Here is a 115,343-nt window from a genome sequence, read left to right as displayed (position 1 = left end):
TATCCTTTTCGACCAAAAGCACCAGCTTGCGACGGAACCGCGTGAGGCCGGTATAAATCAGTTCTCGCGACAAAGTCGAGGCTTTCTGCGGGATGATCAGGAAAACCACCTCGAAGTCGCTCCCCTGCGCCTTATGGACGGTCAACGCGTAGGCAAGTTCGAGGTATTCGTCAACCTGACCGCGGTAGTACCGATAGGAGGCGTCTATTTGCGTAGAAAAAACAGCGGCAAGGACATCGCTGCCTTCCTTCCTCTTGAAGGCCTCAGTAACAATTCCGATCTCGCCATTGGCGACGTAGTCCAGCCCACTTCCCTTGGGGTAGGCCCATCCATCCTTGCTTCGATTTCGAACCTGAATAACCTTGTCGGTCCAGACGATCTCATACTCACCGAAAGGTCGTGGCATCTTGCTCCACTGGCTCTGCGACTTCTGAAGGAGACCTGCCTTGTATTCTCTCTGAATCAGGCGGTTGAGATCGTCAGTGCCGAAATGTTGCGTACGAGTGGGTGAGAGGATTTGCCACGCCTCACTGCGGACCCAGTCCTTCTGATCGATCCCAAGCGACCGATTGAAGCTCTTGTAGTCATTATCACGGATACCAAGTATATTAGCCATCCGCCCCTTAAGCTTGGCAAGCAGATCGTCGTGGTCGTCCCAAAACACAATATCCAGGTCGCCCATCGACTGGCCCCGAGCGACTGAGGCCAGAATCTCGTCATCACCCGGATTGACGACTGATGTTCGGTATCCGTCCGCAAGCGCGAGGGCCACACTCTCCTCGGCTGGACCTCCCTCCTCCTCATCAACTCGCATGCAGACTGTAAGTGGAGCAATGCATTCAGGGTGGTCTCTCTGAAGCCACTCGATAATGTCAGCGAAAGGCCTCCCAGGTCCAATTGGTGGTAGCTGGTTGGGATCACCGACAAGAATCAGACGACTCAATGGGCCGGAGTCAAGAGCACGCAGCAATGTGCCAAAGAGGTCCGTTGGGATCATTGAACACTCGTCAATAATAACGGTGGTCGCTTGAAAGGGGCTCTGATCGCTTTGTTTTTTGAGTACGAAAATATCGGGCACGAACCAGCCCTGCTTAAGCAGAAACTGGTGAGTGGTCATTGCATTTCGACCGGTTTTAGTGGAAAGCCGAACGCGGGCCTTTCCGGTGGGAGCCAGCAAGAGCGTGGGATGTCGACCCTCGACACGCACCAATTCCTGGAGAAATACCTTCAGTACCGAAGTCTTGCCAGTACCGGCCCCACCTGTCAGTACGCTCAGTCGTCGTGAGAAGAGCGTTGAGAGAGCAGCTCGCTTTTCCTCCAGCGCTGCCCTTTCCCGCTCGGATTTCGGTTCGCCAAAGAGCTTCTTCAGGGCGCCGAACCAATCAATCGGAGGCTTGACCGCCGGATTCGTCTTCTTGGCCCGTCGCTTAATCAGCGAAGCAGCGAACTCCTCTAGGGCCCGAAGGTGCTTGAGCGCGACAAGCTCGGGATCGGAGTCGAAGGCCGTCCACAGGACTTCTCGATAGAATTCGGCTTCGGCCAATACGACTTCCCGATCTGGCCGACATGCCCTTTTCTCGGGAAAGCGTCCGATGATCTTGCTCAGGAAGTCGGCGAATGTGAGGACAGTATCACCGTTATTTGCGGCCTCCTGGAGAATCGCAACACCAACCGCCCGAACCCTACGCCGGTCGTCGTGAGAGATTTCGTCTGCATCGGGAAACACCGCGGCATCCCCTTCGGGCCTCAAGCCATGATCGACTGTCTCCAGCGCCACGGGATCGGAGTCCGCCGACCCAAGGTCGCACTCGGATAGGATGTAAGGGTTGGCGACCAAATCCTTCTCGGTCGCGTCGATTCCGCTTGCTGCCCGCTGGTCCGGATTGGCGATCCGCTGCACCTGGCCCGGGGTGAGCTCAAGCCGGGCGAGCTTGGACAGCAATGCATGGCGAGTTTTTAGGACACGCCAGCGCTCTCTCGCTTTGAGGAGCCCAGTCCTGTATGTTCCTTTGTCCGGTTCGACCCTTCCTTCAAGGATTGACAGGACATAGTCCCAGGAATTTTCACCCCGTTTTGCCATTGGTGCCAGCACAGTTCGCTGAAACGAGGTCCCCTTTGAAAACCCGAGGTACTGGAGCACGCTTCCAGCGCCAGGGAACGGGCCTCGACCGCTCCATGCCTCGGCCAGGACGTCGTTTAGCCAATCGAGGCGTCCGTCCCAATCAAAAGCGACGCGCCCCTCAGCCTTGACGCGCTCCACACACTGTATAACGCGCTCAATGATGGCAACCGCGACGTCGTCGGAAACATGTTCCCCTCCGTATGAGAATGGAAGCAGCGCGCTCCGTGGAACTCGGCAGATGATATCGTCAGTGCTGTGACCATCCCGCAGGTATTCTTGGTAAGGGATACGAACCCCCTGCTTAGGGTACGCCTGGGTAATCCGTCGGGACCATACTGGATACTGATCCTGGTACTTTGGGGTTGTGCCAAAATAGAGCTGAGGACCAACCTCAGCGATTCTTCCAATACCGACAATAATTCGCGGCGAGTTCTCATCCAGGGGATTCCCATGGTTGCAGTAATAGAACACAAGTGATTTCTTTGGCTCAAGTTTTCCCCAGAATCCCTTGAGAAGTTCACGCTGACGGTCAGGCTCAAAAACCCAACCATTACTTCGCGGATTGTCTGGCCCCCGAAGCGATATATCTTCAGCTTCGCAGACCTCTTGGACAAATTCCTCGCGCATCCAACGGTAAGGTGCTGGACATGATGAATATGGAGGTATGTCTTCTGAGACTGCTGGTAGCCCCCGAAACTCAAGCGGGTCTTGATGTGTAATCGAAAATCCTCTTTCGGCGTACGCCGCTGGATCACGAGAGCATGGTGGCAACCATCCGTCCAACTCGACGAGAGGTTTGCCGGCTGCTGCGCGCTCCTTTTCATCATTCCGCGAATCACGTATGTGTTGGTGGACAATGCAGTGAGCGTTGAGGTGCGGCAGGTCACAAACGTGACCATCCCAAGCCCGATCATGCCATGCCAACCTTACTGACAGATGCGTGGTCATGCTTTCTCACCCCTGTTACCTTCCAATGCTAATCCCCCGATCCTTCCCATTTCTTCCAGAATGGTCTTTACATCGCAGAGATGAGTCTCGACGAACTGAATGGTGGTTTCAAGTTCGCCGAGTCGCAATGGAGCATCCAGTGAGTCCATGTTCAGAAGGGCTTTTCTCAGATCGGCCATAGCTGCTTCGTCCTTCTTGACAAGCTCTTTGTACATTGCAGCGCAAAGTGGGCATAGGGCCAAAAACTGCGCCTCATGCTCCTTGGGTAAGATGTCCTTGGTAAACGTCTCAACTGCTTCAAAGTAATACTCGCCATCAAGCTTCTTAAAAGGCATTTCCTTCTTGCAGATCTGACATACCATTTGGCCGTCATAGTTGGTGTACTGTTCCCTGAGCCATAGAGAAGGATCGATAGTGCCTCTGGTTGTCCGAACGCTTCTTTCGCGCTCTTCATATTCCTTGTTAGAGGATTCGGAGAGCAGATCTGTTACCCGTTCTTGTCGACGCTCTGGATTAGTCACCGTTCTTGTTGGGAATATCGGCCTGGTATTTCTTGATGCGATTTCAGCCTTTAGCTGAGCAAACTCGTCCGGATGCATCTTCAGAAATTCGATGTCCTCAAGAGAGACTCCGAGCATATTGGCATGTTCACGTTTCTTATCGTCTTCGGAAGAGGCCCTATGACCAACACCTTGATTAATACCGAGAGCATCGTTCAATTCCTCTGCCCCTTGAAAGTCGTCAAGAAGCTGATCTGTGTTAATGTCCCCCGGTTTTTCTATGCTCCCGTCCCGCGTAGGAATCCACTTCGTGTTCCTAAGGCGGGTCAGCATTTGAGAGTCGAAGGACTTGCTATGGCCGCTATAGTAAAACCAATGATAGCGACCCCTGAAAAACGAGGAGTCCAATTCCAAATGCTCTTTAAGATAGCCCCACAGGACGAGAGCTACTTTCGCCTTATCTTCAAAACTCTGAAGTGACTCGAAGGATTCAAGGAAATCATCCAACCCATGAAGGTAATAGTTTTCGATTGTCTCGGCACGCGTAGAGTATTCACGTACGCCAGAAGGCAAGTCATCAGAAAACAGGATACGCCGTGGCAGAGTCGCAATGCCAAGGTCGATCAAAATATCTGAGGATGCTGAAGCCAGCGGCTGTTCGGATAAAAACCACGCGTCTGTCGTTCCAGAAAAATATTGCCGCAAAGTCGGATTATCCTGGTAGATATCGAGCGGTTTTTTATATGTCAGGTTTCCAACAGGGTCGACAGCCTTGAGAAAAGGTGTTTGCATTGCCTTCTGGATCACTCTTTTCTTACCGGCCTCCGAATCAGAGGTCAACGCGCGTAGAAGTTTAAGAATATCCGCCGCATGCTCGGTCTCGGAAATCGTGGACAAATCACTTTTGGAGTACTTGGGTAAAACCCTTTCGACAATGTCATCAAACACATTCGGTTCCGATAAGCCCAAACGCTTCAGGAAATTTCCCGCTTGCTCATCGCTTGCAATCGACCGCTTCACAATTGGGAAGTCGGTGTCTTCCGGAGGAGGTAAAAAGGCATTAGGAGTTGTGCCGTCAGCCCGAAAAGGTATCACATGACTATCATCTTCAAGACGGAGAATAGGCCTGGAACGGAGAACCCCTCCCGAATCACCAGACCACCGTGGAGCACGCCAAAGCGCCTCTTGGCCAGACAGGTACCCATAAAACTCCGCCAGCCATTCATCGACTTGAATTGACAAGAAAGACTGAGTGATCCTTCGGGCAAAGCTGTCGGGTGTGATCTCCTCGACCTCCAGTTCATTAAGCAAGTATGTGCGTAGCTCCGGGGTTCGATCCTGAGTAATGTTGCCAGCCAGCCACTCGACAGTTGCGTCTGATTGAAAAAGTTTGCGAAGCTGCTCATGATCCAGCAGTTTTCTGAGGTCTGCGCCACGAGCAAGTTTTGCATTTCGCGCTGAGACGAAGCTGCCGTCATCTGCGGGCAGCAGGTCTTGGGTTAAAAGAGCATTTCGGACAGCATCAAAGATCGGATAGAACATGCCATCTTCTGGAAAATCATCCGCTCTTATGGGTAGGGCCTCAAGTAGCGAGACGCTCAATAGACCGAGGTCCTTGAGCTGCGGCAACACGTCAGCCATAAGGCACGATGTCTCATTTACCAGTGTCGCATTCCAATCGTCTTCTTTCGGTATATTGTCCCTTGCCGGCGTAGTCCTGTATGGACCTTGAATCAAAAAGCCAAACCGGGTTTCCTTTTCAGTCGGGAAGAAGACCACAAGTGGTGAGTCTTTTGTTCTTGCCACCTCTTCCCGTTGTTCTTTCTCGTTCCATTGAAGGCGAAAAGCAATCTCGATCGGGACTTGACCTGGGCAATTCCCGTCACGATCAGGCACTGCCACGGGGCGCTCAAATATCAACCAACTTTCACTTTCATCTTCGCCGTTGTTCTGCCCAATTACCGTTACTTCGCGTACATTTCCTCGCTTAGTCTCGTCCCGCAGATAAACACCACCCATCCCATCCGGTAATCTGTATTCGATTTCCTTGATCTTACGAAGAAAAAGCAATGTTCTGGCGCTTAGCTTACACAGTCTTGTACTGATCTCCCTGCACGCAATTGCCGGTTCCACATCCTCTTTGTTAAACGGAAAGGCGAAGAGGGTGGTCCATGAATCTCCGATGTCTCGCCACTGGACGGCATATGGCCGAACGTAGTTCTCGACTCTAAAGCTTTCATCGCCTGAGTGAATTTCAGGTGTAGTCGTGTATGCGTAGACAGACTTGAAACCTATCCCGAACTTGCCGATCTGAGTGAGATCTTCAGTCTTCGTTCCTTCACCGACCCCGCAAATGCCACGCACGTCTTGTTCATTAAATAGGCGGCCGTCATGAAGAACTTCGAGCCTGTCTTCTGCAAGTTGGAAGAGTACCTTCGACGCCCCGGCATCCTCAGCGTTTTGCAGAAGTTCGAAGATAAAATGCGTCCTATCCGTATATAGTCTGCCCAAAAAGGATAGATGACGTGTTCCTTGCCCATACTCGCGGATGTTGTCGTCACGTATTTTATCGTAGTCACTCGGCATGAGGCGTATCTCCAACGATCTGAATCAATCCGTATGCGACCGGCTCAGCGATTATATCCGCCCTTTCCATGGCGATGTCCACATCCTGAATACGTCTGGCGTAATCTGCCTCAGCAGCGGAGATTTGAGACTGTCGCATTTTCTGAATCTTTTCGTTGCTGGCCTGCTTAAGTTGCTCCTCGAGAAGCGCTATCCGCGCCCGATGACTCGTTGTAAGGCTCTCGCGGCGATATTCCGCTAATTCCAGCGTTCTTTGCCGGTGCCTTTCCCGTTCCTCAGACCATAGTTTATAATGTTCGGCATCAAGCTTTTCCCAGCAATTTGGATCGATTTCCTTAGTACCTTCCTCAACAAGATCTGTAGCCTTTTCCAGTAAACGGGAAAGGAGAGAGGTGACTGTTGGGGAAGAAGCAACCGGACGCAAAGCCAAATCCTCCTTGATACCATGAAAACGCCATTGATAGATTGCGAACTCGTACAGGCCGGGAGGAACCTCGCCGGAGTATGTCTTAAGTATTGTCACTGCTCGTTTTTTTCCACTAAAGGAAACGGCAGCTTGTCGGACCAGGGGATGCAACGGCATAATAAATGCCGCCTCAGGATGCTCCCTTGCGCAGTCAGATTCAAAGGTCACCAGAAGATGGGGATTACCTCCTTTAAGCCAGTTTTCCCAATCGCGGTAGGCAGTTGTGTTATGTTTGGGAAGTTGCTGATAGTCTCGCAGAAGGATACTTCGGGCTTCCTGCGAAAGACGAAGCGTTTTTAGGGGTCTTTCACCCAGGAGAAACTCCTGATCTTTCCCGCAGCTCTCTTGTAAATAGAGACGGACAATCCTTTGCATGGAGGTCGGCGATAACCAATAACTTGAGGCATCCTCGATTTCTTTCCTCATCCGGTCTTCAGGCAAGCGGATGCCGAAAAGCTCCATTTGTCGTTGCTCGAGTTCCTCTTGCTCACGGATCAGTCGAATCTTATTGTCCGCCAATTGCTGAAGCTTTGCCCTGCGATCCTCGTCACTCAAGGTAAAGTTTTCTGCAATATCTCGAATCTCCCTGGTAATTTCACCAAGAATCTCTTCGCTTCCGCCCAAAGCTCCATTAAACACTCCTATGCGCAGAAGGCAACGTTCGTAGATATCGGCATCAACGGTGCCCGGCGTAATCAGGTTGATTATGGCAACGCTTTCGCTTTTCTGTCCGTTCCGGTCGATGCGGCCGATGCGTTGTTCCACGCGCATCGGATTCCAAGGCAAATCGTAGTTCACAATGCAATCACAGAATTGATAATCTAAACCCTCGCAGCCAATTTCCGAGAACAACAGGACATCCAAGCTGCCCCTATCGTCTCGATGCTTCTCGAAGCGACTACGGAGATCAACACGTTCTTCATCCGGTGTTCCGCCGTGTATCATCCCGACCCGAAAGCCATCCTCATTGAGATGGCGATAAAGGTAATTGAGCGTATGCCTGAAGCTGCTAAACAACATCACCTTGTTATTGGGCAGCTTCTGCTTGGTCCGGATAATGGCGCGTAGCGCCTCCAGTTTCGGATCATAGGGATCGAGTAACCGCGCACTCTCAAGAAGTGATTGGATCTGCGATTGTATTGGCTCTACCGTCTCGCCCTGCGGAACAGCGGCGGAGTTATCGGCCTCCTCCCAGGACAGCTCATCAAGATGGCGATTCAGAATATCCTCAAGAAAGGGCACAAGGCCGAAAAGGCAACTCGCAGCCTGACGTCTGATCGTGGTCATCATGAATTTGACATTGATGTCTCCGTGAAGCCGGTCGAATATCTCGGCCTGAACTCGGAGGAGTTCGTCATGTAGACGCTGCTGGGCAGGCGTGAAGGGAACGACCACTGTCTCAGGTTTCCGTATCGTGAAATCGCCTATGTCCCTACGGCGGGTTCTATTGATAATCCCTGCGAAAGTGTGCATGGCTTCCAAATCGGTGATGAGCTGCACACGTTCTTCATTTGTGACGTCGCCTTCGGACAACCTGGAACGTATTCGTATAAAATTTGGATTGTAGCGCAGGATCGCCTTACCCCAAGCGGTGGCCGCTGCTTGATCAAGGGCTTCGCTTGCCCGCGTTTGCCATTCCGGCTCTTGAGCCCGTGCAAGCGATATCGCCTGGTTAATGGAAGGGTTGGGTTCCGCCATGTGAGCGAAACTCTCCTGATCGATGATCAAATCGGGACGGAGCGTATTGAGGAGGACGAAAAGATCGTTGCTGCCGAGCTGGATCGGTGTTGCAGTTAAAAATATAACGGCCTCTGCATGGTCACAGAAAAAACGCACAGCTTTGTGGCTGAATGTATCCTGATTGCGGATATGGTGTGCCTCGTCAACGATGACGAGATCGAAGCGAGGAGGCGGATCAAGGTCGAGCAGACCCTTCTTGCGTTTTCGCCTGCCGTCAGGTCCTGAACCATAAAGCAGAACTTCATCGAACAAGGAATAGGGAACAATCACCCTCTGGTGTTGCTCGGGCCAGACCCCTTCAAGGTCCATCTCGTTTATACAGTAACGAAGGGTGCTACCATCGAGATGTGTGAAACGCTCCTCGAAGCGCTTCATCTCGTTCATCCATTTGCGCTCGGTTACCAACGGGCGAGGGCAGACAATGAGAACTGACCGGATATCACGTCTTGCTTGCAATTCGCGGAGAATAAGCCCTGCCTCGATGGTCTTGCCGACACCCACGCCGTCGGCAATTAATAACCGAGGTCGATCCGACCGGATGAACCTCAGCACGGGCCGAAATTGATACGGAATGAAATCCACACGGGCGGCGTTGAGCGAATAAAGTGTAGACAGACCGGGATATCTGATTTGCAGCGCTGTCAGATAGGCGTGGAACTGATCACAGGAAAAAAACTCGGTGTTGTCATCTGAAATATCTTCGGGCTTTAACTGAGACGCATAGTAGGTCTGGGTTTCACCACTCACAAAGATCTTAAAGCGATTTTCCGGTTTGCCCGGCAGGACGGAAATTACAGCGCCACGAATACTTGGGTCAGACCGAACACATACAATCTGCCCCGGTTCAAATTCAGCACCATTTTCTTTGGGCGTCAGAGAGGATTCAAGGGCAGCGGCATCGGTTTTCTCAGGCATTTCCGTCTCTGTAGTGACAAGGGCCGTCTTTAGGGATCGCACTTCTCGTATCAATGTTTCATTCGCCTCGATGACCACGGCAAAACGCTGGAGGGTGTCCAGGTCGCGGTATACATCATCAAGAGGAAAGCCTTCGGTGGTCGCATGTGCCCACCGGTTACGGATAGTCTGCATCTCCTTGACGAAATGACGTGACTCCGATGTCAGGCCGAGCTTGTTGGAAATCTGGTACCAGTTCTGATCGAGCACTCGAAGCAGCGCGGCGAGGTCTAGAGCACCGAGGGAGGCGATGCCCCGTTGTTCCATCCGTCGCCGCTGTTGGAACGACAAATTGTTCACGACGGCCTGATTCCACCAATCCTCGAAAAGGGATGGCAGCTCCCTCTCAAGGAACATAGCAAGATACTTCGCCACCTCGCCTAAAAGCCTCGAAAGAGTGGCTTGGGTATTTTGGTCATCAAGAAGGCCTGCCATATGCTATTCCTATCTCAATTCCATGGAGGATGGTGCTTCCGCTGTTCCCAGTTCGTGAGCCAATCCATCAAGCTCTTCCTGGGCCTTCCGCAGAATCAGGGCCGCACATTCCATGCAGTAGTTGTTCTTCGACATGTTCTCCTTGATGACCAGGCACTTGTCGCCCTGGCAGATAACGTGCTCCTGGTTCCGCGAGCAGTGTCTCCGCCGCTGGGCGGTTTCGAAGCAAGCGGATACGAGAAGGCGTTTTAGCTTGGGCATAGGTCATCTCCTTGAAAGGCGCTCCTGGATTTGGGCCTGGACGGCGTCCCCGATCTGGTCGATCTGTTCCAGAACCTCCTCCAGCCGCTCAAGCGGGATTTCGCCACGAGAACCGCCGTCGGCCTCGAGCCGCTCATTAACGGCTCCGTTCACGATCATGATGACCGCCGCGTAGTTGTTGGCGCTTCTCAGTTCGGGGTAGGCCAGGACGATGTTGCGGCCGTTTATGGACGCGCCAAGGGCGTTCAGGATTCTGCTGGCCAGGGCACGGGAGCGCTCGTTGAGCCTTCGGCGGGCCTCCTGTCGTCGTCGTTGGGGCGTGACCGGTATTTCCCGGGGCTCCATACTCTCGCGGGTCCGAGCCTGGATGAGGCGCTGGCGGAGATTTTCGCGGGATAACCCAAGAGCCTCAGGGTCAAGGCCGCGTCTGCGAAACTCCTGGACGAGGTCGTCGATCACAGCGTCATCCATCGGGTCGAGGTATTCCTGCTCAATGAAGTGGCTGATGATCTCGTTCTGCACCACCATGTCCGGTGTCAGGCGTCTGCGGCGGCCCGGCTCGTCGGCTGGAGGTCGCTCGTCGCCCGCTTCAAGCCAGCCTTGGATGAGTTCCTGGTCCTCCTGGTCGATTCGCCGGAAATCCTCCCAATGTCGGTCGATGTTCAGGCCCACATGGGAGACCGCCACGCCCCGGTTGTCCGGGTGCTGGGGGTTGTTCTGGTGGATCACCCGCATGACCCTTCCAATGAACTGGACATAGGGCGATAGCGACCGGAAGGGCTGGAAGATCGCGGCCACGCTCAGATTTGGGTGATCAAATCCCTCGCCGAGCATCCGGACCTGAACAATGCAATCGATCCGGCCGCGTCGGAGGTCCTGGAGCACATCTTCAATTTCCTCCGCCGGCATGTTGCTGTGAATTTCACGCGCCTGCAACCCGCGCTCGGCGTAAAGGGACCGCACCTGCCGGGCGTGGTCCACCGAACAGGCGACCGCGATCAGTTGATGGAATGTGCCGGTCTCCCGGAGGTGTTGAAGCCACTGAATGCTGGCGTCAACGATGGACCGGTTGCACTCCGGCGCGAGGGCCACACCCCGGCTGAACCATTCCTCGTCCCGGAGTTGAAGGACCTCTTCAAGCGTGTGTTGCCTGGCGTCCCCGCGATAGGTGAAGGAGATCTCCTGGGGCGCGACATTCACAGCGGTGATCTGCTTGATGTACCCACGCACCATGGCCGTCCGGAACGGATACGCGTACACCCGCTCGCCGGCGATCTCGCGTCCGTCGCCCCTGAAAGGCGTGGCGGTCAGGCTTACGACCTTGGCGTTGGGGAACCGTTCGAAAACCCGTTCCCAACTTCTGGCGACGTTGTGATGGCCTTCGTCCACCAGGATCAGGTCGAAGAAATCATCCCCGAAGGCCGGAAGCCAGCGGTCAGCCCGGCTGGCCAATTGCTGGATGTTGGTGACCACGATATGCGAGTTCTCGCAGTCGTGGATGTTCGCGTCCTGGCCGTCCAGGACGGCCGTGAAGGGGCCATGACTCACGTCGGTCAGAACGCGCGTCGAGGTCCAGAAACATTCACGTCCGGCGACATCGAAGGAAGTGGAAATGCCCCGCCGAATCTCAAGGTTCGGAGCAATCACCAGGACCCGACCCTGGGCGGTCTCAAAAGGCAGCAGGGCCATGAGGCCGGTTTTGCCGCAGCCCACCGGAATTTGCAGGATGGCGTGCTCGGAACTGTTTCTGAAATGCTGGCGCGTGCGAAACCATCCCTCAACCTGGGGATCGCGCAGGTTCGGGTTGCCCTGAATATGGGGCCGCGTTGTGTTAAAGAATCTGGCTATCTCTTCGTTGGTCATGCTTTTTCCGTCCAGTCCTTGCAAAGGACTTCCGCTTGTTCCAAAACAAGCTCCGTGGCGTGGGCCTGCTTGTCCGGTGGATAGCCGTATTTGCGAAGAATACGCTTTATGATCACCCGCATCTGGGCTCGGACGTTTTCCCGGACTGTCCAGTCGATGGTAATGCTGTTTCGCACCGCCTTGACGAGTTCTTGAGCGATCAGCCGCAATGTCTCATCGCCGAGCACGGCAACTGCGCTATCGTTGACCTCAAGCGCATCGTAGAAGGCAACCTCGTCATCCGTCAGCCCCAGCTTCTCACCCCGCTGGTTTGCCTCGCGCAGGTCCTTCGCCAACGCGATCAATTCTTCGATCACCTGTGCCGTCTCAATGGCCCGGTTTTGGTATTTCTTGATTGCATTCTCAAGGAGCTCTGCAAACGACCGGGCTTGGACGATGTTCTTTCTTCCGCGTGCCTTGATCTCGCCTTCCAGCAGCTTGCGCAGCATCTCCACCGCCAGGTTCCTTTGCGGCATGCCGCGCACTTCCGCCAAAAACTCGTCGGACAGGATGGAGATGTCGGGCTTCTTTAGTCCCGCGGCTGCGAAGATATCGATGACCTCATCCGAAGACACCGCCTTCGAGACGATCTGCCGGATGGCGAGCTCGATCTCCTCCGGGCTGCGGCGACCGTCCCCCGTGCTCTTGGTCAGCACGGACTTCACCGCCTGGAAGAAGGCCACGTCGTCCCGAACCTCCAGCGCCTTCTCATGTGGAACGGCCAGCGCAAACGCCTTCGACAACTCGCCAACCGCTTTCACCAGCCGGTTCTTACCGTCATCCTGGGCCAGCACGTGTTCCTGCGCTGCCGGAAGCACAGAAAGCCTTTCCTGCGGCCCACCGGTCTTCCAAGTCGACCAGTTGAAGCCGTGGAAGATGCCACAGCAGACCTCGTAACGCTCCAGCATGACAGCCACGGCCTCTTCCTGATCAATAGCCGTCTGACCCTTACCGCCGCTCTCGGTGTAGTTAGCCAAGGCATACTTAAGCTGGTCGGCCAAGCCCAGATAATCCACCACGAGGCCACCGGGCTTGTCCTTGAACACGCGGTTCACTCGTGCGATGGCCTGCATCAACCCGTGGCCGCGCATCGGCTTGTCCACGTACATCGTGTGGAGGCACGGGGCGTCGAACCCTGTCAACCACATGTCGCGGACGATAACTACCTTGAACGGTTCCTTCGGGTCCTTGAAACGCTTTGCCAGTTCCTCGCGGCGAGGCTTGTTGCGGATGTGTGACTGCCAATCGACCGGGTCCGATGCCGAACCCGTCATCACAATCTTGAGGATTCCCGCGCCATCGTCATCATGGTGCCAGTCCGGACGGATCGCCACGATGGCCCTATATAACTCGACGCAGATGCGACGGCTCATGCAGACGATCATCGCCTTGCCGTCCATCGCCTCCAGTCGTCGCTCGAAGTGCTTCACCAGATCCTCGGCGATCAGATTCAACCGCTTCTCCGTCCCGACCAGAGCCTCGAGCTGTGCCCACTTGGTCTTCAGTCGCTCCTTGTGCTCGACCTCTTCGCCCTCGGTGGCCTCCTCGAACTCCTCGTCCAGCAGGGGTCGGGCGTTTTCGTCGAGTTCAAGCCTTGCAAGTCGGCTCTCGTAGTAGATAGGTACGGTCGCTCCGTCCTTCACTGCCCGCTCGATGTCGTAGATGCTGACGTAGTTGCCGAAGACCGCGCGGGTGTTCTTGTCGGTCAATTCGATAGGGGTGCCGGTAAACCCGATGAAGGAGGCGTTCGGCAATGCCTCGCGCATATGCCGGGCAAAGCCGTCGATGAAATCGTATTGGCTGCGATGCGCTTCGTCGGCGATCACGACTATATTACGGCGGTCCGATAGAAGCGGGTGTTGATCCTCGCTGTCGGTCGGGAAGAACTTGTGAACCGTCGTGAAAACGACTCCGCCGGAGGCGGTCGTCAGTAACTCCCGCAGGTTCGCCCTGCTCTGGGCCTGCATGGGCTGCTGGCGAAGTAATTCGTGACAGCGCGCGAATGTGCCGTAAAGCTGGTCGTCCAAGTCATTTCGGTCGGTGATCACTACCAGCGTCGGGTTCTTCATCGCCGGGTGCAGCACCACCCGCCCGGCGTAGAACGCCATCGTCAGACTCTTGCCCGAGCCCTGCGTGTGCCACACCACGCCGACGCGCTTGTCGCCGCCAGTGCCCGCCGCACGCACCGTCGAATCCAGCGCCAGGTTCACCGCGTGGTACTGGTGATACCCGGCCATTTTCTTGATAAGGACGCCACCACCCAAATCTTCGAACACGATAAAATGCCGGATCAGGTCCAGGAACCGTCGTTTCCCAAACACGCCCTCGATCACGACTTGAAGCTGAGGCAGCCGGTTGTCTGCCAGTTCCTCGCCCTCAATGGTGCGCCAGGGCATGAACCACTCGCGGTCAGCCGTCAGCGTGCCGATCCGCGCCTCCACGCCGTCCGAGATGAGCAGCGCCTCGTTGAATGCAAAAAGGGAGGGGATCTGTTGCTTGTAGGTCTGAAGTTGATTGAAGGCCGACCAGATGGTGGCGTTTTCGGTGGCAGCATTCTTCAGTTCCATCACAGCTATTGGCAAGCCGTTGATGAACAGCACCACGTCAGGCCGGCGTTCGTGCTGATTCTCGACCACGGTGAACTGATTCACCGCCAGGAATTCGTTGTTCTCCGGCTCGTCATAATCGAGCACGCGGACGAGATCGCCGCCAATCGATCCGTCGGCCCGCTGGTATTCGACCGGTACTCCCTCGACCATGTACTTGTGAATCACATGGTTACTCGCCACCAACGACGGCGAGTCCGGCCGACTCAGTTTACGGAAGGCTTCCTCCAATGCGTCCGGCGGCACCTGCGGGTTGAGCCGCTCAAGCGCCTGGCGAAGCCGACGTTCGAGAACGACCTGTCCGTAGTTCTCGCGCTCGGCGGCGGGTTCACCGGGGGCGATTTCCGGCCCTGAAACGATCTGGTAGCCCATGCTTTCCAGCCATGCCAAGGCGGCTTGCTCGACGACAGATTCGGTGAAAGCGGTCATTCCTTTGCCCCCTTGAACTTCGCGGTGCGCTTTGCCCAAATCTCCTCTGGATTTTCCTTGGTCATGGCCGTCTGAATCGCGACGATGGCCTTTTGGGAGTATCGCTTGAATACCGCCTTTCCGATCTTGATCTCCTTGTAGCATTCAGGGTCATTACGAAGACCGACGTGATCCACGACAGCTACCGCCTTCGGCATTGTCAGCCCGACCTTTTCTGCGAGCTGCTTCGCACCCAAGTTGTAAAACCCAAGCTCATCGACGCGCTTCACCGCCACAACCGATGCTCCGGGCGTACCCTCAGGCACCAATTGGATCGGAATGCCTTCCTTCTTCGACAAGCGCAGGGACAAAGTTGGGCCTGCGCCATCTGCCGCAATCTCCACGGCCGCAGCGCCATAGAACGCGTTGGTCCAAGGCTTACCCTGTGACAGCTCCTTACCGATCCGCCGCAAGTCGGAGTCGCTGGGCTGTCCCTTCTCACCACGAACCGTCGCGTCGAGGATCGCTAGCGGGCGCAGACGTGCGAGGGCTTCAATCTGACGTCTCTGCCCGGGTTGCAGAATCTTCTTGATTTCCTTGACCTCCGAATCGAAAAGCGTGGCCAGATCCGTGGGAGGAGAGGTCGCGACCGGGAGCACCCGTTGAGGCAGGTGGCGTGCGAGGTCCTGATCGAAAACGCCCTTTAGCAAGTCGCGAAAAAGTGTGACGCCAGATTGTATGTGGACATAGAGTTGCCCTTCTGAGATGTCCAAGAGATGGTGCTGCGCCGCGTCCCGAAGTCCGTTGATCGTCTGCAGGACGAGTGCCTGCTCCTCTTTCAGATACTTGATTTTGCCATCACTGAGTGAGCGCCGCACACAGGCGTCGAACCCTATGGTTTCCTTTGCTCGCTTTTCACGGATACGCCCTCCCCTGTGCAAAATTGCGGCCTTCATAAACATCTCGAAGGCATGGTCAAGCTGGATAAGCGTGCTGCTGATCCGGCCACGATCGTGGGGTCGATTGAAGAGCTCGATGCTCAAGACCAGCGAATCAAAGGCCTTATCTAGAAGGAGCTTTGCCTCGCGCTTCATTTGCAACACCTCCCCACGATCCGCTCGGCGTCCGGCACCCGCAGCTCGCCGGAAATCAGCTTCGGCAGCAATGTGTCTCGGATGTTCGCCAACGATATGGTCTGCTCTTCATTCGTCTCAATCCGGTCGTCCAACAGCGACACGACGCGATCAAATGCTGCCAGCACATCTGGTGACGGCACGACAAATGGCAGCCGCTCAAAGTCCGCCTTGTTAATACTCCCAAACACTGTTCCTTCGGCCTCAAACTTGAGGAAATGTTGCGCTAGTTGATGCATGGAATAGTAGGTGAAAGAGCGACTGTTGCCACGATGACGGATCGCTGCCACTCCGCGGCCAACGGCGCACCGCTCCTTCGCCATGTTAACATCGCCAACAGGCGCTCGGACGCTGACCAGTGTGTCGCCCGGCTCGGCGAAACGTGTGGGCGATGTGCAATACACCCGTCTAGTAGGGTAACGGAACCCGAAGTCAGTCCTGCCCTGGTAGAAAGGAACGCCGTTCCCTATTTCGTTGTATGTGCTACCTGGCGGAGATTGTCCCATCGTTAGCCGAAAGTGTTGACCTACGTTGGAAGCGCTCCACCCCTTCGGAATCTCACCCAATTCGGAGTCCTCGAAGGAGTCCGGGAAAAGGGCGGCGATTTCGGGCTTGAGGTTGGGGCAGGCGGCGCGGCTGACTTGCTCGTCGGTCCACTTGGGATGCTCGCGCCGCACCGCAGCCTTGGCGCGCACCGGGTCGAAGTCCACAAACCAGCTCTTGAAGATCGCCCGCGCCATCTCCTCCAGCGTCCGATTCATTTGCCGGTTCAACTCGATCTTGTCGTCCAGCGTGCCGAGGATGCAGGCGATGGCTTCCTGTTCCTTGAGCGGAGGAATCGTCACCTCACGATGACTTAGAGCACTGGTCGGCACGCGCTGGCGACCCGAACTTCCCGTCATCTGCGAAATGCAGTATTGACGGACACCGTCCCATTTGGTCAGGTAGTAGGCGAAGCCGTTGTCCGTGACGTTGGGCCTGCCACGGATCACGATGAACTCTGTAGAGCCATGACCCACTTCTTCCGCTTTGGAAGCGGCATAGCGCGCGATCTTGCCATTCTCCAAGCAGGGTGTGATGCGAGCCATGAGCGTATCACCGTTCATGAACCGCGAGCCACCACCCTTGAACTCTCGTAATTCGCTGGGGCCAACACTGCGCGAGCCGGGATCGACTGCTTGCATATCGACAAACGGATAGACTTCGCCTCGTTCAAGGCGAACCGGAGGATTCACCAGAACGGCCTGGTCGAATGGCAAGGTTACCCAACCGTTATCCGCCATAGCCAATGTCCTCCAGGTTTGCCCAGATGATCTGGTCGAGCTTTTTCGATTTCTCGGTCTGCTCGCGCAGGGCGGCAGTCAGGCGGGCCATCTTTTCCTCAAACGGTTCCCCGTCGTCCTCGACCTCAGCCGCGCCGACGTAGCGCCCGGGTGTGAGAATGTGGCCGTGGTGCCGGATGTCGTCGAGCGTGGCGCTTTTGCAGAAGCCGGGCACGTCCTTGTACTTGACCTTGCAATCTTTGTCGCCGCGCCAGGCGTGGTAGGTTTCGGCGATCTTGCGGATGTCCTCCTCGGTCAGTTCGCGGTGGACACGGTCAATCATTGTCCCCAGCTTGCGGGCATCGATGAACAATGTTTCTCCGCGGCGGTCACGGAATCGGCCGTTCTTCTTCTGCCTGGCAATAAACCAGAGGCAGACGGGAATCTGTGTCGAGTAAAAGAGCTGACCGGGCAATGCGACCATGCAATCGACCAGGTCGGCTTCGATGATGGCCTTGCGGATTTCACCTTCCCCAGACTGGTTGGAGGACATCGAGCCGTTGGCCAGGACGAAGCCCGCCAAGCCGGTAGGGGCCAGGTGATGGATGAAGTGCTGGACCCAGGCGAAGTTCGCGTTACTGGCTGGCGGTGTGCCGAATTTCCATCGCTTGTCGTCCTTGAGCAACTCGCCGCGCCAGTCGCTGTCGTTGAACGGCGGATTGGCTATGACATAGTCGGCCTTGAGGTCCGGGTGCAGGTCCCGGTGAAAGCTGTCGGCGTGCTCCTTGCCGAGGTTGCCGTCGATGCCGCGAATGGCGAGGTTCATCTTGGCCAGCCGCCAGGTGGTGTGGTTGGATTCCTGGCCGTAGATGCTTATGTCGCCAATTTTGCCGCCGTGGGCCTCGACGAACTTCTCCGACTGGACGAACATGCCGCCGGAACCGCAGCACGGGTCATAGACTCGACCCTTGTAAGGGGCAAGCATTTCGACCAGAACACGGACAACGCAACGTGGCGTATAGAATTGGCCGCCCTTCTTGCCCTCGGCGCTGGCGAACTGAGAGAGGAAATACTCGTAGACCCGGCCGAGAATATCCTTGGAGCGGTTGGCCTTATCTCCCAGACCGATGTTGCCGACCATGTCGATGAGCTGACCAAGCCTCTGCTTGTCGAGACGCGGGTGTGCGTAGTCCTTGGGCAACACGCCTTTGAGCGATGGGTTATCGCGTTCGATGGCGAGCATGGCGTCGTCGATGACCTTGCCGATGGTCGGCTGCTTGGCTTCGGATTTGAGCTTGGACCAGCGCGCCTCTTTGGGCACCCAAAATATGTTGACGGCCCGGTACTCGTCGGGGTCTTCCGGGTCGGCTCCCTTGGCTCGGTCCGCTTCGAGCTTCGCGCGTTGCTCTTCGAAGGCATCCGAGATGTACTTTAGGAAAATCAGGCCGAGGACAACATGCTTGTACTCAGCGGCGTCCATGTTGGAGCGGAGGGCGTCGGCGGCACGCCAGAGTTCAGATTCGAAACCGAGATTCGCGCCGTTGTTCGTGTCTTTTGCCATGTCAGATCTCCTCTCCAGGGAAAAACTCTTGAAGGAGGTCCTCGCCCCGTTCGCCCAGGCCCCGGGCCAAATCCTCGATCTGTTTAAGTGCCAACGGCGACGGTTTGGCGCGACCGTTCTCCCATCGGTTGATGGTTGGATAGGTCACGCCGAGCTTGGCCGCGAATTTTTCCTGAGTGAGCCCCGTTCGTTCGCGAAGTTCACGGACTAATCGGGATATGTCAGCCTGGGCATTCAACGTTGTTCTCCTTTCAGATCCGACGGGGACCTGAACGAAACAAGGTTCATATCACGCTCCCCAACAGATGATATATCATACAATAAAACGGAGCGATGTCAATAGCGATCTCCGCCGAGGGATTCTCAGGAGTTCAGAAAGAGTTGCGGGTTCATCGCCAAATTCCGCCAGTTAGCTCTTTGAAGCTCCCAGTCCAGCGATCCCCCGCCACATAGAGCCAAGCGGGAAGACCGGCTCCGTTGACTTGTGCCGGTACCAGGACACGGCGGTAGAGGCAGGGACCGCCGGGGTGAAACCCCTCCAGCCGGTCGATGGCCAAAAGGCGGGTTTCGGGATCGTCGAAGGTGAGAATCTCCCCGTACACGGGGCCCCAGGGCGCGCCTGTGCCCTTCTTCGGGAGCCGGTCGGGGGTTGGCTCGGGATTGGACATGCGGGCCGTCACGTGCGCTTGTGTGGCCACGTCGGCGAGCGGGTTGGTGGTCCCGACGGCGAGGATATCCTCCTCCGGGACCTGCAGGACCGGGATTCCAGAGGATGTCTCGAAGAGGCGGCCGCGGACCAAGGCGTCATCCACCGCCAGGACTCCCCGGCAGAAGCGGTTGTGGTTCCAGAAACCGCGCTTCAGTGTGCCGTAGACGAAGAGTCTCAGCATTCCGTTTGTGTTCGGCTTCAAGGGTTCTGTTGGGTTCATTGCCTGGTTCATGAGGTTCATTGGAGTGTCTGTCATGGCTCCGCGCCCTTTCTCTCCTGGGCGACGAACTCGAAGGGCTCCACCGAGTACGCGGCCAGGTCCTCGCGCCGGAACACCACCAGGCTCATGGGCGGGACCGCAATCTCACGCCAGCCTTTTTCCTCCGCCAGCACGGCGTCGAGGTATGCGGGGTCCGAAGCGTAGAGAACCGCTTTGCGGCGGGGATGCCAGCGTAGTTCCAGCGGTCGGTTGCCCTTGAGCACGATGACGGTTTGCGGATCGGTCCGGCAGGCGATGACGGCGGTGATCTGACCCCGACAGCGTCGGAGCCGGGCTTTGAACCGCTCGATATCCATGGCCCCGTCCCGGGCGGCGTTCGCGGCCAGGCGGAACAGAATCTCGCTGTCCACCTCGGCGAAGCGCCGCATCTTCCAGCGCCGGAACAGGTAGTCGGCGTTGTAAATGGTGCCGTTGTGGGTGCCGATCACCTCCCCGGCGCGGATCGGGTGGTTGTTGCTGTTGACCCGCTCGTCCCCTCGGGTGCGCCACCGGGTATGGCCGAGCAGAAGCGTGGCGCGGTTGTTTATGCCGGCCAGGAGTTCGGCGAAGGCCTTGTCCGTGACGAACCGCTCGGCCGTCACCGGCCGCTTGAAGAGCCGGTGTCCGCCGTCGGTGTCGAGCCATGCCGCGCCGGTGGCGTGTGGTCCGCGCTCCTCGCTCAGCAGCAGCAGGCGGGTGAAGAGCCAGGCGAGATACTCCCGCTCCTCGGCGCGTCGCCGCTTATTTCCGAAGATGACTCCCGCGAGCCCGCACATCAGGATTTCCCTCCCTGCGGATCGACGATGAACCCGCGGAAGACGCCCTCGGCATATTCCTTCGGGTGCTCCTCGATCCAGCGCGCGGCGTCGGGCCAGCCGAGCTCCCCGGCCAGCCGGGCGACGACCGGTCGGTCGAGCATGTTGGTCTGCCCGGAGAGCCGGACCGCGTCGATGCCCTGCCAGACCAAGGCGGGAATCGGTATCCGCGCGGGTTTGTCGTCCTGCACCTCGGCAAGGCCGTGTTTGATCACGGCATCCAAAAAGGATGCGGCCTTTTCCTCAGGCGTGTCGCCCCGGACCGCAAGCTCGACACCGGCGAGCATCTTGGCGTTGCGCAGGACCATGTCGATGTAATCCTCGAGGTCCCGCTGGTCGGCAAAGAGCGTAGCTCCTTTCATAGCCAGGACCACGTCGGTCACCGTCGCCCCGGTGAAGATTTCGCCGTCGCCTTCCAGCGGCTGACCATTGAGGGCGGTGTTTCGAATCAGCACTCTCATGACGCGCCTCCTTGCGTCCCGCCGGTCTCGTCCCCCAAAAATGCCGGAGGCCGGGTTTCGGGCCCGGCCTCCGTGAGGGGTTCCGCTTTGTCGGCGGGTTGTTCATTTGGTTTCACCCTGCCGCGTTTGAAGGCCGAGTCGCCCGGCAGGGCGGCGATCAGATGTTTGCGCGCGGTCTTGAACTCGTCGCCGATGAGCCCCAGGTGGAGCAGGAAGACCCGGAAGTCGTACCGGGCGCTCTGCGGGTCGAAGGACCTCTTGCGGCTCGATGCGGCCCGGCCGTTCAGCGCCTTGGCCGCCATGGCCAGGACCAGTTGGATGTAGGCTTTCACCTTGCCCGCGTGGAGCGTCCCTTCGAACCAACGGAACTCGACCGTGCCCCGGTACCAGACGTTGTGCAGGTTCACCCCGTGGTAGCGGGTGCTGTCGTAGTGCTGGGGCTGCCGGTTGTGGTAGCCGTACCAAATGTGGTTGAGCTGGTCCCTGGTCCTGGGACGGCGGCGCTCGATCTGTGCGATGAGATCGTCGCTCACCGGTTTGCTGTAGTTGCGGCGGCGTGTCTCGTTCACGCCCAGGGCGGTGAGAATGAGCGCTTCCTGTTTGTAGACGATCTTGGCGAGGTTCGCGAGGGTCCGGCCGTCAAAGGCCGTGGCGTCGACGTGGACGTGGATGCTGCAACGGTCGTCCACCTTTGCTCCGCAGGCCCGCAGCGCCCGGACGACTTCCTGGAGGACGGGGATGTCCTCGTAAGACAGGACGGGGCTCACCACCTCGGCCCGCAGGTGGACCGGCACATTGATGAGCGAGCCGTCGGACACCACTTTCCAAACCCGTCCATGGTCGTCGGTGACCTCCCAGGGGTCGAAGCTCCCCGGGCTGCCGATGTGGCGGACCTGGCCGCCCACCACCGACTGGATCGCCTGGGCGACCCGCTCGCGCGTCCGCTTGACTGTCTCGATCTCGATTCCGAAGTTGATCCGGCGTAAGTCCATGGTCTCTCCTTGCTTTCTGTAAGCCCGTTCCCGGCAAGGGATTGGCTCTTGTGTTCACACACATACAGGCTTCTTTCCGAACAGAAAGCAAGGCGAATTCGACACATAACCCCTTTGATTCCAATGGTTTATGTACATGGAAGCGTAACCTGCGGAAACACGCGGGAATACGGGATTTCCCGGCAACCGAAGAAAAGTGAGGTGTTCCGGAAATCAGGTCTGCTTCCAGATCGTCCCGGTGTGTTTCTCCCACTTTCCGCCGCCCGCGAGGTCGGTGTTGAACCACTCGTCGCCCATGGACGGGGCGGGGATGGCTGCGTCGCGCTCGGCCTGGGTGCCGACGCCACGCCGGACAGCTTCCCGCGCAGTGAGACCCTGGCTGAGCCGGTCCGGGCCGAGCAAGTCACGCCATCCGAGGGCCGGTGCCCGCAGACGGGAAACGAAGGTCCGGTAGGCGGTCGCATCCTTGGCCGCGTGGTAAAGGAGCAGCGAGCCGTCGGCGTCCCGGACCAGGCTCGGCGTGTAGCAGCGTTCGAGGAACGGCCCGCTGCCGTTTTTGAACACGGGGTTGATCTCCGCCTTGCGCCAGTGGACACGGTCCCAGGACCATGCATAGCCGATCCCGGCGTTTCCCGCGGAGCCCCCGGAGTAGAGCATCCACCATCGCCCGTCGGGAAGCCGCTCGACGTGGGCGGCGGAGACGTAGCCGTTCACGCCTTCCCAAGGCTGCGGGTTGATCAAACCGGAGAGGATCGGACCGTTTCCGATCAGTTTCCATTCGACGGCATCGTCGGAACAAGCCAAGCCGAGGCTGTCGTTGCCGCCGGTCGAGGCGATGAAATACATGGCGTAGCGCCAGGTGAAAGGTCTTCCTTCGACCGAGGTGGGCAGCGGGTTGTACCAGAGGAACGACGGACCGTAATGGCCGCGGTTCCAGACCTGGACGCTTCCCTCGGTGACCAGGTCGCCGGCGCACGGGGTGTCCCACGTGAACGCGGCGGGGTCGACCGACGGATCGCAGACCGCCGTGCGCAGCCCGGCCATGGCATAGGGCTGGTTGGGAACGTCCGGATTCCAGTAGAGGATGCGCAGCCGGGCAGCGGTCTCCAGGGCGCAGACCACGTGATAGCCGTTGACCGCGATGCCGGTGACCTTTTTCTCTTTGTCCCAAGCGAGCCCGTTGTCGGAGAAGGCGCAGCTCATGCCCGCTCCATCGCCGTAGTAGGCGATGAAGTTCCGGGGTCGGGTCCCGTCGTGGAAAGCGCCCGGGAACCGGAGGACGCGGACATAGTAGGCACGAGCGGCCGTCAGAGGCAGAACGTGCGGGTAGCGGTGGTCGAACACCACCGGCGGCAGCCCCTCGGGCGGTTCCGCTCCCGATGGGACCAGCAGCAGGCCGAGGTCAACGGCGCGCAGCAGGTCCGGGGTCATCGCCTGAACGACGGCGGCCTTTCCGGGCCCGAGCGTACCCGTAAGCCCTGGCAGTTCCAGAATCGTATCGGTGTTGCTCTTGATGGTGATGCTCATGGTTGGTTCCTCCCGGCCTGCGCCGCAAGCGCCGCGGCGGACAGGTCTTCATGCAGGTATCCGGCGTCCATCAGTTCCCGGTTGATCCGCCCGGCCTCGATCTCCTCCCGCTTGATGCGGGCCATGAGTCCGGCGAACGCCTCGGCGGCGTCCGGCTCAATGCCCTGCCGCTCCTCGATGCGCCGCAAGCGGGCGTCCAGGTTGGCGAGCAGATCGAGGGTGTGGTCCCGGAGGATTCCGTCACGCTTCTCCTGTGGTGATGGAATGAACTCGGTCAATCCGCCTTGTCTGCGAACGATCATGACGTCCCTCCGATCAGCTCAGCGTCGCACCGAGGGTGTGAATCCTCGGGTACACCAGGTTGTTGCCGGTCATCTCCGCCTTGTAGCGGACCCTGTTTCCGTTCGGGTCGGAGAAGGTTCTGGTGAGCGTGTACTCCGTCCACTCCTGGTCGATTTTGCGCGTCGTCAGGATCGACATGGCTTCCCAGGTCGCGCCGCCGTTATTGGAGGCGAACCAGTTGATGGTCGTCCCGCTCGGGATGTTCATCTGTGTGTATATTTTGGTGGATGAAACGCCCTGGGTGAGCTCGTTTTCCCGATTAAGGTACTTTCCCGTGGTATTGTTGAGATAACCGATGAGGTTCACATCCTTGTAGATCAACGCCGGAGAGATGTTGGCGGCGTTGCTGGAAAAAAGCGCCCGGACCAGCACTTGACTTGCCAAGTTGGGGAGGCGCTCCTCCTCCGCGGGCACGATGGCGTCCCAGAGGACGCCGCCGTCGGTGGAATACTCCCAAGCGATGCCGGTGCCTTGAGGGACGGATGAGTATTCATCCAGGTTCAGATCGCTGAACTGTACGCCGGTGATGGGCTGGAAGCGCACCTCCCCGCTGGGCTGAAAGTCGTAGCCATAGATTTTCATGGTGAGATCGGAGCCGTTGAGCGGGGTCCAGGTTTCGGCGTTGGAGCTTTCGAGGAGCACGCCGGCCGCATAGGTCTGCCGGGTGATCACGCCGTTTTGACCCAGTTGCCCCAGGGTGGCGACGCGCATGCGGTAGTTGCTGCTGTTGGTAAGCAACACGACGGCATAGCTGGTTCCCGCCTGCGCGTAAAACGGGTTGGCGAAGACGACCTTGGTCTCGACGTTCAGACTTACGTCGCCAGGGGCCAGGACCTTTTCAGCGAAAATCACGCCGTTGGGCAGACCCGTGGTGACGCCGCGGATTTGAACCGTGACCGGGATGGAGGGGTCTTTGGCTGTGAAGTACAGTCCAACACCGGAGACCACCTTGTCTTCGGTGAAGCTGAAGGTCTGGGCCAGAGGATCGTTGCGCACGGTGACGATCTGTGTGCGCCAGACCACCTGAACCACGGGCACGCGGATGATGCGCTCCTCGACGATGCGTTCGATGCGGGTGATGACCATCGGATCGTTGATCTGAATGCCGGCTCGGGCGGAATAGAGCCCGTCGGTCATTTCCACGATGCGGTTGCCGTTGCGCACGTTCTCGGGGATGACGAAGGACGCGCTCACGCGGCCCGCGGTGTCCGCATGGACACCCGACGCCACCACCTGGCCGTCGCAGCGGATGGTCACGTTGTTCGCGTTGGACTGAAAGTTGGACCCGACCACGGCGATCCCTGTCTGGCCGCGCCTGCCGATGTTCGGCGTGATCTCCACTGAGGCATCGGGTTTCTCGAACACGGCGTAGGGGTTGATGTTCTTGACCTCGGACCAGTCGGTCTGCTCGACGAGCACACGTTCCGTGGCCGGGAGCAACGCGAGGCTGCCCTTGAACAAGGCGTTGCTCGCCGAGGGGTTTACCGTGAGCACGGTGGCCGAGGCTGTCCTGGCCGGTGCGGCGAAGCGCCGGACCCGGTCGATGCGGGCGCTCCACTCGCTGTGATAGATGTCGGACTGGGCGTCGTTCGAAAAGTCGTCGGAATAGACGCCCTTCTTGGTCTGGGCGTCCCGGTTCTGCAGCTCGTTGTTCATCTGGAACTGGGCGTCGTTGTATTTGAGGTCCTCGACGTCCTTGATGATCTCGTGGATCTGGTCCATGGTGACGCGGGTCAGGCCGAAGTTCTGGACCGTCAGGTCCACCGAATTCGGCGGACAATCGACGCTGCAGAGTCCGAGCGTGCCTTCCGGAACGATGGGCAGCTTCGGCCAGTCCGCCGGAGCGCCTTCCAGCCGCTTGATCTCGCGGGTGGTGGCGTAGATGATGTCCCTGCGTCCGACATAGTAGTCGTAGTCGATGCTGCAGTTGGAGCCGGCCACCGGCTCGTCGCCGATATTGGCGCGGCCGAAATTGATGATGGAAAGGTTGCCGGGCTCGACCTGCACCGGGGACATGGTCAGGCCGCTCGTGTTGGAGGCGGGCGGGTTGCCGCCCACAACCTCGTCCACGCCATCGTCGGTGTATGAGGTAACCCCGGCGGCCACGTCCTTGAGCCGCTGAAAGTCCGCGCGGGCCGCGTTTTGCGTGCCGCGATAGATGCGGTAACCGGTCGCGCCGCTGACCGGCAGCCAGGAGAGGCGGTTGATTTCACCGGCCGGGGTGTCGCGCGAGACGACCTTGGCGGGATCGTACGGGGTTTCGCCGGCGGCGCTCTGCGCGGTGACCAGATAGAAATACTCGTCAGCCGCGGGATGGCCCGAACGTCCGAACCAGCCTCCGTCCACGTAGTCCGTCCCCTCGATCATCTGTTTGGTGTAGGTCCAGCGGACGGTGTAAGTCGTGCCGATGGCGGGCTCGTTGCCCGAACCCAGCCAGTCCACGTAGTTGCCGGACTGCTGCCAGTCCGCTCCTTCCTGAAAGACCGTCGCGCCCTGGCTCACCTCGATGATATCCACTACCGGGTTGGGAACGAGCAGGTCCTCGCCGCCCCCGACGGAGCCGCGGGTGATGTTGGAGACGATCTCCACGATGGCCTCGACCTGAGTGGTTTCCTTGAGAGGCGTGTTGTTGAGGGCATAGCGCCGGGTGCCGACCACGTAGGTCTTCTGTTCACCCCGGACCGATTTGACCGCAGTGGACTTGGGCACCAAGGTGGTTGTGGGCAGGTCTTTCTGCAGGCGGAACCCTTGGATATAGGCTCGGCCCGCGTTGGTGATCACCTCGACGTTTTGGCCGTCGTTGTCGCCGATGAAGCTGTCGAGTCCCTTGACCAGATAACTGCCGGCCTGGTCGTAGGTCCGCTCCGCAAGGTTCTGGAGCAGCGAGTTCAGCCCCTCGGCGGCCGCGAAGGCAAGCTGATCCTCGGTGATCGACGCCACGGTGATGCGGCTTCCGGGCAGTGTCCCGAGCAGGTCCTGCAGGTAGAGGTTCGATTTTTCGCGGACGGTCGCCGTCACGTCGCCGGTTTCGCGGTCGAACTTGTGGACAGCGACCACCTTGCGCTGGGTCACGTTGTTGGGCAACGCCTCGCCGCTCGTGTCGTGATTCTTGAGGGATAAGACCCACTTCTCACGCTCGGCGGTGGGTTCGCCGGTGGCGGGGTTGATGAGCGCGGCGTCCTGGTTGTAGCCGTAGTTGTACTTGAGCAGCTCGACATAGACGTAATCCGCGCCGCTCGTCTTGGCCGGGTCGTAGGTGAGCACCGCGCCGGGCACGCGCTCCAGGCAGCCGTCGATGTAGACCAGCCCCTCGGCCACGGTGAGCACGTTGGCCGCGACCGTCACGCCGAAGCCGCTGACGATGGCCCCCTCCTTGAAGAGGATGTCCGCGAGCTTCCTACGCTCGTTGTTGATGATGTCCTGCTGCTCATTGAGCTCCGAGTCGAGCAGGTCCCGGTCCTGGTGGTAGCGGACCCGCTTGTAGTTTTTCGCCGGGTCGAACGTATCGCGCGAGATGGACATGGTCTTTCCTCCTAAATCTTGATGACCCCGACCAGCTCCACCCGCGTGTCCGAGGTCTTGTTGAAGTCGGGGATGTTCTTCACTTCGTACAGATAGCCGGGATCGAGCACCTCGCCGGTCGGATTGGTGTCCGGGTGGTAAACGCCGTTCGCCGCATAATCGGACTGGAGTCCGGCGATGTAGGCCACGTCTCCGCCGAAGAATCCGTATTCCCGGATGGTGATGCCGTTGGCTTCGTTTTCCTCGAAGCGGAAGAAGACGCCGATGGTCTGGGTCTCCTCGCCGGTTTCGATGTAATGGATGCCGTTGACGATGAGCGTTCCCTCCGGGTCTTCCTTGAGAAAGGTACGCTTGTATTGCTTTTTGCGGGCCCGCTCGTTCTTGAGCGCTGTTTGGTCGATGTCCGGCGCGGGCGGATTGACGGGATCGGTGAACGTGGCGTCCCCATCACCGATGGCGCAGTGGGTGATGCCCTCGATGGGGTCTCCCATGAGCAGCCGGGCGGTGAGGATGCGGCCCGTTTTGACGATGAGTCCAAGTGACATTGCTATTCCTCCTTCAGGTCTGGATCGTGTGGCCTTCGCGGATCAGCACGGCGAAGACGGTCTGGCGCACCTCCGCTTGACGGGCTGTCTCGCGCACCACAAGCTGTTCCGAATCCGCCGTCCGCTCGATCTCGGCGAACACCGCGCAGCGGGTATCGCTCCGCCGTTCGACCGGCCGGTGAATCCGGACGGCTGCGTCGGAAAGGGTTGTCGGGAAACGGACCACCCATCCCCGCAGGTCGAAGCTCCGCAGGACCGGCCGCACGATCACGGTCTGGATGTCGGCGGGGGCGTCCACCTCCGCTGTGATCCTCAAGGCCGCATCCGTGTCGCGTCGGATTGTCCGCGTTTCCGATGCCGCGCCGACGGCCTCGAAAACGACCGCCGGGAAGGCCGGCATCCGGGCGCGGTTCATCGGAACCACGGGGCCCGCGAAGGGCGCTACGGCGAGTCGATTTCCGCTACGGATTGCCACGTCTCAACCTCCCGGTGATTCTGTTCGCCTTGCCGACGTTGCGGACCACCCGGAACATCGGGGTCAGGCGTCCGGCGTTCGCCTCGATCTCCTTTTTGTTGCCTTGCCTCATCGCCATGGAATCACTCCTTCACCGCGCACCAGCCCGGACCGGACAGGTTGAAAACCTTGTAGGTGACTCCTCCGAGATCGAGGACATCTTCGGAGTCCGTGATCCCGCCGCCGTGGGCGTAGACCTCGATCAGTTCGCCCCGCAGTTCCTTGTAGGCCGCCGTCGTATGGGCCGAGAGCCACGGAAACAACGTGATGAGCCCCTGGCGCTGATCGGGATTGCTGGCGGTTTGGAAACCGCCGTGGGCCGCGCCGCAGGTGCCGGTCTGGCCGGTCGCGCTCGCCCAGCCGTCGAACTTGTTGATGGCGTAGAAGCTGCCCGGGGACTGGTAGTGGCCGACGATGACCGGTTGCGGGTCCTCGCCGATCTTCGCTCCGAGCGCATAGGCTGCGACGAGGCTCGCCAAGGTGATGGTATTGGGAAATGCGGCCGTATCCAGCGCCGTCACCTGGACGCGTTCGATTCCCGCGTTGTCCTTGATCAGGTAATTGCCCCCGACCCTGAAGATGGAGGCGTCGTTGACCTGCAGCGTGACCCCTGAACCCGGAGATGCGGCCGACTGCGTGACGGCGACGGCTCCGGACCAAAAGCGCTTCAGAAGGCCGCAATAGTGGCCGTAGTAGACGGCTGCGATCTTGGTCACGATGAAGACGTGATCCCTGTCCGCGTAAAACCAATACAGGAATGCGGAAGCATCCACGGTCTTGATGTAGGTGTAGCTTGTGTGGAACGCCTCTTTCACGCCCGTGTGTGTGGCCGCGTCCCAGTACAGGTAGGCGCGGACCGCAATTCGGTCCACCGCGCTGTCGTTTACGAACCGGAGGAAGATGTCTTCGGCTCCGCTCTCTCCCGCGGATGCCAGGACGTAACTGGGCTCCGCGTCACCGGAGCGGTCGTCCCGAAGCGTCCAGCCGACCGTTCCCACGAGGAAATCTTTCAGGCGGACGAGGAAATCCGCGGTGTTTGAAGCGGTCCCGGATGTGCTGTGATAGGCCATACGTTCCTCCTACAGGATCGGGTTTTCCGTGCCGGTGAGCCGGAGTTTGAGGTCGGTCTTGTTTTGCACCGGCGTTCCGGACGGCACCGTGCAGCGACGCCAGAACGAAAGAGTCACGTCGTGGGCCTTGTCTCCCAGGTTGAGAGGCGCTCCTCCGACGGCGGTACTGAGACCCGCCTGTGTCAGGGCCAGCGCGTACCAAGCCGACTCGTCGCCCCCGGCGATATCCACCGGTTCAATCACCAGCCCGGTATAGTCGTACCCGGAGTAGACCGCGGCACCCGAATCGTGGGCGGCAGGGGTTGTGCCGCCGTAGCCGCGTTCCACGGCGAGGACGGTCGTCCCGCCGCCGCTCAGGATGCGCATCTGTTCGTCGTCGACGATGATGATTTCGCCGTCGGTGAAGCGAGGCGTGGAGAGCTGGAGCGAGGTCGCCCCCGATGCCAGGGCCGCGGCGAGGGTCGTCTGTTCGTTGGCCACGAACAGCTCCTTGTCTTTCGCTTCCCCGTCCGTGCCGTTGTAAGTGTCGTCATCGGGATTCGTGAGGTCCCCTTCGGATATCCTCTGGGTCAATATGATGTCTTCGTACAGATGTATCGCCATCGATCTCTCCTATGCCGCCGGCCATTGCGTGACCGTGTATTGGTTCGCCGCCGCCTCGAAACCGGCGGTCGCCTGGGCGTGATCGTCCCGCTGGCGGAAACGCCAGCGAAGGCAAGGCTTCGACCTGCGGAAGCCCGATCCGTTGAGCGGCATCGAGCCGAGCCGCATGGGCCGGGTCCGGTCCACCGACAACAGCAAGCCGGTGTGGTTCAGCCTGCGGCGGTTGAGCAGGAGCGTCTCCACGCGTCTTCGGCGCGGAATGCCCGTGTCCACGTCCATCTCGAAGGATGCGCGGGCCTCGGTCACATAGGCGTCGGTCAGTTCGGCGAGGTTGAGCGCCTTGTTGTTCAGGGAGAAGCCTGGCCTGCGGGCGCGCCAGCGGTCTACGATGTCCCATGCGCCGGATACCTCCGACCACTGAGCGTCGGCGTAAGCGGCGATGAAGAGGTGACGGCCCACGGCAGCGCCGGAGACCTTGTCGTCCCTTCCGAGCCTCGAATGCCCGACGCGGAACCAATGGGAGAGCCGTGACCGCTTCCCGTACCGGTGCGTGCGGCGGTCTCCCGCGAGGTCGGGCGCATCCTGGACGGCTTCCGAGAGCAGATCTTTCTGCCGGAACTTGACCCGGCAAGGCTGCGCGGAACGGTTCAGGCGCGAACGATTCAGTTCCTGGCCCGCCAGCCGGATGAACGAGACGCCCGGTTCCACCGCGGGCTTGGTTTCGATCTCGCAGCAAAACGCCGCACGCCGTTCGCTGATCCACAGGTTCGGCAGACGTTCGGCGTTGAGGTCTCCGGTGTTCAGACGGAACCGGGGCGAGCGGCCATGCCAGCGGGAGACGCACACCGCGGCGCGCTCGATGTCCTGCATGAGCGTTGTGCCGTCGGTGATCCGCCACCAACCCCAGGTCTTGTTCTTGCGGGTGAGATGGAAATCCGTGTTCAGGGCATTGTGGTTGACCACGAACGTTTCGTGCAGATGCCCGAGACACACCCGCTCGACGACCTTCTTGATGACCGCCTCGAAATCCGACTCCATGGACAGGAGCGAGTAGAGCCACTGCAGGAAGAAGACCCGCGTCCCCGCGGGATGATGGAAGGGCAGCGCGTCCCGGACTCCCTGGACGAGGTTGTCGCTGTCGATGCGGTAGACGCCCAGGCTGTAGATCAGCCCCGGCAGTTTGGCCCGTCCGACGACCGAACGGCGGTTCAGACGCAGCGCCTTGTGGAAAGTCTCCTCGATGCGTCCCTCCCACCCGATGTCAACGAGCGATCGGCCGATGGCGGGGATGGTGCCCTTGCGCCGGTAAATCTCCACGGCCTCGCGGATAAGCCTGCGCTGAGCGGCGGCATCGACGGTGGGATCGAAGCGGTGGCCGACGATCTCTCCGAGAAACGGCAGGAACCTCTCCTCGCAACGCCCGACGTCGAAAATCTCGGGGAAACGCTCGGCCAGTACTTTGAGTTCGTCCAGGCTCGCGGCCGGGACCTTGAGAAAGGCATCCAGATCGCCGGACTCATCCCGTTCGCGGTAGAGCGGCGGAAGCAGGTCGATGAGCTTCTTTTCGAAGTAGGAGGACATCAGGACGCCCTCCGCACGTTGAGGTTGACCTGACCGAGTGACGCGATCTGACCGGCGCGGATGTCGACGTCTTGGGTCGGCGTGTACATGCGCACGTGGCTCACGCCCCGCACGCCGTCCAGAAGCGCTACCAGATCCGAGAAATGCACCGGTTCGCCGAAGCTCATGCGGTCGAAGGCGAAAAAGTCCGCCAAGGCCTGTTCGACGAGGCTCCGGACCAGGTCGAGGTCCTCGCCGGCATAGGCGAACACCTCGGCGTCAATGGAGACCGGCCGATAGACGGGATCGAAGAGGTTGATCTCGACGGTGATGACCTTGCGCGATTCCAGGTATTCGGCGAGGTCCTGCTTGAGAAGCGCCGACGGCGGACCGCCGCCGTCCGGGGCCACAGCCAGGTTGACCTGGTAGTAGCGGATGTTCTTGCAGTCGTTGACGTCGAGAACCTGGGCCTTGGCCACGCCCGGAAACCCTTCGGCCAGGGCGAGGTAATCCTCCTTGGTGACCGCCTTCCAGAGCGAGCGCACCTCGGCCGGGGCCTGTCGGCGGGCGTGTTCCAGCGTCTCGCGGTCCGCTCCGCCGGTCGCGGGGACCGGGTTGGTGACCGCGAGAGGAACCAGACCGCCGTCGAAGTAGATGGCCGTGAGAAGCTCGGTGACGAGATGGGGACCCAGGTTGCCTTCGGCCCCGAGGGTTTCGAGGTACTCGACGCGGATTTCCGCGCCGGTGTCGGGAACCGCTCCGCGCAATCCGTCTCCGAAGACGATCCGGGTGATGTCCAGCGCGTCGGTCTCGGCCATGAAGTGGCGCGAGTCGGAGCCGCTTTCCTGAAAGTGGGATACCTCGGTCCATTCCTGGGCCTGCACCCACACACGGATCGAACCGTGAGCGATTTCCTTTCCGGCCAGGATGATCGGATCGCCCGTGTCCCCGTCGGCCGTGAAGGTCTCGGTCTTGCGTTTTCCCTGGCGCGCGCCCGCATCGACGCTCGTCCGGCTCCGAGGGATCGTCGCGTCTTCGGCCGTCTCGAACACGATGTCGTTTTCTTCCAGACGGGCCCTGCACGTCGTTCCCGCCGGGATCACCAGATCCGCGTCGAGCGGCGCGGCCAGGGAGAAACGCAAGGAGGTGGTGGCGGCCACCGGCCCGTCGAGCCGGTAGCTGATGAGTTTGCAGAGGTTGATAACGTTCTGCCGCTGGCGGGCGGTGGGCAGGAAGGCCTCCGCCGCCTGGGCGTCGAGATAGTAGGCCAGCATGTCGCCGATGCCGCAGAAGAGTTCCAGCAACACCACGCCCAGGTCGGACGCGTTGAAATCCGTCCAGCGGTCGGTGAGCTGCGGCACCCGCGCCAGCAGTTCCCGGCGCAGGGAGTCGTAGTCCTTGTTCGTGTAAGCGATGCTCGCTCTGCCCATTTCCGTTCGTCCGTTGCGGTTCGGTCACAAGTGGTCCCCCCGGACGAGCCGGACGAGGACCCGCTTGTTACTTACCGGCGACGGAGCGGAACTGTCGGGGCGGAGCGGATGGGCGCGGTTCGCGGTAGAAGGGATAGACCAGGTTGCCTTCCACCTGGCTTTGGATGACGCGATAGGCGATGCGGACCGGGAGAAGATTGCGATCCTTGTTCGAGGGGGAATCGTCGAAGGAGACACCGGTGATGACGATCCGTTTCTCCCAGCGTTTCACGGCGTCGATCACGTAATGGCGGATCAGGCCCTTCAGCACCTCATCGTTCGGTTCGAACACCAGGTCCTTGAGTTTCGAGCCGAATTCCGGGCGCATGAACCGTTCGCCCGGCCGGGTGCCGAGAATCTGGATGATGCTCTCGTGGATGTGTTCGTGCTCGGTGGAGGTGGCCGAGGAGATCTGCGCGCCACCGGACCGCCGCTGAAAGCGGAAGGGGAACTTCAGCCCGCGTCCGAGAAAATCCAAGGCCATCAATCACGCTCCTCGCAGATGCAGGCGGGCGGGTCACCCGAACCTGGGTCTCCATTGGAGTCATCGTCGTCCGGGAAATGAATGACCAGGTCCAACCCGCCCGCCATGGCGACATGGATCGTGCCGTCGGCCTCGATGACGCCCTTGTGACCGCTTTCCATGGCCGTAAAGCCCTTGGCCCCGCCGGGCACCAGACGAACCTCGATATCCTCGCCCACGCCTTCGATCCGGGAAATGCCGAGCACCACCGAGGTGCCCGCGGGGTTGCCGATCATGGCCGTGCGCTCTGACTGAAATACATCCAGCCGGTAACCGCCCGGCAGCTCCACGCGGCAGCGCCCCTGCGCGGTCTGTGTCGGATCGATGTCCAAGGGCAGCCCTTCGATTCCGGCCGCTTCATGGGTCATACGCACCGCCTCGGGCTTGAGCATCAGCTCCCGGCCGTCGGGGAGCGTTACCACGCCGCCGCGCGCGGGTTCGAGAGCGGTCACAGAGCCATCCATGCCGATGGCCGTCAGTCTTCCATCCGGTCCCACCCGAACCATGACGCCGTCGGCGAGGGTGAAAAGGCGTCCTCCGTCGGGAAGGTCTCTCACAACAGTGCCCGCCGGCATGGCGACGAAGGGGTTGAAGTCCGGCGGCATCGGTTGATCCACGACCTGCATGTATTGCTGCGCGCTCTCGGCGTGCGCCTCCAGTACCGTTTGAGCTTCCGCCCGAAGGGCTTCGGAGGCGTCGTGACTCTGCTGCAGAATGCCTTTGATCTCAGCCAGGCTGTCTCGAATCTGCTGGAGATAGGGCTCATCACCCTCGCCGTCCGTCACGCCGAGACCGGCCGCGAGCAGACGCACCAGCGCCATGATCTCGTAATGGGACGGCGACGAACTGGTCTGCTCGATGATCGGCCCGCCGCCCTCTTCTCCGTATCCGTTTCCGACAACCATGTTCCGTCAACTCCCGATAGGTATGAGTTCGATGTTCTGCACGAACCAGCCGGCGAACTTCTGGTAAAGGCCGTCGCCCGTGTCCCAGAGAAACCGCAGCGTGACCGTGCCGCCCGTGAATTGAGACAGGTCGATGGTCTCGGTCCTTCGCGGAACGGGGTACGGCTGCAGCGGAGCGCCGTTCATGTCGTAAGTCGGATTGAAACTCCGCATAGACCACCAGTCGACAAAGAACTCGAGCCGGTCGAAGTAGGGTCCGTCCACGCTCTCGATCTCGCCCCAGACATCGAAGCGGAGGAGGTAGTCCCGGTCCAGGGTCACCTCCGATGCAAGCTCTCCGGTCACGCGGATATTGCTGCCGGAAGCGTCGTACCAGCCGGAGAAATAGTAAAAGTGCCAGGTTCCGTACGGTAGAAGCTCCACATAGCCGGACGGTCTCCCGTCGAGCACCGCCGCGGCTTTGGGCTTCTCCACGTCGACCTGGATGTATCTGCGGGATGACACCACCTCGTCCCGGATCGCCTCGGCCACGATGATGGTCGCGCCGGGTGTCGCGCCGAAGCGCAGCACACCGTTCTCGACCCTGGCGATTTCCGGATGGACGGACTCGAACCGCACCTCGCCGCCGGGCGATCCGATGACGGCCACCGGGACCGCTTGTTCCGTCTCCCGATATGGTTCCCGGATCAGAGAGGGAGCGACTTCCCAGAAGGACAATGGAAGGTTATGTGGGATAGTCATAACCATACCCGTCGTACCCTCCGCCTCCGCCTTGTCCGTAATCGACGACCTCCACCTGGATGTAGCGGACGCTGTCCCGATTCTCCGAGTCGTATGCCATGACGACCGTCGCACCCGCCTGCCAACCGAGGTTCAGCCTTCCGTCTTCGTCCACCCAGGCGATGTTGGAATCGGCGGATTCGAACTCAATCTGCCCGGTGGGAACGCCGCGCACGGAAAGCGGTATCGTTACCGACCAGCCGGTGAGCGACACTTTCACCGTCTTGGGGAAGACGTCCCAGTAGTGAAACTGCGGTTCCTCGAAATCCATCCTCGGTCCTCAGTCGTTGGTGTTCAGGCTGCCGGTCACGATGATCGCGCCGCAGGCCGTGATGTCGCCGATGCGTGCGTTCGGCAGTCCTTCGGTCGCGGTGTCGAGGCTGCCCGTGACGATGGGCGTCACGCCGTGGCCCGGTATCGGGCAGACGTGCAGATCGCCAAGCCGCGCCGCGGGTCTTCCGTTGACGACGGTGCGAAGCGCGCCGGTGACGATCACGCCGCCGTGACTGGAGATATCGCCGAGTCTCGCCTGGGGTCTTGCCATGGTTATTTTCCCGTCAGGACGTGGACCAGAAAGCCGACCACGCCGCCCACGGCTCCGCCGACAGTGAGCACAAGACCGACCACCTTCCACATGGTCTCGACGCCCATCTTCTCGTTCATGCCCGACTGCAGGTTCTTGATGTCGTCGGTATGGCGGCGCAGATCATCCTGGATGCTGCGCACCAGAAGGTCCACGTTCTCCTTGTCCGACTTCTTTTCGATTTCCCGTTCGATCTTTTCAAGCCGCGCCTGGATTTCCCGGCGGTGGTCTTCGAGTATGCTCCGGAATTCGGCCCGCCAGGATTCGAAGGTCCGTGCCAGCATCCGCTCGCTCCGGTTCCAGTCGCACGGGGCGCTTTCATGTCGGGTTTCATCCATTCGTTTTCCTCCTTCGCAGCGAAAAGCGGCCGCGTATCTGCAGATCGATCTCGAACCGGTCGGACAGGCCTCGCCGTTCCAGCGCATGGACCACGGCGTCGCGGGCGCAGTGGATCTGTTCGATCCGCATGCGCTGGGAGATGGAGTCCGCATGGATGCGGTAGTAATAGAGCGGTCTGCGGATGTGGCGGACCTCGGTCAGCTCCGCCATACGCAGGCAGAGGTCGTAGTCCTCCGCGCAACGGAAGCTTTCGTCGATGCCGCCCGCCGCGACGAAGGCCGAGCGCCGCATCAGGCGGAAATGGAAAGTCATGAAGTCGAGAAGCATCCGGTCCTTGGAGAAGGGAATCCGGCAGCGGTTGCCGTAGCCGCGTGCCTTGCCGTCCTCCCCGATGGTCACGTAGTCGGTGTAGACCAGACCTACAGAGGATTCCCGGTCGAGAACCGCGGCGGTCTCTTCCAACGCCGTCACGGCGAGGATGTCGTCGCCGTCGACCCAGCCGAGGTACGGCGCGGCCGTCTCCGCAATCGCGGCCTTGAGCGCCGGGGTCCGGCCCAGATGCTTCGCAGCGACGACGCGCACGCGGTCGTCCAGCTTGGCGTAGTCACGGGCGATCTCCAGTGTCCGGTCAGTGGAGCCGTCATCCCAGACGACCAGTTCAAAGTCCCGCCGGGTTTGGGCCAGAACACTTTCGACCGCCTCGGCGAGATAACGCTCGCCGTTATACACGGTCATGACCAGGGATGCCGCGGGGCTTGTCGTCTCGTTGTTTGTCATGGGTTGATCAGCACCTTGTTCGTCGAGCGGATGACGATGTTCCCCATGACGGCGTCCATGAGGATCACGCTTCCGGATTTGTCCGTGGCTTGGATGCGCTCCTGTCCGGCGGCCGCGTTCATCACGACGACCTGGCCGGCCTTGTCCGTGAGACGAATCATCTCGGTCCCGGCGGTGGAATCGATGAGGATTTCCTGCGTGCCGCAGAGACCCCAGATGTGGACCTTCTCCTTGCCCTTGGTGGTGTCGATGAGAATCTTCTGCCACCGGGCGCGGGATTTGTCGCAGGACTGGATATGGATTTTCTCCTTGTCCTTCCACGCCTCCCAGCGCACGAACTGGCGGCACAGATCGGTGATCTCGATCCGGGCCTTCTGGTCCTTGATGTCCGAGTCGATGTCGAGTTGGTCGCCCTGCTCGGCGTCCTTGGTCCCCCGGCGGCGCGCATTGCCGGCCTGAACGTCGCGCTTCACGCGGCATTCCATGTGGAGAATCTGCCCCGCCCGGTCGATGACCTTGAGGAACTCCTCCTCGTCCCGGTCGTCGAGAACGATGGTGTGACCGGTTTCGGTCTTGAGAAGAACCTTGCGGCGCGGGCAGTAGTACGGCGGGTGACCGTGGTGTTTCTTGTGCTCTAGGTCGTCTTGCCGATCGGGCTTGTGTTCGAGCTTGTCCTCACAGTCGGTGCAGGTCGGATCGGAGCACAGGCGCTTCGATTCTTCCGGTTGTTCGCCGGGGTTGGTCTTGGCCAGCCACACGCCGGACCAGATCGGGTACTGGACGTTGCCGCCCTCGAACTCGGCCCAGACGGAAGCCCCTTCCTCGGGGATGAGAAACACGCCGATGTCTTCGTTGCCTCCGTAGGCAAAGCAGGGCCACGCCCATTCCGACCAGTTCTCCTTGCCGGTGCCGAGCACGGCGGGGATTTCGAGCCGACAGCGGCCGAGCCGCTCCGGATCGTTGTTGTCCCGCAAGAACGCTCGGTACTTGCCGTACCAACGGTTTTTGTATCGCTCCTCGTGCTGACGGTCCTGGGTTTCGATCACGGTCCGTCCTCCGAATTATTTCAGCGGCAGGAAGCCCCGCAGTACCTCGCGCACGATGCGGGTGACGGTTCCGTCCGGCGTCTTCTTCGGATCGGCCTTGGCCACGGCATGACGCAGGGCGTCCTGGGCTGCGGCTTCGAGCTTGGGTTCCTGCCCGGCGACGCCGGTTTTGACCTCTTTCGCGCCGAGCCGCTCGATGACGCCGATCACCGCGTCCAGAGCCGCGGCCTTGGCCCGGCCCCAGGCGGTCAGCTTGATGACGGTGAGGAGCGTCACGAACAAGGTCGCGATGAGTTCCTTGTGGTCCAGGATGAAGGTCAGAATCTGTTCAAACTGCTGCATTGCGGTCACCTCCGTTTGTTTTCATCGCTTCTTCGAACGACACGTATTTCCCGCCGAGGTGTCCCCATCGGGTCCGCACCTCGCGGATGTCCACGTGGACAAATCCTTGCTCCGGGTAGACGCCGATTCCGCCGTTACGGAAGGCGGCCACCCGCTCGGCGAGTTCGAACATCCCGGTGACGGACAAGCCCTTGATCACGATGTCCGCGGCATGTCCGAGCAGATGCCGGCTCTGTTTTGCACCGCCCACCGCCCGGTTGTGATCGGGGCAGCGGTAGCCGCTGGTGACGCGGACGGGAGCGCCCGCGAGGTCGCGCAATTCCTGGAGCGCTTCCACGAGGCGTTGATCGATCTCGGTTTTGCCGCAACACCGGCAGGCGAACTCGCTCTTCGAGAAATTCCGGCTCAGATCTCCCATGTGCTTTTCCTCCTTACAGCCTCCGCCCGCTGTCCGCGTCGATGGTCACCATCGGCGGCGGCTCTTCCTTCGGTGTGGGCGGCGCTTCCTGGTCGTTCTGCTTGCCCTTGGCCTCGTCCGACTTGTCGCCCGCCCCTTTGCCCAGGGCGTTTTTCTTGAGTTTCAGTTCGCAGTGATATCCGCCCTCGCCGAAAGCGTGGCGGACCGAATGGCAGTAGTAGACGCCCGAGAATTTGCGGCCCACGCCTTTGACCTCCACGTTCTGCTTGGCGCGCAGCGCGGGGATGCCGATGGTCACCGCGTCGGCTTCCACCTGGCGGAGCTCGGCCTCGCGGAACTTCCCCTCGGAGAGGTCCTGTGCCGGTTCCTGTCGCGGCTCCTCGTGGAAGCCCTCGGAACGGTCAAAGGTGGGGACCACCTGCCCGGACTCCTGCTCCTTGTAAGTGCCCTCGCCGGTGTTCCCGTCCACTAGGTAGGTCCGCTTCCCCAACGAAGTCCGCTCCGGGGTGGTCTCGTTGTTGGCCTTGTGCTCGACCGGCTCCTTCTTGCGCGGGTCCACGCCCACGGCCTTGGTCTCGACGCCCGCTCCCTTGGCTCCCTGTGATTGCGTCGAGGGGCGGAAGGAACGCAGAACGCCCTTGCGGTCGGTGAAGTACTCGAGGATCGCGGCGGGCTTCTTGTCCAGATCGCGGGGATGGAAATGCAGCTCGTCGTCCTGGATGTAGAAGACGTATCCGGTGACGCCGTCGCCGTCCTTGTCGCGCGCCTTTCCGGCCAGTTCCTTGAGGAACTGCGCGTCGGAGACGTTGCTCTGGGTTACGCGCAGATGGCGGCCCTTGGTGGGCGTGACCACCGGAGTGAGGCCGTTGGCCCCCGCGATCTCCTCGGCGATCTCGGAGTAGAGGATTCCGGGAGCGGGCTTCTGCCAGACCTTCTGGTTCTCCTTTCCGGCCAGCTTGAAGCCTTTGTCGTAGGCCTTGATGCGAATGGTCGGGTCACCGTCCTCCGGAAAGTCGTAGTCGATATCCTTGATGACCGCCTTCTTGCGCGGGGAAAGGTTGCCGACATATCCGAAACGGGCGACGATCTCGTTGCCTTCCTGGAACAGAGGATCGTCGACGAACTGGAGGTTCCGGTCGGTGACCGCGAGCTCCAACACGTCGAGTTCCTCCTCGTTGTCCTCGAAGACGAACGAGGTGATCTCCTGCGTGATATCCGCCGAAAGGGTCTGCCCCTCGATCTGAATCACAAAAGTCGGTTTGAATGTGTCGATGTCCATGCGCCGGTCTCCAGTCGGCCCGCCTGAAGGACGGACTCCACCGGATACTTACCGGCGACTGGCGCGAGGTGTCGGGATGGATGCGTCCGGAGACTCAGTCCAGAAGCCGCATGCTGACGTGTTCCGCCGAGGGGATGCGCAGGATGGTCCCCGGCGTCAGTTCCATGGGAAAGAAAATGTCGTTGTAGTCGCAGATGATCCACCAGAGATCGGCGTGTCCCAGATAGCGATGGGCCAGCAAATCGACCCGGTCCCCCTCGATCACCGTGTGAAACCGGTCGTCGGGCCGGGGTTTGCTCTCGATGGCCGGACGCGTGCCCAGGAAATCCCCTTCTCCCGACGTGTAGAGAATGGATGCCGCGTATCTGGATCGACGTCCGATCATCCGCGCACCTCCGAATAGTCCACGGACTGGTCGATGTACTCCTCGAGCATCACGTCCACTTCGGCGTGCTGGGGCAGCAGGTTGTCCCGGTCGAACATGTGGAAGAACCGGGCCTTCACCTGGCGGACGACGCAGAGCACGCCCGGGTAGAGGTCTCCGAACATGAAGATCACCCGGTGCGGGGCGTTCTTGAGCATGGTTCCGGCGTGTTCGGGATAGAGCAGCGAGCGCAGCCAGTCCACCGACTCCTTTACGGACCCCTTGAAGAAGACCAGCTTGAAGCCGATCTTGCGCGGCTCGCCGGCCACGTACTGGTAGCGGGGATGGCTCATGCCCGGAATCTTGATGGCCGCGTAGGCCGTGCTTTTCTCGTCGACGATGTCGTTCGGGTTGTACTGAAAATCGAGGTAGTCGCCCGTGTCCACGTCCACCAGGTACGCGGTGATCTCTTTCCGGTCCCAAGCCACGGCTACATCACCTCCAGTTCGACCACGGGCTTGCCCAGACGCCTGGCATGATCGACTTCCCGGCGCATGCCGTCGGAAAGACCGTCGCCGGTGAACACCCAGACCTCGTCGCAGCTCTCCATGAACGTCAGGCCGCAGGCGATGCCCGCTTCGCGTTCGGAGGTCTTTCCGTCATCGAGGAAGCGCGTGTAGAGAAGGTGCGGCGCAAAGGGCGCGCAACCGCGTTCCACCGCCTTCCGGCAGAGACGTTCGGCGGTCGCCGTGTTCCGGGGAACGTCCCCGGCGTACCGGCTGCAAATGAATATCCGTTTCATGCGTTCCTCACAGCGTCTCGTAGTTCTTGATCTTGCGCTCGCGCAGGTCCCGGTACACGGAACGGGCCACCTGCCGTCCGTCGAGCAGCGTGGTCACCGACACCTCGATGGGTCGCTCGCCGAGTTGCTCCATCTTCGCCAGCAAGGATTCGAGCACCGGGCGAAGCGTCTCCCCCGGAGGTGCGGCGGGCATGCCTGACTCTGGACCGAGCGCTCCCTTGGTCTCACCGAGAAGACGGGCCTGTCCGGTGGCGAGACGAGTGGCCGGTCGCTCCATCGGAACCGCCGCTCCGGTGCTTTCCAAGGAAGAGGCAAGCGTCGGAGCTTCTGCCGCCATGACCGGTGTGAGCGCCAGGGTTCCCGCCAACATGGCCGGAGCGGCGATCTTGCCGGTCAGCCCGGTCATGAATCCGAATGCGCGGGTCATGGCCTCGGCGGGCGCGGACGCAGCCTTGGTGATGCCTCCGGCCAGGGTCTGAATCAGCGCAGCGCCGCTTCGGGTCAAGTCCGCGAGCGGGCCTTCCTTGGCATCGGAGAAAGGCAGCAGATTCCGCACGAACGAAAGGGCCGACTTGGCGGCCTGGTACGGCGCGCTCACGGCGGACTTGATGCCGTCGCCCACCGCGGTCATGAACGCCCTGCCGCTCTCGAACGCCGAGCCAGCCAGCGAGGATACGCTGGACGCCAGAGACCCGAAGGCGCTCGAAGCGGCGGTCTTCACTTGTTCCCATGCGGACGATGCGGCCGATGCCAACCCCTCGAACGGGGCTTTGATCCACTCCCAGGCGCTCTGCGCCATGGTCTTGAGAGTGTCCCATGCCGTCGACGCCGTGCCGGTGATCCGGCTCCAGGCGGAGGAAACACTTCCGGCGATCCAGTCGAAGGGCGCGGAAAGAAGCGGCCAAGACGACTGGAACAGCGAACCGATCCGGCTCCATCCACCCTGCAGAAGGTTGGCGATTCCATCCCAGGCTGCGCCGGCTGAGGTTTGAACCCGGTCCCAGGCCTCTCCCGCGGAAACTGCGATCCACGAAAAGGGCGTGCTGACGAGCGACCAAGCCGTACGCCCGATGCTCCCGAGGCTCCCCCAGAATCCGATTGCGGCGCTCGCGATGCCGTTCCATGCGGTCCCGGCTGCGGACTGCATCCAACCGAAGGGCGCGGACAACACGCCCGCAGCTCCACGCCCGAGCGTTATGAGCCCGTTCCAAGCGCTCGATGCCGCAGTACTGACGCTACGCCAGACGGCGGATGCGGCTTCCGCCCCTGTCCTGAACGGCCAGGTGACCGCGGAGAGAATGCCGCTTCCCAGGCTTTTCAGACCGTTCCATACCCAGCGGACCGCGTCCAGCATCCCTTGCATCGCCAGACCCAGCACCTTGCCCGGCAGGGAGAGGACGCCGAGCATTCCCTTGGCCAGCGTCTTGACAACGGCTGCGCCGGAAGCGGTGAGGTCCGACAACGGACCGGTCTCCGCGTCTGAAAAAGGCAGCAGTCTGCGGAGCCACCCGAGAGCCTTCTTGAGCATCTCGAACGGATAGGTGACCGCCGACCAGATGCCTTTTCCGACGGATACGAGAATCGCCTTGCCCGCCTCGAAGAAAGTCGTGTCGCCGGATAAGAATCCCCGCACCGCGCCGAAGACATCGGCCAGCGTCCGGACCAGAGGCAGGTCCATGAAGGCTGCAGCCAAAGCCGATGCCGCGGAAGCGAAAAAACTTCCGACGGCGGAGAAGAGTCCCTTGATGAAATCCCAGACACCGGCGATCACGTCCCGGGCCCAGCGGAACGGCGTGGCCAGGAAATCAAAGACCGCGCCGCCGACGGCCTTGAGCCCGTCGAGCACGGAGATGTCGCCGGTGAGGACCTGCCAGACTGCATAGACGACCCGGGCCGCCATGCGGAACGCCTCGACCAAAAGCCGGACCGGCAGGAAGAACTTGTAGATGAACTTCCCCGCCTCGATGAAGGCGGTGACGATGGTCTTGCCGAGCCAGACGACCGCGCGCACCACCCAAGCCACCACCGTGATGACGGCCGCCAGGTTGTAGATGACGAACTTGAGGAGATACGCGCCGACCTTGGCGATCACACCGAGAACCGTGCCGAGGGTCTCCCCGAGACTCCGGCAGGAGGAGGCGTCGGCGGAAGAGGCCGCCAAGCCGAAGATTTCAAGGACCGAGAAGATCGCTTTGTACAGCATGCCGTAAGCCTGCATGAGCGCCCGGACCGCGGGTTCGAGAATCGCCCTGATATTTCCGAACGCATCGGAGAATGCCTCCCACAAGCCGGTCAGAAACTGGCGCACCCGGTAGTAGATGCGGAAGACCGTGACCACCAGTCCCATCAGTCCGGCCTGTTCGAGCTTCTGGGCCAGGTCGGCCGACATGGTTCCGGCTCCGCCGGAAAGCGATGTAACGAGCGCCCGGATTCCCTGGAATACGAGTTGCACCTTTTCCCATGCGCCGAGGATGGTGTCCCTGATGCCGGCGAAGTTGGTCTCCCAAGCCCGCTTGAGGAGATAAACGGCGAGCACCACACCGCCGATGATCGCGACCACCGGAAGGAAGTATGCGGCGAACGTGCTTCCCACACCGGCGATTGCCGCGCCCATGGCGGCAAGCCCCGCCTTGATGGCGGGGAGCATGAGGCCGATGGTCCCGGCCGCGGCGATGACTCCCCCGACGACGACCAGCACGGCACCCAGGGCGATGGACAAGGTCAAGAGGACTCTGGTCAACCCCGGCATCGAACGTGCGAGCCTCTGGAAGAACAGGACGGCTTTCGATATCCCCTGGATAACCGGAGTCACCACCGGCAGAAGCGTGCGGCCGAGGATTTCAGCGAGGTTTCCGACCTGCTGGCGCAAAAGCTGGAACTGACTGCCGATATCCATGTTCATGGCCCGCGCCATTTCCTCGGTGACGGCGGTGCCGCTCTTCATCGCCTGTTCGATGGTGCGGATGTTGCCCTCCAGGGACTCCATTCCCTGGGACATCTGGAGCAGGAACTTCACCGCCTCATCGGAGCCGAAGGCCTTCTTGATCTGGACCTGCGCGGCGGCCTGGGTAAGGTCCGGAAAGCGCGACTTGATCTCTTGAAGAATGGGGATGACCCCTTTGAGCCTTCCTGTGGAATCCACGAAGGACAATCCCAATTGTTCACCGGCCTCGGCCGCCTTCATGATGAAAGCCTTGTAGAGTGTTCCGGCTTCCGAACCGGGCATGGTGGTCTGCAATTGCCCGAGAATAGCCAGTTGTTCCTGAAGCGGGATGTTGGAAGCGGCGGCGACCGCGCCGATGTTTTTGACGGCTTCAGCCATCTGCGCCCCGGTGGTCTTGAAGGACGCTACGGTCTGAGCCATGGCTCCGGAGAAAGCCTTGGCCCACTCCATGTCGGTCATGCCCGACATGATCGGCTTGAAGATGCCGTACCCGGTGGTGAAGGTGCCGACCATCTCCTGGATGCTGGCCTTGGTGGCCTTGGCGGTGAGCGCGGCCATGGCGGAGAAGGTGCCCACGGCTTCGTCGGAGAGGCTCGACAACGCCGACTTTACGTCGTAGGCCGCGCCGATGAATTCAGCCTTGCTGTATCCGGCCCAGGTGTTGGTGAAGCTCTCGGCGGCGTCCTCGAGAGCCCGAAGGTCCTTGATTCCGAGTGACGCAATTTCGCCCAGGGCTTTCTGGGTCGCGGCGGTGGAGGCGATGAGCCCCGCGGGCACGGCCATGAGCGCCAGCCCCGCGCCGATCATCATGGTGCCCTGTTGGATGCGGTCGAGGTTGCGCGTCATCCGCTCGCTGGAGGCGGCCACCGTCTCGTCCAGGGACTGCATGGACGACTGGACCCGGGCCGCGTTCTGCGAGAACGCGTCCTTCATCGAGACGATGACGCCGAGTCCGAGATCTCCATTCATGTGCGCCTGCGCTCCATTTCTTCACGCTCAAAAGCAAGCTGCCGCTCCAGTGCCTCCACGAATTCGCGGCGGACCGAGAGCGGCAGCGCCCGTGTTTCCGAGAAACTCCAGTGGAGCCCGCCGTAGGCGAGGAAAAACGCGTCCCTTACAAGCGAACTCCGGGAAACAAAAAACCCGGTTCAGCCTCCAGCCGGGTGCGGATGCGCGTCCCGCACGATTGGCAGTCGGTCTCCACGGTCGTGTCGATTCCCGCGTCCACCCTCAGCATCTCCTGGCGGAGGGCGCCGCGGTCCCGCATCGACATGTCGTTCATGATCTTTTTGGTCGGCGGCGCTCCGTCCATGTCGATGATTCGGATCAACATGGCCGAGGAGATGGAAGGCTCTTTGAGTGCGGCCAGGCGTTTCTCCTTGTGGCCGTCCAAATAACCGAACCGGACCTTGCCTCCGGAACCGGGCAGCGTGAACGCGAACTCCCGTTCCTCTCCGTAAGGCGTGACCTCCAGTTCCTCGAGGTTGACCGTGACGGCGTTCGCCGCCCGGCAGGCGGTGTTCGGGCAGGTCAGTTCCAGCTCGACCTCGTCGCCGAGCGAGATCTGACGAAGGCGCACCAGAATGAACAGCCGGTCCCCGGAGAGGAGGTCCAGCACATCCTTGACCGTCGGTTCGTCGTTGTCCCCCAGCCGCACGATGCAGTTCTTGAGCACCTGGTTCACGGCGTCGCCGGTGCGGATGAGACGCTGGTTGGTGAGCAGCTCCTCCTCGGCTCCGGTCATCTCCCGGAGCTCGATCTCGATGCCGCTCGGCAATTCAAAGGTGTGCATGATCTACCTCCTCGGATCAGGTCCAATACTGGAAGCAAATGCTGAGCTTCTCGATGGTGTTGTCCGTGTTCGCGCCCTCGAGTTCGTCGTACTCCAGGACCTTGATCCACGCGCCGTGCAGGGTCCACCGTCGCGTTTCGTTGCCGGTTCGGTCGTAGCGGACGAGGTCGATGTCGCGCATGTAGTCGTTGGGCAGGCCGCCGACCACGGCGTTGACGTCCACCTGTTTCTTGATCCACTCCCTGGCGGCCTCGTCGGAACCGTCCTGGAGAATTCCTTTCTCCAGGGTGATGTCCTCGAACTTGACCCGTCCGGCCACCTTCTGGTCGAACATGGAACCGGCGGGCGCGAAGGCCACCTCCTCGAACTCGGTCTTGGGTTCCTGGCCCTTCTTGAAGAGCGCCACGTCGAAGCCGTTTACCTCGACGGCGAATTGCCAGTTCTGATACAGACTCTTGGGCATGTTGCCGCTGCGCATGACTTACCTCCTTACCCGGTCTTGAATATCTCTTTGAAATCTGCCCCCGTGGCGGTGAGCACGAAGTTGAGCTCGATGAATTCCGCCGTCTTGGTCGGCTTGACGAAGACGCGCGCCACGAGTTCGTTGCGGTCGATCACGGCCGGGGTGTTGGTCTCCTCGTCGCACTGGACGGCGAAGTCGTAGAGCCCGCCCTTGTCCTTGATGTCCTGCATGAAGGGGTTGATCAGCCGGATCAGCGCCCGCCAGGTCTGCGGGTTGTTGGGTTCGAAGACCACGAAACGCGAGGATTCGGCGATGGCTTCCTCGATGAACATCATCAGCCGCCGCACGTTGACGCGGTCGAGGGCCGAGGGCTGGCTTTGCAGGGTCTTCTGTCCCCAGATGTTGATGCCGCTGTCGGGGAAGGAAGCGATCACATTGACACCTTCGGGATAGAGGACGTCCCGCTCGCCCCGGCTGGTCTTGTAGCCCAGGGACAAGGCGTTGAAGACCCGGCCGCGGTCGATGCCCGCGGGCGCGTACCAGACGTGGGTCTTCTTGTCGCTGCGGGCGTAGCACCCGGCCACGGCTCCGCTGGGCGGAACGAGCTTGCGCTTGCCGGTCACCGGGTCGTTGATCTCGATCCAGGGATAGTAGAGCGCGGCATAAGACGAGTTGAAGGCCCCATGGGAATACATCCCCTGGCCCTTGCGGAAGTCGACCGCTTCCAGGGGTTCGAGGTGAATGGGCGCTTCGGCGAGAAACATGAGGTCCTGGCGGTTTTCCGCGTAGGTGATGCCGGCATGGATCACCTCGGCGGTCGTGACGCCCGGAGCCATGACCAGATTCAGCGCGTCGATCTCGTCGAAGGCGTAGAAGCCTGTGTGCTGGGAGGGATCGCCGGAGTAGTCGGCATCGTCGAGCCCGGTAAGACCGTCGTCTCCTCCCGAAAGGTCGAACACCCCGATCACCGGCCGGTCCAACGGAAGGCCGGATGCGGTTCCAAGGTCCTCGACGGTGATGAAATCCGACCGTTCGTTGACGACAAGCTCTACATGATTCGAAGCCGCTTCGTCCATCGAGAGGTCCTTGAAGACCTCCACGACCTCACCTTTGTGGCGGACCACCAGGTTGAAAGCGCCGCTCGGATCGAGAGAACCGTCTTCGACCTGGACGGAGAGACGCTCGCCCCAGGTTCCTTCGTCGGCCGCCCGCACCCTGAGCGTGTCCATCGCGTCCATGCCTCCGGACAAGTTTGCCAAGGCCGCGGCTTGGACGATGCCCGTCTCCTGCGTTTCCGCCGTGACCAGCACGGAGGCATACGGAGACCCGACGACCGCGGCGACCACCTGGTCCGCTGTGGATACAGGATCACCCGCGCCGTCGGTCGCCAGGTTCACGGTGATTGCTTGTCCCAAGACCTCGACGGAGAGTGGCGTATCGTTTCCCGAAACGACGAATTCGACGGAGACGGCGTTTCCCGCGGCCCCCGGCTGAATCGCCCGCCACGCGATTCGATCCGTGCCGACGGTGCCGGTTGCGAGTGACGCCGTCGCCGCGCGCCGGTCCCTGAGGATAGCTTGCGCCTTCACGGCGGTCAGGGTGTTCCGGTCCGTGGGATCGGTCAGATGGGCGATGCGGTTCACGAAAAGGACGGAGCCGCCGTTGTCGAAGAACGCCCTTGCGGCGTAGGCGAGGTATCCGGCCTGCAGGTAGGAGCCGAACTTGTTGATGAACTGCTCCCAGCTCGTGACCAGAACGGGTTTGTTGATAGGGCCGCGTTCGGCCACACCCACCATGCCGCAGGAGGAGGTGGATATTTGCTTGACGTAAAAGCTGAAGTCGACTTCACGGGTATAGATGCCCGGTGAAAGATACGTGCCCATGGGTTACCTCCGTTTCCGACGTTTGCCGCCGTTTGCGCCGGTGTTTCCCGTCTCGGTCTCGACCGGCTCTTCCCGCGGCGTCTCGGGTTCGGGAACGGTCGGCGGCGACGACGTCAGCGACACGAAGCCCCGCTTTGCCGCGGCATCGATCTCGGGGGAAATGTCGTCCTCTTCCAGCGTTCTGCGCTCGCGGGGATTCAGATGAAGCCCCCGGCCGCCTCCCGCCAGGTGGAACGTGAGCGGTTGGAACAGAAGATTCTTGATTTCGATCACAGTGGTTCCTCCTTGTTTCATGGGGTATGGAGCCGATCCTCCTCGACGCCGTCCCGGAACTCGAACCGCCGGTCTTTGATGAGCGGGCCCGTTTCGACGAGGCCGTCGTAAACCGGACAGTCCTCGATCCGGCAGCGGCCGCTGCTCTGGCGCAGGTTCGACAGGTTCACCCGTCGCAATCCGCCCAAGGGAACGATCTCCGTCAGGTTGAGGAAGCCTCGGTCTTCCACGGCCAGGATCGGGTGGAGCTGATAGAAACGGGACACTCTTTCCTGGAGGTCCAGCAGTTCACCTTCGTGACCGGCGGTGACGATGACGTCGAAGTCGAGGTGGTAGAGCCGGGGATACCGGCACTCCTCATAAACGAGGTTCGGGATGTCCTTTTCCTGCATACGGGCCATGGTGCGTCGGTCTCCGTTTTCAGCCAGCGTCGGTCCTTGCAGAATCAAGCTCGGAACGTTGGGCACCTCGAAGACGTCGTCCGCAGCAACGAGCAGCGCGTCCGGGTCGATCTCCGCCTTGACCAGGCGGATCAGGTTTTCGATGACTGTGCGAACGGTTTCCAAGTCAGGTTCCTCCGGTTCAAGCGAATGTTTCCGCTGGATACCTACCGGAGGCGGCCGGGAAGTGTCGGCGGGGATCAGAGAGCCGCGCGGATCGCCTGTCGGTAGTTCTCGATGATCTGCTCGCGGTACTTTTCCATCGTGGGATGCAGGAATGGACGGGGCGGGATGACGATCACCGCGCCGTTGGGGTGCTGGATGGTGGCTCCGTATTCCATCACCGCGCCGATGTTCACCAGGTCGTCGCCGTCCTTGTTGACAGTGCCGCGCAGGAGTCCCACGAAAGCCCGGTCCGAGAGGATGCGCTGAGTGATCGAATTGACGAGGAAGCCGGTATCGATCAGGGCCTTGCTGGAACCCTTGCGTGCGATGGTGCTCTCGGCCAACTTGACGAACGCCTTTCCGCCGGGAGCCTGGGACCGGATGCCGCGTTTGATCTCGCGGACGAGGAGAAGCGCGTTCTTGATGGTCGCCTGCCGGATCGCCAGGGCGAGTCGGGCTCCGGGATTGGCGGCCAGCTTTGCTTTCGCCTGTTCCCAATCGCCGAAACGCTTAACTCCCATGGATGCGCACCAGCTTCAGCACCTTGTGGGTCACGACGCCGAAGAGACGCTCTTCCACGACGGTCTGTACCCGGAAGACGTCTGTGCCGCTGCGCACCCGGTCTTCCGCTCTCACGTCCAGACCGGGGAGCACGCAGGCCGTGGCGTCGATCTTGTTGGCGAGATCTTCCGGAGGCGTCTCGATGAACTCGAGCGGAAAGGCCTCCACTTCAGTGAACGAGGCGTCGTCCGATCCATACAATCGCTCACCGGGGACTGCACGCAGCAATGCGGCTTCCTGTGAGCTTGCCAGGATCAATTCCTTTACGTCCCCTACGGCAGACGCTTTCTCGGGATCGCTCAGCAGGGTCACAGTTCAATCTCGCTTCCTTGATCGTAAATGACCGGCGCGAGTCCGCCGGGCGTGATGATGTAGTCCTCGGGGGATGCGGCGGCTCCCGGTTTGATTTCACTCAGCCGCTGTTTGTACACGGCCTTGAGATCTTCCTCGAGCCCGGCCCAGTGCTCCGGCTGCTTGGTTTTGTCCACCCGCTTGTCGCCGCTGGAAAAGGCGAAGGCGTTGGCGGTCTGAGCCCGCATGACCTGGCAGGCATGAATCTGGCCCAACAGGAGCAGCAGCTCGCGCGGTTCGCCTTCCGGCTCGGGAACCACCTCTCCGTTCACGATGGAAAGAGAGGTTTCCAGGTCGCGCGCCAGACGATAGACGCCTTTCAGGATGCAGCGGGAAAGGACATCGTCAGTGAACAGCTCACCCTGTGGATCGGACAGATCGGTCCGGAGAACGGCGACGAGATCAGCCAGCGCCACCTTCCACCTCCGTCAGCCGCTTCTTGAGGGCGTCGATCACCGTCCTGCGTTTTTCACCCGCCAGGTGGGCTTTGAGCTTGTCGGGATCGCCTTCCGTGCCGATCCGGGAGATAGCTTCGGCTGCGGTGAGTCCAGAAAGGTCTTCCTCTTGAATACCGGTCGGAGGGCTTTCGCCCTGTTTCCGGGGATCGTCCTTGCCGTCCATCCGGGCGAGCCTTCCCGCGGACAATGCCGACTCCATCTGAGGGGAGATCGACTCCGTTTCGAAGGCCTGGCCCGGATCAAGGCGCAGCTTCACATCGGCGATGATCAAAACTCCCGGCCGGATGTTCTTCAGTTTCACGGTCACGGTTCACCTCCGTCAGCCGAGAATTTTGATTTTGGCGAGAATGTCCGGGCGGGTGATGCCTTGCCCCAGTTCCGACCAGACGAGCCAGCCCGTCTTGAAGCGGGTCTTCTGCTCGATGGCTTCGGTCTTGAGATTCTCGCGCACCGGCAACTTGCCCACCTCCTCGTCGGGGATGAGCAGCACCTCGTCGATGGCCTGCGCGGCGGTCAAGAGAATGCCGCCGGTCCCGTAGTTCTTGATCACGCCCTTGGCACGCAGCTCGGCCTTGGTTTCCGGGTCGAGATTCCAGCCCCGCAGGTCATTGAAGCGCCGGCCCCGCATGACGATGTATTTCACCGTCAACTCGAGGTCCTCGATGATGGAAATCGCCTCGTTGAGCGCCTCCTCGGTGAGGGTCGCGCCGGTCACCTCCACGGTGTTGGCCGCGGGCACCGCCGCCGAAAGCACCGTAATGGTCCGCTTGTCGATCTCCTTGCGGATTTCGTCCGCGGCCGAGGTCTGGATGTCCATCAGGGTGCCGATGTTGCCGTTCTTGAGCACCGAAACGTCGACCATGGGAGCGGAGTGGATGCGGTTTGTCGGGAACTCCACTTCGTCCTTGCCGACTTCCTGCTCCTGAGCCTCGCCTTCGGTGGAAATCCAGTAGGCCTTCACTTTGGGCTTCTTCTGGTAAAGAGGACGCTCTCCCTTGGGCAGGGTGTGCTTCGTGAGCAGGAGCGAAGAGATCTCCTTGCGTTTGATTTCCTGTTCGATGGGCTCGGCGATGGCCGCAGCCAGCGCGCGCATCCCTTCCGGGGACTCGAGCGCCTCGGACATCAGGCGCGCCATCGTCTCCATGTATTCCTGGCTGTGCACGTTCATGCGGATCGTCTCCATATCGTTTTCCTCCTGTAATCAGATGAGCAGCCGGAACTTGATCGTTCCGCCGGAGACGGAGACGGCCCGGGCGATGACTTCCTCGCCCGCCTGCACGCCCGCGGTGAGTTTGCCGTTGGCCGAAACCTTCAGGTCGTCGCCGGGATTCACGGTCCCCTCGAAGACGTCGGTCTCGTAGACGCCGCCCATGCAGTAGATGCCGGGCATCTCTCCGTTCTTGTAGTCCTTGATCAGAATGCCGAAGGACTTGGCCGTCGGCGTGGTGTTCACGGCGAAGAGGTCGTTGCCGACGATCCTCACCACCTGGCCGAGTTGGCCGTCGCCCTGCAGGTAGCCGTCGCCGTATGCGAGGCCCCGGTGATTGGGATTGATGAAAGCCATGGTCATTCCTCCTTTGTCAGTTGGTCGAAACCGGTTCGCCGGTCGCCGTCGCCACTCGCTGCCGGTAGGCTGCCATGAAGCCGCTCTTCAGCCGGTCCTCGAGGCTCGTCTTTTTGTCTTCCACGTCCTTCGGACGGACGCCCGCGTCGCTGCGAAGAGGCGGATCGTCGCCGCCGGATGAAGCCTTCGCGGTTTCCGCTCCGGCTCCTCGGTCCTTGGCGTCCTTGTCGTCGGCGTGAGCGCGGGGACCGGCCTTCATCATCCGCTCCAACGCGGCTTCGCTGGCGGCGAAGGCGTCGTCGGAGAGACCGGCCAGACGGATCAGCTCCTGTTCGCGATCCTCGTCGCTCTCGAATGCCAGCCCGCTCTTTTCGATCTTGCGCAGAAGCTTCTGGGCTCGGCTCCGGTTCGCGGCGGCCTTTTTCTCCGCCTCCAGTTCCTCGAGCTGCTTCTGCAGCGCGAGAACCTGCTGTTTGAGTTCCTTGTTCTCCCGCTCCAGTTCCTTGAGCCGGGTCTTGTCATCGGGCGCGGTCCCGCCGCCGCCGTCGTCCTTCTTCTTGGCGGCATCCGCTTCCCGTTCCTCGGTTTCCTTGTGTTTCTCGTCCATTGTCGGACCTCCTTCAGAGTGGGTTGTCGAACCATCGTTTTCCGCCGCGGCGACTTTCAGGATGCGGGCGTTCTCGTCCGCGCCTTTGCGGTCGAGGAGCCCGAGCCCGGTGAAAGTGACGCCGTGGAGGATTTCGTAGACGGGCTGCCCTTGGAGCTCGCCGCCTTTGTTCTTGCGCAGGTGGACGCAGTAATCGCTCTTCGAAACGACGCGTTTGCCGCAGATCGAGCACTCGCCTTCCTCGTAGTCGCATTCCATGGAGACCTGGGAGATGATCCCTTTGCGGATGAGCTTGTAGGCCAACTGCGCGTGCGGGCTGTCGGAGACATAGAGTTCGCCCGCGCACTCGATCCGGCCGCCGCTTTCGTCCTCGACGTAATCCGCCCCCACGATGCCGCCGACGATGTCGGTGAAATCCTGGGAATGCTTCAGGTCGATCTTCTTGTTGACCGCCGTCATGTAGCGGGCGGCCAGTTCGTCTGGGGTGAAGTGGTCGCCGTTCTTGTTCGTGCCGGCCCGGCAGAGGATGAAGGTGAACTGCGGATCGCCCGCGGCCTGGTCCAATGCCGCCGCTTCGGTCTGGAGCCCGGTGAACGTATCGATAGACAGCTCCACAGGGAACGAGGTGTGACATGCCGCCGGTGCCCGCGTATCCGCTTTGGAGCGCGCCGCACCGCGTGATTTGGAAGCGACGAAGAGCAGTTCCCGGGCGTGTTTGCCTTCCCGGCCGATGTCCTTGGCGATGTTGTAGTCCACCTCCATGCCGCGGACACGGACGAGACCGTAGTGCTCGGCGAATATCTCCTTGATTTCCTCTTCCCGCGGGAAAGCCCGGTCGCGGTACGAGAGGAGCACCGTGCCGTATTTGCCCCGGGCGTCGGCTGCCATCGTCTCCATCAGGGAACGGATCGATTCCTTGGTGTAACGCGTCCGGGACGGATAGTTGCGGCGGGGATTGTCCTGGAGTTCCTTGTCCGCCCAGCGGGTCATGAGACCCTCGATGAAATGCAGGGAGTCCTCGTAATCGTTGCTGCCGAACTCGGTGACGTAGGGCGGGTCCAGATACAGAACGTCCGCGCCGAACCGCCGGACCGCTTCGGCCGCATCCAGGTTGAAGGCCTTGCACTCTTTGCCGTTGTCGAAGACGAGCCGGTTGAGCTGGCCCACCGAGCGCCGGAACGACTCGATGAACTTGGACAGCGGCGGATTGGAGAGCTGGGATTGCTCCAGGCTGGCATCCGTGTCGAGGTCGGCCTTGCGGTGCATCTTGGACCGCGAGAACTGACCGAAGGCGCTCTTCGCCTTGACGGTGGTGCCGAGCGCGGCCAGCGCCAGATCTTTCTTGTAGCCGTGAAGCTTCTGGATGTTCGCCCAGACTTGGTCGAGCCACCGGAGCACCGGCTTGGTGTAGTAGTAGCCGTAGAAGTGATCGACGATAAAGGTGCCAGCGTCCGCATTGGGGGCGAGGATTCGGTCCACGTCCTCGTCGCTCAGAGTCTCGCTGGAGTTCTCCACCACGGCCCGCGCCAGATGGTGGGGATACCGCAGGAGATCGTTGGCGATGACTTTCAGCCCTTTGCGTTTGAAGTGATAGGCGACGTTGGCCCCGCCTGAAAAAGCATCGAGGATGCTCTCCGCGTCCTTGGGGACATGGCTTTCGATCCAGCCGAGCATCAGGTACTTGCTGCCCATGAAACCGGTGACGCGGACCGATTCCGCTTTCCCGGCCTGGCAGCTCAAGAGGTCCAGCGATTCGCCCAGCGGCGCATCCGCCAGAGCGATCAGGTTCTCCTCCACGCGCAGGGCGGCATCCACGGCCCGTCCGGCTTCGTGCTTGTCGATCCACTCCTTGGCTTTTTCCATGGTCCAGCCGTCCGGGTTCTTCTCCGTCTTGCGGACGAACCGGTAGGCCTGCAGCACCATGGAGCGCGGATTGCCGCCTTCGGGCACGAACTCCTTTTTCAAGCGTCCGATGATGATCGCAACGCCGTCGACGCCCTCCAGGGGCTTGCGGCGGAAGCTGTCGGGTTCGAACTCGTCCGGGTTCCGGACGCGGAAGCGGACCTCATTCGCGGTTTCCTCCCAGACGGCTTCTGCCCGCAGGCTGTCCTCTGTGGACGCCTTGGCGGACCGCTCCGCACCTTCGGCTCTGCGGCAGATGAACAGACGTTCCTTGGCGTGGGACGCCTCGCCGTGCCGGGATGTGATGGCGTAATGGTGATCGTGGGAGCGCATCGACGAATCCCGTCCCAGGGAGGCGATGATCCGCCGCATCTCCGATTCGTTCGGATAGGCGTGGTCGCGGTATGAAATCAGCCAGTGCGGGATATGCTTGGCGTTTCCGAGGAAGGACTCGAAGAACTCCGCGGCGTTGGCCCGGGTCACGGTCTTGTGGTCGGTCTCGTAGTGCTTGGTCTTGGAATCCTCGACGAGGGTGAGCCCCTCCCAATAGGTCATCAGCCCTTCCACGAAGTGGTAGGATTTTTCGTAGTTGGTGGTCGAGAACTCCGTAGCATAGGGCGGATCGAAATAGGCGAGGTCGGCCTTGGCCTCCGGCAGGAAGTCGTTGATGTCCTTGCGGGATGCCTTGCACTCCTTGCCGTTGTCGAACACGAGGGCGTTGATGCGGGCCACGTTCTTGCACAGCCGCTCCTTGAATTCCTCCGGGGTGTCCTCGCGCTTGCCGTAGCGGGTCGACGACGAGAAATGCCCGAAGCCGCCCTTGCCGGACATGCAGGTCTTGCCCAGGGCGAAGAGAGCGATGTCTTTCTTGAAGCCCGAGAGCTTGTCGACGTTGGCACGGATCGTGTCGATCAGACCGTGGACGCCCTTGGCGAAGAAGATGCCCTTGAAGTTGTCCCGGACGAAGGTGCCCGCCTTCGGGTTGTCGGCGAGCAGCGCTTCAATTTCCTCGTCGCCGAGCCGGACGTTGTCGTTCTCGATGATCGCCCGGGCCGCGTGGTGGCAGTAGCGCAGCCGGTCGTTGGCCAGGACCCGCAGCCCCTTGGTCTTGTACATGTAGGCCACGACCGCCGAACCAGAGAAGGCGTCGGCCGCGGATTCCACCCCCTCCGGCGTGTGTTTCCAAATCCAGTCGACCAGCTTCTGCTTCGAGCCGATGTAGTTGGTGATGTATTTAGGCCGCTCTTCCGGCGACGGCTCCTCGGCAGCCGCCTCGCCCTGGGCCTCGAGCGCCTCGAAGTCCAGGTCAAGGGCGGCGTCCGTTTCGAGGAGGAACGCCAGCCGTTCACGGTCGGTTGCGAAAAGCTCCATTCGGTTCTCCGGTCATGTCGCGACAAATCCGGTTGATGCCGGTGGGCGGTCGGTCCGTGCCCGGGGTGAACCCCGAAATCAGGCCGAGAGCCCTGTCGCTTGGATACCTACCGGAGACCGTCGGAAAGTGTCGGAGGGGGATCAGGAGACGCGGCCCGACTTTTTGGTTTGACACGGAATGTGCCGGCTGCTATCATTCATTATCGTTTCATGGCAAAGACGCGACCATGAGCAGAGGATGCAGATGGACCGAACAAAGTGGTTGACAATAGAAGAACTGGCCGAATACCTGAAGATGGGCCGGACCAAGCTTTACCGCATGGCGCAGGAGGGGGACATCCCGGCATCCAAGGTCGGCAACCAATGGCGCTTCGACCGGGAGGAAATCGACCAATGGATGAAGAGTCAGAGGCCAGCGGCGGATAAGGAGCAAACCGGAGGAACGGAATGAACCCCTCCTCAGCTCAAAGCTCGAATGAAAAAGCCGTTCGATTGGTCGATTATCTGCTTCGATTGGCGTCATTGCGCACGAAGTTGATCCGCGACATTGCCGACTACGAGAAAGTACTTTGGATATCGGATCTTCCGCATGAGCGCGATTGCTTCACGCAGGCATGGGGACGTGAAGAGGAACACGAGCCGGATGAATGGCTGGAAGTACAGAATCGGCGGGAGCCGGAATTGCCCGTGGTTCCCGCTCAGTGCAAGGATTGGGTGAGCCTTCCATCGCTCCGAAACAAGAACGACCTGCCCGAACTCCTCACAGAGATTACCCGGCAAATCCCAAACCTCGACTGGCGCGAGGATTCGGACCAGCCAAAAACCATCCCGCACACCGAACATCTTGAAGAGCATCCCGAGATTCAACAGGCATGGGATCGGTATGTCGAAGACAAATGGCTGCCGTGGACGGAAGAACACAATTCATGGGAGAAAGTACACAAGGTCTATTCCGCTCTCTTTGCCATTCATCAGGAGCAACTTCGGCTCGGCGAGGAATACGAATTGGTGCTCGGTATGGGGTTGCTGACATGGCAGACGCCCAACGGGCAGCGCGTCCGGCGTCATTTGGTTGTAGCCGACGCCATTCTGGAGTTTGAGGCCCGCTTGGGGAAATTCACCGTCCGTCCCCACACAGAGGGTGCCAAGCTGCGCCCCGAACTGGATATGCTGGATATCGAGGAACAACCGGCACGCGCTGAGGAGACTGCGAAGGGGGCACTGGCTGCAGCCCAAGACGATCCTTGGGAAAAAGGCTGTGTCGAAGGCGTCCTTCAAGCCTTGGTGCATTCGATCAGCTCACAAGGCGATTATGACAGCTCGCTGGAAGCGAAAAACGTCCGCGCCTCGGCGAAGCCCATAGTGGAATATGCTCCAGCTTTGATCCTGCGAAAGCGTTCCGCTAAAGGTCTTACCGAAACCTTAAAACGGATCAAGGAACAAATCGAGCACGGCGAAGACATCCCCGGCGAATTCGCGGACCTCGCGGAAATCCGTCCGAAGGACGGCCTCGAATTGCCAAATGGGCCGGAAGAGGCAAACGCTGCATTCGATGGTGAAATCTTTTTCCCCAAACCATCGAACGATGAGCAGCGCCGCATTGTTGACAAGATTCGAACTGCAAGCGGCGTACTCGTGCAAGGGCCGCCGGGCACCGGAAAATCACATACCATTGCCAATCTGATTTGCCATCTGCTTGCCACGGGACAGCGAACGCTCATCACGGCGAAAACGCCGCGTGCCCTTCAGGTTCTTGAAGGACTTATACCTGATGAGTTGCGGCCACTATGTATCAATCTTCTTGGCAGCGGACTTGAGGAACGCCGCTCTCTCGAATCCAGTGTTAGCGGCATTCTTCGCAAGAATGAGGAATGCAACGAGGACCACGCCGAGCAAGAGCGCACGGAACTTGAGGAACGCTTGCGGAAACTCCGTGAGAAGAAGGAGGAGGTCAACCGGCGGCTCCGTGACATCCGGGAGTCCGAAACGCATACCCAGTCCATCGCGGAGGGAGCCTATCGTGGGACGGCGGCCAGAATCGCTGAGGTCGTGAACCAGAATCGAGCCGATTACGAATGGTTTACGGATACCGTTCCTTTAGACAAGATATGTCCAATAACCGCAAACGATCTGCAAAGCGTTCTTGAAGCGTTGTGCCAATTCACACCAGAGAAGCGCCAGGAATTGGACCTTGCATGGCCTGAGCCTGAGACGTTGCCATCCCCAGAGCGATTTGCCGAACTCGTGAGGAATGAGGCAAGCGCAATCGAAGAAGAGCAGAACGCATCGCGTGGGGTCGACGATCGGTTAGCCGATCTGCTGGCAAGGAGCAATCCTTCGAGCATTGAGTCAATTCTTAAGACGTTCTCATTTTTTCGGGACACTCGAAGAAGACTTCTCGCAATGCCACATTCATGGATGAGCGACGCCTTGCGCGATATTCTATGCGGAAACTCGTCCCTGTGGCATGAACTCTTGCGTGTTACGCGGAACGTTATTACCTCGATTGAAAAAATCGTTGCGTCCGCCGACGAGACGCGAATCGAATTCCCGGACACTACAGATATCAGATCGTTGTATGAAGACGCATATAAACTGAAAGAGCACATGGAGAATGGCGGGAAACTGGGGTGGTGGTTGTTTCGGTCCAAACCGGTGAAAGAGCGATTATACGTTATCAAGACCGTGAAGATTGGCGGACGCCCATGCTCCACCGTCGAGCATTTCTCAAGTCTTGCCGATGCGCTACACGTCCGTATTGAATGCGAAAAGGCATGGGGTTTCTGGAAAGGGCGTAGTGAAAAGGTTGAAGGGCCGCATGCTCTTCAACTGACCGCCCTCAAGGTGTTGTACGATGCGCTCGAAAACGCGTTGGCGCTCGAAGATATCATAGCCAAGTGCCGGGAAGCGACAAGCCAGTGCCCAGACATGGGCGAGCCCCTATGGGCCGACGAATCCCAAATTGAAAGGATTGTCTTCTCGTGTCGCCTTGCATCGGCCCGTATTCGTAAGCGGCTTGCCACCAAGGCAATCCAAGATATTGAGGCTCAAATTTCCCGTATGGCCGTCAAGGACGATGTGCATCCCGTGACAAACGATCTGCTGACTGCAATTCGCAGCCGCGACTTTGAGAAGTTCGCACTACGTGCGAACACGATGCTGGATTTGGAAAAGCAGCGCCAGAGTCTTCAAGAGATGGACGAATCTCTCTCGAAGTTGCGTCTTTTGCTCCCTCAGTTAACGAAATCCTTGGAACAAACCTACAACGAGTCCTATTGGGATGAGCGAATCCAGCGTATTGGCGATGCCTGGCATTGGGCGCAGGCGAGGTACTGGATCGAGGATTACATCCGGCAGGAAGACGTTTCGGCACTTGCCAAGCGCGCCAAACAAATCGAGGACGAGATAAACAGCATTATCGCGAAGCTTGCCGCCATCCACGCCTGGTCGTTCTGTTTCTCGCGGCTCAAGGAAGACCATCGCCGACACATGGAAGCTTGGCAACAATCCATGCGGAGGCTTGGCAAGGGAACGGGTAAGCATGCGCCGCGCCACCGGCGCGAGGCTCAAGAACACCTCAATAAATGCCGTGAGGCGGTTCCGGCATGGGTAATGCCACTCCATCGCGTCTGGGACACGGTTGATCCGGCACCGGGCATGTTCGATGTGATTATCGTTGATGAGGCTTCGCAATGCGGCGTCGAAGCGCTTCCCTTGTTCTATCTCGGTAAAAAAATACTGATCGTTGGAGACGACAAACAGATCAGTCCGGATGCCGTGGGTTTACCACGCGATGCGGTTCATCGTTTGATGGAAGAGTTTCTTCACGATTTTCAATTCAGGTCGTCGTTCGATATTGAAAGCAGCCTATTCGATCACGGGAAACTTCGGTATGGAACCAGACGTATCACGCTGCGGGAACATTTCCGCTGTATGCCGGAGATCATTCGCTTCAGCAACAGCCTGTGCTATTCGGATACGCCGCTGATTCCATTGAGGCAGTACGGCCCTAACCGGTTACCGCCGCTAGAGCATGTTTTTGTGAACGGCGGGTATCGCGAAGGTTCAAATAACCGAATAATCAATCGACCGGAAGCCGAAGCCATCGTCCAAAGGGTTGTCGAGATGTGCGGCGACAACCGGTACGACGGCAAGACGATGGGCGTAGTAGTTCTTCAAGGCGAAGCGCAAGCGGCCTTGATCGAAAACCAACTATTCGAACAATTGGGGGCTGAGGAAATGGAACGACGACGCTTGGTCTGCGGCAATCCCTACAGCTTCCAGGGCGACGAGCGGGACATCATGATCTTGTCGCTTGTAGCGGCCAGCAACGAAAGAATTGGTCCTCTGACGAAACCAGCGGACGAGCGCCGCTTCAATGTCGCGGCCAGTCGGGCCCGCGATCAAATGATTCTTTTCCATTCGGTTACCTGTGATGATCTTAGTGTGCATGACTTACGGCGGCGGTTGCTCGAATTTTTCGAGAACACAAGGCCACTACAGATTGCCGGTATCGACCGGAACGAGCTGGAGCGGAGAGCTTCGTATGATAATCGGCGCGTAGTGAATCCTCCCGCGCCATTCGAAAGCTGGTTCGAGGTCGACGTTGCCTTGGAGCTTCTTCGCAGTGATTTTACTGTGCTTCCACAGTATGAAGTTGCGGGAAAGAGTATTGATCTCGTAGTCGAGGGCGGGCAGGCGCGGCTGGCTGTCGAGTGTGATGGAGACTATTGGCACGGCGCTGAGCGTTATGAGGCTGATATGCAACGCCAACGGCAACTTGAACGTTGCGGATGGGAGTTTTATCGTATCAGGGAATCGGCCTTTTACTCCAATAAAGACGGTGCTCTTGCAGGGCTGTGGCGAGCTTTGGAGGAAAGGGGCATCTTTTCAGCATCACGGCAAAGGAATACGCATACTGAAGACGGTTTGAAAGATGATGATCTCAGTGGGTTCGACAGCGATACTGCTGACGATGATGAAAACGATTACGACGATGGAGAAATATTATCCGGCGATTCCGATAACAACTTCAGTCCATCAGGACGCCGAGTGGAGGAAATAACTAACGAGGAAATACAAACAGCTATCCGTTCAGCATTAGCGAAGTGCCCGAATCATTCATGTACACTGCATTCCATGACGTCTCGCATACTTAAGGAAGTAGGGGTATTGACACGCGGTAATCCTCGCAAAACTTTTGAGCGCCGAGTGATGCGCTGTCTCAATGCACTGGAGGAGCAGGGAATTATTGAAAAATACAAGGCCAAGAATAATCGAATCAGGATTCTGAAATATTAGGCCGTTCCTTCTTGGCCTTTTCCGCCAGTTCCTCACCGGCCGCCTTTTCCAGCGCCTTGACAAGCTGCTGCTTGTTCTTGAGCGGGCCGATGTGGTGCTTCTTCTTGGCGTCGATCAGGGTCGCGCCTTGGAGCGCCTTGTGATCGACGCCGGGTTCCAACTCGTCGAGCAGGTCGATCACGTCCTGCTTGGTCATGTTGAGGGAGACGCCCTTGGCTTTGGCCATCTCCTGGAGTTCGACCACGGTGAGGTCATGCAGCCCGCTGCTCGGCGGAATCTTCTTGAGCTGGTCCGCCAGTTGCTGCGCCTGCTTGAGGGACGCCTGTTTCTGCGCCAGGAGTTGAATCAGGTCGTCCTTGGTGCGGAGCAGGCCGATCTTGTGTTGTTTGAGCTTGGCGTCGAGGGCGGCTCCGGAGAGGGTGGAGTGGTCCACGCCCGGCTCCGCCGCGTCGAGCAGATGGATGAAGTCGGCTTTGGTCCGGGCGATGGAGACGCCGTTCTGCTTGGCCAGGGTCTGGAGTTGCTTCACGCTTAGAGTGTTCAGGTCGGCGATCTGTCCGCCTTCGAAGGCTGCCTTGAGCTTCGCGTCTTCCGCCGCCTTGGCCTTCGCCTGCTCTTCGATGGCCTGGGGCGGGATGATGCACGCGGCGGGTTCAGCCGCGGCTTTCGCCCCCAGCTCTCCTCCGCAGATCACCAGGGGCCAAGCGACCACGCTTGTGCAGCGGCAGTTGGGATGGGCCGGTTGCTGGGGAAAGCGGTTCGTGTCGAACACCTTGCCGTCCAGCGGCCCGCAGACGGGGCAAACCCGCTCGTCCTCCATGGTCATCCATTCGAGCTTCCGAACTCCGACCCGGTCGTGGAACTTGAGTCGCCCCTGGTTATGGGCGCGCAGGACCTCCGTGCGGGCTATCACCTCCATGCGATACTGCGCTTTGGTGAACACCTTGGAACCGGCGTAGCGGAAGGACTCAGGGTTCTTCACCACGCGCCCGAGGTCGCGGACGATGTCCTCCACGCCCTTGCCGGTGACGACGCCGCCCATCACGACCCGTTTGATGCCGTCGGCCAGCTCGCGGTTGACGTCGCCGGCCAGGACCAAGTTGTAGTTGGTCATGAAATCGAGGGCATCGGTGTCCACCAGGGTGAACACTCGGGCGGCGAGCTTGTCGATGCCCTCCGGGGTCAGGTCACGATAGAAGGGAAGCTGGGCCGCGGCGAATTCGTCGATGCCGCGGTAGACGCCCTGGCGGAAGGATGTCTTGGCCGTCTTCCGGAAAAGCAGCGTCTGCTCCCGGTGCAGCCGGCTCGTGGTCTCCTGGATGTCGGCTTGCAGTTTCTTGAGGCCTTCGAGAGCAGCGAGTTTGTTATCGGGAAGGGAACCGAGGCTCTTGTAGCGGAGGATGGCGCGGCGCACCTCCTCTTCGGCGGCGGCGAGCATCGCGGTCAGCTCGGCGACCGTTTGCTCCGTATAGAGATTGCGTGCGCGGACACTCTTCTCCGTGGCCAGGCGAATGGCCTCGGCTTGGGAGAGGGGACGTTTGGCCGCGAGCGCACCGATCATCCCCCGCACTCCCGGCATGCTGCCTGCCGGGACGTAGGTTCCTTCTCCCGGTCGGAGCCGCGTTCCATCGCGGCGGTTTTCGGGTCGAAGAAGCGGCAGACCGGGGTGTCGAAGGTGGTTTCGTTTCGTTGGACCCGGCAGTGGTTGAGATCACCGTCGAAATGCACACAGTCATCACAGACGGCGGCGATGCTTGCGCGGGCGAACGGCCCGGCCCACGATGCCTCGGCGCGACTTCCCGTCGGGTTCTTCGCCGGGTCGAGGCCGAGCATCTCCTGGGCCGTCTCGACGCCCATGATTCCGGCGGTCACCATATCGACGATGGGCTTGATCTGCTTTTCGTCGAGCATGTCCACCGAGCGCTTCTCGGTCTCCCGGTTGGCCGCCTCGATGTCAGGGTCGAGGTCCATCTTCAGTTGCAGGCTCGAACGGCTGATGAGCTTGCGGTCGTAGAGCTCGATGAGCAGGCGCTTGAAATCGACCGCGTCCGAGGGATCGAGGTCGTTGAACAGGAACTGGAGCGTCTTGTCTTCCCAGCCTTTGAGCTCCAGCCAGTCGTTGAATATCCAGTTCAGGATGCTCCGGGCGGCCTGCTTGATCTCCCGGATCATCACCAGCATCTTCTGGAGGCTCACCGAGGCCGTGGCGAAGTTCGGGCCGTCCCCGGTCACCAGCGACCGCGAGAGGCCTAGCGCCACGACGATGTCCTCCTTCACCTCCTTGACCTTGTCCTCGACGTTGAGGACCTGCCCCTCGGTGCCGTGGGTCTCGACCGTGACGTAGAAAGGGACGACCAAGCCGCTCTTGAGGTCCATCTTGTTGACCATGTCCCGGACCTGTTCGAGCATCTTCTGGTCGGGCATGACCATCTTCTGGCCGAACGCGCCACCGACTTTGAGAAGCCTGAATGGCGTGGCCCAGCGCTTGGCGATGGCCTGTTCGGCCCGGCGGTAGTCGCGGAGGAGTTCGATGGACTGGAACGCGGGAAGGACGAGCGAGTTGCCCCGTGGCGAGAAGGCCGGCGCGTCCCACTTGAGATGGAGCACCTGCTCCACGGGAAGGTCCAGTCCCTCGTCCGCGGCGGGATTGTCTTCCGGCGTCTGCCGGGCTTCGACGAGCCGCCCTTGGGCGTACTTGACCCTGACCGACACCGGGTTGACGCAGACCAGTTCCTCCAAGTCCTTGCCGTCCTTGGTGTAGCGTTTGAATCCGACGGCGTCGCCCTTGACCAGAAGCTGGAGAATCATGTCCTTAACGAACTCGGAGACGCTCAGGCGGTCGGCGACATCCACGGCCTCCCATTTCACCTTCTCGTCATCGCCCGCGATCTTGATTTCTTCGCCCACGGCGAAGGTGCGCCAGGAGTTGACGCAGTTCTTCACCAGCGGTTCTTCGAGGTAGTACTCCCAGGCCTTGCGCGCCCGGTCCTCCCAGGAAGCCGGGATCGCTTCGGAGGCGTTGACCTTGCTGAACACGGACGGGTCCAAGGCCGCGGCGGCTGCCAGAGGAACGAGCACCAGACCGTCCGCTGAAAGCGGCGTCGGCTCAGCGCCCGATCCGGATGCCGGGCTGTCGGGTGTCGAGTTGCTTCGTGTTTCCACCGGGGTCCTCTCGGTTTCTTGCCCTTGTGGGCGCGACATTCGCGCCGTGTGGCGGGGAAAGCCCGCCCCTGGGGTTATCTACCGGAGGCGAGGAAGGAACGTCGGTGGGCGGGTTGTTCGGGCTGGGGAGGTCAGACCGTATCCGGAAATATCCCTTGACACTTAGAGACCAAACCGGCTATATTTATTCCCGGATAAGGCAGAAACCGGAAGGAACCATGGCCAGGAGTGACCCTATGATAGAGACGATCAAATCCATCATCCTGGATTTCCAGGAAACCCGACTGGAGACCGGGGTGCCCCGGCGTTTGCGTATCGAGGCGGTCCACGGCAAGGCCGCCGTCTGCATCGGGGTGCGGCGGAGCGGCAAGTCGACATACATGTTCCAGGTTATCCAGCGGCTGTTGGACGGTGGGGTTCCCCGGCAGAACATTCTGTATCTGAACTTTTTCGACGACCGCCTCCACAACCTGCGGCAGGACAATCTCGGCCTGATCGCCGAGGCCTATTACTCCATCTACCCGGAGAAGAAAAACACCGAGACGATCTACTGCTTTTTCGACGAGATTCAGGCAGCCCCCGGTTGGGAGCCCTTCGTCGACCGTTTGATGCGCACGGAAAAATGCGAGGTGTATCTGACCGGTTCGTCAGCCAGAATGCTGTCGAAGGAGATCGCCACGCAGATGCGCGGGCGGGCGCTTTCGTGGGAGATGTTTCCGTTTTCGTTCAGGGAATTCCTGGACTACAAAGGAATCGCGAGCGAGGGCGCGCTGTCGACGAAAAAGCGGCTCCTCGTTCAAAAGGCCTTCGAGGAATACTGGGAGGCCGGCGGCTTCCCCGAGGTCGCTGGCCTTGGCCGGAACCTGCGGATCAAGACCCACCAGGAATACTTTCACACCATCCTGTTTCGGGATTTGGTCGAGCGCCACGATGTTTCACACCCGAAGGCGGTGACCGATCTGGCGCACTGGCTGGTGGACAACACCGCTTCGCTTTACTCGGTCAACAGTCTCACGGGCTATCTCAAGTCGCTGGGCCATAAGGCTCCGAAGTCCGCGGTGTCGGACTACCTGGAATGGTTCGAGGACGCATATTTCCTGTTCACCGTGCGCATATTCGACCCGTCCCTCGCGCGTAGCAACACCAATCCGAAAAAGGTCTACTGCATCGATCACGCACTGGTCATTTCGGTGTCGTCGGGAATTCTGGTCAACTCCGGCCATCTCCTTGAGAACCTCGTGTTCACCGCGCTCCGGCGTCTTCATCCGGAAATCTACTATTACAAGACCAAGGCCGGCCGGGAGGTCGATTTCATCGTCCCGATGCGAGGCCGGCCGCGGATGCTGGTCCAGGTGTGCGAGTCTCTGGCGGAGCCGCAAACGCGGAAACGGGAGACTGCGGCCTTGAGTGAGGCGATGGCAGAACTGGGTCTCTCCACCGGAACCATCGTGACCCGGAACGAGGACGAGCGGATCGAGGCCGGCGGCGGGACCATCGAAGTGGTCCCGGCATGGCGGTTCCTCCTCGAACTGCCGGAATCTACGGAATAGCTGCATGAGATTCTTGCTGATCAGCGACACACACGGAAGGCTCGGGGTGATCGACGAACTGACCGACCGGGTCCGGGCCGATGCCGTGATCCACGCCGGGGACTTCGGGTTTTTCGACGAGGGGAGTTTCGAGCGCCTCTCGGACCGGGAGCTTCGTCTTCACGTCGCGCATTCCGATCTGCCGCGAACCGAACGGGACCGAATCCTGGCGCTTTCCCGAAAGGACATGATCAGAACGGCGAGGGAGCACCGTTTGCTTGGCGCGTTTCAATTTTTCCTCGAAGGGATCGAATCGTTCCATGTTCCCGTTTACGCCGTCTGGGGAAACCACGAGGACAAGGAGGTCGTCGAGCGGCTCTTCCACGGCGATGTCGCCGTAACAAACCTCCACATCCTGCATCACCGGCGTGGGTACCGGGTCGGACCGGCGTTTATCTCCGGGCTCGGTGGAAATGTGCTTCCCGGCTCGAAGATGATGCAACGGCCCATCGCAGGCGGCGGAGGGAAGATATGGAGCGCGCTTTCCCAGTTCTCCGATTTGATACAAACCGTCGAAAGGGATGCGGCCCCGGCCATGGTGCGCATCTTCGTTTCCCATGTCAGCCCGGGAAAGGAGCCTTTCGTGGAACTTATCGGTGCCAGGACGAGGGCGGATTTCACCGTCAGTGGACACATGGGAGCGCCCGCCAGCATGGTCTGGAATGCGTTCGCGGTAAGCACCGTCGAGGAAGCGGAAAAACGGCTTCGGGATGGTTTCGACGCCGTAAGAGAATCGTGTCTGGACACCGCCAAAACGGATGCTTCATGGGTTGCCGAGACACTCGAATTCATCGGCCGGGTTCCGGAAGATACCATCGACCTTGGAAGGGGCGTCAAAGCGCCCCGCTGGTATCGGCGGATGACGCATATCAACCTGCCCGACGCTCATGTGGGCTACGCCGTCCTCGATATCGACGAGACCGGCTCGAAGCTCCAGACCTTCCTCAGATAAAGACCGGCTCGGTCGTAAGCGGCACCAGAGAGACCGTCTCCTCGCCCACTTGGTTGAGGACGGACTGCTCCCGGGCCAGCATGGCGCAGCGCACGGCGTCGATGACGTGGTCGTTGCCCTTTGAGTAGACGATGCGTCCGTCGTGCAGCGTGTAGGTGTGGGTGGTGAACTGGTCCTCGATCTCCAGGTCCTCGATGGGGAACACAAGCTGACGTCGCTGGAGCGCCCCGGCGATAAGACTGGTCATGAATTCCTTGGTCCGCTTCCTGACCTCGTGGCCGTCGCGCACGGCCAAGGTGGTCATGCCCCCGAAGTCATAACCGCGCAGCCGCCCCTGAAGAGCCAGGTCTTTGTACTTGTCCAGGGTCAGCAGTTCCTGAACGACGGCCATTCCGTTGCCGCCGTTGTCCACGCCGATGCCCGCGGCTGTGTAATACCGGTCCAGAAGAGCGACGGTCTGGGCGATGTGGGGATAGGCAACGTGCTCCATGCGGACTCGAAGGACCAGTTTGACGATCCTGCGCTCGGGCAGTTCGATCTCCTGGAACACTACGATCTCCGTCGGGTCGTTGGTGTACCCCAAGTCTCCGCCGATCCAGAAGACGCCGGTCCGCGGCAGGAGATTGAGCAGCATCTCCAGGCGGTCGTGAGATTCCTCCTCGGTGGCGCAGCCGCGCAGTTCCCCGCCGGTGACGACGACCTTCTGGTACTCGACCACATTCTGTCGGCAGAGATTGAGGTGCTCGATGTTGAACGCCCCATAGGAAGGCTTGCCGTGTTCGCCGGCCACCTCGTGCTGCCAGCCCGCGCTGTCCCGGCCGCCGTAGAACTCCAGCAACTCGGCCTCGCGCTCCTGGGTCCACGCCGGGTTCAGCCAGGAAGGCCAGCGGAACACCCGGAACTGGGTCGAGCCGGTCAAGCGGTAATAGGTCGTGTCACGCAGCCCGTTGGGCGTCGAATAGATGCGCAGTCTGCCGCCCGACTTCAGGCACTGGCGAAGCGCTTTCCAGGCCCGCTCGGTGAGCCAAGCCCCTTCGTCCACCCAGACCCGGTCCACATGCAGCGAGCGGAAAGCGTCGCCGTAAGCCCCGGCGGGACGGAAGTAGAGGATCGCGCCGTTGGTGAATTCGAGCCGGAAGTATGGTTTGCGGTGAATCTTGGGCTTGCCGTATTTGGTGAGAGCCACACTGACCATGAGGTCCGGGTTGGCGTCGAGCTGGAATTCGATCTCCTCGATCAGCGTGTCGAGATGCCCTTGGTGGGGCGCGGCGACGAGTCCCTGGCAGCCGCGGTTGGTGAAGGCGAAATGCAGGGCGTCGGTGGTGATGCAGACGCTCTTGCCCACATCACGCCCGTCGAGGTGGATGATATTCTTGTCCGGGCAGAGCAGGTCTTCCGCCTGGTGCGGCCAGTAGACCCGCTGTCCCCCGTCGCGGTTGCGCAGGTATCCCTGTCCCCAGAGGACCGGGTCCGCCAGGGTCTCCGCCAGTTTGCGCTCCTTGGCGGATATCCGGGCCATCAGGGCAGCCTCGACCTCAAGACCGACCCGAGGACCGTGCCGACGATCTCGGCCAGGATGTGCTGGACGGCGAGCATCCCTTCGCGGTCGCGGATCACCCCTTCGATATCAGCCGCGGCTTGATCGAGCTCCTCACACTCGGGGTAAGCCTGCCGGGCGGTATCGAGCCGGGCCAGGGCATCGTCGATCTTCCCGGCAGCCAGCTCCGCACCGATTTCGACCAGTTGCCGTCCAGCCTCGCGGACGGCCTCGCTGTTCCGTTCCAGGATTTCCTTCATTGCTTGTCCCCCTCCGGCGTTTCCTGCCCCGACGCCCAACGGTCCAGGGCGTCCAATACCCCGGCCAGGCGGTCACCGATGCCGGCCAGGCGCTCCCGGTCCGGGTGCTCCGCGTCGGCCAGGGCCTTGTTGGCCTCGGCCACGTACTCCGGCATGTAGCGGTTCGCCGTGTGAATGGCGTCCTGAATCCGCTGAGGCGGCCTGGCAGCGGCGCAACCCAGCAGGGATGCCGCCAGACTCGCCGCCAACAGCGCCTTCAGGATCGTTTCGACCTGTCTTCTCATGATTCCCCTCCCGGCCCGCCCAGGGCCTGATTGTTTCTCTGGAATGTGCATGGAACGCCTTGACTTCCGGCGCACGCGAAGCCTGTATGTGAATGTGCGCAGAGCCTTGATTTACAAGGACTTGAGCCGTTTGAAAGGGGGTGCCGAATGAGCTTTTTCGAACCCGAGACCATCCGGATCGGGAAACCTGAACTCAACGAACGAAAGGAGAACGAGTCATGAACGAGACCCTGCATCAGGCCGCACAGGCCTATCTGGAACACCTGCGGACCCAGGGAAAGAAGGAGCGGACGCTCTACACCTACGGCAAGGACTTCGAGCAGATCGAGGCCTTCTTCGGTGCGGAGCGCAAGCTGTCCAGCGTCCTCATTCCGCACGTGGGAAAATTCTTCAAGTCCGATGCGCTGCTCAAGCTGCCCAACGGGCGGGAGCGCTCCGCGCCCACGGTCGAAAAGACCAAGCGGGTGCTCCGCATGTTTCTGATCTGGGCCAAGGAGACCGGCCGCATCGACAAGCTGCCCCTGCCCAAGGACACGCCCATGGGCCGCAGCGCCAAGAAAGGAGGAGAGCGTAATGACGAACACGACGCCATCGAGTCTCCGGCTGCTGAGCAGTCCTGAGCCTCCCAGCGCGCGGCCCGGTTTCACCGAAGCCTTGGAAGCCTTCGGCAGAAGGCTCGCGGCTGAAGGGCGCTCGGAGAACACCATCAGCGCGTACCTGCGCGACCTCTCGTACTTGTCAGAGGCGCTCCTCCGGAGGCATCCGGGAATCGTCCCGGACGAGGTGACCAGCCCCATGATCGACGAGGCGCTGACCTCACCGGAGGTGACGACCTCGGCTGGAGGCGGCGTTCGCTCGCCGGCGTCCATGCACCGGTTCAAGGCGGCCGTCCGGTCGTTCTTCACCTGGGCCGAGCGGAACGGGATCGTCCGGGAGAATCCGGCCGGGTCGTTGACCCTTCGCAGGCTTCCCCGGACTCCCCCCAAGTTTCTGACCGAGGCCGAGAAGGGCCGTCTGCTCAAGGAACTTCGCGGCAGGGCATCCTCCCTGGCGATCCGGGACCGCGTCATCATCGAGGTCTTCCTCGGGACCGGCATCCGGCTGCAGGAACTCGTCGACCTTGACATCGAGGACGTGGACCTCGACGCCAAGCATCTCCGCGTGCTCGCCAAGGGCTCCGTCCCGCAAGTGAAGTTTCTAAAGTCCACTCTGCGCTCCCTCCTGCGGAGTTACCTGGTCGAGCGCCGACGCCGGGGCGACGGCGAATGCCGGGCTTTGTTCCTCTCCAACCGCGGGGAGCGGCTCTGCGAGCGTCAGGTGGCCAGGCGGCTCCAGTATTGGCTCAAGGCCGCGGGAATAGACAAGAAGCTCAGTCCGCATGCGCTGCGTCATACCTTCGCCACCCACCTCTACAGCCGGACCGGGGACATCCTGGTGGTCCAGCGGGCCCTTGGGCACCGGGACCTGTCGACCACCCAGGTCTACACCCACCTTGTGGACGGCGCGCTGGAGGACGCCCTCGAGCGCCTCTGATCCGCCGCCGCCCATGGAAGCCAAGCGGTCCACCCGGGCCGCTTTTCCATTCCCGCCTTCGGACAGGCAATGACAGAGGAAAGAGACAGTCAGCCTACAGTCGCGTCCCCGAACACATCCGCAGGCAATGATGCGGGCAGCATCGGAGCCTTCGGGAGCCGGGCGGAAGCATTGATTGAGAGAACCTTCCGGTGACCGGCGGCTTCGGAATGTCAGAGAACACGTCTTATCCGACATTCCCAGGCTGGGGATGGCCGCAAGTCCGCGTGTTTCGCGGGTCGCTGCATGGCGGGCGGTGGTGTTATCCGACCTCATTTCCGTGTTTTCCCTCCAGCGGTCGTTTTCCTGGCCGGTTTTTTCTGCGACTCCGCCAGCTTCTCAAGCAGGGCTGTGGCCCACTCGGCCGGCGTCGTCTCCGGTCCCTGGGACGCTTCGCCCTCACGGGCGATCTTGGTGGCCTTGAGGTCCTTAAGGTGACAGCGGATCATCCGGTCCAGCCGCTCGGCGGCGTCCCAGTCGCCGGACTCCTGGGCGCGGCCAAGCTTGAGGAAGTAGACCGCCACCAGCTCGACCTGCATGAAGTCCGAGCTCTTGTTGAACACGAAGTCCTGGTAGAGCTGGCCGATGATGGCCTCGAAGAGAGGACGCTCCTCCGGAGAGAGGAAGCGGTCGGCGTAGATGCCGTGGCGCAGGCTGTTCTGGTTGCCAGGGACTGCGCCGCTACCGGTCCGCGCCTTGGCCGTCTTGCGGACCTCCTGCTCGGACGCGGCGTTGCGGTGCCAGCGTTTGAGCTGACCCGCGTCGTGTTTTCCGATCCTGTCTTGGGCCTTGTCGTCTGCCATGGTCACCGCATTTTTCGTTTCGGCATCTCGGGGTTCGGGGCGGAAGGCGAATTTCGCCCTCTTCAGGGGAAACCCCCTCGATACCTACCGGAGCGGATCGCGATGCGTCGGAATGGATTCCTCGCGGCTCTGAGCCACGATCTGGCGCACCCGACGCGACGTGACGCCGGAAAGCCGAGCGATTTCGCGGGTGGGCACGCCTTGATCCTTGAGCGCCAGCACGAGCTTGCGGCGTTCCTCGTAGAAGCCCACGTCGCTCGGCACCCAGAGGAGACCGCTAAAATGCCGTCGGACGGTGTCGAGCACCTCGGGCGGCAGGACATCCCTGGCATTGGCGTAAGGCCGTTTCATGTTTCTGGATTCGTTCTCTTGAGCCATGGTTGATCCACATCCGGGTTGTGAAAACGAAGGCGGTTCTCCCGCGGTGGCGGACCGATGATCTCGATGTACTGCCGGGTCACTTGGCCGATGCGTTCGTTGGCATCGACGAAACAGACGAGACCGTAGTCTTCGCCGCAGGGAAAACGGAACCGTCCCCGGTTCTGATAGAGCCGCGCCTCGGACCAGCCGAAGGAAAGCGCCTGGTCCCGGACGGCATCGACCTTGTCGATGGCTGATTGCGGGACCTTCTCCGTGAAACGCCACTCACCGTCCTTGGGGTAAAGGTATTGCTCGACAGCCGGTCCAGGGGGGCATGCAACCGGAGAGACGGGTGCGGCACAAGCGGGACGACTCTGGGCGGCCGGGTCAATCGCCGGCGGCGGATAGGTCTTAGGATCGAGGCTCCGAACGGCGGCGAGAAGCTCGTTCTCACCGAAACGTGCGACAGCCCATGCATGGATGTCGTTGAAGCGGTTTCGCAATCCGTCGAAGGCGGCGGAATCGAGTCGTCCCGCCTCCAGCGCTTTTTTGGCCAGCGCCATCTTGTGCCGGAGCCAGGCGTAGTATTCCGGGTCCAGACGGCGGTAGCAGATGCCGTCCATGCCCACGTCCCGAGCGAAGTGTCGAGGTTTGTCGGTTTCCCAGGAGTCCAGATTCGTGGCCGCATAGAGGGCGGTGCCGTCGGGATCGGCGGTTTCCTGCGGACCGTTGCGCTCAGACGGTTCCGTTGTCTCCGGCGTGGAGACATCGACCGACGGATTGCTCGTATCGACCGGGGCCGATCCTCCGGCGGTCTGTTGCATCATGAGTTCGAGAAGGCTCACGTTCCCTGCTCCAATCGTGTGGTTTCCGTTTCATGGGATACCTACCGGAGCGGGGTCCGTACCGCCGGGATGCGAAGGTGCGAAGGTCGATGAATGCGGCTCGAACCTTCGCAGGAGCCTTCGCAGTGCTGTAGATGATTGATATTGCTGTTAGATATGAAGAAGGAAGGAGAAGGTGCGAAGGGTACCGGGAGAATCACTCCCGCGCGGACCGAAAAAACAACCGGTGGTCCGTCGGGAGACACGGGGTCACGACAAGCGATATTTTTTCTGAGTAAGGGGATGAACCCCTGAAACCCTTCGCACCTTCGCAGGGTCGGCTCAACAGCTTGATATGACGAGGTTTACGGGTGCGAAGGTCCTTCGCGGTTTGCGAAGGGTACCCTTCGCACGGGAGAGCATCGTCAGGGGAAAGAATCAGACGAGATAGGTGATGTCGTAGGTGGCGGTGCGCCGGACGGAATGCTCCGACCGGTTGACGGCGATCTCGAACCCGGCCTGGCGGATGGTGTCCAGGTCGTTCGAGAAGCGTTGGGCGAACTGCTGCACCGAGTTCATGTTGAAGCACAGGCCGAAATCCTTGGACAGCCGTTTGACGGCCACGAACAGATCGCGGGCCAGAGCGCCCTCAACGGTCGTCTCGCTCCGGAAATCGAGCTGGTAGCGTTCGAGGAAGGCCGCCTTGTTGGTCTTGGCGACGTTCAGTGCGGTGCTCTCCCGGTCCGCATCGAGTGCGTGCCGGTAGGCCTTGAAGAGCGCCGCCAGACAGGTGGCGATGGGATTGGACTCGCGGGCGGTCTCGAGGCTGACGCTGTTGAGCGTGGCGATCCGGCTCACGAACTGCGGATGGAGTTCCTCCAGCGCCCGGTCGATCACTTCCTGTCGCTCCCCGGCGAGCATCATCAGGTACATGAGACTCAGGTAGTCGTTGCATCGCCGCTTGCTGTGGTTTCCGAGGCTCCGGTGCAGAAGCCGCATCACCTTCTCTTGAGCGCCGGCCCGGAGCATGGCCAGCAGGTGGCTCGTGCGTTTCATCAGGGAAGAGACGATCAGATCGCGGTGCTCCCGGAGCGCAGCCAGAATTTTCGCTTCGAGGAAACAATCGCTCGCCTGCTCGTCCATGTCGAAGCGGATGATGAACGAGCGGGACAGGATTTCCGCGAGTTCCCCTCCCAGGGGTTCGATGCCGGTCGTGTTGAGCAGACACTTGGTCCGTTCGATGACCGTTTCGGTGTCCGTGCCGCTCTTGCGCTTTTCCTTGGCGATGCCGGTGATGCTGGTCAGGATGAAGGTCGTCAGGTCCTCGGTCATCTGCTTGACCTCGATGTTGTCGAGGACGATGAGCGGGTTCTGCGAGCCGTCGGTATAGTTGGCCGCGTCGGTGCTCTTCTTCTGCTGGGGCTCGCCGTAGAGCAGCGCCGAGATCAGTTTGCTCGCGGTGGTCTTGCCCGAGCCTGCGGGACCCTCGAACCGGGTCATGGGCCTCGTGCCGGCGAAATCGATCAGGAGAAAGCAGGAGAGCCAAGAGAGGATCAGCACCCGATCCCCCGGCGCGCAGGTGAGATTGTTGAGCAGCAGCTCCACCAGGAGCCGGTCGGCTTCCGCGGGATCGGCGTCAGGAAGGAAACGGATCGGTGCCATCTTCCGCGAACCGTCCAGGATGACCCCGTCCGCGTTGCCGCCGTTCTTGAGGATTTCGACTCCCTCCGGAGTGATCTTGGCGATCTCGTGGTCGGCGTTGTTCAGGTTGAAGTAGACCGTTTCCCTAGCCACGTCCGTGTGAAGCCAGGAAAAATGCTCCCGCACCTGTCCGCGCTCCACCGCCAGGTTTGACAGCACCTCATAGAATGTCCTGCCGCCGCCGGTGGTCTGCACCATCCCGGTGTGCTTGTACATGAGCGACGCGTAGAGCCGCTTACGGCCCCGGTCGGGCGTGTCCATCCACAGGATCGTGTCCTCGAAGAACATGAACGGCTCGCCCTGGGGCGTGCGGAAGAACCGGGCCCCGTGGGCCGCAAACCAATCGTAGGCAGCCTCGGCGGCGAGCGTGAAATCGGGCGCGCCGCGCTCCTCTTCGGTCTCAAGCAGAACTTCCTCGATCCGTGCCCGGCACGATCCGGGAGATGCCTCCGATGAGCGCTTTTCCCGCTTTCGTTCCTGCCTGGCCTGGGACCTCTGCTCTTTCTTCACCGCCCGTACTTGGTCGCGCAGCGTGGCCAGCGAGAGTCCCGTTTTGCCGTACCGCTCCTGAACGAGTTTCAGATGGCGGTTCTGCTCAAGCGGGGTGAGGTATGCGGCTTCGCGCAGAATCGGTTCGAGCAGCCGGTTGCGCTCCTCCTCCGAGACGTCGGTCGGCAGATGCGAGATGCCGAACTCCAAGGGCGTTTCGGCCTTCGCCATCAACTCTTCGAAGTCCTGGGCCGAGTGACCCGCCACGAAGTAGTCGTTGACGTCGATCTTGGCTTCGGAGAGCAGACGCTCGGCCTCGCGGATTTCATCCGGGGTCCGGCCGTCGAGGCGCTTGGCCAGTTCGCGGGCACCCACGGCGGCGTCGAGAGCAAACCGCTCCCGCAACTCCCGGCGGGCGTTCTCGCGTCTTTCGTCCAGGGGGAGAACCGCAAGCCGTGTCTGTATCCGGTGCTCGGAAAGGACTGATGCGGTCTTGAGCGCGCCGTTCAACCCGGCCTGGGAGATCTCGTTGTCCTGGCAGACGTAGACCGTCTTCACGTTGCGAAGACGCGGCAGCAGCCGCTCCCAATCCGCTTCGCGGATACGGACAGTCACCGGCGACACGGCTGGGAAGCCATGTTCCATGAGGGATATGCAGTCGGTCACGCCCTCGGTGATGATCAACCGTTCCGGGTCGGCGAGCAGACAGTCCTCGTTGTAAAGGTGGCTGTTGTCGATGCACGGGGCGATGTGCTTGCGGGTGTTTTCGTCGTGGACCGGGAGCTTCTTGTATTTTCCTTGCTCCCATGGCTTGTCAGGCGTCCACGGTGTCTTGCGTCCGATCATGAAAACGACGCGGCCGCGGCTCCAGTAGGGAAACACGACGCGCCGGTCGAAGAACGGATCAAGTCCGTCTTGGTTGGTGGGACGGAACGCGCCGGATGCCGCCAAATCCCGCGGGGAAAAACCGCGTTCCTTACAGGTCAACTTCCTGACGATTCCTTCATCGCCGTCGTTGTCCGCATAGCCGATGAGGAGCCTGTCGACCGTCTCCACGGTAAGGCCGTACTTGGACCGAAGCCATTCGAGGACCTCGGGGTTGTCCTTGAGCCGCCCGTGATAGTGTTCCGCCAGGGTCGTCAACACCTCATGGACCCGCAGTTCGACCAGGCGCAGGGCCTCTGCTTCCGCCAGTTCCTCGGGCGAGAGTCCGTGCTTGGCCAAAGACGGCAGACCTGCCTTGGCCGCGAGGAAATCGCGGGCATGCTGATGGCTCTCCGGCATGGGGCCGGACTGGCCCCGAGTCACCTGGCCCGATTGGATGAACTCCACGAGCTGGAGCACGTCGCCGCCGACGCCGCAGCCGAAGCAATACCAACCCTGCTTGTCGAGCATGACATGAAGGGACCGGTGCGATTGGCTACTGTGGTTCGGGCAGTCGCATTGGAGCAGGCGGTCGGATTCATGCAGGACGTGAGCGCCGAGCAGTTCCCGCGCGACCATACCGATGTCGACCTCGGTGATCCGCCGGTAATACTCCCTCACGTTGTCCTGACGTTCGAATGCCATGCGTGCTCCGCTCCAAGAATGTCCATTCGCTACCGACTGGTCGTCGCGGGGACACGGGATTCCTCAAGGCGACCTGCATCCAGCAGGAGGGAGAGGAACGTTCGGCGGTCGTCCTGTTTCCTCTTTCTGGCGCAGTTCGAGATGCCCCAGCGGTCCCCGACGAGGACCGTCGTCTGTCTGGCCCGTGTGACGCCGGTGTAGAGAAGGTTCCGGTGATGCATGAAGGAGTGGTTCTTGTGGACCACCACCACGGCGCATGGAAACTCGGAGCCCTGGGCCTTGTGGATTGTCAGGGCATAGGCGAGTTGGATGTCCTGCAGGTTGGGCGAACCGGCCTCGATCTCCACCGGGATGCCGTCGAAGTCCACGCTCAGAGAGCCGTCGCGGCCGACGTGGAGAACCACGCCCATCGCGCCGTTCATGACGCCGATCTCGTAGTTGTTCCGGGTCTGGATGACCTTGTCATGCGCGAGAAACTTGGGCCGGCGACCGGGGGGCGTCGGGGGCGCTTCGACATTCCAGAGTCTGCGCTGCACCAGACGCTGCAGCTCGCAGTTGAGTTCGCGTGTGCCCAGCGGGCCCTTGTGGGTCGGGGTCAGAAGCTGGACATCGGTCAACAGGTCGAACCCGAGGCGTTCCACGAGCACATTTTCGAAGAGGTCCAGTACGAACCGCTGCGCGTCCCATTGATCGGTGAACTGATCCACCACGTACCAAGCCCGTCGGCCGGAGGGTTCGGCATCGCTCGTCTTGCGGACCTCGCCGTTCAAGACGGCGATGCAGTTCTCCTTCAGGATGCCTGCCTGCCGAACCACCTGGTCGAGGAGCACCGTGGGAACCATCCGCGACTGGACCAGGTCCCGCAACAGATTGCCCGGTCCGACGGGAGGCAGTTGGTTGTGGTCTCCAACCAGCACCACGGCGGACCGCTCAAGATCGATGCTCTGAAATAGGTGCCAAGCCAGGGGCACATCCACCATCGAGACCTCGTCGACGATGATCACGTCGGCATCGATGGGATCGTCCGGTCCCCGGGCGTAGTCTTTGCCGTTGAAACCCAGCAGCCGGTGGATCGTACCCGCTGGATGGCCGACGACCTGTTCGAGACGCTTGGCGGCCTTGCCTGTGGGTGCGGCCAGGATGACGCGCAGTCCCTGTTCTTCGTAAACGCCGGTGATGGCGGATACGGTGAAGGTCTTGCCGCTGCCCGCTCCGCCGGAGATGAGCGAAATCGAATGACGAAGTGCGGTGACGGCGGCCTGCCGCTGGCCCGCGTTGAGCTGCGACGAGGTTTCAGCGACCATGTCGGGCAGGCGGTCTCGGTCGGAAAAGTGCGGGTTGGGCGCTCCGCCGTTCCGGAAGACCTTTGCCAGGTCCTCCTCCATCGCACGGATTTCGGGTTTGGCGACGAGGAACCTCCCGCCGTGGGAGACGCAGACCAAGACCTTCTCGTCGATGAGCCGGTCAAGCGCCTGCTCAATGCGGTCCCGGCTGTCGAGGACGTCCATGACCAGCAGTACGTTGGCTTGATCGACCAGCTCCTCGAACTCGATCCAGCAGTCGCCCTGGTCCAGCGATTCGTTTACGCAGTGGAGAACACCGGCCCGGATACGCGCGGGGTCGTCTTTGGCTGTGCCCATCTTCCGGGCGATCTTGTCCACGCGCTTGAACCCGAAGCCGCGGACCTCGCGCACGATGATGTATGGATCTGCTTTGAGCAGTCCCAGCACGTCGTTGCCGAACTTTTTGACCAGGCTCGTCACCTGGTGATGGGTGAGATCGAAAGCGGCCAGCCAGGTGATCGCCTTGTTGGTCTCCCGCGTCTTGAGCCACTCCACGCGGAGCTTCTGTGCGGCGTCCGGCGACAGCCTTGCAGCCTCGGCGATTTGTCCGGGATCGTCGGTGATGATCCGGTCGAAATCGTGACCGAAGCGTTCGGCGATCAGACGGGCCTTGACCGGGCCGATGCCTTTCATCTCCGGGTGGTTGGCCAGGTAGTTGGCGAGACCGTCGGCGTCCAGATCGAGGTCGTATTCCATGCCCTCGACCTCGAATTGTCGGCCGTACTTCGGGTGGGTCACCCAGCGGCCGTTCAACACGACCGGTTCGTTCTCACGGGCGAAGAGGCGTCCGGCGAACTGCACCTCGTCGCCGTCTGCCGTCGTGAGACGGCCTGCGGAGAACCGCGGCCCGGCGTAGAAGACCGTCTCGATGCGGCCGCGGACGGTTACGGATTGGTTGTTTGATCTTGTTCGCATCGTCTCGATACCTTCCGGTGATACCTGTGTAGAAATTCCTCCACGAACCGGCAGGCGGCCTGCCGGTCGGAGCAGAAAAACACCGGGATGCCGAAATCGACGACGATGGAAAGCAGTGCTCCCAGGACGGCGTTGGGATGCGCTCCGGAGCGGTAGCGGCCTCCGAGGATGTCCCGGAGGTCCGCTTCCACCACGACGCACGCGGCGTCGTACTCGCAGAGACGGCGCAGCTCCCTGGTGAACCGCTTGCGGGAACGGATGACGGTGGAGACGAAATCCTCGAGGGTCTTTCGCTCCACCGCCACGGAATCCTCATGCCCCTCGACGGAGTAATCCCCGGCGGGGAGGGCGCGGCGGACGACCTCCGTGCAACCGGATTCGAAGGTGTAGGGTTCCTGCTCCCGCGTGTCGACGACGACGGTGACCCGGTCCACGTCAGAACGGGGCCAGGGCGTTGCGCGCCGCCGAGTCGTATTCGTCTCCGCCGTCTTCGAGCACGATGCGCCGGTTGATGTAGACGTTCTCGTTCTCGCCGCGCGTGCGCTTGGTGATCTCGAGCTTGACATTGATGAGCTTCTCCAGGTTGGCCGGAAGCTCGGAGAGCTTGTCGAGGTCCAGCCCGCAGGTGTGCAGGTCCGTCTTGAGCCACTTGATGTTTTCGCGGGTGGCCATGACGTTGTTGCGCCACAGGAGCCTGCCCCGGAACTTCGGGGCGAGGATTCGCAGCGTCCACTTGAGCATGGGGTTTCCCGAGGTCTGGGCCCGGGTCAGCTCCACCCGCTCGACGTTCACCTGGTACTTTCCGTCCGGGATGGTCTCGAACTCGCGTTCCTCGACCTCGGCATGCGCGAAATCGTCGTCGAACTGTGCGAGGTCGATGTCCTCGGTGCCGCGGGGCTCGTCGAAATGTCCGTAGTCTTCGTTCTGCATGGTCTGTTCCTCCATCTATGGGGTTTATTTACCGGCGGGTGCGGGCTTTTTGTCCTGCCCGTCCCCCGGTGCCGGCACCGACCGCGGGGCACTCGCCCTCGGCGCGGCCGCCGGCCTGTTGAATGCTTCAATGAAAGCCTGGAAATTGAGGTCGATGGTTTCGGGAAGCCGTCCTGTGCGGTCGCCCGCCTCGTAGTGCGGGCTGGGCTTGGTGCGCATGACGCGGCGGTAGACCGGTTTGCCGCTCTCGTCGCTCGTCACTTCCAGATCGCAGAAGAGGATCAGGTCGACCATGCCCAGCACGATTTTGCGGGCCTTGTCGGGGAGCGTCGGGATGATGCGGATGTACTTGCCGGTCCGCGTCTCGATTTCCTTTTCCTGGGAATGGGAGACCAGGACGAGTCCGTAAGGCAGGAAGGCCAGCTTGGTCAGAACACGGTGAAACTCGTTGTTGATCAGCGCCCAGCCCTTGCCGTAGCCGAGATCGGACTCGTGTTCGATCTTGAACTTCGCGCAGATGTAGTCGCTGCACATCCGGTAGGCGTTGTCGACCGTGTCGAGAATGACGGTCTTGAACGGATGCTTGCCCTCGGCGATTTCGCCGCAGGCGGCCAGCAACTCTTCCCAGCTCCTGATGGGGACTTGAAAGACATCCAGCGAATTCAGCCCCGGTTCGGTGGCGAGAAACAGCGCGCCTTCGGACCGGGAACACCAGGTCGATTTGCCGATCTTGCTAGGGCCGTAAACCAGCACCGTGAGATCGGCGTGATCTTGTTTGGGGGGACTTTTCTTCGTAGGCAACATGTCGGTTCTCCTTTTCTATGGGGTCCTCAAAAAGCCGAAGCCTCTTCGAACGAGGTCTCGTCCCGCAGCTCTTCGTGCGGGGGGACTTTGCGGTAAAAGTTCTCGATGACGTTGGTGCTGCCGTCGGCGCGGCAGAGCGGGAAATAGGCGCAGGACCGGCGGTAGTGGAAACAGAAGGCGGTGTTCTGGTAGAAGACGCCGCGACGGCGCGCGTCGAGAAAGGCCTGGGTCAGTTCCCAGAGTTCGGACTGCAGGGTCTCGAACCGGTCACGGGAGAGATAAAGCATCTCCCGGTGGAACATGCCCGGCTCGGTGTACTTGGCGGCCAGCCGCGCTTGAAACTCGTCGTCGCTTTCCGGCAGCCTGCGTTTGGCGCTGCTCTTGCCGGTCTTGGATTTGGCGATCAGATCGGCCCGCCGCGCCTCGAACTCGGCCTCGGTTTCACCGCGTCCCTGTTGCAGACGGGCCTTGACCAGGATGTTGTAGAGGACGCCCGCGATGCGGATGCCGAGCGTCTTTTCCACGTAGCGGGAGTAGAGGACGATCTGGAAATCGGTCCAGAGCCGCTCCAGGTAGTCTGCATCCACCTGCGAGGCGGTCTTGTGCTCGATCAGGAAATGCTCGTCGCCGATCCTGACGACGCCGTCCACCTTTCCAGCCAGCACGAAGCTTCGGGATGAAGCGCCGGTGGCCGGGTTGACGATGCTCCCCTCGAAGGTCTTTTCGAGGGCGACGACATCGAATTCCTCGCTCGCATAGCAGGCCGCGTAGCCTTTCATCATCGCTGCGGCCAGGTGCTAGTCCCGCTTCTGCTCTTCCTCCTGCGCGCGGTTGGCGTAGGTTCGGTCGATGAAATCGAGGACGAGTCCCAGGTCCCTGCCGCCGTGCCAGATTTCCAGGCACTTGTGGATCACCGTGCCGAAGGCCAGGTTGTGGTCCCGTTCCAGGGGAACCAGTTCCTGGATGTAGCGCCACTCGCATGCCTTGCGGCAGTTGCGGAACAGGCTCCACATCGAATAGGTGGTGGTCGTTTTCGCTTCCATCAGGCGGCCCCCGTGGCTTTGAGTTCGGGGCCGATCGCCGGGCCGTCACCCACGCGTTGGACTTTGAAAGCCTCTTCCCCGAACTCTCGGGTGAGAAAGCCGGTGAAGATGCGGGCGATGGCGCGGCCGACCTCGGTCGCCGCATCCACGACGCAGGAGCGCTTGTGCGAATCCAGGCAGAAGGACGCGTCCAGCCGAACCAGCGACCGGCCGTGAAGGCTCTCGGCGGCGAGCACCGCCAGGAGCAGAGACTCCTCGATGTCCCGGATCGGGACCTTGGAGTCGAAGTTGTATCGGTAAAGTTCTCGGTTCATGATCTTGCCTCCATTCCGTTCAGTAAGGTCTGTTGGAGGGCGCGCCCGGGCCGGATGCTTTCGGCGACCTCTCGGACGCCTTCCATGCATCCGACCCGGTCAATACCTACCGGAGGCGGACCCGGACCGTCGGACGATCAGAGGTAGTCCCTCAGTCCGGCGTCTTCGAAGATCGCGCGCAGCTTGTTGATGGACTCGTAGATCGTCCCCCGCGGAATCCCGGTGTCGCGGGAGATCTCCGTGACGGTGTCGGTATCGAGACGCCGGCACAGCTCACGCAGCTCGGGGGGAAGCTTCTCGATTGCTTTGCGAACGTCGAGGGTGAGATCGCGCAACTCGGAGGCAGGGCGTGAAAGTCTGCCCGTGCGGCGCAGGTAGTCCTCCTGATCGATGGTCTCCATACGCTCGACAGAGCCGCCTTCCTCGTCTTCCAAGCGGTCGTTGAGCGAACAATTGCAGAGCCGGTAATCCCGCAGTCCGGCCTTCCGCGCCTCGATGATGGTGGCGATCTTGTGTTCCACCACGCGGGCGATGAAGGTGTTGCGTTGGGCGCGGTCGGGGTTGTACTTGGGCAGGCGTTGGAGCAGGTCCATCAGCATCTCCTGCTCCAGGTCCTCGCGGTCGGACTCGGTGAAGCCCACCCGTCCGACCAGTTGTCTTGCCTTGTACTTGATGATCTGAACGGCATACTCGTCGATTCCTTCGTAGCGTTTGTCGAAACCCATCTGAGCCTCCTCGGGGCCGAGGAGGAGCTCGTGTGGGTGTCGACCTATGCCGGGACGACCGCTCTAAACGAAGCGAGCGGAGGTGTTGCGAGTACGCCGGTATCGGCGACACCCACAACGACCTCCGCTCTGCGGCCAGTCTGTTGTCTGGTGATGGACCGTGCTCTATGGCCGGGTCTGAATCAGACCCGGACCGCGTCCGCCACGGTCATGCGGACGGGCAATCCGTTGTCGATCATGAGTTCCTGGATCGAGAGCGAACGCTCCCGGTCGAAGACCTCGAACAGCTCCGCCACCTTCTTTTTCAGAGCGAAGCCGTCGTTGCCGCGGGATTCGTTCGGCCCGTTGTCCTTGCCGAACAGAAACAGCCGCAGCACGGTGGGCGGGGGATCGAAGACCGGCTCGCCGTTTTGGACGCGCAGTCCCTCGATCCGCCCGTAGTTGACCTCCTGCATCAGCTCGACCAGGCGTTTCCTGGCAGGAGTCAGGGCCGCCTTTGTCACAACATCCGTCATACCGGACCTCCTTTCGCGCACTTGGGCGCATCAACGAAAAGCCCCCTGGGAGGCGGGTCCGGCGAATGGACCTCCCAGGGGGCGTTCACCCGGATCATCCGGGCGTTTCTTCCAGGGTGAGGGTCTCGCCGGACCGTCACCCCTCTTTGGCGAAATTTCGATGAGAGGGGCGGGACGGCCCGGCGCGTCGATGGTGAAGGACAGGAAAATGCTGAGATTTCAGGCGGATGCCTGGGCTACGGAGGGGAAACTTTTTTTAACTTTTTTTCCGGATGCCCAGCGAAAATTCGCTGGGCCGGAAGATAGGCTATTCGTCGGGGGAGATGAGGAAGAGTGCCTGCCAGCCCTTTCCGTCATCCGTCAGGCGGAAGGGATCGCCTTCGATGCGGAAGAAGTCGCGCAGGTTGGCGGCGAGGAGTTCGCGGCGTTTCTGGTTGCGTCTGTGGGCCTTGTTGCTGCTCCAGTCCAATACTCCACGTTCATCAGCGAATACCTTGAGCAGCTCCCATTGAACGGTGGGGTTCCCATTCTTCTTATTGGCCATGCCCATCTGCGTGTAATTGAACACGCCTCCGGCCGATTTGACTTTGACCGAGACGGTATGCCCGTCCTTGAAGCGGATCGACACGTCCCCCCATGATGCATCCGGCGGTGTAAGGAAAATGGCTGTGGCACCATCCTCCTTCGGAGGCGGAAGATTGACCCCGCGGAATTGTGCCAGGATTTCATCGAGGGGACGAAGGAGCTGAAGTTGTCGCTTGTCTCCGATGGCCACGCTCTCCGACAGGGACACGAAGCCCGACCGCTTGTCGGTTAGGCGCTTCTCCGCCTTCGCGGAACAGAGCTCCCGCGTGGGAGCCAAGAGGATGAACGGCGTGCCATTTCTCCCCAAAAGACCGTCCAGCCTCTCATTGAAATCATCGGGCTCAATCTGGATGGCCAGGTAGACCGGGAAACGGTATCCGGCGTATGGAGAGTAAACGCCGATGCGCGTCGTGCCGGGAAGGTCGGTTCCCGCGTCGGTTTCTTCGATCAGGTCGAAGACCTTGGCGAGCGCCGTGTCGAGAGCCGGACGATCCAGCTCATATGCCACGATGTCGGATCGTCGCAGGGCAAAGGTCTCGCATCCACGTTCGCACCTGCAGACGGCGACAATGTCCTCCGGATCGTGCACGACCACTTCGTGCTCACAGCCGCAGCCGCGTTGAACCATGCAGGGATGTGAAGACGCCAGTTTGCCGTTCGGACGAAGGAAGGCCTTCGCCGTCCCATAATCGTTCCCGAACCGGGCTTTCCACTCGGCATCCACCGCGGCCGCGCCGGGGACGGTTTCGAGTGCCTGCCAGAATCCGGTCGGTCTATTCCTCATCGTCTTCCTGCTCGGCAAGGATGAATCCGCGCTTGGTGAGCCAGTCTTCGACCACGGAGGCGTCACTGTCCCTGGTGTACTGGGCGATGTTCGATGGGCGGATGGTCACGGTCCGGGCCGTCTTGGAGTCGGTGAATTTCACCTGAAAGCTCGCCCGGATGATCCGTGCCTTCTGGGGCATGGTGCGGCCGCGCCCGGCGTAGGCGGCGAACACGTCGTTGGCCTTGCGTATCTCGGTCTCCTTCTCCGCGCCGCCCCAGAAAAACTGAATCTCCTTGAGCCGCACCCATTCCATGCCGTCCACGTCCGTGCAAACGACGGAGGCATCTCCGTCGGTCCGGAGCGGCTCGAGCGTGTATTTGCCGGTCTCAGGGAAGAAATCCTCCTTGCTGAACACATGGCGGCCGAACTGCTGGCGGAAGAGGTCCTTTTCCCCTTTTCCACAAGCGTGCATTCGAATCTCGCCGATGGTCGGTTCGTAAACCAGCACGTCGTACTTTTCGGGACGGTAGAAGACGCTCGAAGCCTGACCGCCGTCGAGGCTGCCTTCGCGCCGCAACGGATCACCGTGGCGCACCAGAAACCACACGGAATCCTTCTTGGGGTAAACGAAGACCTTCGATCCCCGTCCGCGCTTTTTCTTCTCGAACCAATCGTCGAGGTCCTTCTCCAGAGCCACGAGGGCTTTCGCTGTCGGCTGTTTGAACTTAGGGATCGGATGTGTATCGGTCTGAAAATACTCGAAGGACCGGGGCTTCAAAAGGTACTGCTCGGCGTGCTTGCGCTCGAGAAGGCCCTTGTCCTGCAGGTAGACCTGAACGGCCACGTCGGCCGCGGTGGGGTCGGGGTTCCCGTCGAGAGAGATGCCATTGTTCTCCGCCTCTTGGAGAAGGACGTCCATAGCTTCGGGCGTGGCCATCTCATGCACAAAGTAGAGTGCGTCGAGCAGGCCCTTCGGCGTGTCCGTATCCGGGTTCATAAGAACATTGACGAGTTGGTCGTAATCAATGCCGTCGGAGGCGGACGGCGGTGGCAACGTCAATCCTCGGCCGTCAAAGTAGGGCTTGTGAGGGTTCAGCAGAGCCAATAGATGCTCACGCGCGATGGCCTTGAGGCCGTCGGCATGGGCAAAACGCCTGAGATTGTACGTTGCCATTCGTTATTTCCTCCTTGCTTCTTATTGCCAGGCCGTCCCCGGCGTTTGAGTGTTCGAGCCGGGCCGCCTGACGGCGACGACCTTGCCGAGGATGCGGAGCCCGTCGTCGGGTCCCACCGGGATCGGTCGATGGTTCGGGTTCTCCGGTCTCAGTTCGATTTTCTCGTCACGGATGAAAAGCCGTTTCACCGTGGCTTCGTCTTCCAATAGGGCAACCACAATATCGCCGTTCTCCGCCACAGCTTGCTCGCGTACCACCACCAAATCACGTTCCCGGATACCGGCATCCACCATGCTGTCGCCTGTCACCTCGAGGGCGAAACACCGACCCGAGCGGGCGATCCCGCCTTCGACCAGCACCTCGCCGACGATGTTCTCCTCGGCCAAGATGGGCTGGCCGGCCGCCACCCGGCCGACGATGGGGACGGCCACCAGATCCGGAACGTCATCCTCCGGATCGCGCAAGATGACGATGCCGCGGGCCTTTCTCGCCTCCCGCTTCAGATAGCCCTTCCGCACGAGCTGGCTCACTTGGCCGTGGGCGCTGGCGTGCGATATTCCGAGGATGTCCGCGAGTTCCTTCATGGTCGGGGGGAACCCCCGCCGGTTCGTGAAGAGGCGGATCTCCTTCAATGTACGGCGCTGCGGCTCGGTTATTTCCTGAACGGGGCGTCTGCCTCGCGGTCTTTGACTCATGTGTATCCTCAACCATCCAAATGGCTTATCGTCGAACACCAACAGCCGCAGGGCCCGGTCAGGGCAAACTACGGCCACGTTACAGGCTGATATTATACGACCTGATAGGCGTCAGGTCAATAGAAAAATGTACATGAATCAGGGGGTTTGAGGAATCGCTGGCGGGTGAGGAGAAGAGAGATCGGTGATCGGACGGGTGGATAGAGAGGCGGCCGGTTGCCCTGAGCGGGGCGTCAGCTCATCCGCTCGGCGGTGAGCTTCGCCCACATCTTTCGTTGACGTGACCATTGAGCAACGGCGGCAATGGGACGGACCTCTTTCTCCCGAATCTGGTCACGCCCCTTGACCGTCCGGGGCAGGAAGAGAATCGCCTCTTGGATGTCCGGGGCCAGGTTGAGTAGGTTCATGATCTGGGTGATGCGTGCGCGTGTCACATAGCCGAGCCTGGCCAGATCAGCGTAGTCCCGCACCTCGCCGCGCCGGACCAGTCCGTCGAAGCGGATCGCCAGGGCCATCAGCTTCGAGATGCGGGGCAGATTCCCCGGCTCGATGGTTCGGTCTGCCTCGTGGGGATGGTTGTCGCTCTTCCTGCCGTTCTTGGGTTTGAAACTGAAGGAGATCTCCAACCGGCTTAGCCAGGTCCCGTCGGATGCGGTATTCCTCATGCCGACACCTCCCGGCTGCGGATGTCGGCCTCGCTGCACAGCGCCTTGACTCCCGGTGAGCGGAAGGTCACGGTCACTCTGCCGTCCCGCCCGTCATACCCGACGCGCTCGACGAGGAGTCGGACGATCCGTGATTGTTCTCGGGGAGACAGTGACTCCCAGACCGGGTCGAAGACCGCCAGCGCCCGGGCCAGGTCGCCTTCATCAACAGTTTCTCTCTGGATCGTGATGACCTCTTCGCGTATGGCGGTCATCCGCTGTTCTATGGTTCGAATCTGATCCTGCAGGTCGGCGAGCTGGTCCATGGCAGCCCCTCCGTTCGAGACGGCGGTGAAGGACTCGCTCACCAGCTTCTGGATTCTGGTGTGCAGCCGTTTGAGTTCACGCTCATGGCCGCGTTGTTCGGTTTCCAGTTCCGCCATGCGCTTGCCGCTCTCTTCCCGAACCTTTGCAGCCGTCGCTGCGATGATTTCCTCATTCCTGCCTATGCCTCGGATGTGTTCGACCACCGCGGTCTCGATCTCGTGCGCGTTGAGCGACTTGGTCGGACAGGACGCCCAGCCTCGTTGCTGCGCGTTCAGGCAGACGTAGTAGCGATACCGTTTGCCGTTGTCCTTGGCCGTGTAGGTATGCACCATCCCCGTGCCGCAGGGAGCGCAGTAGAGCAGTCCCTTCAACAGCGCTCCGTATTTGTTGCGCACCTCTTTTCCTCCGGTGCTGCCGTTCCGCCGGAGAGCATCCTGCACCCGCTGCCAAAGATCGACGTCAACGATCCCGTTGTGTTCGCCGTTGTAGATGGTTCCCTTGTAATCAACCTTGCCGGTGTAGATCACGTTGGTCAGGAGCCGGAAAAGACTGTTTTTGGTGAATGGCTTTCCGCCGCGCTCCTGACCCTTCTTGGTGGTCCACCGCTTGGTCTGCCAACCGCGGCGGTCGATCTCCTGGACGACAGGGATCATGGCTCTCTGCTCCAGGTAGAGCTGGTACATCCCTCGGACCTGTACGGCTTCGTCCTCGTTGACGATCAACCTGCCGCCTTTCGGGTCGACGTCGTACCCGAGGACCGGCATCCCGCCGACCCACTTGCCCTTGCGGCGCGCGGCGGACATCTTGTCCCGCGTGCGCTCCGAGATGATCTCCCGCTCGAACTGGGCAAAGGAAAGCAGGATGTTTAGGGTGAGCCGCCCCATGGAGCTGGTCGTGTTGAACTGCTGGGTGACGGAGACGAAGCTCACGGCGTGCTTGTCGAAGAGCTCCATCATGCGGGCGAAGTCCAGGAGAGACCGGCTCAGACGGTCAACCTTATATACCACCACGCAGTCGATGTCGCCCGACTCGATGCCGGCGAAGAGCCGCTTGAGGGCGGGCCGCTCCATGTTGCCGCCGGTGAATCCGCCGTCGTCGAAGCGATCCGGGATGCACACCCACCCTTCGTGTCGTTGGCTCGCGATATACGCCTCCGCGGATTCCCGCTGAGCGTCGAGGCTGTTGAACTCCTGCTCCAGCCCCTCGTCAGTGGACTTGCGGGTGTAGATGGCGCAACGGATCGTCCCGTTGGTTCTTGATGCCGACTCCCGGGCTTCTCCCCGGCCACGGTTATTGTTTCTGCTCATTCGTTCCTCCTCTCGGGTTTGCGGCTCCCGCCTCTGGCCGCGGCATCGGCGATGCCGAAGAAGAGGAACCCGTTCCACTTGCTCCCGGTGACCTCCTGAGCGATGGCGGATAGGGACTTGTAGCGTCGGCCGTCGAACTCGAAGCCGTTGTCGAGTACCTTGACCACAATGTCGCGGCCTTGGAACTCGCGGGCGAGCAGAGTTCCGGGCAAAGGCAGCCTCGGGTCGCGCGACGGGGATATGCGGCCGGTCGCCGTTCTCGCTTTGACCTCGGAGGAACCCGAGGCGACCGGATCACGCGGAGCCCGCGTTCTCAGGTCGGCGTCGTTGGCCAGTTCCTCGGCTCTGCGCCGGGCCCGCTCCGAAAGATCACCCTCCGCCAGGGCCTGAATGCGCCAGGCGATTCGCTTGCGCAGAAACTCCTTATGGTAGGAGCGGGTCTCTTCTCCGAAGACCTCGAGGTACTTGTCCCGGAGTTCTCCGACGGTCATCCGGGAGAGCCCCTGGACCTCTTGATACGTTGTTGCTTCCATCCGAAACCTCCTTGGTTCATGGGCTTCGCCCCGGCGGGCGGTTCGTCCGCACCGCAATCTCAGGGCGTTAACTCGTGAATGAATGAAGGCTTCGGTGGCCCGGAATATCAAGGCGAATCGAAGTAAACGCCTCAGATTCTTCAACTTGCGCTACATGCTCTGCCCCACTGCCGGAATCTGGGGCGATTCGGCGGCCGTTGCGGTGGCGCATGTAGCCCCGGGCCAGGATCGTGGCGATTTCCGATATCACCTCTTCAAGTGAGGCGGGGACGTGTTCGTTGTCCGGCATCCGGTCCTCCTTTTGCGGGAGGCCGCGTAAAGGTGCCGTCGTGGATGCCGCTGGGGCGGGATCGGCCTGACGTCGAGAAGACCGTTGGAGCCCGTCCGACACCACCCGAAGGCGATGCCGCCGGCACCCACAACGGTCTCCGATCTCACGGCCGTTTCCGCTGTCTGGTAATCCGCTTTCGCCGGACCCACTGGTCCGGCTTTCGTCGGATACCTACCGGAGGGGAGTTCGAAACGTCGAAGCGGGTGCCCGGATGCAACCGGGCTGTTAAACAAGGCGACTCGAAAAACGGAGAACGGGAGAATTCGGAGAGGACATTTTCGGTGAGCGCCCGCAACCCCCAGGGTTGCGCCCGGTCCCCGGACTGCGGGCTTCGAAACGGAGAATAGGGGTAAATCTGCGGGCGGGCGTAAGTCGGCGTGGACACGCCGGAAACGACGAGACCCCGAGGGGATCACCCCACGGGGTCTTGCGTTAACTAAGCACCGCTGAAATCAGCGGATTGAATTTTGGCTCCGGCGGAGGGATTCGAACCCCCGACCTAGTGATTAACAGTCACCCGCTCTGCCAGCTGAGCTACGCCGGAACCGATTTGTAAGGGCTTAAAACTAAAGCGAATAAGTTTATACAGTGGAACCCTGTCCGTCAAGAGAACATCGTCAAATCGCCGGTAAAATTTATTGAAAATCCCCTCGGCAACGGGCTCTGCGCCATATTTTGCCGGTTGCCTAGCCGCCCGGCGAAACGTATACTAATAGTCAAACTCCAATTTACAGTATAGTATCCTGCCCATGCCCGAAGAAGAAGATAAAATCCGCGTCGATCCTCCCCCGCAAAGTGCGCTCCTTCCCGCGCATACCACGTCTCTACAGAGATACCTGGCGGAAATAAGCAACTACCCGGTCCTCAGCCGCGAGGAAGAGTACAAGCTCGCCATGAAGTACAAGAACGACGGCGACCTCGAGGCCGCGAGAAAGCTCGTCACGTCCAACCTCAAGTTCGTAGTCCGCGTCGCAAACGAATACAAGAACTACGGGCTGAATACGATGGACCTCATACAGGAAGGGAACGTCGGGCTCATGCACGCCGTCAAGGGATTCGACCCGACGAAGGGATACAGGCTCATTTCCTACGCCGTCTGGTGGATACGGGCCTACATACAGAACTACATAATAAAGAGCTGGAGCCTCGTAAAGGTCGGCACGACCCAGGCGCAGAGAAAGCTCTTCTACAAGCTCCGCTCGGCAAAGAACGAGCTCGAAATGGGGGGCGACAATCTGAGCGCCGAGGACTACCACGAGCTCGCCGACAAGCTCGAAGTCTCGGACGAAGCCGTCATGGAGATGGACCAGCGCATGACCGGGAAAGACCTCTCTCTCGACGCCGAGATCAAGAGCGAGCACGACGTTTCGCACCTCGATTTTCTGGCCGACGACGACGAGAACCAGGAAGATATACTCACCAAGGCCGAGGAGGAGCAAAAGGTCAGGAGCGGCATGGACGTCGCCTTGAAAACCTTGAAGGACCGCGAGCGGTACATTATAGAAAAACGCGTCCTCTCGGATAACCCGCTTACGCTGGAAGAGCTCGGCACGAAGTTCAACATCTCGCGCGAGCGCGTAAGACAGATCGAAAGCGCAGCCCTAAAGAAAATCAGAAGCGCACTCGAAGACGAAGGGATAAGTAAATAGAGATTCTGTTAGCCGGCTTCCACTAATTCGAAAACCTTATCGAGAGCCTTGGGCAGGTTCTCGGGGCTGCTCCCGCCTGCCTGGGCCATATCCGGGCGGCCGCCGCCCTTCCCCCCTATGAGAGGCGCGAGCTCCTTTGCAATATTCCCCGAATGGTATTTCTTCTTGAGGTCGTCCGTCACTCCGACGAGTATGTAGGCCTTGCCGCCGTCCCTGCTTCCGAGAACGGCCACGCCCGACTTGAGCTTCCCCCTTACGCCGTCCCATACCTGCCTGAGCTGCCCGGGGTCGGCGTCGGGTATCTCGACGGAGAGCACGCTCACGCCGTTGAGCTCCTTTACGTTCTGGAGGAGGTCGCCTGTTTTTTCGGTGAGCATCCTGCTCTTAAAGCCTTCGAGCTCCTTTTTAAAGCCCTCGTTTTCCTCGATGAGCTTCGTCAGCCTCGAAATGAGATCCGACTCGGGGACCCGCAAAACCCTGGCGGCCTCGGTGAGCTTTTCTTCTTTCCCGCGGAGGTAATTCCACGCGGCCTCTCCGGCAAGCGCCTCGATACGCCTTACGCCTGCGGAAGACGCGGTCTCTGAAACTATCTTGAAAAGGCCGGCCTCGCCCGCGCTTTCGAGGTGCGTTCCACCGCAGAGCTCACGGCTGTAGTCGCCTATGGTCACAACCCTCACCTTGTCCCCGTACTTCTCCTCGAAAAAGGCCATGGCCCCTCTTTTGATCGCCTCGTCGTAGGGGACATCGGGCTCGGTGACTACCGTATCGTCCCACCTTATCCTTTCGTTTATTATCTCCTCCATCTTCCTTATATCCCTGTCGTCGATGGAGGAATGGTGGGTGAAGTCGAACCTGAGCCTGCCCGGGGCGACGAGCGAGCCCGCCTGGCCGACGTGCGTCCCGAGCACTTCCCTCAGGACGGCGTGAAGGATGTGTGTCGTTGTATGGTGCGTTTCAGCCCCGTACCTCAATTTTTCGTTCACGCGGAGGTCGACCGTGTCGCCCACCCACAGCGTTCCTTTCTTCACTACCGCGTGGTGCACGATCAGCGTCGGGAGCGGCTTCCTGGTGTCCGTGACGTCGGCGATGCCGCCCTCGGCCTCGATCGTTCCCCCGTCGCCGACCTGGCCTCCGGACTCGCCGTAAAATGGCGTCCTGTCCGTTATTATATCGACGCTTTCGCCCTCGCCGGCGCTGTCCACGAGCGCCCCGTCCTTTATAATCGCGGTTATGCGCCCCGTGTCCTTCGTCCTGTCGTATCCCGTGAAGTTGACCAGCATGCCGCCCGAGACGAAGTCCCTGTAAAGGGGCTGGAGCGAGCCTTCGCCGCCACCCTTCCAGGCCTTCCGCGACTTCTCGCGCTGCTTTTCCATCTCGGCTTCGAAGCCGGCGAAGTCTATTACGAGCCCGCGCTCGCGCGCGATGTCCTGCGTGAGATCGACGGGGAAACCGAACGTGTCGTAAAGCTTGAACACGACGTCGCCGGGTATGGTCTTCCTGTCCCCCATTTTTTCGATCTCTGTATTAAGAAGATCGAGGCCCCTGTCTATAGTTTCGAAAAATCTCTCTTCTTCGTTCCTGACCACTTCCTCGACGAAGCCGATACGCTCTTCGAGCTCGGGATAGGCATCGGACATTATGTCCTTGACCCTCGCGGCTATCCTGTAAAGGCACGGCTCCTCGATCCCGAGCATCTTCGCGTGACGGACGGCGCGCCGGAGGATTCGCCTGAGCACGTAACCCCTGCCTTCGTTCGACGGAAACACGCCGTCCGAGATGAGGAACGTGACTGCGCGCCCGTGGTCGGCGATGACCCTCATCGACACGTCGGCCGAGCTGTCCTCGCCGTAAGTCTTCCCGGATATCTCTTCGACCCTGGATATGATCCCGCGGAGGAGGTCCGTCTCGTAATTGCTCTTAACCCCCTGGAGCACGGCGGAGATTCTTTCGAGCCCCATGCCGGTGTCTATGCTCGGGTTCGGGAGCGGATTGAGCGCCCCAGAGCTGTCCCTCTCGAACTGCATGAAGACGAGGTTCCAGAGCTCGAGGTAACGATCGCAGTCGCACCCGACGGCGCACTCGGGCTTCCCGCACCCGAATTCCTCGCCCTGGTCTATGAGTATCTCAGAGCACGGCCCGCAGGGCCCCGTGTCGCCCATGGCCCAGAAGTTATCTTTCTCTCCAAGCCTGACTATTCTGCCCGGAAGAAGGCCTTCGGCCTCCTGCCAGAGCTTCTCGGCCTCGTCGTCTTCTTCGAATACCGTCACCCAGAGCTTTTCCCTGGGGAGCTTGTAAACGTCGGTTATGAGCTCCCATCCGAACTGTATCGCCTCTTTTTTGAAGTAATCGCCGAAAGAGAAATTGCCGAGCATCTCGAAGAAGGTATGGTGTCTCGACGTATAGCCGACGTTTTCGAGGTCGTTATGCTTCCCGCCCGCGCGGACGCACTTCTGGGACGACGTCGCCCTCTTGTAATCGCGCTTGTCGAGCCCGAGGAAGACGTCCTTGAACTGGACCATGCCGGCGTTCGTGAAAAGAAGCGTCGGGTCGTTTTTCGGGATGAGGGAGGAGCTCTTCACGATCGTGTGCCCCTTCTCCTCGAAATATTTGAGGAATCGATTTCTTATTTCAGAGCCTGTCATTTTATTCTTCGTCATTTCCGTATTCGTATTATATAGCGGCGCCCGCCGCCGCCCTTCCGCCGGCGGTTTTCCTTGCCGGGTACGTTGCAGCGAGCTGCCCGCACGCCCCGAGTATGTCCCTTCCGCGGTTCTTTCGTATCCTGACGTTAATCCCGAACGAGATCACTATCTCCTGGAATCGCAGCACGCGCTCCATAGAGGGCGACTTGTAGGGAAGCGGCTGCGCCTCGTTAAAGGGTATGAGGTTGAGCTTGCAGCTTATCCCGGAGAGCAGATTGCCGAGGTCGTACGCGTCCTTGTCGGAATCGTTCACGCCGCTCAGCATCACGTATTCGAACATGAGCGCCTTTCTGGGAGGCACCGGGAAGCCGACGCTCGCCTTTAAGAGCTCCTTTATAGGATAGCGCTTGTTTATAGGCATTATTTCGTTTCGTATCTCGTCCGTAGGCGCGTTAAGCGACACCGCGAGATTGACGGATATCCTTTCGCCGAGCTCCTTTATCCCGGGCGCCAGCCCCGAGGTCGAGACCGTTATACGCCTCGGCGAAAGCGCGAGCCCGTTACGGTCCGTCAGGTTTTCGAGAGCCCGGACGAGGTTGTCCAGGTTGTCGAGCGGCTCGCCCATGCCCATAAAGACTATATTGGTTACGGAGTCGTACGTGAGCCTGTTTACTATCAGGTACTGGTCTATTATCTCGGAGGGCCTCAGGTTGCGTATTTTCCCCACGGTGCCCGTGAGACAAAAAGTGCACCCGAGGGCGCACCCCGCCTGCGAGGATACGCAGAGCGTATTCCTCTTTTTATCGGGTATGAGGACGCTTTCGATCCGGTTCCCGTCCGAGAGGGTGAAGAGATACTTCCTCGTCCCGTCCTTCGAAACCTGCTCGCCCGCGAGCTCTATCGAATCGCCGATGGTAAAGGATGCCTTGAGGGTTTCTCTCAGGTCCTTCGACAGGTCGGTCATCTCGCCGAAAGTCGACGCCCCCCTCACGTAAATCCATTTACCTATCTGGCGGGCCCGGTAGGGCTGAATCCCCTTCCCCGATACGAATTCTCCGAGCTCGGCCGGGCTTAAATCCTTGATGTTCATATTGTCGCCGGAATACGTATTAATTTTAAACGCTATCCGAGTAAGGATACAGGGGGTAGTGAGGTTATACAATAGCCGGAAGCCCCCTCAATTACAGTCAATAAGGGGCAATCGGGGGGTTGCCCCGGGGGCGCCGGAAACGCCGCCGCACCCGGGTCAGCCGGCCTGCCCGGGAGGCTCGGCCTCGCCCGTGACCGTTCCGACGAGCTCCGAGAATTTCGCGAGCTCGGCCCTTATCTCCATGATCTCCCTCATGAGCACGACCCGCCGCCTCGATCCCGCCTTTTCGTAGGACGACTTCCTCAGGGCGAGGCGGCTTACGAGCATAAGGTACTTGTCCTTGTTAAGGTATTTCGGGAACCAGCCTTTCTTCTTCATGGCGCCGTACGACATCAGTATCTTCCTGTATCTCTGGGGAAGCACCCCGAGGTCGAACTCCTCGGCGAGCTGTACCTCTCTTTGCCGCCGCTCGGTCAGGATCGACTTAGCATACATTATGAATATGAACACGATGTAGGAGAACAATATGAGAACCGCCAGCGTCCAGTGGGCCTCGCTCCTGGACGTGACGAGGAAGTTCCACGTCGAGTGGAGGAACACGGCGAGGAAATAATAGAGGCCGACCGATACGAGGGCTTCCCTTCCGCCGTCCTTTAGCTTGCTTATCCCCGCCCCGAACGTGGCGCTCGCGGCGCAGTGCATGTTGGCCGTCATCATGCTCCGGAGGAAAAGGAGATTCAGCCACTCGTACCCGGGGGCGTAGCTCGCGTACTGGGCGAAGTAGAGGAAATTCTCCGTCATGCCGAATCCGAGCCCCGAGGCCGCGCCGTAGAGGAGGCCGTCGGTCATGTTGTCGAAGTGCCGGAGCCTCAGGAAAAAGAGCACGATAAGCCCCTTCATCAGCTCTTCTATGGCGGGCGCGACCAGGACGGCTGTAGTGTCGAAATGGGGGCTGTATATCGACCCGCCGAGGAGCCTTATGCTCGCCTCCGTGCCGAGGATCGACAGTATGACGGCCCCGAACCCGCCCCAGAAAAAGGCGCCGAAGAGGTACTTCAGCGGCTCCCTGTCGTAACGGTCTATCCACCATACAAAGAGGAGTCCCGCCAGCACAGGGGCGACAGCCATGACGAGGGAGACGAAAACTATTACGTGGTCCATGAATTATCCAAGATATTATGCTCTATCGCCGTCAATTACAACAATCCTTTCGGTACAAGGAGGATGAAGCGCCTCTCTTGCGCTACGCAGCCACCGAAGAGCGGCCGGCGGCTAGGCCCGGCCCCGAGGGCTTGATACTTCCCTCCGTTTTGAAGATAATATCGCCCGAAACAAATGCCTTGAAGCCGATATACTGGTATATTAATCGCTGAGGGAACAATCTGAACATGTCCAGCCTGAAAACCGCCCTTGATCACGGGCTCACGGAAGAGGAATATAACAAAATCACGGGCGCTTTGGGCAGGGAGCCTAACCTTACGGAGATAGGCATACTCGGCGCGATGTGGTCCGAGCACTGCTCGTACAAGAGCTCGAGGATTTATCTCCGGAAGCTCCCCACGACGGGCGAGAGGGTCATACAGGGGCCGGGCGAAAACGCGGGCGTCGTCGATATAGGCGACGGCCTCTGCGTCGTCTTCAAGATGGAAAGCCACAACCATCCCTCGTTCATCGAGCCCTACCAGGGCGCAGCGACGGGTGTGGGCGGGATACTGAGGGACATATTCACTATGGGCGCGAGGCCCATAGCCATACTCGATTCGCTAAGGTTCGGGGACCCTTCACTCCCCAAGACGAAATACATCACCGAAGGCGTCGTCTCCGGCATAGCCGGGTACGGGAACTGCATCGGCATCCCGACTGTCGGCGGCGAGGTTTATTTCGACCCATGCTATGACGGCAACCCGCTCGTAAACGTATTCGCGCTCGGCGTCACTAAATCCAGCGAGATATTCAGGGGCTACGCCGAGGGCGTCGGGAACCCCGTCATCTACGTCGGCTCGAAGACCGGGCGCGACGGCATACACGGCGCGGTGATGGCGTCCGAAACCTTTACGAAAGAGGCCGAGGAAAAGCGGCCCGCCGTCCAGGTAGGCGACCCGTTTACCGAAAAGCTCTTACTCGAAGCGTGCCTCGAGCTCTTTAAAACCGGCGTCGTGGTCGGGATTCAGGACATGGGGGCCGCCGGGCTCACGTCATCCTCGACCGAGATGGCCGAGCGGGCCGGGACCGGCATAAGGATCGACATCGAGAAGGTCCCGCGAAGGGAAGAGTCCATGACGCCGTACGAGGTCATGCTCTCGGAATCGCAGGAGCGGATGCTGATAGTGCTCGAAAGGGGAAAGGAAGAAGTAGCGGAGAATATATTCAGAAAATGGGGGCTCGACTTCAGCGTCATAGGAGAGGTGACCGACAGCCACAGCATCGTCATCACCGAGAACGGAGAGACGGTAGCCGACATACCGCTGAGTCTGATATCAGAGGAAGCCCCGGCGTACGACAGGCCGGTGAAAGAGCCCTCGAACCTCGCGGAGCTCGGTCGGCTCGACCTTTCGGAGTTGCCCGTGCCGGGCGACCTCGAAAGGGTTTTATTGACGCTCCTCTCTTCGCCGACGCTCGCCGACAAGCACTGGATATACGAGCAGTACGACTACATGGTAAGGACGAACTCCATAACCCTCCCCGGCTCGGACGCGGCCGTCGTAAGGATAAAGGGCACGCCCAAGGCCGTCGCCATGACGGTCAACTGCAATTCGAGATACTGCTATCTCGACCCCTACACCGGGGCTGCGATAGCAGTCGCCGAGAGCGCGAGGAACCTCGCATGCTCGGGCGCCCTGCCCCTCGCTATCACGGACTGCCTCAATTTCGGCAGCCCGGAGACGCCCGAGGTCATGTGGCAATTCAAACGCGCGCTCGAAGGTATGGCCGAGGCCGCCATAGTCCTCGATACACCGATCGTAAGCGGCAACGTGAGCTTTTATAACCAGACCGAGGACAGGGCAATATTCCCGACGCCTACAGTAGGCATGATCGGTCTCATAGACGACGCCGAGCGCCGCCTCACGCAGTGGTTCGAAAACGAGGGCGACGTAGTGGCTATCCTGGGCGAGACTAAAGAGGAGCTCGGGGGGAGCGAATACCTCTCGCAAATACACGGGAAAACGGCGGGCCTCCCCCCGTCGGTAGATCTCGAACGAGAGAAAAACCTGATAGCGACCTTACTAAAAGCCTCGGGAGAAGGTATACTTAACTCTGCACACGATCTTTCCGAGGGGGGTTTCGCAGTAGCACTTGCGGAGTGCTGTTTCAATCCGAACGGCCCTTTAGGCGTCAGGGTGGACATTCCTGCTGAAATCAGACCGGATGCCCTCTTATTTTCAGAAACCCAGGCAAGAGCAATCATTTCATTCGACGAGAAGAACATCGAAAGGCTGGAGGAAATTATTCAGGAATTCGGGGTGCCTTTGGAGATCATAGGCAGAGTGGAGGGTTCTCGAATATATGTCCGGGAATTGCTGGACGTTCCCGTATCCGAGGCTTTGACGGTGTGGACCACGGGCTTCGAGAATGACCTTAAAAGCTATGGCTAAGCTCAAAGAAGAATGCGGTGTGTTCGGTATTTTCGGTAACGCCGAAGCGTCCAACCTGACATACCTCGGCCTTCACGCTCTCCAGCACAGGGGCCAGGAAAGCGCCGGTATAGTCACGTCGGACGGTGTGAACCTCCACAACCACCGCCAGATGGGCCTCGTTTCCGACATTTTCACCGAAGATATACTGTCGCGCCTGCCCGGCACGAACGCCATAGGCCACGTCCGCTATTCGACCACCGGGTCGAGCCAGGACAAGAACATGCAGCCCATCGTGATCAACTACTTCCGAGGGGCCCTGGCGATAGCGCACAACGGCAACCTTACCAACGCCCGGACGCTCAGGGAAGAGCTCGAGGGCGATGGGGCGATATTCCAGTCGACGACGGACACCGAAGTCATAGTCCATCTCATAGCGAAATCAAAGGAAGAAACGCTTATTCAGAGGATAATCGAGTCTCTCACGAGGTGTAAGGGCGCTTACTCGCTCATGTTCCTCACGCCCGAAGTGATGATAGCGGTGAGGGACCCGTACGGGTTCAGGCCCCTCGTCATGGGGAAGCTCGGCGACTCTCCCGTGTTCGCTTCGGAGACCTGCGCCTTCGACCTCATCGAGGCCGAGTACATAAGAGAGGTCGAGCCCGGCGAGATTATCGTCGTAACGCAGGACGGCATGGAATCCTTCAAGCCTTTTGGCGAGGTGCCGCACGCACACTGCGTCTTCGAATACATCTACTTCGCGCGGCCCGACAGCTTCCTTACGGGAAGGAACGTTTACCAGGTGCGTAAGGCTCTCGGTAAGCAGCTCGCGAAAGAGCACCCGGCCGAGGCCGATATCGTCGTCGCCGTGCCCGACTCGGGCGTGCCCGCCGCAATCGGGTTTTCGGAGCAGCTCGGCCTCCCGTTAGAGCTAGGGCTCCTGAGGAGCCACTACGTCGGGAGGACGTTCATTGAGCCCCAGCAGTCAATCAGGAACTTCGGCGTAAGGCTCAAGCTGAACGCCATAAGGGAAGTGCTTAACGGTAAGCGCGTCGTCATCATAGACGACTCGATCGTAAGGGGCACGACGTCGCGAAAGATAGTGAAGATGATTCGCGCCGCCGGGGCGACGGAGGTGCACATGAGAATAAGCTCGCCGCCGACCAAGTTCTCGTGTTACTACGGGATCGACACCCCCCTCAAGGAAGAGCTCATCGCCAACTCTCTCGAAATAGACGAAATAAGAAAGTACATAACCTCGGACTCGCTCGGCTACCTAAGCCTCGACGGGGTTATGAAAGCTGTGGACGAAACGAAGCGCCGCGAAAACGGAGAGAGCTTCTGCAGCGCCTGCTTCTCAGGCAGGTACCCCGTGGAGCTCACCGACCTCAAGAAGGTCAAGCACAAGCAGCTCGGGCTTTTCGGGGGATAACCGGCTCTCTTATCCAACGACGGTTGACTTCATGACGATATCATGATACTTTCATGATATGGCGATTATACAGGTCAAAAACGTTCCCGATCCCTTATACAAGCGCCTCAAGAGACACGCGAAGAAAGCCGATAAAACCCTGAGCGACGTGGTTCTGGAAGCGATCGAGAAAGAGCTGAAAAGAAGCGAATGGCGGGAGCGTTTCGCAAAACGGCCTTCTTCGGACCTTGGCGTCTCCGCAGCTTCCCTCCTCGACGAAGAGAGACGGGAAAGGGATAACGAGCTCTCGAAATGAGGTTCGTAATCGACGCTTCGGCAGCCGCCGAATACCTCCTCCGCACAAGTCTGGGCCTGAAAGTATCGGAGCTTATCGAGAGGGCCGAGCTAGCAGCCCCCGAGCTGCTGGACGTCGAGATACTTTCCGTCCTGAGACGGGCGGTGCTCAAGAAAAGGCTTGAAGAGAATCGGGCGCTACTGGCGATCGAAGACCTGGCCGGCTGGGACGTCGAACGGATTTCGCATACAGTGCTCATCCACGACGCCTGGCGGTACAGGCACAACACCAGCGCTTACGATGCGTTTTACGTTTCGGCAGCGCATATATACGACGCGCCGTTACTAACGACGGAGGGCCCGTTGTCCAAGGCTCCCGGCCTGGGAATAGTGGTTCAAAATATTCGGCTGGCGAAATAAAGGTTTTAGCCGATCTCCCTCAACTTGCCGAGGACGTCTTCCATCTTTTTTATCTGGAATGAAAGCTCTTCGAATATCTCGCGCTCTTTCTGGATTATCTCTTCGGGCGCGCGGCTGAGGAAATCGGGGTTGGATAACTTCTTCTCGGTGCGTTCGAGGTCCTTGGAAATCTTGCCGATTTCTTTCTTGATCCTCTCGGTTTCCCTGGAAACATCGATGAGACCTTCGACGGGGAGGAATATTTCGACCCCTGGTATGACCTGCGCGACGGCCTTCGCGGGCTTCTCGCCTTCGGTTATCTCCATTCCGGTGAGCGTCGCGAGGCTCATAACGAAGCCCTTGTTGTTCTCGATCTGTGTTTTGATAATATTATTTTCGGGAAGGAGAACGACGCTCACCTTCTCCGAAGGATGAAGGCCCAATACGGCTCTAAGGTTCCGTATGCCGACGACAATCCCCTTCATGAGCTCTACTTCATCATGCTCCGCACGGAAAATCAGCCCGGGGCTGTACTCAGGAAACGCGCTCAGCATTATGCTCTCGGCCGTTCCGCCGCGGACGCCCGGGAGCTCGACGCCGAACTCCCTTAATCTCTGGTAAAGCTCCTCAGTAACGAACGGCGCCATCGGGTGCAGGAGCTGGAGGGCGGTCTTGAGCACCCTCACGAGAACCCCCTGCGCCTGCTGCTTTTTTGCGGAGTCGCCGCCGTAAAGAGCGGGCTTTACGGATTCTATGTACCAGTCGCAGTACTCCGACCAGAAGAACTGGTACACGGCGCTCGCGGCCTTGTCGAACTCGTAACCGTCGAGCGACGTCTCGACCTCTTTCACCGTTTCGTTGAGCTTGGTAAGTATCCACTTGTCGTACGTCGAGAGCTCGCCGTCGGGGTGCTTGGTCCCCGCGTCGTAGTCTCCCAAGTTCATGATAAGGAAACGCGAGGCGTTCCAGATTTTATTTATAAAATTCCTGTACCCCTGTATGACAGGCATGGAGAGCTTTATGTCCCTCCCCTGCGTCGCGAGGGCCGTAAGGCTGAACCTGAGCGCGTCCGCCCCGTTTTCCTCGACGACGGTCAGCGGGTCGATGACGTTCCCCCGGGTCTTACTCATCTTCTGGCCCTTCTCGTCCCTTATGAGGCCGTGGATGTAAACGTCCCTGAACGGCACGTCGCCCATGAACTTTATGCCCTGCATTATCATCCTCGCCACCCAGAAGAAGATGATGTCGAACCCCGTAACGAGGACGCTCGTCGGGTAGTAACGCTCGAGCTCGGGCGTATCGTCGGGCCAGCCGAGTGTGGAGAACGGCCAGAGCCCGGACGAGAACCACGTATCGAGGACGTCCGGGTCGCGTTCGAGGACTGGCTCTTTGCCGTAGTGTTTCCTCGCCGCCTCACGGGCCTCGTCCTCGGAGAGTGCGACGAAGATTTCACCGTCGGGCCCGTACCACGCCGGTATCTGGTGCCCCCACCAGAGCTGCCTCGATATGCACCACGGCTCTATGTTCCGGAGCCATTCGAAGTACGTATTCTCCCAGAATCTGGGGACGAACCTGACCCTGCCCTCCTCGACGGCCGCGATGGCCGGCTCGGCGAGCTTTTTCGCATCGACGTACCACTGCTCCGTGAGCCACGGCTCGATGACTACGCCCGACCTGTCGCCGTAGGGGACTGTGTGGGTAGTCTCCTCGATCTTGTCCAGGAGCCCGAGCGCTTCCATGTCTTCGATGACGAGCTTTCTCGCCTCGAAGCGCTCCAGCCCGCGGTATTTCTCGGGCGCGTTTTCGTTAAGGTGCGCCGTCGCGTCGAATATGTTCACCATCGGGAGATTGTGTCTCCGCCCGACCTCGAAGTCGTTGAAGTCGTGCGCAGGCGTAATCTTCACCGCACCTGTCCCCTTTTCAGGGTCGCTGTATTCGTCAGCGACTATCGGGATTTTCCGTCCGACCAGCGGCAGCACGACGTTCTTCCCGACGAGGTGTTTGTAGCGCTCGTCTTCGGGATGAACGGCGACGGCGGTGTCGCCGAGCATCGTCTCGGGCCTCGTCGTGGCGACGGTTATAAACTCGCCCTCGCTGCCCTCGACGGGATATTCGAAATGCCAGAAATGCCCCCTGACCTCCCGCTGCTCGACTTCGAGATCGCTGATAGCTGTCGTCAGCTTCGGGTCCCAGTTAACGAGCCTCTTATCTTTATAAATCAGCTTTTCGTTGTAGAGGTCGACGAACACCTTCCTCACGGCGCGCGAAAGGTTCTCGTCTAATGTAAATCTTTCTCTGTCCCAGTCGGGCATTGCGCCGAGCCGCCTGAGCTGTGTCCCTATGGTGCCGCCCGACTCTTCCTTCCATTTCCAGACGCGCTCTATGAACACACCCCTCCCCATCTCGGCCCTCGAAGTCCCTTCCTTCTCGACCTGCCTCTCGACCATCATCTGAGTCGCGATACCGGCGTGGTCCGTGCCCGGCACCCATAGCGCGTCGAAACCCTTCATGCGCTTGTAACGTACGAGTATGTCCTGGAGAGTGTTGTTGAGCGCGTGGCCTATGTGGAGCGAGCCCGTAACGTTGGGCGGGGGGATGACTATTGTAAAAGGCGGGAGCCCGGATTCAGGCGAGGCTTTATAATAGCCCCTGTCCATCCATTCGGCGTACCATTTCTCTTCAACCTTTTTAGGATCGTAGACCTTGTCCATCCGGGTTTTATCGTTTTCTGACATGGCAGCCGCTTGTATAATGAAGGATTAAAAAAAAGGGGGCGGGTAACGGTATTTCCGTCGCCTGCCCCCGGAATTTCAAAGTTTGATTTTATTCGTCAGCCGAAGCCGCGGCCGGCACCGGAACCTCGAGAACGGGAACCTCGACGTCGATGTTCCTGTATATCGGGAGCCCCGTACCCGCGGGTATGAGCCTGCCCATGATAACGTTCTCCTTGAGTCCGCGGAGGTTGTCGGCCTTGCCTTCGCAGGCAGCCTCGGTAAGAACCCTCGTCGTCTCCTGGAACGAAGCGGCCGAAAGCCAGCTGTCCGTGCTGAGAGACGCCCTCGTTATGCCGAGGAGCAGCGGTTCCGCCGACGCGGGCCTTCCGCCCTGTTCGAGCACCCTTTCGTTCTCTTCGAAGAAGATGTGCTTCTCGACGGCCTCTCCGACGAGGAGTATGGTGTCTCCGGGGTCCTTGATCCTGACGCGCTTTAACATCTGCCTGACTATGGCCTCGATGTGCTTGTCGTTGATCTTGACGCCCTGGAGCCTGTAGACCTCCTGGATCTCGTCCACGAGGTACCTCGTAAGCGCGCGTTCGCCCCTTATGCGGAGGATGTCGTGCGGGTTGACGGAGCCGTCAACGAGCTGGTCGCCCGACGTGACGATTTCCCCTTCCCTCACGAGCACGTGCTTGCCTCTCGGTACGAGGTATTCCTTCGGCTCTCCGACCTCAGGCGTCACCACGACCCTTCTCTTACCCTTCAGGTCCTTCCCGTAGCTCACGATACCGTCGATCTCGGTTACGACGGCCGGATCCTTCGGTATCCTCGCCTCGAAGAGTTCGGCAACCCTCGGAAGGCCGCCCGTGATGTCCTTGGTCTTCGCGGTCGCACGGGCTATCTTGGCCACGACGTCTCCCGCGTTCACGGCATCGCCTTCGTTAACCTCGATAATCGCCCCTATGGGAAGCGAGTACTGAATGCTCTTCCCCTCGTTCGTGTGTATCACGAGGCCGGGGTGAACATCCAGGCTCTTGGATTCTATGACTACCTTTTTGTAAATACCGGTGACCTCGTCGACCTGCTCCTTCAAGGTTATACCCTGCTCCAGATCGACAAATCCCACCGTCCCGTCGAATTCGGATATAAACGGAGTAGTGTACGGGTCCCATTCCGCGAGTAGCTGTCCTTCTTTAACCTTCTGCCCGTCGGCAATCTTGAGCTTCGCACCGAGGGCGAGCGGGTAGCGCTCCCTTTCGTAGCCCTTGTCGTCCACGATTATAAGCGTTCCGGTACGGTTGATTACGACGAAGCTCCCGTCCTTCGTCTCGACGGTCCTTACGCTCTGGAACTTGACCGTACCCTCGTGGGTGGCCTCGAGCGTGCTCTCGGCCGCCCTCTGGCTGGCCGCACCGCCGATGTGGAACGTTCTCATGGTGAGCTGCGTTCCGGGCTCGCCGATCGACTGGGCCGCTATGATTCCGACGGCCTCGCCTATGTTGACGAGCTTTCCGGTGGCGAGGTTCCTGCCGTAGCAGAGCGCGCAAACGCCTATGCGCGTTTCGCACGTGAGCACGGACCTTATCCTTACTTCCGTGACGCTCCCGGCCTCGTCTATCTTGGCCGCGGCCTGCTCGTCGATTTCCTGGTTTGCCCTGACTATCGTCTCGCCGCTTACGGGATCGACTATGTCCTCGAGCGTAACCCTTCCGAGCACCCTGTCGCCGACGCGCTCTATTATCTCGCCGCCCTCGACGAGGTCGCTCACGGTTATGCCCTCGACAGTTCCGCAGTCGTATTCCTTGATCATTACGTCCTGCGCGACGTCGATGAGCCTTCTCGTCAAATAACCCGCGTTCGCCGTCTTCAGCGCCGTGTCCGCGAGACCTTTTCTCGCACCGTGGGTCGAGATGAAGTACTGGAGAACCGTCAGCCCTTCCCTGAAGTTGGACGTGATCGGGGTCTCGATGATTTCACCCGAGGGCTTAGCCATAAGGCCCCTCATGCCCGCGAGCTGACGGACCTGGGTCTGGCTCCCCCTCGCACCCGAATCGATCATCATGTATATCGGGTTCGAGCTCGCGCCCCTCTTTACGGTGCCGTCTTCGTCGACGATCTCTTCGTACGAAATATCTCTCATCATTTCCTGGGCGACGTCGTCGCTCGTCCTGGCCCAGATGTCGATTACCTTGTTATACCTCTCGCCGTCCGTGATAAGACCGTGAGAGTACTGGTTCTGTACCTTTACGACTTCGTCCTGGGCCTTCTGGAGGAGGTCTTTTTTCCTCTCCGGAATGCTCATGTCGCCTATCGATATCGATATACCGGCCCTGGTCGAATACTTGAACCCGAGGGTTCTCATGCGGTCCGCAAGGATTACAGTGCTCTTGCCGCCCGCCATCCTGAAGCAGGTATCGACGAGCTCTTCGATGGCCCTCTTTGTCATGACCCTGTTGACGAGCTCGAACGGTATGCCGTCCGGCATGATGTTGTAAAGTATCACGCGCCCGGCCGTCGTTTCGTAGAGCTTGCCGTTGACGCGGACCTTTATCTTCGCGTGTATTCCTATCTCGCCCGAGTCGTACGCCATGTGTACTTCGTCGATGCTGGAGAATATCTTGCCGTCCCCCTTGTCGGTGGCCATGTCCCTCGTCATGTAGTAGATGCCGAGGACGATGTCCTGCGTCGGGAGGATTATCGGCTTTCCGTGCGCCGGCGACAGTATGTTGTTAGTGGACATGACGAGCGCCCTGCATTCCGTCTGCGCCTCTATAGAAAGGGGCACGTGTACGGCCATCTGGTCGCCGTCGAAGTCCGCGTTATACGCCGGGCAGACGAGCGGGTGAATCTGAATAGCCTTGTCCTCGATCAGTATAGGCTCGAAGGCCTGGATGCTGAGACGGTGGAGCGTAGGCGCACGGTTCAGAAGCACCGGGTGTTCTTTAATAACTTCGTCGAGGGCGTCCCATACGATCGGGGCCTCCTGCTCGACGAGCTTTTTCGCGATTTTAATGGTGGCGGCGGCTCCCCACAATTCGAGCTTCTGGTATATGAACGGCCTGAAAAGCTCGAGCCCCATCTGCTTCGGAATACCGCACTGGTGGAGCCTGAGCTCGGGGCCCACGGTGATAACCGAACGGCCCGAATAGTCCACCCTTTTTCCGAGGAGGTTCTGCCTGAACCTTCCCTGTTTTCCCTTGATTATGTCGCTCAAGCTCTTGAGCGGCCTGTGGTTGTGCCCGAGAACCGGCCTTCCCCTTCTCCCGTTTTCGAGAAGGGCGTCGACCGATTCCTGGAGCATCCTCTTTTCGTTCCTGACGATGATGTCCGGAGCGCCCAGCTCGAGGAGCTTCTTGAGCCTGTTATTCCTGTTTATGACTCGCCTGTAAAGGTCGTTGAGGTCAGACGTCGCGAACCTTCCGCCGTCCAGCGGAACGAGCGGCCGGAGGTCGGGCGGAAGAACGGGGATCCTCGTAAGGATCATCCATTCGGGGCGGTTCTTCGACTTCCTGAAGGCCTCGCATATACGGAGCCTCTTGGCGATCCTCGCCCTCTTTATCGGGGAGGATGTGTTTTTCATTTCGTGCCTTAGCTGCTCGGAGAGCTCGACGAGGTCGATCTTCTTCAGCATCTCCCTTATCGTCTCGGCGCCCATGCCGACCTTGAAGCTGTGGCCGTAATCCTCGACGGCCTTCCTGTACCTGTCCTCGCTCAAAACCTCGGCGAACTTAAGGCTCGTGTTCCCCGGATCGAGGACGACGTAGGACTCGTAATAAAGGGTCTTTTCGAGGTCCTTCAAGGTCATGTCGAGCAGCATCCCTATACGGGACGGTATGCTCCTCAGGAACCATATGTGCGCCACCGGCGAGGAAAGCTCTATGTGGGCCATCCTCTCCCTCCTGACCTTGGAGGAGATAACCTCGACGCCGCACTTCTCGCACGTGATTCCCCTGTGTTTCAGCCTCTTGTATTTACCGCACGTACATTCGTAGTCCTTCACCGGGCCGAAAATCTTGGCGCAGAAAAGCCCGCTCCTTTCCGGCTTGAAGGTCCTGTAGTTTATCGTCTCGGGCTTTCTTACCTCGCCGTGAGACCATTCCTTTATCTTTTCGGGAGAAGCTATCGAAATCTTGACAGCCGAATACTCCGATGGGTTCTTCGGCTTTTCAAATAGTGTATCTACGTCCACGTTGTCTCCCTCCCTTTGTTTAGTTTATTCCCTTCCGAGCTCTTCTTCCTCGAGAAGGTCGATATCGAGCGCAAGCGCCTGCAGCTCTTTCTGCAGGACCTTGAACGATTCCGGCAGTCCGGGCTCGAAATTCATGTCGCCCTTCACTATCGAATCGAAAATCCTCGTCCTTCCTATTACGTCGTCCGATTTTACGGTTAGGAATTCCTGGAGCGTGTACGACGCGCCGTACGCTTCGAGAGCCCACACCTCCATTTCCCCGAGCCTCTGTCCGCCGAAGTGGGCCTTTCCGCCGAGGGGCTGCTGGGTAACGAGCGAATACGGCCCGATTGCCCTCGCGTGAATCTTCTCCTCGACAAGGTGATGGAGCTTCAGCATGTACATGACGCCGACCGTAACCTTCTGGTCGAAGGGCTCTCCGGTCTGGCCGTCGAAAAGTATGGTCTTTCCGTCCTCGGGAAGACCCGTATCCCTGAGCATTTTTTTAATCTCTTCTTCGGACGCGCCGTCGAACACAGGAGACTTCACAGGTATGCCGTGGCGGAGCCTCTTGGCGATCATCAGGACCTCGTCGTCGTCGAGATTGTCTATAAGCTTCGTGACTTCGTTCGATTTATTATATATTTCCTTCAGCTTGGTCTTGAGCGCCGAGGTGCTGTACTCCCTTTCGAGTATCTCGTTAAGCTGGTTCCCGAGCGCCTTCGCCCCCCAGCCGAGATGCGTTTCGAGCACCTGGCCTACGTTCATTCGTGAAGGTACGCCGAGGGGGTTAAGTATCATGTCCACCGGGGTCCCGTCGGGGAGGTACGGCATGTCCTCTTCCGCGAGGATTTTCGATATGACGCCCTTGTTACCGTGGCGTCCGGCCATCTTGTCGCCGACCTGGAGCTTCCTCTTGACGGCGATGTCCACCTTGACGACCTTGAGCACCCCGGGCGGGAGCTCGTCGGGCTTCGTCAGCTTGGATATGCGCTGCTCGTAAACGACGTTGGTAAGATCTATCTGCTCTAAGGTCCTTTCGACTATGCGCTTTATCTCGGCCTCTATCTCGTCGCCCTTTTCGACCGTAATGTCGGCGAATTTTTCAAACGGTATGGTGCCCAGTATCTCTTCCGTTATCTTGTCGCCTTTCTTGAGCACGGTCTTTCTCGAAACCGTGAGCTTGGCCGAAGACACCTTGCCAGTGACGAGGGCCTTTACCCTCTCGAAGGCGTCGTCCTTTAATATCTTGACCTCGTCTTCCCTGTCCTGCTTCAGGCGGGTGACCTCGAAGTCTTCGATGCTCTTGGCCCTCTCGTCCTTGTCGACGACGCGGGATATGAGCATCTTCACGTCTATAACGGTTCCGTAAATACCGGGCGAGGCCCTTAGCGAGGTGTCCTTTACGTCGCCGGCCTTGTCCCCGAATATGGCCCTTAAGAGCCTTTCCTCGGGGGAAAGCTGGGTTTCGCCCTTGGGCGAAATTTTGCCGACGATGATGTCGCCGGGCTTTACCTCGGCCCCTACCCTTATGATACCGCTCTCGTCAAGGTTACGGAGGGCGTCTTCGCTGACGTTCGGGATGTCGCGTGTTATCTCTTCCCTTCCGAGCTTCGTTTCACGCGCTATACACTCGACCTCTTCGATGTGTATGGACGTGAAGCTGTCTTCCTTGGCGAGCCTTTCACTCATTAGAATTGCGTCTTCAAAGTTGTATCCGCCCCACGGCATGAAAGCCACCAGGACGTTCTGCCCGAGGGCGAGCTCGCCGAAATCGGTCGAAGGACCGTCGGCTATGACCTGCCCCGCCCTTACGGGCTGGCCTTTCTTGACTATGGGCTGCTGGTTCCAGCACGTGCTTTGGTTGGACTTCTGGAACTTGAGCAGGTTGTACATATCCACGCCCGCTTCGGTGCCCGACGTCTCGCCCGTCGCGCTTATGACGATCCTCGCGGAATCGACGTACTCGACGACGCCGTCCCTCTTCGCAAGGACGGCGACACCCGAATCCTTGGCTACCGTGCTTTCGAAGCCGGTGCCTACGATAGGGGTGCTCGTGCGTATGAGCGGAACTGCCTGGCGCTGCATGTTAGAACCCATGAGCGCGCGGTTGGCGTCGTCGTGCTCGAGGAACGGAATCAGCGAAGCCGAAACCGAAACGAGCTGCGAAGGGGAAACGTCCATGAGCTCCACCTTCTCGCGCTCGACCATCATGAACTCGCCGCCGTGCCTCGCCGAAATGAATTCCGAGGTGAAATTGCCGTCCTTGTCCAGCGGGGCGTTGGCCTGGGCGATAATGTATTTTTCCTCCGCCAGCGCGTTCATATAAACTATCTCGTCCGTAACGCGGGCGTCCTTGACGACCCTGTACGGCGTCTGTATGAAGCCGAACTCGTTTATTTTCCCGTACGTGCTGAGGCTCGAAATAAGGCCGATGTTCGGGCCTTCAGGGGTCTCGATCGGGCATATCCTGCCGTAGTGCGAGGAGTGGACGTCCCTCACCTCGAAACCCGCCCTTTCCCTCGTAAGACCGCCGGGGCCGAGGGCGCTCAGCCTTCTCTTGTGGGTTATTTCCGAAAGCGGGTTCGTCTGGTCCATGAACTGCGAAAGCTGACCCGTGGCGAAGAACTCCTTCACCACGGCGATGACCGTTTTCGGGATCAGCAGCTCGCTCGGCATCAGGTTTTCGACCGCCTGGTAGCCCATCTTCTCCTTGACGGAGCGGGCCAGCCTTTCGAGGCCGTGATAGAAGCGGTCTTCTATGAGCTCGCCCACCGTGCGGACCCTTCTGTTGCCGAGGTGGTCGATGTCGTCCGTCGTTCCCCTGCCCCCCCTGAGATCGAGGAGATACCTTACGGTCTCCATTATGTCTTCCGGGGTCAGCGTCGATACGTCGTCCGGTATGCCGTGATTGAGCTTGTAGTTGATCTTAAGACGCCCGACCTGTGAAAGCCTGTAGGTGTCGGGGTTGAAAAACATGTTGTCGAAGAACGATTCCGCCACGCTCAGCGTCGGCGGGTCGGTCGGCCTGAATTTCTTGTATATCTCGGTTATAGCGTCTTCGCGGGTCTTTACCTTGTCCGCAAGAATGGTATTCCTGAGTGACGCGACCACCGATATGTTGTCGATGTAAAATACGTCGAATTCGCTTACGTCGGCGCTTTTTATCTCCTCGAGCTTCTGGTCGGTTATCGTCTCGTTGAAGTTGACGATGACCTCCCCCGTCTTCTTGTCGACGATGTCGGTCGCGGCGAACCTGTCCATGAGCTCGGACTCGTCTATGGAAACGATGTCGATGTTGGCGCGCTTCAGCTTCTCGACGATGTTCCTTACGAACCTCCTGCCCTTCTTGACGACGACTTCGCCCGTCTCGGGGTCGGTGATGTCGGCGCTCGCCCTCTGGGAGGAAAGAACGTCGTGGTTCACCTTCTTGGTAACCCCGTCCGGGCCCAGGTAAATCGTCTCGACCGGGTAGAAGTACTTCATTATCTGCCTGTCGTCGTAGCCGAGCGCCTTAAGAAGGACGCTGACGAGGAACTTCTTTTTCCTGTCTATACGTACGTGGAGGAGGTCCTTGGAATCGAATTCGAAATCTATCCACCTGCCGTCGTGAGGCACGATCCTCGCCGAGAACGAAGACCTTCCCGACCCGGTGTCCTTGTTCCTTACCTGGTCGAAGAACACGCCCGGGGAGCGGTGGAGCTGGTTTACGATAACCCTCTCCGTTCCGTTCACGATGAAAGAACCGTTGGGCGTCATGAGCGGAATCTCTCCGAAATAGACCTCCTGCTCCTTGACGTCCCTTATGGTGCGCTCCTCACCGGATTCCGTATCCCATATGACGAGCCTGAACGTGACGTAGAGAGGGGCCACGTAGGTATAACCCTTCAGCCTGCACTCCTGCGCCTCGTACTTCGGCCTGTCAAACCTGTAGTTTATATACTCCAGAGAGGCTTTTTCGTTATAGTCCTCTATCGGGAAAACGGTTTTAAATGCATTGTGAAGCCCTACGTCCTGACGCTCGTCCGGCTTTACTTCGGCCTGGAGGAACTCGTGGTAGGACTTGACCTGCACTTCCAGTAGGTGAGGTATCTCGAGGATAGATGGTAATTTCGAAAAACTCTTTCTAAGTTTATAGGATTCCAAACCATCAAGGCTCAACGTTACTTACCCCCCATATGTGTATTTAACACCTGCTTCCTTAGTCTGCTGTTAAATTCTCTCGGCAAAAAAGGTATAGCTCCGCATAGACCGCCTAGAAGGCGTTCGCCCGCGACAAAACCGATAATCTATCCGAGAATGGATGCATAGATTATTAGTAGATGTAAGGTCGGAAATTAGGTATATATAAATATCAGTCAGCCACTTCGACACAATAACTGATACTATAGTATACCGGCTTTCCCGAAAAAACCTAATTGACTTCTACTTCGGCGCCGGATTCTTCGAGCTTTTTCTTTATATTCTCGGCTTCCTGCTTGTCTACACCTTCTTTTACCGCCTTGGGGGCACCCTCTACGAGCTCCTTGGCTTCCTTGAGACCGAGCGAGGTCACTTCTCTCACGGCCTTGATGACCTGGATCTTGTTCGCTCCCGCAGCCTTGAGTATAACGTTGAACTCGGTCTTTTCAGCCTGTTCAGCGGCAGCCTCTCCGCCCGCTGCGCCGGGAGCCGCCGCAACCGCCACCTGGGGAGCCGCAGCCTTAACGTCGAATTTGTCTTCGATTTCCTTTATCAACTCCGAAATTTCGAGCATGCTAGCCTTGCCGAGATATTCGATGACGTCACTTCTCGTAATGTCAGCCATTGTCTAAAAACCTCCTTGGAATATATAAAAGTATGACTTAACCTGCATGAAACAATTAATTTCCTTCTTTTTCTTTCTTTTCCTTCACGGCGTCCAGCGCATAGAGCACCTTGCTCTGCATCTGGGTGATCGCGCCCAGGAGGTTCGACATCGGGGCAGCCAGAAGCCCTACGAACTGGGCTATGAGCTCCTGCCTCGTAGGCAGCTTGGAAATATCCGTAATACCGCTCTCGTCGACTACAGTGCCCTCGACTATACCGCCCTTGAGCTTGAGATTCGGAATCTTCTTCGCAGAATCGACAAACACCTTCGCAGCCGTCGCAGGATCGCTTTCGCATATCGCGACCGCCGTCGGGCCCACGAACAATTCTCCGATGCGCTCAATTTCGGTGTCTTTTGCGGCTATCCGCAAAAGGGTATTCTTCACCACTTTAAGCTCTGTCCCCGCCTTTTTGAGGTTGTCACGGAGCCCCTCGAGCTCCTTCACCGTAAGCCCCTTGTACTCGACGACCATAACCGAGGGATTGGCCTTAAAGACGGCGCTATACCTTTCAACCAGCTCGTTTTTTGCAGCTTTACTCAGCATTATAAGTACTCCTTAATTACTCACGATTTCCCGATTCACCCGCAATTCCCCGATAGAACGCCCAATCCCTTACGCCGCCACACGGGCCCCTTTCAGCTCGTCGCGCACGTCGATGAAATCGACCTTGATCCCCGGCCCCATTGTATTGGCGACCGTGATCCTTTTGACGAATGTGCCCTTGGATGTCGCCGGTTTCATTTTAATCAGCGTATCCATGAAGACGAGAAAGTTATCCTTTAGTCTTTCCGGGCCGAAAGAAACCTTGCCTATAGGCGCGTGAACCACTCCGCCCTTATCGTTCTTGACCTCGATACGGCCGGCCTTGGCCTCCTTCACCGCCTGGGCCACGTCGAACGTTACCGTACCGACCTTCGGGCTCGGCATGAGCCCCCTCGGGCCGAGCACCTTACCGAGCTTGGCCACTATGTTCATAACGTCCGGCGTCGCTATGGAAATATCGAACTCGAGCCAGCCTTCGCCCGATATTTTTTCTATGAGGTCGTCGAGGCCAACGTGGTCGGCCCCGGCATCCCTGGCCTCTTTTTGTTTCTCGTCCTTGGCGAATACCGCAACCCTTATGTCCTTGCCGATACCGTGCGGGAGCACCATACCGGCCCTTATCTGCTGGTTGGCCTGCCTCGGGTCTATCCCCAGCTTGACCGCAACCTCGACCGTCTCGTCGAACCGGGCCGTCTTCGTCTCTTCCAGGAGCTTCATGGCCTGGTCGAGGCCGTAGGTCGCCTTAGTATCGACCGACTTCTTCACTTCGTCGTATTTTTTACCGTGCTTTGGCATAACTCTATCTCCTCGAATACCTTGATCCCTTACGCAATGGGACCCCCTTACATATCGGCCCCGTCCGGAAGCATCGCTCCAAACCCCGACGGCCCCGCACGACATTGACAAGGTTCAGACGACTTCTATACCCATGCTCCTCGCGGTCCCGGAAACGATCTTCATTGCCGCGTCGAGGTTATCGGTGTTAAGGTCCGGCATCTTCGTTTTCGCGATTTCTTCGACCTGTGCCCTGGTCACCTTCCCGACCTTCTTCTTCGGAACCTCACCGGAACCCTTTTGAACCTTTGCTATCTTCTTAAGAAGATAAGACACCGGCGGCGACTTCACCTCGAACGAAAAGGATTTGTCCGCATAGACTGTGACGACTACCGGGAGTACACCTTCCATCTTCTGCGTCTTGGCGTTGAAGGCCTTGCAAAACTCCATGATATTGACGCCCCTCTGACCGAGCGCGGGCCCCACAGGGGGCGACGGGTTCGCCTTTCCGGCCTCGACAAGGAGCTTAATGTATCCGTCTATCTTTTTCATTTTAGATTTTCTCCACCTGATTAAAATCCAATTCTATAGGCGTCGTTCTTCCGAAAATAGTCACAAGCACCTGAACCTTGGCCTTATCCGGCCTGACCTCTTCTATAACACCCGAGAAGTTCGCGAACGGCCCTTCCACCACTTTGACTGTCTCGCCCCTGTCGAAAGACACTTTAGGCTTCGGCTTGAGCGTGCCCTCTTCGATCTGCTGTTTTATCTTGAGCACTTCCTCTTCCTGTATGTCGGGCACGGAATCCGGATCGATCCTCCCGTCCTTGACCTTCCCGCCGACAAAACCTATTACTTTAGGTATATTGCGGACGAAGTGCCAGCTCCTGTCGCTGAGCTCCATTTTTACCAGTATGTATCCCGGGAAAAACTTCCTGACCGAGGTCTTTTTCTTGCCGCCCTTAACCGGCTCGACAATGGTCTCCGTCGGGACCAGGACTTCGAGAACCTCGTCGTCGAGCCCCTCCTGCTTGGCCCTGTCTTCGATATAGGACTTAACCCTGTCCTCAAAGCCGGTATTGGTATGAACTACGTACCATCTTTTAGGCATAGAAAATCCCTGTCTCCCTCTCCGTCTTAACCAAGCAGCGCCCTTACACCGATCGAGAACAGATAATCCACGAGGCCCAGAAACGCCGCGAATATGCCCGATATGGCCACAACGGCCAGGGTCGACTTGACGGCTTCTTGTCTCGAAGGCCACGTTATACGTCTTGCCTCGCTTTCTATGTCGGAGGCAAACTGTGTGACGCTCGAGCTTATATTCTTTATCTTATCCATTCGTGTGTCCTGTGCAGGGCAGGAGGGAATCGAACCCCCAACCGCTGGATTTGGAGTCCAGTGCTCTCCCTAATTGAGCTACTGCCCTATTCACAATTTTTACGAACCTCTACTTGGTTTCTTTGTGATCGACGTGCTTCTTGCACCACTTGCAGTACTTCTTAAGCTCGATCTTTTCCCTGTGAACCTGTTTATTCTTCGTCGTAGAATAGTTTCTTCTCTTGCACTCGCTGCAGGCGAGAGCAACCACGATTACATTATCACCCATTGTGTCTCACGTCACTCCACGATTTTGGTAACGACTCCGGCGCCCACGGTCCTGCCGCCTTCCCTG

At 59.9% G+C, this 115,343-nt stretch carries 100 protein-coding genes and 2 tRNA genes (1 of these 102 running past the window's edge); 11 read left to right on the top strand and 91 right to left on the bottom strand.

The features are described from left to right. From PKC29_00510 to PKC29_00260, 51 genes are all read right to left on the bottom strand, one after another. Positions 1-2,749, bottom strand: partial view of an AAA family ATPase gene (locus PKC29_00510; protein HML93894.1) — the 5' portion only. 476 nt of this gene lie to the left of the window's left edge; 2,749 of the gene's 3,225 nt are visible here — the first part of the coding sequence; it begins with the start codon at positions 2,747-2,749; its stop codon lies off the left edge, out of view. A gap of 317 nt (positions 2,750-3,066) precedes the next feature. Continuing rightward, positions 3,067-6,156 carry a hypothetical protein gene (locus PKC29_00505; GenBank protein ID HML93893.1) on the bottom strand — a complete coding sequence of 1,030 codons (3,090 nt, stop codon included), beginning with the start codon at positions 6,154-6,156 and terminating at the stop codon, positions 3,067-3,069. Continuing rightward, positions 6,146-9,751 (bottom strand): Swt1 family HEPN domain-containing protein, encoded by a 3,606-nt coding sequence (locus PKC29_00500; GenBank protein HML93892.1) that lies wholly within the window; start codon positions 9,749-9,751, stop codon positions 6,146-6,148. Before PKC29_00500 ends, PKC29_00505 begins: the two co-directional genes overlap by 11 nt. Positions 9,752-9,760: 9 nt before the next feature. Continuing rightward, positions 9,761-10,012, bottom strand: coding sequence for a hypothetical protein (locus tag PKC29_00495; GenBank protein ID HML93891.1), 252 nt, complete (start codon positions 10,010-10,012; stop codon positions 9,761-9,763). A 3-nt stretch (positions 10,013-10,015) separates the two neighbouring features. Next, positions 10,016-11,875 carry a DEAD/DEAH box helicase family protein gene (locus PKC29_00490; protein HML93890.1) on the bottom strand — a complete coding sequence of 620 codons (1,860 nt, stop codon included), beginning with the start codon at positions 11,873-11,875 and terminating at the stop codon, positions 10,016-10,018. Continuing rightward, positions 11,872-14,949, bottom strand: coding sequence for a type I restriction endonuclease subunit R (locus PKC29_00485; GenBank protein HML93889.1), 3,078 nt, complete (start codon positions 14,947-14,949; stop codon positions 11,872-11,874). Before PKC29_00485 ends, PKC29_00490 begins: the two co-directional genes overlap by 4 nt. Then, positions 14,946-16,022: a hypothetical protein gene (locus PKC29_00480; protein HML93888.1), complete on the bottom strand. Its 1,077-nt coding sequence runs from the start codon at positions 16,020-16,022 to the stop codon at positions 14,946-14,948. The genes PKC29_00485 and PKC29_00480 overlap by 4 nt, the downstream gene beginning before the upstream one ends. Next, on the bottom strand, positions 16,019-17,344 hold the full coding sequence (locus tag PKC29_00475) for a restriction endonuclease subunit S (protein HML93887.1): 1,326 nt from the start codon (positions 17,342-17,344) through the stop codon (positions 16,019-16,021). The genes PKC29_00480 and PKC29_00475 overlap by 4 nt, the downstream gene beginning before the upstream one ends. Next, the gene (locus PKC29_00470) at positions 17,334-18,884 is read right to left on the bottom strand and encodes a class I SAM-dependent DNA methyltransferase (GenBank protein HML93886.1); all 1,551 of its coding nucleotides are present in this window, start codon (positions 18,882-18,884) and stop codon (positions 17,334-17,336) included. The genes PKC29_00475 and PKC29_00470 overlap by 11 nt, the downstream gene beginning before the upstream one ends. A gap of 1 nt (position 18,885) precedes the next feature. Beyond that, on the bottom strand, positions 18,886-19,122 hold the full coding sequence (locus tag PKC29_00465; GenBank protein HML93885.1) for a helix-turn-helix transcriptional regulator: 237 nt from the start codon (positions 19,120-19,122) through the stop codon (positions 18,886-18,888). Between the two features lie 151 nt (positions 19,123-19,273). Further along, positions 19,274-19,834, bottom strand: a complete 561-nt coding sequence (locus tag PKC29_00460; GenBank protein ID HML93884.1) for a gamma-glutamylcyclotransferase — start codon at positions 19,832-19,834, stop codon at positions 19,274-19,276. Between the two features lie 11 nt (positions 19,835-19,845). Beyond that, on the bottom strand, positions 19,846-20,628 hold the full coding sequence (locus tag PKC29_00455) for a glucosamine 6-phosphate synthetase (GenBank protein HML93883.1): 783 nt from the start codon (positions 20,626-20,628) through the stop codon (positions 19,846-19,848). Then, the gene (locus PKC29_00450; protein HML93882.1) at positions 20,628-21,128 is read right to left on the bottom strand and encodes a DUF5049 domain-containing protein; all 501 of its coding nucleotides are present in this window, start codon (positions 21,126-21,128) and stop codon (positions 20,628-20,630) included. Before PKC29_00450 ends, PKC29_00455 begins: the two co-directional genes overlap by 1 nt. Next, on the bottom strand, positions 21,125-22,120 hold the full coding sequence (locus PKC29_00445; GenBank protein HML93881.1) for an amidoligase family protein: 996 nt from the start codon (positions 22,118-22,120) through the stop codon (positions 21,125-21,127). Before PKC29_00445 ends, PKC29_00450 begins: the two co-directional genes overlap by 4 nt. A 213-nt stretch (positions 22,121-22,333) precedes the next feature. Next, complete coding sequence (locus tag PKC29_00440; protein HML93880.1) at positions 22,334-23,647, bottom strand: hypothetical protein; 1,314 nt, start codon at positions 23,645-23,647, stop codon at positions 22,334-22,336. Beyond that, the gene (locus PKC29_00435; protein ID HML93879.1) at positions 23,644-23,949 is read right to left on the bottom strand and encodes a VrlD; all 306 of its coding nucleotides are present in this window, start codon (positions 23,947-23,949) and stop codon (positions 23,644-23,646) included. Before PKC29_00435 ends, PKC29_00440 begins: the two co-directional genes overlap by 4 nt. Positions 23,950-23,962: 13 nt before the next feature. After that, positions 23,963-27,511 (bottom strand): DUF4815 domain-containing protein, encoded by a 3,549-nt coding sequence (locus PKC29_00430; GenBank protein HML93878.1) that lies wholly within the window; start codon positions 27,509-27,511, stop codon positions 23,963-23,965. A gap of 11 nt (positions 27,512-27,522) precedes the next feature. Then, a complete protein-coding gene (locus tag PKC29_00425) occupies positions 27,523-28,056 on the bottom strand; it encodes a hypothetical protein (protein ID HML93877.1) in 534 nt (177 codons plus the stop codon). A 13-nt stretch (positions 28,057-28,069) separates the two neighbouring features. Beyond that, positions 28,070-28,471 carry a hypothetical protein gene (locus PKC29_00420; GenBank protein HML93876.1) on the bottom strand — a complete coding sequence of 134 codons (402 nt, stop codon included), beginning with the start codon at positions 28,469-28,471 and terminating at the stop codon, positions 28,070-28,072. A gap of 46 nt (positions 28,472-28,517) precedes the next feature. Continuing rightward, positions 28,518-28,649, bottom strand: a complete 132-nt coding sequence (locus PKC29_00415) for a hypothetical protein (GenBank protein HML93875.1) — start codon at positions 28,647-28,649, stop codon at positions 28,518-28,520. Positions 28,650-28,653: 4 nt separating this feature from the next. Then, positions 28,654-29,640 carry a hypothetical protein gene (locus PKC29_00410; protein HML93874.1) on the bottom strand — a complete coding sequence of 329 codons (987 nt, stop codon included), beginning with the start codon at positions 29,638-29,640 and terminating at the stop codon, positions 28,654-28,656. Positions 29,641-29,649: 9 nt separating this feature from the next. Further along, entirely contained in the window at positions 29,650-30,243 is a 594-nt protein-coding gene (locus tag PKC29_00405) for a hypothetical protein (GenBank protein HML93873.1), read from the bottom strand. A 9-nt stretch (positions 30,244-30,252) separates the two neighbouring features. Continuing rightward, positions 30,253-31,824, bottom strand: a complete 1,572-nt coding sequence (locus PKC29_00400; GenBank protein ID HML93872.1) for a phage tail protein — start codon at positions 31,822-31,824, stop codon at positions 30,253-30,255. Next, complete coding sequence (locus tag PKC29_00395) at positions 31,824-33,233, bottom strand: baseplate J/gp47 family protein (GenBank protein ID HML93871.1); 1,410 nt, start codon at positions 33,231-33,233, stop codon at positions 31,824-31,826. Before PKC29_00395 ends, PKC29_00400 begins: the two co-directional genes overlap by 1 nt. Positions 33,234-33,300: 67 nt before the next feature. Continuing rightward, positions 33,301-33,756 (bottom strand): GPW/gp25 family protein, encoded by a 456-nt coding sequence (locus tag PKC29_00390; protein HML93870.1) that lies wholly within the window; start codon positions 33,754-33,756, stop codon positions 33,301-33,303. Next, complete coding sequence (locus PKC29_00385; GenBank protein ID HML93869.1) at positions 33,756-34,700, bottom strand: hypothetical protein; 945 nt, start codon at positions 34,698-34,700, stop codon at positions 33,756-33,758. Before PKC29_00385 ends, PKC29_00390 begins: the two co-directional genes overlap by 1 nt. A gap of 6 nt (positions 34,701-34,706) precedes the next feature. Further along, entirely contained in the window at positions 34,707-35,447 is a 741-nt protein-coding gene (locus PKC29_00380; GenBank protein HML93868.1) for a hypothetical protein, read from the bottom strand. Further along, a complete protein-coding gene (locus PKC29_00375; GenBank protein HML93867.1) occupies positions 35,425-35,751 on the bottom strand; it encodes a hypothetical protein in 327 nt (108 codons plus the stop codon). Before PKC29_00375 ends, PKC29_00380 begins: the two co-directional genes overlap by 23 nt. 9 nt (positions 35,752-35,760) lie before the next feature. Then, positions 35,761-36,024 (bottom strand): PAAR domain-containing protein, encoded by a 264-nt coding sequence (locus PKC29_00370; GenBank protein HML93866.1) that lies wholly within the window; start codon positions 36,022-36,024, stop codon positions 35,761-35,763. 2 nt (positions 36,025-36,026) lie between these two features. Further along, positions 36,027-36,401 (bottom strand): hypothetical protein, encoded by a 375-nt coding sequence (locus PKC29_00365; GenBank protein HML93865.1) that lies wholly within the window; start codon positions 36,399-36,401, stop codon positions 36,027-36,029. Continuing rightward, a complete protein-coding gene (locus PKC29_00360; GenBank protein HML93864.1) occupies positions 36,394-37,179 on the bottom strand; it encodes a glycosyltransferase in 786 nt (261 codons plus the stop codon). Before PKC29_00360 ends, PKC29_00365 begins: the two co-directional genes overlap by 8 nt. Beyond that, positions 37,176-38,225 carry a phage baseplate assembly protein V gene (locus PKC29_00355; GenBank protein HML93863.1) on the bottom strand — a complete coding sequence of 350 codons (1,050 nt, stop codon included), beginning with the start codon at positions 38,223-38,225 and terminating at the stop codon, positions 37,176-37,178. Before PKC29_00355 ends, PKC29_00360 begins: the two co-directional genes overlap by 4 nt. A gap of 15 nt (positions 38,226-38,240) precedes the next feature. Further along, entirely contained in the window at positions 38,241-38,567 is a 327-nt protein-coding gene (locus tag PKC29_00350; GenBank protein HML93862.1) for a hypothetical protein, read from the bottom strand. Further along, on the bottom strand, positions 38,554-38,985 hold the full coding sequence (locus tag PKC29_00345) for a D-Ala-D-Ala carboxypeptidase family metallohydrolase (GenBank protein ID HML93861.1): 432 nt from the start codon (positions 38,983-38,985) through the stop codon (positions 38,554-38,556). The genes PKC29_00350 and PKC29_00345 overlap by 14 nt, the downstream gene beginning before the upstream one ends. A 13-nt stretch (positions 38,986-38,998) precedes the next feature. Continuing rightward, a complete protein-coding gene (locus tag PKC29_00340) occupies positions 38,999-40,264 on the bottom strand; it encodes a hypothetical protein (GenBank protein HML93860.1) in 1,266 nt (421 codons plus the stop codon). Positions 40,265-40,358: 94 nt separating this feature from the next. Further along, the gene (locus PKC29_00335) at positions 40,359-40,649 is read right to left on the bottom strand and encodes a hypothetical protein (GenBank protein ID HML93859.1); all 291 of its coding nucleotides are present in this window, start codon (positions 40,647-40,649) and stop codon (positions 40,359-40,361) included. Next, on the bottom strand, positions 40,646-41,116 hold the full coding sequence (locus PKC29_00330) for a hypothetical protein (GenBank protein HML93858.1): 471 nt from the start codon (positions 41,114-41,116) through the stop codon (positions 40,646-40,648). The genes PKC29_00335 and PKC29_00330 overlap by 4 nt, the downstream gene beginning before the upstream one ends. A gap of 2 nt (positions 41,117-41,118) precedes the next feature. Then, a complete protein-coding gene (locus tag PKC29_00325; protein ID HML93857.1) occupies positions 41,119-41,430 on the bottom strand; it encodes a hypothetical protein in 312 nt (103 codons plus the stop codon). Between the two features lie 7 nt (positions 41,431-41,437). Then, on the bottom strand, positions 41,438-45,343 hold the full coding sequence (locus PKC29_00320) for a phage tail tape measure protein (GenBank protein ID HML93856.1): 3,906 nt from the start codon (positions 45,341-45,343) through the stop codon (positions 41,438-41,440). Positions 45,344-45,488: 145 nt separating this feature from the next. Then, positions 45,489-46,166, bottom strand: coding sequence for a hypothetical protein (locus PKC29_00315; GenBank protein ID HML93855.1), 678 nt, complete (start codon positions 46,164-46,166; stop codon positions 45,489-45,491). 16 nt (positions 46,167-46,182) lie between these two features. After that, a complete protein-coding gene (locus tag PKC29_00310; GenBank protein HML93854.1) occupies positions 46,183-46,644 on the bottom strand; it encodes a phage tail protein in 462 nt (153 codons plus the stop codon). A gap of 11 nt (positions 46,645-46,655) precedes the next feature. Then, positions 46,656-48,512 (bottom strand): phage tail sheath C-terminal domain-containing protein, encoded by a 1,857-nt coding sequence (locus PKC29_00305; protein HML93853.1) that lies wholly within the window; start codon positions 48,510-48,512, stop codon positions 46,656-46,658. A 3-nt stretch (positions 48,513-48,515) separates the two neighbouring features. Then, positions 48,516-48,785 (bottom strand): hypothetical protein, encoded by a 270-nt coding sequence (locus PKC29_00300; protein HML93852.1) that lies wholly within the window; start codon positions 48,783-48,785, stop codon positions 48,516-48,518. Between the two features lie 17 nt (positions 48,786-48,802). Next, on the bottom strand, positions 48,803-49,351 hold the full coding sequence (locus PKC29_00295) for a hypothetical protein (GenBank protein HML93851.1): 549 nt from the start codon (positions 49,349-49,351) through the stop codon (positions 48,803-48,805). A 74-nt stretch (positions 49,352-49,425) separates the two neighbouring features. Next, positions 49,426-49,911: a hypothetical protein gene (locus PKC29_00290; GenBank protein HML93850.1), complete on the bottom strand. Its 486-nt coding sequence runs from the start codon at positions 49,909-49,911 to the stop codon at positions 49,426-49,428. After that, a complete protein-coding gene (locus PKC29_00285) occupies positions 49,901-50,263 on the bottom strand; it encodes a hypothetical protein (GenBank protein HML93849.1) in 363 nt (120 codons plus the stop codon). Before PKC29_00285 ends, PKC29_00290 begins: the two co-directional genes overlap by 11 nt. Next, positions 50,260-50,718: a hypothetical protein gene (locus PKC29_00280; protein ID HML93848.1), complete on the bottom strand. Its 459-nt coding sequence runs from the start codon at positions 50,716-50,718 to the stop codon at positions 50,260-50,262. The genes PKC29_00285 and PKC29_00280 overlap by 4 nt, the downstream gene beginning before the upstream one ends. Beyond that, positions 50,705-51,061, bottom strand: a complete 357-nt coding sequence (locus PKC29_00275; protein ID HML93847.1) for a hypothetical protein — start codon at positions 51,059-51,061, stop codon at positions 50,705-50,707. The genes PKC29_00280 and PKC29_00275 overlap by 14 nt, the downstream gene beginning before the upstream one ends. Positions 51,062-51,079: 18 nt before the next feature. Then, on the bottom strand, positions 51,080-51,943 hold the full coding sequence (locus PKC29_00270; protein HML93846.1) for a hypothetical protein: 864 nt from the start codon (positions 51,941-51,943) through the stop codon (positions 51,080-51,082). An 18-nt stretch (positions 51,944-51,961) separates the two neighbouring features. After that, entirely contained in the window at positions 51,962-52,324 is a 363-nt protein-coding gene (locus PKC29_00265) for a hypothetical protein (GenBank protein ID HML93845.1), read from the bottom strand. A 16-nt stretch (positions 52,325-52,340) separates the two neighbouring features. Then, positions 52,341-56,204 carry a DNA adenine methylase gene (locus tag PKC29_00260; GenBank protein HML93844.1) on the bottom strand — a complete coding sequence of 1,288 codons (3,864 nt, stop codon included), beginning with the start codon at positions 56,202-56,204 and terminating at the stop codon, positions 52,341-52,343. 244 nt (positions 56,205-56,448) lie between these two features. Between PKC29_00260 and PKC29_00255 the strand changes: the two genes are divergently transcribed. Both PKC29_00255 and PKC29_00250 read left to right on the top strand, forming a co-directional pair. Then, on the top strand, positions 56,449-56,655 hold the full coding sequence (locus PKC29_00255) for a helix-turn-helix domain-containing protein (GenBank protein ID HML93843.1): 207 nt from the start codon (positions 56,449-56,451) through the stop codon (positions 56,653-56,655). Then, entirely contained in the window at positions 56,652-61,505 is a 4,854-nt protein-coding gene (locus PKC29_00250) for an AAA domain-containing protein (GenBank protein ID HML93842.1), read from the top strand. The genes PKC29_00255 and PKC29_00250 overlap by 4 nt, the downstream gene beginning before the upstream one ends. Here the strand turns inward: PKC29_00250 and PKC29_00245 are convergent. Together PKC29_00245 and PKC29_00240 are read right to left on the bottom strand one after the other, a co-directional pair. Continuing rightward, positions 61,486-63,066, bottom strand: coding sequence for a minor capsid protein (locus PKC29_00245; GenBank protein HML93841.1), 1,581 nt, complete (start codon positions 63,064-63,066; stop codon positions 61,486-61,488). The two genes, PKC29_00250 and PKC29_00245, sit on opposite strands and share 20 nt — an antisense overlap. Then, positions 63,063-64,667: a hypothetical protein gene (locus tag PKC29_00240; GenBank protein HML93840.1), complete on the bottom strand. Its 1,605-nt coding sequence runs from the start codon at positions 64,665-64,667 to the stop codon at positions 63,063-63,065. The genes PKC29_00245 and PKC29_00240 overlap by 4 nt, the downstream gene beginning before the upstream one ends. 236 nt (positions 64,668-64,903) lie before the next feature. On the opposite strand from PKC29_00240, the gene PKC29_00235 reads away from it, so the two are divergent. Both PKC29_00235 and PKC29_00230 read left to right on the top strand, forming a co-directional pair. Then, positions 64,904-66,217 carry an ATP-binding protein gene (locus PKC29_00235; GenBank protein ID HML93839.1) on the top strand — a complete coding sequence of 438 codons (1,314 nt, stop codon included), beginning with the start codon at positions 64,904-64,906 and terminating at the stop codon, positions 66,215-66,217. Between the two features lie 4 nt (positions 66,218-66,221). Further along, the gene (locus PKC29_00230) at positions 66,222-67,208 is read left to right on the top strand and encodes a metallophosphoesterase (GenBank protein ID HML93838.1); all 987 of its coding nucleotides are present in this window, start codon (positions 66,222-66,224) and stop codon (positions 67,206-67,208) included. Here PKC29_00230 and PKC29_00225 read toward each other — a convergent pair. From PKC29_00225 to PKC29_00215, 3 genes are read right to left on the bottom strand one after another with little or no spacing between them, the layout of a single operon-like run. Further along, positions 67,201-68,727, bottom strand: a complete 1,527-nt coding sequence (locus PKC29_00225; protein ID HML93837.1) for a terminase family protein — start codon at positions 68,725-68,727, stop codon at positions 67,201-67,203. The two genes, PKC29_00230 and PKC29_00225, sit on opposite strands and share 8 nt — an antisense overlap. Next, on the bottom strand, positions 68,727-69,005 hold the full coding sequence (locus PKC29_00220; GenBank protein ID HML93836.1) for a hypothetical protein: 279 nt from the start codon (positions 69,003-69,005) through the stop codon (positions 68,727-68,729). Before PKC29_00220 ends, PKC29_00225 begins: the two co-directional genes overlap by 1 nt. Next, positions 69,002-69,289 carry a hypothetical protein gene (locus PKC29_00215; GenBank protein ID HML93835.1) on the bottom strand — a complete coding sequence of 96 codons (288 nt, stop codon included), beginning with the start codon at positions 69,287-69,289 and terminating at the stop codon, positions 69,002-69,004. Before PKC29_00215 ends, PKC29_00220 begins: the two co-directional genes overlap by 4 nt. A gap of 218 nt (positions 69,290-69,507) precedes the next feature. Between PKC29_00215 and PKC29_00210 the strand changes: the two genes are divergently transcribed. Beyond that, positions 69,508-69,909 (top strand): hypothetical protein, encoded by a 402-nt coding sequence (locus tag PKC29_00210; GenBank protein HML93834.1) that lies wholly within the window; start codon positions 69,508-69,510, stop codon positions 69,907-69,909. After that, a complete protein-coding gene (locus PKC29_00205) occupies positions 69,863-70,822 on the top strand; it encodes a tyrosine-type recombinase/integrase (GenBank protein HML93833.1) in 960 nt (319 codons plus the stop codon). The genes PKC29_00210 and PKC29_00205 overlap by 47 nt, the downstream gene beginning before the upstream one ends. A gap of 311 nt (positions 70,823-71,133) precedes the next feature. Here PKC29_00205 and PKC29_00200 read toward each other — a convergent pair whose 3' ends face one another. The 21 genes from PKC29_00200 to PKC29_00100 form a co-directional block, all read right to left on the bottom strand. Then, on the bottom strand, positions 71,134-71,664 hold the full coding sequence (locus tag PKC29_00200; GenBank protein ID HML93832.1) for a hypothetical protein: 531 nt from the start codon (positions 71,662-71,664) through the stop codon (positions 71,134-71,136). Positions 71,665-71,748: 84 nt separating this feature from the next. Then, positions 71,749-72,042 carry a helix-turn-helix domain-containing protein gene (locus tag PKC29_00195; GenBank protein ID HML93831.1) on the bottom strand — a complete coding sequence of 98 codons (294 nt, stop codon included), beginning with the start codon at positions 72,040-72,042 and terminating at the stop codon, positions 71,749-71,751. Beyond that, positions 72,012-72,869 carry a hypothetical protein gene (locus PKC29_00190; GenBank protein ID HML93830.1) on the bottom strand — a complete coding sequence of 286 codons (858 nt, stop codon included), beginning with the start codon at positions 72,867-72,869 and terminating at the stop codon, positions 72,012-72,014. Before PKC29_00190 ends, PKC29_00195 begins: the two co-directional genes overlap by 31 nt. A 417-nt stretch (positions 72,870-73,286) precedes the next feature. Further along, positions 73,287-76,607, bottom strand: a complete 3,321-nt coding sequence (locus PKC29_00185) for a CHC2 zinc finger domain-containing protein (GenBank protein HML93829.1) — start codon at positions 76,605-76,607, stop codon at positions 73,287-73,289. A 29-nt stretch (positions 76,608-76,636) separates the two neighbouring features. Continuing rightward, positions 76,637-78,865 carry an AAA family ATPase gene (locus PKC29_00180; protein HML93828.1) on the bottom strand — a complete coding sequence of 743 codons (2,229 nt, stop codon included), beginning with the start codon at positions 78,863-78,865 and terminating at the stop codon, positions 76,637-76,639. After that, a complete protein-coding gene (locus PKC29_00175) occupies positions 78,835-79,299 on the bottom strand; it encodes an ERCC4 domain-containing protein (protein HML93827.1) in 465 nt (154 codons plus the stop codon). Before PKC29_00175 ends, PKC29_00180 begins: the two co-directional genes overlap by 31 nt. A 1-nt stretch (position 79,300) precedes the next feature. Then, the gene (locus PKC29_00170; protein ID HML93826.1) at positions 79,301-79,795 is read right to left on the bottom strand and encodes a DUF669 domain-containing protein; all 495 of its coding nucleotides are present in this window, start codon (positions 79,793-79,795) and stop codon (positions 79,301-79,303) included. Between the two features lie 24 nt (positions 79,796-79,819). After that, complete coding sequence (locus PKC29_00165; GenBank protein HML93825.1) at positions 79,820-80,599, bottom strand: ATP-binding protein; 780 nt, start codon at positions 80,597-80,599, stop codon at positions 79,820-79,822. A 26-nt stretch (positions 80,600-80,625) separates the two neighbouring features. Then, on the bottom strand, positions 80,626-81,381 hold the full coding sequence (locus tag PKC29_00160; GenBank protein HML93824.1) for a PD-(D/E)XK nuclease family protein: 756 nt from the start codon (positions 81,379-81,381) through the stop codon (positions 80,626-80,628). A 15-nt stretch (positions 81,382-81,396) separates the two neighbouring features. Beyond that, entirely contained in the window at positions 81,397-81,642 is a 246-nt protein-coding gene (locus PKC29_00155; GenBank protein HML93823.1) for a hypothetical protein, read from the bottom strand. Beyond that, positions 81,642-81,956 (bottom strand): hypothetical protein, encoded by a 315-nt coding sequence (locus tag PKC29_00150; protein ID HML93822.1) that lies wholly within the window; start codon positions 81,954-81,956, stop codon positions 81,642-81,644. Before PKC29_00150 ends, PKC29_00155 begins: the two co-directional genes overlap by 1 nt. A gap of 137 nt (positions 81,957-82,093) precedes the next feature. After that, entirely contained in the window at positions 82,094-82,681 is a 588-nt protein-coding gene (locus PKC29_00145) for a sigma factor (protein HML93821.1), read from the bottom strand. A gap of 182 nt (positions 82,682-82,863) precedes the next feature. After that, positions 82,864-83,196, bottom strand: a complete 333-nt coding sequence (locus tag PKC29_00140; GenBank protein ID HML93820.1) for a hypothetical protein — start codon at positions 83,194-83,196, stop codon at positions 82,864-82,866. Between the two features lie 307 nt (positions 83,197-83,503). Further along, positions 83,504-84,565, bottom strand: coding sequence for a hypothetical protein (locus tag PKC29_00135; protein HML93819.1), 1,062 nt, complete (start codon positions 84,563-84,565; stop codon positions 83,504-83,506). Continuing rightward, positions 84,555-85,721 (bottom strand): hypothetical protein, encoded by a 1,167-nt coding sequence (locus tag PKC29_00130; GenBank protein ID HML93818.1) that lies wholly within the window; start codon positions 85,719-85,721, stop codon positions 84,555-84,557. Before PKC29_00130 ends, PKC29_00135 begins: the two co-directional genes overlap by 11 nt. A 21-nt stretch (positions 85,722-85,742) precedes the next feature. Then, complete coding sequence (lexA, locus tag PKC29_00125; protein ID HML93817.1) at positions 85,743-86,417, bottom strand: transcriptional repressor LexA; 675 nt, start codon at positions 86,415-86,417, stop codon at positions 85,743-85,745. A 233-nt stretch (positions 86,418-86,650) separates the two neighbouring features. Next, on the bottom strand, positions 86,651-87,082 hold the full coding sequence (locus PKC29_00120; protein ID HML93816.1) for a hypothetical protein: 432 nt from the start codon (positions 87,080-87,082) through the stop codon (positions 86,651-86,653). Then, positions 87,079-88,695 carry a recombinase family protein gene (locus tag PKC29_00115; GenBank protein ID HML93815.1) on the bottom strand — a complete coding sequence of 539 codons (1,617 nt, stop codon included), beginning with the start codon at positions 88,693-88,695 and terminating at the stop codon, positions 87,079-87,081. The genes PKC29_00120 and PKC29_00115 overlap by 4 nt, the downstream gene beginning before the upstream one ends. After that, positions 88,692-89,228: a DUF2924 domain-containing protein gene (locus tag PKC29_00110; protein ID HML93814.1), complete on the bottom strand. Its 537-nt coding sequence runs from the start codon at positions 89,226-89,228 to the stop codon at positions 88,692-88,694. Before PKC29_00110 ends, PKC29_00115 begins: the two co-directional genes overlap by 4 nt. Positions 89,229-89,295: 67 nt before the next feature. Continuing rightward, a complete protein-coding gene (locus tag PKC29_00105) occupies positions 89,296-89,517 on the bottom strand; it encodes a hypothetical protein (GenBank protein ID HML93813.1) in 222 nt (73 codons plus the stop codon). A 510-nt stretch (positions 89,518-90,027) separates the two neighbouring features. Further along, positions 90,028-90,103 (bottom strand) — tRNA-Asn (locus tag PKC29_00100). A gap of 205 nt (positions 90,104-90,308) precedes the next feature. Here PKC29_00100 and rpoH point away from each other — a divergent pair. Then, complete coding sequence (gene rpoH, locus PKC29_00095) at positions 90,309-91,208, top strand: RNA polymerase sigma factor RpoH (protein HML93812.1); 900 nt, start codon at positions 90,309-90,311, stop codon at positions 91,206-91,208. An 8-nt stretch (positions 91,209-91,216) separates the two neighbouring features. Here rpoH and alaS read toward each other — a convergent pair whose 3' ends face one another. From alaS to PKC29_00080, 3 genes are all read right to left on the bottom strand, one after another. Further along, positions 91,217-93,850, bottom strand: a complete 2,634-nt coding sequence (alaS, locus tag PKC29_00090) for an alanine--tRNA ligase (GenBank protein ID HML93811.1) — start codon at positions 93,848-93,850, stop codon at positions 91,217-91,219. Between the two features lie 28 nt (positions 93,851-93,878). Continuing rightward, positions 93,879-94,940: a 23S rRNA (adenine(2503)-C(2))-methyltransferase RlmN gene (gene rlmN, locus PKC29_00085; GenBank protein HML93810.1), complete on the bottom strand. Its 1,062-nt coding sequence runs from the start codon at positions 94,938-94,940 to the stop codon at positions 93,879-93,881. 156 nt (positions 94,941-95,096) lie between these two features. Continuing rightward, positions 95,097-96,101 (bottom strand): PrsW family intramembrane metalloprotease, encoded by a 1,005-nt coding sequence (locus tag PKC29_00080; protein HML93809.1) that lies wholly within the window; start codon positions 96,099-96,101, stop codon positions 95,097-95,099. 227 nt (positions 96,102-96,328) lie between these two features. Here PKC29_00080 and purL point away from each other — a divergent pair, with 227 nt between their 5' ends. Genes purL through PKC29_00060 form a run of 4 tightly spaced genes read left to right on the top strand, consistent with a single transcriptional unit; the run spans position 96,329 to position 100,637 of the window. Further along, the gene (gene purL, locus PKC29_00075) at positions 96,329-98,533 is read left to right on the top strand and encodes a phosphoribosylformylglycinamidine synthase subunit PurL (protein ID HML93808.1); all 2,205 of its coding nucleotides are present in this window, start codon (positions 96,329-96,331) and stop codon (positions 98,531-98,533) included. Next, a complete protein-coding gene (purF, locus tag PKC29_00070) occupies positions 98,526-99,944 on the top strand; it encodes an amidophosphoribosyltransferase (GenBank protein HML93807.1) in 1,419 nt (472 codons plus the stop codon). Before purL ends, purF begins: the two co-directional genes overlap by 8 nt. Positions 99,945-100,002: 58 nt before the next feature. Further along, positions 100,003-100,239, top strand: coding sequence for a toxin-antitoxin system HicB family antitoxin (locus PKC29_00065; GenBank protein ID HML93806.1), 237 nt, complete (start codon positions 100,003-100,005; stop codon positions 100,237-100,239). Next, complete coding sequence (locus PKC29_00060) at positions 100,236-100,637, top strand: type II toxin-antitoxin system VapC family toxin (GenBank protein ID HML93805.1); 402 nt, start codon at positions 100,236-100,238, stop codon at positions 100,635-100,637. Before PKC29_00065 ends, PKC29_00060 begins: the two co-directional genes overlap by 4 nt. A 5-nt stretch (positions 100,638-100,642) precedes the next feature. On the opposite strand, the gene PKC29_00055 is transcribed toward PKC29_00060, so the two are convergent. The 11 genes from PKC29_00055 to rpmG form a co-directional block, all read right to left on the bottom strand. Next, complete coding sequence (locus PKC29_00055; GenBank protein ID HML93804.1) at positions 100,643-103,351, bottom strand: valine--tRNA ligase; 2,709 nt, start codon at positions 103,349-103,351, stop codon at positions 100,643-100,645. An 88-nt stretch (positions 103,352-103,439) separates the two neighbouring features. Further along, positions 103,440-107,522, bottom strand: a complete 4,083-nt coding sequence (rpoC, locus tag PKC29_00050) for a DNA-directed RNA polymerase subunit beta' (protein HML93803.1) — start codon at positions 107,520-107,522, stop codon at positions 103,440-103,442. A gap of 24 nt (positions 107,523-107,546) precedes the next feature. Then, a complete protein-coding gene (gene rpoB / locus PKC29_00045) occupies positions 107,547-111,647 on the bottom strand; it encodes a DNA-directed RNA polymerase subunit beta (GenBank protein ID HML93802.1) in 4,101 nt (1,366 codons plus the stop codon). Between the two features lie 268 nt (positions 111,648-111,915). Continuing rightward, the gene (gene rplL, locus PKC29_00040) at positions 111,916-112,308 is read right to left on the bottom strand and encodes a 50S ribosomal protein L7/L12 (GenBank protein HML93801.1); all 393 of its coding nucleotides are present in this window, start codon (positions 112,306-112,308) and stop codon (positions 111,916-111,918) included. A 55-nt stretch (positions 112,309-112,363) separates the two neighbouring features. Beyond that, on the bottom strand, positions 112,364-112,894 hold the full coding sequence (gene rplJ / locus PKC29_00035; protein ID HML93800.1) for a 50S ribosomal protein L10: 531 nt from the start codon (positions 112,892-112,894) through the stop codon (positions 112,364-112,366). A gap of 69 nt (positions 112,895-112,963) precedes the next feature. Continuing rightward, positions 112,964-113,689 (bottom strand): 50S ribosomal protein L1, encoded by a 726-nt coding sequence (gene rplA, locus PKC29_00030; GenBank protein HML93799.1) that lies wholly within the window; start codon positions 113,687-113,689, stop codon positions 112,964-112,966. A gap of 114 nt (positions 113,690-113,803) precedes the next feature. Beyond that, positions 113,804-114,220: a 50S ribosomal protein L11 gene (gene rplK, locus PKC29_00025; GenBank protein ID HML93798.1), complete on the bottom strand. Its 417-nt coding sequence runs from the start codon at positions 114,218-114,220 to the stop codon at positions 113,804-113,806. A gap of 1 nt (position 114,221) precedes the next feature. Beyond that, positions 114,222-114,779, bottom strand: a complete 558-nt coding sequence (gene nusG / locus PKC29_00020) for a transcription termination/antitermination protein NusG (protein HML93797.1) — start codon at positions 114,777-114,779, stop codon at positions 114,222-114,224. Positions 114,780-114,805: 26 nt separating this feature from the next. Beyond that, entirely contained in the window at positions 114,806-115,009 is a 204-nt protein-coding gene (gene secE / locus PKC29_00015; GenBank protein HML93796.1) for a preprotein translocase subunit SecE, read from the bottom strand. Between the two features lie 14 nt (positions 115,010-115,023). After that, positions 115,024-115,097 (bottom strand) — tRNA-Trp (locus PKC29_00010). Positions 115,098-115,118: 21 nt separating this feature from the next. Beyond that, positions 115,119-115,277, bottom strand: coding sequence for a 50S ribosomal protein L33 (rpmG, locus tag PKC29_00005; protein HML93795.1), 159 nt, complete (start codon positions 115,275-115,277; stop codon positions 115,119-115,121). Positions 115,278-115,343: the final 66 nt, after the last annotated feature.

It is taken from the genome of Thermodesulfobacteriota bacterium, assembly GCA_035325995.1.
In the GTDB taxonomy this organism is placed as follows: Bacteria; Desulfobacterota_D; UBA1144; order Nemesobacterales; family UBA2774; genus JADLGH01.
The sequence above is the reverse complement of the archived record's forward strand: the minus strand, read 5'-3'. Positions and strand labels throughout refer to the sequence as shown.

Excerpts from the sequence above, each read along its gene's own strand:
- PKC29_00135 (HML93819.1), bottom strand. The coding sequence starts at position 84,565 with ATGAGGAATAGACCGACCGGATTCTGGCAGGCACTCGAAACCGTCCCC.
- PKC29_00185 (HML93829.1), bottom strand. The coding sequence starts at position 76,607 with ATGGCATTCGAACGTCAGGACAACGTGAGGGAGTATTACCGGCGGATC.
- PKC29_00310 (HML93854.1), bottom strand. The coding sequence starts at position 46,644 with ATGCGCAGCGGCAACATGCCCAAGAGTCTGTATCAGAACTGGCAATTC.
- PKC29_00365 (HML93865.1), bottom strand. The coding sequence starts at position 36,401 with ATGGATGAAACCCGACATGAAAGCGCCCCGTGCGACTGGAACCGGAGC.
- PKC29_00440 (HML93880.1), bottom strand. The coding sequence starts at position 23,647 with ATGAGCATCACCATCAAGAGCAACACCGATACGATTCTGGAACTGCCA.
- PKC29_00290 (HML93850.1), bottom strand. The coding sequence starts at position 49,911 with ATGGGAGTTAAGCGTTTCGGCGATTGGGAACAGGCGAAAGCAAAGCTG.
- PKC29_00345 (HML93861.1), bottom strand. The coding sequence starts at position 38,985 with ATGGGAGATCTGAGCCGGAATTTCTCGAAGAGCGAGTTCGCCTGCCGG.
- PKC29_00215 (HML93835.1), bottom strand. The coding sequence starts at position 69,289 with ATGAGAAGACAGGTCGAAACGATCCTGAAGGCGCTGTTGGCGGCGAGT.
- PKC29_00180 (HML93828.1), bottom strand. The coding sequence starts at position 78,865 with ATGCGAACAAGATCAAACAACCAATCCGTAACCGTCCGCGGCCGCATC.
- PKC29_00460 (HML93884.1), bottom strand. The coding sequence starts at position 19,834 with ATGAACCTCATGAACCAGGCAATGAACCCAACAGAACCCTTGAAGCCG.
- PKC29_00325 (HML93857.1), bottom strand. The coding sequence starts at position 41,430 with ATGAAACGGATATTCATTTGCAGCCGGTACGCCGGGGACGTTCCCCGG.
- PKC29_00060 (HML93805.1), top strand. The coding sequence starts at position 100,236 with ATGAGGTTCGTAATCGACGCTTCGGCAGCCGCCGAATACCTCCTCCGC.
- PKC29_00375 (HML93867.1), bottom strand. The coding sequence starts at position 35,751 with ATGGATTTCGAGGAACCGCAGTTTCACTACTGGGACGTCTTCCCCAAG.
- PKC29_00120 (HML93816.1), bottom strand. The coding sequence starts at position 87,082 with ATGAGGAATACCGCATCCGACGGGACCTGGCTAAGCCGGTTGGAGATC.
- PKC29_00420 (HML93876.1), bottom strand. The coding sequence starts at position 28,471 with ATGAACCGCGCCCGGATGCCGGCCTTCCCGGCGGTCGTTTTCGAGGCC.
- PKC29_00455 (HML93883.1), bottom strand. The coding sequence starts at position 20,628 with ATGTGCGGGCTCGCGGGAGTCATCTTCGGAAATAAGCGGCGACGCGCC.
- rplL (HML93801.1), bottom strand. The coding sequence starts at position 112,308 with ATGGCTGACATTACGAGAAGTGACGTCATCGAATATCTCGGCAAGGCT.
- PKC29_00490 (HML93890.1), bottom strand. The coding sequence starts at position 11,875 with ATGACCAACGAAGAGATAGCCAGATTCTTTAACACAACGCGGCCCCAT.
- PKC29_00225 (HML93837.1), bottom strand. The coding sequence starts at position 68,727 with ATGGCCCGGATATCCGCCAAGGAGCGCAAACTGGCGGAGACCCTGGCG.
- PKC29_00250 (HML93842.1), top strand. The coding sequence starts at position 56,652 with ATGAACCCCTCCTCAGCTCAAAGCTCGAATGAAAAAGCCGTTCGATTG.
- PKC29_00395 (HML93871.1), bottom strand. The coding sequence starts at position 33,233 with ATGGGCAGAGCGAGCATCGCTTACACGAACAAGGACTACGACTCCCTG.
- PKC29_00205 (HML93833.1), top strand. The coding sequence starts at position 69,863 with ATGACGAACACGACGCCATCGAGTCTCCGGCTGCTGAGCAGTCCTGAG.
- PKC29_00155 (HML93823.1), bottom strand. The coding sequence starts at position 81,642 with ATGGAAGCGAAAACGACCACCACCTATTCGATGTGGAGCCTGTTCCGC.
- rplK (HML93798.1), bottom strand. The coding sequence starts at position 114,220 with ATGAAAAAGATAGACGGATACATTAAGCTCCTTGTCGAGGCCGGAAAG.
- PKC29_00305 (HML93853.1), bottom strand. The coding sequence starts at position 48,512 with ATGGGCACGTATCTTTCACCGGGCATCTATACCCGTGAAGTCGACTTC.
- PKC29_00435 (HML93879.1), bottom strand. The coding sequence starts at position 23,949 with ATGATCGTTCGCAGACAAGGCGGATTGACCGAGTTCATTCCATCACCA.
- PKC29_00450 (HML93882.1), bottom strand. The coding sequence starts at position 21,128 with ATGAGAGTGCTGATTCGAAACACCGCCCTCAATGGTCAGCCGCTGGAA.
- PKC29_00130 (HML93818.1), bottom strand. The coding sequence starts at position 85,721 with ATGGCAACGTACAATCTCAGGCGTTTTGCCCATGCCGACGGCCTCAAG.
- PKC29_00245 (HML93841.1), bottom strand. The coding sequence starts at position 63,066 with ATGATCGGTGCGCTCGCGGCCAAACGTCCCCTCTCCCAAGCCGAGGCC.
- purL (HML93808.1), top strand. The coding sequence starts at position 96,329 with ATGTCCAGCCTGAAAACCGCCCTTGATCACGGGCTCACGGAAGAGGAA.
- PKC29_00265 (HML93845.1), bottom strand. The coding sequence starts at position 52,324 with ATGGCTTTCATCAATCCCAATCACCGGGGCCTCGCATACGGCGACGGC.
- PKC29_00495 (HML93891.1), bottom strand. The coding sequence starts at position 10,012 with ATGCCCAAGCTAAAACGCCTTCTCGTATCCGCTTGCTTCGAAACCGCC.
- secE (HML93796.1), bottom strand. The coding sequence starts at position 115,009 with ATGGATAAGATAAAGAATATAAGCTCGAGCGTCACACAGTTTGCCTCC.
- lexA (HML93817.1), bottom strand. The coding sequence starts at position 86,417 with ATGAGTCAAAGACCGCGAGGCAGACGCCCCGTTCAGGAAATAACCGAG.
- PKC29_00110 (HML93814.1), bottom strand. The coding sequence starts at position 89,228 with ATGGAAGCAACAACGTATCAAGAGGTCCAGGGGCTCTCCCGGATGACC.
- PKC29_00105 (HML93813.1), bottom strand. The coding sequence starts at position 89,517 with ATGCCGGACAACGAACACGTCCCCGCCTCACTTGAAGAGGTGATATCG.
- PKC29_00140 (HML93820.1), bottom strand. The coding sequence starts at position 83,196 with ATGACGGATGTTGTGACAAAGGCGGCCCTGACTCCTGCCAGGAAACGC.
- PKC29_00260 (HML93844.1), bottom strand. The coding sequence starts at position 56,204 with ATGGAGCTTTTCGCAACCGACCGTGAACGGCTGGCGTTCCTCCTCGAA.
- PKC29_00415 (HML93875.1), bottom strand. The coding sequence starts at position 28,649 with ATGGCGATGAGGCAAGGCAACAAAAAGGAGATCGAGGCGAACGCCGGA.
- PKC29_00380 (HML93868.1), bottom strand. The coding sequence starts at position 35,447 with ATGGTTATGACTATCCCACATAACCTTCCATTGTCCTTCTGGGAAGTC.
- PKC29_00065 (HML93806.1), top strand. The coding sequence starts at position 100,003 with ATGGCGATTATACAGGTCAAAAACGTTCCCGATCCCTTATACAAGCGC.
- PKC29_00475 (HML93887.1), bottom strand. The coding sequence starts at position 17,344 with ATGGCGGATAACGGTTGGGTAACCTTGCCATTCGACCAGGCCGTTCTG.
- PKC29_00115 (HML93815.1), bottom strand. The coding sequence starts at position 88,695 with ATGAGCAGAAACAATAACCGTGGCCGGGGAGAAGCCCGGGAGTCGGCA.
- PKC29_00080 (HML93809.1), bottom strand. The coding sequence starts at position 96,101 with ATGGACCACGTAATAGTTTTCGTCTCCCTCGTCATGGCTGTCGCCCCT.
- rpmG (HML93795.1), bottom strand. The coding sequence starts at position 115,277 with ATGGGTGATAATGTAATCGTGGTTGCTCTCGCCTGCAGCGAGTGCAAG.
- alaS (HML93811.1), bottom strand. The coding sequence starts at position 93,850 with ATGACAGGCTCTGAAATAAGAAATCGATTCCTCAAATATTTCGAGGAG.
- PKC29_00370 (HML93866.1), bottom strand. The coding sequence starts at position 36,024 with ATGGCAAGACCCCAGGCGAGACTCGGCGATATCTCCAGTCACGGCGGC.
- rpoH (HML93812.1), top strand. The coding sequence starts at position 90,309 with ATGCCCGAAGAAGAAGATAAAATCCGCGTCGATCCTCCCCCGCAAAGT.
- purF (HML93807.1), top strand. The coding sequence starts at position 98,526 with ATGGCTAAGCTCAAAGAAGAATGCGGTGTGTTCGGTATTTTCGGTAAC.
- rlmN (HML93810.1), bottom strand. The coding sequence starts at position 94,940 with ATGAACATCAAGGATTTAAGCCCGGCCGAGCTCGGAGAATTCGTATCG.
- PKC29_00410 (HML93874.1), bottom strand. The coding sequence starts at position 29,640 with ATGGCCTATCACAGCACATCCGGGACCGCTTCAAACACCGCGGATTTC.
- PKC29_00360 (HML93864.1), bottom strand. The coding sequence starts at position 37,179 with ATGACAAACAACGAGACGACAAGCCCCGCGGCATCCCTGGTCATGACC.
- PKC29_00145 (HML93821.1), bottom strand. The coding sequence starts at position 82,681 with ATGGGTTTCGACAAACGCTACGAAGGAATCGACGAGTATGCCGTTCAG.
- PKC29_00170 (HML93826.1), bottom strand. The coding sequence starts at position 79,795 with ATGCAGAACGAAGACTACGGACATTTCGACGAGCCCCGCGGCACCGAG.
- rplJ (HML93800.1), bottom strand. The coding sequence starts at position 112,894 with ATGCTGAGTAAAGCTGCAAAAAACGAGCTGGTTGAAAGGTATAGCGCC.
- PKC29_00425 (HML93877.1), bottom strand. The coding sequence starts at position 28,056 with ATGTCACTTGGACTCATCGTCAAAACGGGCCGCATCCTCACCGCCCGG.
- PKC29_00480 (HML93888.1), bottom strand. The coding sequence starts at position 16,022 with ATGAAGCGCGAGGCAAAGCTCCTTCTAGATAAGGCCTTTGATTCGCTG.
- PKC29_00430 (HML93878.1), bottom strand. The coding sequence starts at position 27,511 with ATGTCCATCTCGCGCGATACGTTCGACCCGGCGAAAAACTACAAGCGG.
- PKC29_00160 (HML93824.1), bottom strand. The coding sequence starts at position 81,381 with ATGATGAAAGGCTACGCGGCCTGCTATGCGAGCGAGGAATTCGATGTC.
- PKC29_00350 (HML93862.1), bottom strand. The coding sequence starts at position 38,567 with ATGCAGCAGTTTGAACAGATTCTGACCTTCATCCTGGACCACAAGGAA.
- PKC29_00505 (HML93893.1), bottom strand. The coding sequence starts at position 6,156 with ATGCCGAGTGACTACGATAAAATACGTGACGACAACATCCGCGAGTAT.
- PKC29_00270 (HML93846.1), bottom strand. The coding sequence starts at position 51,943 with ATGGAGACGATCCGCATGAACGTGCACAGCCAGGAATACATGGAGACG.
- PKC29_00405 (HML93873.1), bottom strand. The coding sequence starts at position 30,243 with ATGGCGATACATCTGTACGAAGACATCATATTGACCCAGAGGATATCC.
- PKC29_00230 (HML93838.1), top strand. The coding sequence starts at position 66,222 with ATGAGATTCTTGCTGATCAGCGACACACACGGAAGGCTCGGGGTGATC.
- PKC29_00390 (HML93870.1), bottom strand. The coding sequence starts at position 33,756 with ATGGCCTTGGATTTTCTCGGACGCGGGCTGAAGTTCCCCTTCCGCTTT.
- rplA (HML93799.1), bottom strand. The coding sequence starts at position 113,689 with ATGCCAAAGCACGGTAAAAAATACGACGAAGTGAAGAAGTCGGTCGAT.
- PKC29_00165 (HML93825.1), bottom strand. The coding sequence starts at position 80,599 with ATGTTGCCTACGAAGAAAAGTCCCCCCAAACAAGATCACGCCGATCTC.
- PKC29_00320 (HML93856.1), bottom strand. The coding sequence starts at position 45,343 with ATGAATGGAGATCTCGGACTCGGCGTCATCGTCTCGATGAAGGACGCG.
- PKC29_00255 (HML93843.1), top strand. The coding sequence starts at position 56,449 with ATGGACCGAACAAAGTGGTTGACAATAGAAGAACTGGCCGAATACCTG.
- PKC29_00340 (HML93860.1), bottom strand. The coding sequence starts at position 40,264 with ATGGACATCGACACATTCAAACCGACTTTTGTGATTCAGATCGAGGGG.
- nusG (HML93797.1), bottom strand. The coding sequence starts at position 114,779 with ATGCCTAAAAGATGGTACGTAGTTCATACCAATACCGGCTTTGAGGAC.
- PKC29_00500 (HML93892.1), bottom strand. The coding sequence starts at position 9,751 with ATGGCAGGCCTTCTTGATGACCAAAATACCCAAGCCACTCTTTCGAGG.
- PKC29_00220 (HML93836.1), bottom strand. The coding sequence starts at position 69,005 with ATGAAGGAAATCCTGGAACGGAACAGCGAGGCCGTCCGCGAGGCTGGA.
- PKC29_00055 (HML93804.1), bottom strand. The coding sequence starts at position 103,351 with ATGTCAGAAAACGATAAAACCCGGATGGACAAGGTCTACGATCCTAAA.
- PKC29_00235 (HML93839.1), top strand. The coding sequence starts at position 64,904 with ATGATAGAGACGATCAAATCCATCATCCTGGATTTCCAGGAAACCCGA.
- PKC29_00335 (HML93859.1), bottom strand. The coding sequence starts at position 40,649 with ATGATCGGACGTCGATCCAGATACGCGGCATCCATTCTCTACACGTCG.
- PKC29_00485 (HML93889.1), bottom strand. The coding sequence starts at position 14,949 with ATGACCGCTTTCACCGAATCTGTCGTCGAGCAAGCCGCCTTGGCATGG.
- PKC29_00210 (HML93834.1), top strand. The coding sequence starts at position 69,508 with ATGAACGAGACCCTGCATCAGGCCGCACAGGCCTATCTGGAACACCTG.
- PKC29_00385 (HML93869.1), bottom strand. The coding sequence starts at position 34,700 with ATGGTTGTCGGAAACGGATACGGAGAAGAGGGCGGCGGGCCGATCATC.
- PKC29_00445 (HML93881.1), bottom strand. The coding sequence starts at position 22,120 with ATGGACTTACGCCGGATCAACTTCGGAATCGAGATCGAGACAGTCAAG.
- PKC29_00195 (HML93831.1), bottom strand. The coding sequence starts at position 72,042 with ATGGCTCAAGAGAACGAATCCAGAAACATGAAACGGCCTTACGCCAAT.
- PKC29_00150 (HML93822.1), bottom strand. The coding sequence starts at position 81,956 with ATGAACCGAGAACTTTACCGATACAACTTCGACTCCAAGGTCCCGATC.
- PKC29_00200 (HML93832.1), bottom strand. The coding sequence starts at position 71,664 with ATGGCAGACGACAAGGCCCAAGACAGGATCGGAAAACACGACGCGGGT.
- PKC29_00315 (HML93855.1), bottom strand. The coding sequence starts at position 46,166 with ATGCACACCTTTGAATTGCCGAGCGGCATCGAGATCGAGCTCCGGGAG.
- PKC29_00470 (HML93886.1), bottom strand. The coding sequence starts at position 18,884 with ATGGCAAAAGACACGAACAACGGCGCGAATCTCGGTTTCGAATCTGAA.
- PKC29_00400 (HML93872.1), bottom strand. The coding sequence starts at position 31,824 with ATGTCCTCCTACTTCGAAAAGAAGCTCATCGACCTGCTTCCGCCGCTC.